This window comes from Nocardia sp. NRRL S-836, from assembly GCF_001279525.1.
Lineage (GTDB): Bacteria > Actinomycetota > Actinomycetes > Mycobacteriales > Pseudonocardiaceae > Lentzea.
This window is the reverse complement of record NZ_LGDY01000098.1, coordinates 1-101,940: the sequence shown is the minus strand read 5'-3', so window position 1 is coordinate 101,940 and position 101,940 is coordinate 1. Positions and strand designations below refer to the sequence as shown.

95 protein-coding genes are annotated in these 101,940 nt (G+C 72.7%); 41 read left to right on the top strand and 54 right to left on the bottom strand.

Features of this window, described 5'->3' with window-relative positions; translation table 11 throughout:
- The 8 genes from ADL03_RS49665 to ADL03_RS19380 form a co-directional block, all read right to left on the bottom strand.
- Positions 1–655: MerR family transcriptional regulator (locus tag ADL03_RS49665; RefSeq protein ID WP_082373278.1), on the bottom strand; the 655-nt coding region annotated here is incomplete at its 3' end.
- A 105-nt stretch (positions 656–760) separates the two neighbouring features.
- Positions 761–2,368: a cellulase family glycosylhydrolase gene (locus ADL03_RS19410; protein WP_053734899.1), complete on the bottom strand. Its 1,608-nt coding sequence runs from the start codon at positions 2,366–2,368 to the stop codon at positions 761–763.
- 194 nt (positions 2,369–2,562) lie between these two features.
- The gene (locus ADL03_RS19405; protein WP_053734898.1) at positions 2,563–3,414 is read right to left on the bottom strand and encodes a LacI family DNA-binding transcriptional regulator; all 852 of its coding nucleotides are present in this window, start codon (positions 3,412–3,414) and stop codon (positions 2,563–2,565) included.
- Positions 3,415–5,868 (bottom strand): glycoside hydrolase family 2 protein, encoded by a 2,454-nt coding sequence (locus tag ADL03_RS19400; RefSeq protein ID WP_197288463.1) that lies wholly within the window; start codon positions 5,866–5,868, stop codon positions 3,415–3,417.
- Positions 5,865–6,761 (bottom strand): ABC transporter ATP-binding protein, encoded by an 897-nt coding sequence (locus tag ADL03_RS19395; RefSeq protein ID WP_053734896.1) that lies wholly within the window; start codon positions 6,759–6,761, stop codon positions 5,865–5,867. The genes ADL03_RS19400 and ADL03_RS19395 overlap by 4 nt, the downstream gene beginning before the upstream one ends.
- On the bottom strand, positions 6,758–8,506 hold the full coding sequence (locus ADL03_RS19390; protein WP_197288462.1) for a dipeptide/oligopeptide/nickel ABC transporter permease/ATP-binding protein: 1,749 nt from the start codon (positions 8,504–8,506) through the stop codon (positions 6,758–6,760). Before ADL03_RS19390 ends, ADL03_RS19395 begins: the two co-directional genes overlap by 4 nt.
- Before the next feature lie 12 nt (positions 8,507–8,518).
- The gene (locus tag ADL03_RS19385; RefSeq protein WP_053734894.1) at positions 8,519–9,508 is read right to left on the bottom strand and encodes an ABC transporter permease; all 990 of its coding nucleotides are present in this window, start codon (positions 9,506–9,508) and stop codon (positions 8,519–8,521) included.
- Positions 9,508–11,175, bottom strand: a complete 1,668-nt coding sequence (locus tag ADL03_RS19380; protein WP_053734893.1) for an ABC transporter substrate-binding protein — start codon at positions 11,173–11,175, stop codon at positions 9,508–9,510. The genes ADL03_RS19385 and ADL03_RS19380 overlap by 1 nt, the downstream gene beginning before the upstream one ends.
- A 153-nt stretch (positions 11,176–11,328) precedes the next feature.
- Between ADL03_RS19380 and ADL03_RS19375 the strand changes: the two genes are divergently transcribed.
- On the top strand, positions 11,329–12,606 hold the full coding sequence (locus ADL03_RS19375; protein ID WP_053734892.1) for an ROK family transcriptional regulator: 1,278 nt from the start codon (positions 11,329–11,331) through the stop codon (positions 12,604–12,606).
- Positions 12,607–12,768: 162 nt separating this feature from the next.
- Here the strand turns inward: ADL03_RS19375 and ADL03_RS19370 are convergent, their stop codons facing one another.
- Both ADL03_RS19370 and ADL03_RS19365 read right to left on the bottom strand, forming a co-directional pair.
- Positions 12,769–13,287 (bottom strand): flavoprotein, encoded by a 519-nt coding sequence (locus ADL03_RS19370; protein WP_053734913.1) that lies wholly within the window; start codon positions 13,285–13,287, stop codon positions 12,769–12,771.
- 20 nt (positions 13,288–13,307) lie between these two features.
- Positions 13,308–14,522 (bottom strand): helix-turn-helix domain-containing protein, encoded by a 1,215-nt coding sequence (locus tag ADL03_RS19365; RefSeq protein WP_053734891.1) that lies wholly within the window; start codon positions 14,520–14,522, stop codon positions 13,308–13,310.
- 247 nt (positions 14,523–14,769) lie between these two features.
- Between ADL03_RS19365 and ADL03_RS19360 the strand changes: the two genes are divergently transcribed.
- Positions 14,770–15,399, top strand: coding sequence for a hypothetical protein (locus ADL03_RS19360; RefSeq protein WP_053734890.1), 630 nt, complete (start codon positions 14,770–14,772; stop codon positions 15,397–15,399).
- Between the two features lie 24 nt (positions 15,400–15,423).
- Here ADL03_RS19360 and ADL03_RS19355 read toward each other — a convergent pair whose 3' ends face one another.
- From ADL03_RS19355 to ADL03_RS19335, 5 genes are all read right to left on the bottom strand, one after another.
- Entirely contained in the window at positions 15,424–18,450 is a 3,027-nt protein-coding gene (locus ADL03_RS19355; RefSeq protein WP_053734889.1) for a discoidin domain-containing protein, read from the bottom strand.
- Positions 18,451–18,477: 27 nt separating this feature from the next.
- Positions 18,478–19,632, bottom strand: a complete 1,155-nt coding sequence (locus ADL03_RS19350) for a glycosyltransferase (RefSeq protein WP_053734888.1) — start codon at positions 19,630–19,632, stop codon at positions 18,478–18,480.
- Between the two features lie 29 nt (positions 19,633–19,661).
- Positions 19,662–20,306: a cation transporter gene (locus ADL03_RS19345; protein WP_053734887.1), complete on the bottom strand. Its 645-nt coding sequence runs from the start codon at positions 20,304–20,306 to the stop codon at positions 19,662–19,664.
- A complete protein-coding gene (locus tag ADL03_RS19340) occupies positions 20,299–20,616 on the bottom strand; it encodes a helix-turn-helix transcriptional regulator (RefSeq protein ID WP_053734886.1) in 318 nt (105 codons plus the stop codon). The genes ADL03_RS19345 and ADL03_RS19340 overlap by 8 nt, the downstream gene beginning before the upstream one ends.
- 84 nt (positions 20,617–20,700) lie before the next feature.
- A complete protein-coding gene (locus ADL03_RS19335; protein ID WP_197288460.1) occupies positions 20,701–21,489 on the bottom strand; it encodes a PaaX family transcriptional regulator C-terminal domain-containing protein in 789 nt (262 codons plus the stop codon).
- Positions 21,490–21,579: 90 nt separating this feature from the next.
- Here ADL03_RS19335 and ADL03_RS19330 point away from each other — a divergent pair, with 90 nt between their 5' ends.
- From ADL03_RS19330 to ADL03_RS19310, 5 genes are read left to right on the top strand one after another with little or no spacing between them, the layout of a single operon-like run.
- Complete coding sequence (locus ADL03_RS19330) at positions 21,580–22,458, top strand: SDR family NAD(P)-dependent oxidoreductase (protein WP_053734884.1); 879 nt, start codon at positions 21,580–21,582, stop codon at positions 22,456–22,458.
- Complete coding sequence (locus ADL03_RS19325; protein WP_304438803.1) at positions 22,455–23,360, top strand: amidohydrolase family protein; 906 nt, start codon at positions 22,455–22,457, stop codon at positions 23,358–23,360. Before ADL03_RS19330 ends, ADL03_RS19325 begins: the two co-directional genes overlap by 4 nt.
- The gene (locus tag ADL03_RS19320) at positions 23,357–23,815 is read left to right on the top strand and encodes a MaoC family dehydratase (protein ID WP_053734883.1); all 459 of its coding nucleotides are present in this window, start codon (positions 23,357–23,359) and stop codon (positions 23,813–23,815) included. Before ADL03_RS19325 ends, ADL03_RS19320 begins: the two co-directional genes overlap by 4 nt.
- 9 nt (positions 23,816–23,824) lie before the next feature.
- On the top strand, positions 23,825–25,141 hold the full coding sequence (locus ADL03_RS19315; RefSeq protein ID WP_053734882.1) for an MFS transporter: 1,317 nt from the start codon (positions 23,825–23,827) through the stop codon (positions 25,139–25,141).
- Positions 25,080–26,546, top strand: coding sequence for a long-chain fatty acid--CoA ligase (locus ADL03_RS19310; protein WP_053734881.1), 1,467 nt, complete (start codon positions 25,080–25,082; stop codon positions 26,544–26,546). Before ADL03_RS19315 ends, ADL03_RS19310 begins: the two co-directional genes overlap by 62 nt.
- On the opposite strand, the gene ADL03_RS48480 is transcribed toward ADL03_RS19310, so the two are convergent.
- Positions 26,518–29,805: a BTAD domain-containing putative transcriptional regulator gene (locus ADL03_RS48480; RefSeq protein ID WP_053734880.1), complete on the bottom strand. Its 3,288-nt coding sequence runs from the start codon at positions 29,803–29,805 to the stop codon at positions 26,518–26,520. The genes ADL03_RS19310 and ADL03_RS48480 overlap by 29 nt on opposite strands.
- 53 nt (positions 29,806–29,858) lie before the next feature.
- Between ADL03_RS48480 and ADL03_RS19300 the strand changes: the two genes are divergently transcribed.
- On the top strand, positions 29,859–30,722 hold the full coding sequence (locus tag ADL03_RS19300; protein ID WP_053734911.1) for an alpha/beta fold hydrolase: 864 nt from the start codon (positions 29,859–29,861) through the stop codon (positions 30,720–30,722).
- A gap of 76 nt (positions 30,723–30,798) precedes the next feature.
- Complete coding sequence (locus ADL03_RS19295; RefSeq protein ID WP_053734879.1) at positions 30,799–31,977, top strand: serine/threonine-protein kinase; 1,179 nt, start codon at positions 30,799–30,801, stop codon at positions 31,975–31,977.
- A 106-nt stretch (positions 31,978–32,083) separates the two neighbouring features.
- On the opposite strand, the gene ADL03_RS19290 is transcribed toward ADL03_RS19295, so the two are convergent.
- Positions 32,084–33,334 carry an FAD-dependent monooxygenase gene (locus ADL03_RS19290; RefSeq protein ID WP_053734878.1) on the bottom strand — a complete coding sequence of 417 codons (1,251 nt, stop codon included), beginning with the start codon at positions 33,332–33,334 and terminating at the stop codon, positions 32,084–32,086.
- A gap of 55 nt (positions 33,335–33,389) precedes the next feature.
- Here ADL03_RS19290 and ADL03_RS19285 point away from each other — a divergent pair, with 55 nt between their 5' ends.
- Together ADL03_RS19285 and ADL03_RS19280 are read left to right on the top strand one after the other, a co-directional pair.
- Positions 33,390–33,974: a TetR/AcrR family transcriptional regulator C-terminal domain-containing protein gene (locus tag ADL03_RS19285; RefSeq protein ID WP_053734877.1), complete on the top strand. Its 585-nt coding sequence runs from the start codon at positions 33,390–33,392 to the stop codon at positions 33,972–33,974.
- A gap of 53 nt (positions 33,975–34,027) precedes the next feature.
- Positions 34,028–34,423, top strand: coding sequence for a cupin domain-containing protein (locus ADL03_RS19280; protein ID WP_231642013.1), 396 nt, complete (start codon positions 34,028–34,030; stop codon positions 34,421–34,423).
- 50 nt (positions 34,424–34,473) lie between these two features.
- On the opposite strand, the gene ADL03_RS19275 is transcribed toward ADL03_RS19280, so the two are convergent.
- The 4 genes from ADL03_RS19275 to ADL03_RS19260 all read right to left on the bottom strand — a co-directional run bounded on the left by ADL03_RS19275 (position 34,474) and on the right by ADL03_RS19260 (position 39,688).
- Positions 34,474–35,601, bottom strand: a complete 1,128-nt coding sequence (locus ADL03_RS19275; RefSeq protein WP_197288459.1) for a S1 family peptidase — start codon at positions 35,599–35,601, stop codon at positions 34,474–34,476.
- A 157-nt stretch (positions 35,602–35,758) separates the two neighbouring features.
- Positions 35,759–36,859, bottom strand: coding sequence for a zinc-binding dehydrogenase (locus ADL03_RS19270; protein ID WP_053734874.1), 1,101 nt, complete (start codon positions 36,857–36,859; stop codon positions 35,759–35,761).
- The gene (locus ADL03_RS19265) at positions 36,856–37,269 is read right to left on the bottom strand and encodes a thioesterase family protein (protein WP_082373276.1); all 414 of its coding nucleotides are present in this window, start codon (positions 37,267–37,269) and stop codon (positions 36,856–36,858) included. The genes ADL03_RS19270 and ADL03_RS19265 overlap by 4 nt, the downstream gene beginning before the upstream one ends.
- Positions 37,270–37,297: 28 nt before the next feature.
- The gene (locus tag ADL03_RS19260; protein ID WP_053734872.1) at positions 37,298–39,688 is read right to left on the bottom strand and encodes a LuxR C-terminal-related transcriptional regulator; all 2,391 of its coding nucleotides are present in this window, start codon (positions 39,686–39,688) and stop codon (positions 37,298–37,300) included.
- Between the two features lie 185 nt (positions 39,689–39,873).
- On the opposite strand from ADL03_RS19260, the gene ADL03_RS19255 reads away from it, so the two are divergent.
- Together ADL03_RS19255 and ADL03_RS19250 are read left to right on the top strand one after the other, a co-directional pair.
- Complete coding sequence (locus tag ADL03_RS19255; RefSeq protein WP_197288458.1) at positions 39,874–40,725, top strand: dienelactone hydrolase family protein; 852 nt, start codon at positions 39,874–39,876, stop codon at positions 40,723–40,725.
- Between the two features lie 175 nt (positions 40,726–40,900).
- Positions 40,901–41,758 carry an NAD-dependent epimerase/dehydratase family protein gene (locus ADL03_RS19250; RefSeq protein WP_053734871.1) on the top strand — a complete coding sequence of 286 codons (858 nt, stop codon included), beginning with the start codon at positions 40,901–40,903 and terminating at the stop codon, positions 41,756–41,758.
- On the opposite strand, the gene ADL03_RS19245 is transcribed toward ADL03_RS19250, so the two are convergent.
- On the bottom strand, positions 41,755–42,612 hold the full coding sequence (locus ADL03_RS19245) for an SDR family NAD(P)-dependent oxidoreductase (protein WP_053734870.1): 858 nt from the start codon (positions 42,610–42,612) through the stop codon (positions 41,755–41,757). The two genes, ADL03_RS19250 and ADL03_RS19245, sit on opposite strands and share 4 nt — an antisense overlap.
- Positions 42,613–42,679: 67 nt before the next feature.
- Here ADL03_RS19245 and ADL03_RS19240 point away from each other — a divergent pair, with 67 nt between their 5' ends.
- A complete protein-coding gene (locus ADL03_RS19240) occupies positions 42,680–43,111 on the top strand; it encodes a MarR family winged helix-turn-helix transcriptional regulator (RefSeq protein ID WP_197288457.1) in 432 nt (143 codons plus the stop codon).
- A gap of 14 nt (positions 43,112–43,125) precedes the next feature.
- Here ADL03_RS19240 and ADL03_RS47175 read toward each other — a convergent pair whose 3' ends face one another.
- From ADL03_RS47175 to ADL03_RS19220, 4 genes are all read right to left on the bottom strand, one after another.
- Positions 43,126–43,755 carry a hypothetical protein gene (locus ADL03_RS47175; RefSeq protein WP_053734869.1) on the bottom strand — a complete coding sequence of 210 codons (630 nt, stop codon included), beginning with the start codon at positions 43,753–43,755 and terminating at the stop codon, positions 43,126–43,128.
- A gap of 91 nt (positions 43,756–43,846) precedes the next feature.
- The gene (locus ADL03_RS19230) at positions 43,847–44,491 is read right to left on the bottom strand and encodes a response regulator transcription factor (protein ID WP_053734868.1); all 645 of its coding nucleotides are present in this window, start codon (positions 44,489–44,491) and stop codon (positions 43,847–43,849) included.
- The gene (locus ADL03_RS19225; RefSeq protein WP_157528942.1) at positions 44,476–45,591 is read right to left on the bottom strand and encodes a hypothetical protein; all 1,116 of its coding nucleotides are present in this window, start codon (positions 45,589–45,591) and stop codon (positions 44,476–44,478) included. The genes ADL03_RS19230 and ADL03_RS19225 overlap by 16 nt, the downstream gene beginning before the upstream one ends.
- The gene (locus ADL03_RS19220; protein ID WP_197288456.1) at positions 45,584–47,050 is read right to left on the bottom strand and encodes an ATP-binding protein; all 1,467 of its coding nucleotides are present in this window, start codon (positions 47,048–47,050) and stop codon (positions 45,584–45,586) included. Before ADL03_RS19220 ends, ADL03_RS19225 begins: the two co-directional genes overlap by 8 nt.
- Before the next feature lie 144 nt (positions 47,051–47,194).
- Between ADL03_RS19220 and ADL03_RS19215 the strand changes: the two genes are divergently transcribed.
- The 3 genes from ADL03_RS19215 (at position 47,195) to ADL03_RS19205 (ending at position 50,999) form a co-directional block, all read left to right on the top strand.
- Positions 47,195–47,671, top strand: coding sequence for a hypothetical protein (locus ADL03_RS19215; RefSeq protein ID WP_053734866.1), 477 nt, complete (start codon positions 47,195–47,197; stop codon positions 47,669–47,671).
- A 351-nt stretch (positions 47,672–48,022) separates the two neighbouring features.
- Complete coding sequence (locus ADL03_RS19210) at positions 48,023–50,314, top strand: molybdopterin-dependent oxidoreductase (protein WP_053734865.1); 2,292 nt, start codon at positions 48,023–48,025, stop codon at positions 50,312–50,314.
- Between the two features lie 100 nt (positions 50,315–50,414).
- A complete protein-coding gene (locus tag ADL03_RS19205; protein ID WP_053734864.1) occupies positions 50,415–50,999 on the top strand; it encodes an EF-hand domain-containing protein in 585 nt (194 codons plus the stop codon).
- A gap of 54 nt (positions 51,000–51,053) precedes the next feature.
- Here the strand turns inward: ADL03_RS19205 and ADL03_RS19200 are convergent, their stop codons facing one another.
- Entirely contained in the window at positions 51,054–51,836 is a 783-nt protein-coding gene (locus ADL03_RS19200; protein ID WP_053734863.1) for an SDR family NAD(P)-dependent oxidoreductase, read from the bottom strand.
- A 107-nt stretch (positions 51,837–51,943) separates the two neighbouring features.
- On the opposite strand from ADL03_RS19200, the gene ADL03_RS19195 reads away from it, so the two are divergent.
- Positions 51,944–52,573: a TetR/AcrR family transcriptional regulator gene (locus tag ADL03_RS19195; RefSeq protein ID WP_053734862.1), complete on the top strand. Its 630-nt coding sequence runs from the start codon at positions 51,944–51,946 to the stop codon at positions 52,571–52,573.
- An 88-nt stretch (positions 52,574–52,661) separates the two neighbouring features.
- Here ADL03_RS19195 and ADL03_RS19190 read toward each other — a convergent pair whose 3' ends face one another.
- From ADL03_RS19190 to ADL03_RS19175, 4 genes are read right to left on the bottom strand one after another with little or no spacing between them, the layout of a single operon-like run.
- On the bottom strand, positions 52,662–53,186 hold the full coding sequence (locus ADL03_RS19190; protein WP_053734861.1) for a hypothetical protein: 525 nt from the start codon (positions 53,184–53,186) through the stop codon (positions 52,662–52,664).
- Entirely contained in the window at positions 53,179–54,282 is a 1,104-nt protein-coding gene (locus ADL03_RS19185) for a hypothetical protein (RefSeq protein ID WP_053734860.1), read from the bottom strand. The genes ADL03_RS19190 and ADL03_RS19185 overlap by 8 nt, the downstream gene beginning before the upstream one ends.
- A gap of 13 nt (positions 54,283–54,295) precedes the next feature.
- On the bottom strand, positions 54,296–54,694 hold the full coding sequence (locus tag ADL03_RS19180; RefSeq protein WP_053734859.1) for a FixH family protein: 399 nt from the start codon (positions 54,692–54,694) through the stop codon (positions 54,296–54,298).
- On the bottom strand, positions 54,691–56,043 hold the full coding sequence (locus ADL03_RS19175) for a hypothetical protein (RefSeq protein ID WP_197288455.1): 1,353 nt from the start codon (positions 56,041–56,043) through the stop codon (positions 54,691–54,693). The genes ADL03_RS19180 and ADL03_RS19175 overlap by 4 nt, the downstream gene beginning before the upstream one ends.
- Before the next feature lie 136 nt (positions 56,044–56,179).
- Between ADL03_RS19175 and ADL03_RS19170 the strand changes: the two genes are divergently transcribed.
- From ADL03_RS19170 to ADL03_RS19155, 4 genes are read left to right on the top strand one after another with little or no spacing between them, the layout of a single operon-like run.
- On the top strand, positions 56,180–57,316 hold the full coding sequence (locus ADL03_RS19170; RefSeq protein ID WP_053734858.1) for a sensor histidine kinase: 1,137 nt from the start codon (positions 56,180–56,182) through the stop codon (positions 57,314–57,316).
- Positions 57,313–57,969 (top strand): response regulator transcription factor, encoded by a 657-nt coding sequence (locus tag ADL03_RS19165; protein WP_053734857.1) that lies wholly within the window; start codon positions 57,313–57,315, stop codon positions 57,967–57,969. Before ADL03_RS19170 ends, ADL03_RS19165 begins: the two co-directional genes overlap by 4 nt.
- A gap of 43 nt (positions 57,970–58,012) precedes the next feature.
- Complete coding sequence (locus ADL03_RS19160) at positions 58,013–58,771, top strand: maleylpyruvate isomerase family mycothiol-dependent enzyme (RefSeq protein WP_053734856.1); 759 nt, start codon at positions 58,013–58,015, stop codon at positions 58,769–58,771.
- 34 nt (positions 58,772–58,805) lie between these two features.
- On the top strand, positions 58,806–60,023 hold the full coding sequence (locus tag ADL03_RS19155; RefSeq protein WP_053734855.1) for an MFS transporter: 1,218 nt from the start codon (positions 58,806–58,808) through the stop codon (positions 60,021–60,023).
- Here the strand turns inward: ADL03_RS19155 and crtI are convergent.
- Complete coding sequence (crtI, locus tag ADL03_RS19150) at positions 60,005–61,465, bottom strand: phytoene desaturase family protein (RefSeq protein ID WP_157528946.1); 1,461 nt, start codon at positions 61,463–61,465, stop codon at positions 60,005–60,007. The genes ADL03_RS19155 and crtI overlap by 19 nt on opposite strands.
- A 10-nt stretch (positions 61,466–61,475) precedes the next feature.
- Entirely contained in the window at positions 61,476–62,540 is a 1,065-nt protein-coding gene (locus ADL03_RS19145) for a polyprenyl synthetase family protein (protein ID WP_053734854.1), read from the bottom strand.
- A gap of 120 nt (positions 62,541–62,660) precedes the next feature.
- Between ADL03_RS19145 and ADL03_RS19140 the strand changes: the two genes are divergently transcribed.
- The 4 genes from ADL03_RS19140 to ADL03_RS19125 all read left to right on the top strand — a co-directional run bounded on the left by ADL03_RS19140 (position 62,661) and on the right by ADL03_RS19125 (position 65,790).
- Positions 62,661–63,587 carry a phytoene/squalene synthase family protein gene (locus ADL03_RS19140; protein ID WP_053734853.1) on the top strand — a complete coding sequence of 309 codons (927 nt, stop codon included), beginning with the start codon at positions 62,661–62,663 and terminating at the stop codon, positions 63,585–63,587.
- Between the two features lie 13 nt (positions 63,588–63,600).
- Positions 63,601–64,563: a DUF5914 domain-containing protein gene (locus ADL03_RS19135; RefSeq protein WP_053734852.1), complete on the top strand. Its 963-nt coding sequence runs from the start codon at positions 63,601–63,603 to the stop codon at positions 64,561–64,563.
- Between the two features lie 79 nt (positions 64,564–64,642).
- A complete protein-coding gene (locus tag ADL03_RS19130; protein WP_053734851.1) occupies positions 64,643–64,930 on the top strand; it encodes a WhiB family transcriptional regulator in 288 nt (95 codons plus the stop codon).
- Positions 64,927–65,790, top strand: a complete 864-nt coding sequence (locus ADL03_RS19125; protein WP_063798641.1) for a MerR family transcriptional regulator — start codon at positions 64,927–64,929, stop codon at positions 65,788–65,790. Before ADL03_RS19130 ends, ADL03_RS19125 begins: the two co-directional genes overlap by 4 nt.
- Positions 65,791–65,808: 18 nt before the next feature.
- Here ADL03_RS19125 and ADL03_RS19120 read toward each other — a convergent pair whose 3' ends face one another.
- From ADL03_RS19120 to ADL03_RS19090, 7 genes are all read right to left on the bottom strand, one after another.
- Positions 65,809–67,254 carry a cryptochrome/photolyase family protein gene (locus tag ADL03_RS19120; protein WP_053734850.1) on the bottom strand — a complete coding sequence of 482 codons (1,446 nt, stop codon included), beginning with the start codon at positions 67,252–67,254 and terminating at the stop codon, positions 65,809–65,811.
- Positions 67,251–68,462 (bottom strand): NAD(P)/FAD-dependent oxidoreductase, encoded by a 1,212-nt coding sequence (locus ADL03_RS49660; RefSeq protein WP_231642011.1) that lies wholly within the window; start codon positions 68,460–68,462, stop codon positions 67,251–67,253. Before ADL03_RS49660 ends, ADL03_RS19120 begins: the two co-directional genes overlap by 4 nt.
- 148 nt (positions 68,463–68,610) lie before the next feature.
- Positions 68,611–70,134 carry an FAD-dependent oxidoreductase gene (locus ADL03_RS19110; protein ID WP_197288454.1) on the bottom strand — a complete coding sequence of 508 codons (1,524 nt, stop codon included), beginning with the start codon at positions 70,132–70,134 and terminating at the stop codon, positions 68,611–68,613.
- Positions 70,131–70,823, bottom strand: a complete 693-nt coding sequence (locus ADL03_RS19105; RefSeq protein ID WP_053734848.1) for a class I SAM-dependent methyltransferase — start codon at positions 70,821–70,823, stop codon at positions 70,131–70,133. Before ADL03_RS19105 ends, ADL03_RS19110 begins: the two co-directional genes overlap by 4 nt.
- Positions 70,810–71,127 carry a lycopene cyclase domain-containing protein gene (locus ADL03_RS19100; protein WP_053734847.1) on the bottom strand — a complete coding sequence of 106 codons (318 nt, stop codon included), beginning with the start codon at positions 71,125–71,127 and terminating at the stop codon, positions 70,810–70,812. The genes ADL03_RS19105 and ADL03_RS19100 overlap by 14 nt, the downstream gene beginning before the upstream one ends.
- Entirely contained in the window at positions 71,120–71,446 is a 327-nt protein-coding gene (locus ADL03_RS19095) for a lycopene cyclase domain-containing protein (RefSeq protein WP_053734846.1), read from the bottom strand. Before ADL03_RS19095 ends, ADL03_RS19100 begins: the two co-directional genes overlap by 8 nt.
- A gap of 106 nt (positions 71,447–71,552) precedes the next feature.
- Positions 71,553–72,623 (bottom strand): glycosyltransferase, encoded by a 1,071-nt coding sequence (locus tag ADL03_RS19090; RefSeq protein WP_053734845.1) that lies wholly within the window; start codon positions 72,621–72,623, stop codon positions 71,553–71,555.
- A gap of 431 nt (positions 72,624–73,054) precedes the next feature.
- Between ADL03_RS19090 and ADL03_RS19085 the strand changes: the two genes are divergently transcribed.
- From ADL03_RS19085 to ADL03_RS19075, 3 genes are read left to right on the top strand one after another with little or no spacing between them, the layout of a single operon-like run.
- Positions 73,055–73,213, top strand: a complete 159-nt coding sequence (locus ADL03_RS19085; protein WP_053734844.1) for a CopG family transcriptional regulator — start codon at positions 73,055–73,057, stop codon at positions 73,211–73,213.
- Positions 73,210–73,557: a VOC family protein gene (locus ADL03_RS47170; protein WP_053734843.1), complete on the top strand. Its 348-nt coding sequence runs from the start codon at positions 73,210–73,212 to the stop codon at positions 73,555–73,557. The genes ADL03_RS19085 and ADL03_RS47170 overlap by 4 nt, the downstream gene beginning before the upstream one ends.
- Positions 73,554–74,810: an MFS transporter gene (locus ADL03_RS19075; protein WP_053734842.1), complete on the top strand. Its 1,257-nt coding sequence runs from the start codon at positions 73,554–73,556 to the stop codon at positions 74,808–74,810. Before ADL03_RS47170 ends, ADL03_RS19075 begins: the two co-directional genes overlap by 4 nt.
- Here the strand turns inward: ADL03_RS19075 and ADL03_RS19070 are convergent.
- From ADL03_RS19070 to ADL03_RS19060, 3 genes are read right to left on the bottom strand one after another with little or no spacing between them, the layout of a single operon-like run.
- On the bottom strand, positions 74,799–75,065 hold the full coding sequence (locus tag ADL03_RS19070; protein ID WP_053734841.1) for a DUF6510 family protein: 267 nt from the start codon (positions 75,063–75,065) through the stop codon (positions 74,799–74,801). The two genes, ADL03_RS19075 and ADL03_RS19070, sit on opposite strands and share 12 nt — an antisense overlap.
- Before the next feature lie 13 nt (positions 75,066–75,078).
- A complete protein-coding gene (locus ADL03_RS19065; protein ID WP_053734840.1) occupies positions 75,079–75,816 on the bottom strand; it encodes a ferredoxin reductase in 738 nt (245 codons plus the stop codon).
- Positions 75,786–76,385 (bottom strand): sulfite oxidase-like oxidoreductase, encoded by a 600-nt coding sequence (locus tag ADL03_RS19060; protein ID WP_053734839.1) that lies wholly within the window; start codon positions 76,383–76,385, stop codon positions 75,786–75,788. The genes ADL03_RS19065 and ADL03_RS19060 overlap by 31 nt, the downstream gene beginning before the upstream one ends.
- Before the next feature lie 102 nt (positions 76,386–76,487).
- Here ADL03_RS19060 and ADL03_RS19055 point away from each other — a divergent pair, with 102 nt between their 5' ends.
- Complete coding sequence (locus tag ADL03_RS19055) at positions 76,488–77,945, top strand: FAD-binding oxidoreductase (protein ID WP_231642008.1); 1,458 nt, start codon at positions 76,488–76,490, stop codon at positions 77,943–77,945.
- Positions 77,946–77,966: 21 nt separating this feature from the next.
- The gene (locus tag ADL03_RS19050) at positions 77,967–78,737 is read left to right on the top strand and encodes a crotonase/enoyl-CoA hydratase family protein (protein ID WP_053734837.1); all 771 of its coding nucleotides are present in this window, start codon (positions 77,967–77,969) and stop codon (positions 78,735–78,737) included.
- Here the strand turns inward: ADL03_RS19050 and ADL03_RS19045 are convergent.
- Together ADL03_RS19045 and ADL03_RS19040 are read right to left on the bottom strand one after the other, a co-directional pair.
- On the bottom strand, positions 78,734–79,849 hold the full coding sequence (locus ADL03_RS19045; RefSeq protein WP_053734836.1) for an acyl-CoA desaturase: 1,116 nt from the start codon (positions 79,847–79,849) through the stop codon (positions 78,734–78,736). The two genes, ADL03_RS19050 and ADL03_RS19045, sit on opposite strands and share 4 nt — an antisense overlap.
- Before the next feature lie 79 nt (positions 79,850–79,928).
- Complete coding sequence (locus ADL03_RS19040) at positions 79,929–80,984, bottom strand: ferredoxin reductase (RefSeq protein WP_053734835.1); 1,056 nt, start codon at positions 80,982–80,984, stop codon at positions 79,929–79,931.
- 86 nt (positions 80,985–81,070) lie between these two features.
- Here ADL03_RS19040 and ADL03_RS19035 point away from each other — a divergent pair, with 86 nt between their 5' ends.
- Positions 81,071–82,207 (top strand): CdaR family transcriptional regulator, encoded by a 1,137-nt coding sequence (locus tag ADL03_RS19035; RefSeq protein ID WP_053734834.1) that lies wholly within the window; start codon positions 81,071–81,073, stop codon positions 82,205–82,207.
- Here ADL03_RS19035 and ADL03_RS19030 read toward each other — a convergent pair.
- Entirely contained in the window at positions 82,204–85,422 is a 3,219-nt protein-coding gene (locus ADL03_RS19030) for a LuxR family transcriptional regulator (RefSeq protein WP_053734833.1), read from the bottom strand. The two genes, ADL03_RS19035 and ADL03_RS19030, sit on opposite strands and share 4 nt — an antisense overlap.
- Positions 85,423–85,540: 118 nt before the next feature.
- Between ADL03_RS19030 and ADL03_RS19025 the strand changes: the two genes are divergently transcribed.
- Positions 85,541–85,861 (top strand): hypothetical protein, encoded by a 321-nt coding sequence (locus ADL03_RS19025; RefSeq protein ID WP_053734832.1) that lies wholly within the window; start codon positions 85,541–85,543, stop codon positions 85,859–85,861.
- Complete coding sequence (locus tag ADL03_RS19020) at positions 85,858–86,358, top strand: YceI family protein (RefSeq protein ID WP_053734831.1); 501 nt, start codon at positions 85,858–85,860, stop codon at positions 86,356–86,358. Before ADL03_RS19025 ends, ADL03_RS19020 begins: the two co-directional genes overlap by 4 nt.
- A gap of 74 nt (positions 86,359–86,432) precedes the next feature.
- Here the strand turns inward: ADL03_RS19020 and ADL03_RS19015 are convergent, their stop codons facing one another.
- The gene (locus ADL03_RS19015; RefSeq protein WP_053734830.1) at positions 86,433–86,741 is read right to left on the bottom strand and encodes a DUF1540 domain-containing protein; all 309 of its coding nucleotides are present in this window, start codon (positions 86,739–86,741) and stop codon (positions 86,433–86,435) included.
- 368 nt (positions 86,742–87,109) lie between these two features.
- On the opposite strand from ADL03_RS19015, the gene ADL03_RS19010 reads away from it, so the two are divergent.
- Positions 87,110–87,685 carry an NADPH-dependent F420 reductase gene (locus ADL03_RS19010; RefSeq protein ID WP_053734829.1) on the top strand — a complete coding sequence of 192 codons (576 nt, stop codon included), beginning with the start codon at positions 87,110–87,112 and terminating at the stop codon, positions 87,683–87,685.
- Complete coding sequence (locus tag ADL03_RS19005; RefSeq protein WP_053734828.1) at positions 87,682–88,713, top strand: LLM class flavin-dependent oxidoreductase; 1,032 nt, start codon at positions 87,682–87,684, stop codon at positions 88,711–88,713. The genes ADL03_RS19010 and ADL03_RS19005 overlap by 4 nt, the downstream gene beginning before the upstream one ends.
- Before the next feature lie 51 nt (positions 88,714–88,764).
- Here ADL03_RS19005 and ADL03_RS19000 read toward each other — a convergent pair whose 3' ends face one another.
- Entirely contained in the window at positions 88,765–90,135 is a 1,371-nt protein-coding gene (locus ADL03_RS19000) for a hypothetical protein (protein ID WP_157528940.1), read from the bottom strand.
- A gap of 32 nt (positions 90,136–90,167) precedes the next feature.
- Positions 90,168–91,187, bottom strand: coding sequence for a TDT family transporter (locus ADL03_RS18995; RefSeq protein WP_053734826.1), 1,020 nt, complete (start codon positions 91,185–91,187; stop codon positions 90,168–90,170).
- 100 nt (positions 91,188–91,287) lie between these two features.
- On the opposite strand from ADL03_RS18995, the gene ADL03_RS18990 reads away from it, so the two are divergent.
- Positions 91,288–92,217: a LysR family transcriptional regulator gene (locus ADL03_RS18990; protein ID WP_053734825.1), complete on the top strand. Its 930-nt coding sequence runs from the start codon at positions 91,288–91,290 to the stop codon at positions 92,215–92,217.
- A 37-nt stretch (positions 92,218–92,254) separates the two neighbouring features.
- On the top strand, positions 92,255–92,620 hold the full coding sequence (locus ADL03_RS18985) for an HNH endonuclease (protein WP_053734903.1): 366 nt from the start codon (positions 92,255–92,257) through the stop codon (positions 92,618–92,620).
- 9 nt (positions 92,621–92,629) lie between these two features.
- Here ADL03_RS18985 and ADL03_RS18980 read toward each other — a convergent pair whose 3' ends face one another.
- Positions 92,630–93,079, bottom strand: coding sequence for a hypothetical protein (locus ADL03_RS18980; RefSeq protein WP_053734824.1), 450 nt, complete (start codon positions 93,077–93,079; stop codon positions 92,630–92,632).
- A 120-nt stretch (positions 93,080–93,199) separates the two neighbouring features.
- On the opposite strand from ADL03_RS18980, the gene ADL03_RS18975 reads away from it, so the two are divergent.
- Positions 93,200–95,983 (top strand): BTAD domain-containing putative transcriptional regulator, encoded by a 2,784-nt coding sequence (locus ADL03_RS18975; protein ID WP_197288453.1) that lies wholly within the window; start codon positions 93,200–93,202, stop codon positions 95,981–95,983.
- Here the strand turns inward: ADL03_RS18975 and ADL03_RS18970 are convergent.
- The 4 genes from ADL03_RS18970 to ADL03_RS18955 all read right to left on the bottom strand — a co-directional run bounded on the left by ADL03_RS18970 (position 95,950) and on the right by ADL03_RS18955 (position 98,969).
- Positions 95,950–96,468, bottom strand: coding sequence for a hypothetical protein (locus ADL03_RS18970; RefSeq protein WP_053734823.1), 519 nt, complete (start codon positions 96,466–96,468; stop codon positions 95,950–95,952). The two genes, ADL03_RS18975 and ADL03_RS18970, sit on opposite strands and share 34 nt — an antisense overlap.
- Positions 96,469–96,600: 132 nt before the next feature.
- On the bottom strand, positions 96,601–97,530 hold the full coding sequence (locus tag ADL03_RS18965) for a hypothetical protein (protein WP_053734822.1): 930 nt from the start codon (positions 97,528–97,530) through the stop codon (positions 96,601–96,603).
- A gap of 6 nt (positions 97,531–97,536) precedes the next feature.
- Positions 97,537–98,679 carry a YbfB/YjiJ family MFS transporter gene (locus ADL03_RS18960; RefSeq protein ID WP_063798639.1) on the bottom strand — a complete coding sequence of 381 codons (1,143 nt, stop codon included), beginning with the start codon at positions 98,677–98,679 and terminating at the stop codon, positions 97,537–97,539.
- Positions 98,676–98,969: a muconolactone Delta-isomerase family protein gene (locus ADL03_RS18955; protein ID WP_053734901.1), complete on the bottom strand. Its 294-nt coding sequence runs from the start codon at positions 98,967–98,969 to the stop codon at positions 98,676–98,678. Before ADL03_RS18955 ends, ADL03_RS18960 begins: the two co-directional genes overlap by 4 nt.
- 83 nt (positions 98,970–99,052) lie before the next feature.
- Between ADL03_RS18955 and ADL03_RS18950 the strand changes: the two genes are divergently transcribed.
- Both ADL03_RS18950 and ADL03_RS18945 read left to right on the top strand, forming a co-directional pair.
- The gene (locus ADL03_RS18950; protein ID WP_053734900.1) at positions 99,053–99,967 is read left to right on the top strand and encodes a LysR family transcriptional regulator; all 915 of its coding nucleotides are present in this window, start codon (positions 99,053–99,055) and stop codon (positions 99,965–99,967) included.
- Between the two features lie 50 nt (positions 99,968–100,017).
- Positions 100,018–101,802: a hypothetical protein gene (locus ADL03_RS18945; protein WP_053734821.1), complete on the top strand. Its 1,785-nt coding sequence runs from the start codon at positions 100,018–100,020 to the stop codon at positions 101,800–101,802.
- The last annotated feature ends 138 nt before the right edge of the window (positions 101,803–101,940 follow it).

Sequence of the window (101,940 nt, the reverse complement as noted above, 5' to 3'; positions counted from 1 at the left end):
GGGCAGGCACGGCGGGTGGCGCGGGCTGGGCGGCCACGCCGGGTTGCGCAGCCACGCCGGGCGGCGCGGCCACGGCAGGCGGGCTGGTCAGGTCAAGTGACGCGGGGACCGCGGGTCGCTCAGGCGCGGCAGGTCGCTCAGGCGCGGCAGGTCGCTCAGGCGCGGCAGGTCGCTCGGGGGCGGCAGGCTGCGGTGTGGCCGGTGCCGCGGCTGAGGCAGCGGGCGGCGCGGGCGCAGCCGGTGGTGCGGTCACAGGTGGCGGAGCCGGTGCGACGGGTGACGCGGGTTCGGCCCAGAAGCGGGGCCGGACGGCTTCTCGCGGCGGCGGGTCGCCTGCGTCGAGCAGCTCGTCAGGGACGCGGGCGATCGCCGCGAGGGCCTGGTCGGTCGCACCCGCCAGCTCTGCCTGGATGTCGGCCAGCGTCCTCCCCTGCGACTGCAGCCTCTTCACGGCCACGAGCTGGAGCAGGTGGCGCTGCTCGTACAACGCCGTGCGGCCGCGCATCGCCGAGGGCCGGTCGACCAGCCCCGTCGTCGCGTACCACCGGACCGCCCGCCGGTCAGGCACGTCGCGCACCCGGCCGTTGGGCGGCCCTGAGTACTCCGCCGCGAGGGCGGCGGAGACACGTTCCAGCAACTCGTCGAGCGTCCACACACCCCAGATACTGACACTGTCATGGTGACAGTGTCAACGTGAACGACGGTCCCATCAAAAAGCCCGTGCCGGGCCCCGCGAGGGCGCCCGGCACGAACCAAGGAATCACACCGCCGAACAGGCCGCTCCGTTCAGCGTGAACGCGCCGGGTACCGCGTTCGCACCCGTCCACGCCCCGGTGAACCCGAAGCTCACCGCCCCGCCCGCGGGGATCGCCGCGTTGTAGGCCGCGTTGGTCGCGGTCACGACGGCGCCGGACTGGGCGGCGGTGGCGTTCCACATCTGCGTCACGGTCTGGCCGTTGGCGAACGTCCAGCGCAGCGCCCAGCCGTTGACGGCGGCCGTGCCGGTGTTCTGCACCTTCACCTCGCCCTGGAAGCCACCGGACCACTGCCCGGTCACCCGGTACGCGACCGCGCAGGTACCGGCGGGCGCGGTGCCGGTGGTGAAGGTGGTGGACGGCGAACGGGTGGAGCGGTTGCCGGCCGCGTCGAGTGCGTAGACCGCGACCGTGTAGGCCGTGGCCGGGGTGAGGTTCGTCAGGGTCGCCGACGGGGTGGTCGTCGAGGTCAGCGGGGACTCGGTTCCGCCGTCCACGCGCACGATCTGGTAAGCCGTGACGCCGACGGTGTCGGTGGACGCGGCCCAGGTCAGGGACGCGCCGGTGCCGGTGACGTTCGAGACCGCGGGCGTGCCAGGGGTGGTGGGGGCCGTGGTGTCCTGGCCGCCGCCGAACACCGCCGCCTCGCGCGAGGTCGCCACGATTCCGTTGGGGCCGTTGAAGATGCGCTGGCCCCAGCTGGTGAGCCGGGTGGCGTCGAAGCCGGTGGCCATGTCGAGGTACTCGACGCCGCCGCCGTTGCCGCTCCACGACCAGCCGAGGTAACCCAGGCGCTGCGACTGGGTGTAGGAGAGGATGGTGTCCTCGTCCGGATCACCGTCGGAGTGGTTGTGGCCGAACTCCCCCACCACCACCGGCAGACCGGCCGCGACGAAGCGGCCCAGGTAGTCGGTGATCTCGGCCGCGGTGTCGAACACGCCGTACATGTGCACGGAGAACACGGTGTTGCGCTGGGGGTCGGCGGCGAAGACCGAGGCCGCGTTGTCGCGCATCGTGAACGACCAGTCCTGGCCCCAGTTCGGCGCGTCCACCATGATCGTGTGGGTGAAGCCGGCGGCACGCAGGCGGCTGATCGCGGACTTCGTGTCGGCGGTCCAGCCGGCGGCACCGGTGTTGCCCCACGGCTCGTTGCCGATGTTGAGGATGACGTAGGCCTCCTGGCCGGTCATCGCGCTCTGCACGCCGATCCAGTAGTCGACGGCCTTCGCGAGGCTCACCGCGCCGCTCTGCTCGCCGTAGCCGGTGGTGTCGTGCACCTCCAGCACGCAGATCAGCCGGTTGCGCTTGCACTGGGCGATGACGTTCGCGACGTCGGCCGCGTCGTTGCGGGTCCACCGGTCGCCGCTGGACAGCACGACGCGAACGGTGTTGGCGCGCAACGCCTTCACGTCAGCCAGCGCCTGGGTGGTGCGGGAGGTGTACCAGGTGTGCGCGTGGTTGACCCCGCGCATCACGAACTCCGCTCCCGTCGCGTCGTACAGGCGACCGGCGTTGACGTGGAAACCGGCCGCCGCCGGCTGCGCCGCGGAGGGAACGGTGAGGAGGGCCAGACCGACGAGCAACGTGCTCGCCAGGGCTAACAGTCGTTTCATGACGCGGTCCTCTCAGGAGCCAGGAACTCAGGTGGACAGACATCGGGGAGCGCTCCCAGGGCAGAGCGCGCAAGCAGAACTGCGACAGCACAGGCGAAGTCGGGGCGGCGGCGCGACGCGATGAAGGAGCTGAGGCGGGTGTGACGCGATCGGCGCAGCGGTGCGGCGCCGATCGCCGTGATGGGAGGACGCGGTCAGCGGACCGGTGCGGCCGCCGAGCTGTCCCGTGCCACCAGCGCGGCGGCCGGTGACCAGCGCTCGGCGACCGGCCCGCCGCCGATCAGCTCCAGCACCGACTCCGCGACCGCCACCCCGAACCGGTGGACGTCCACGCTCATCGTGGTGAGCGCGGGCGACGCGAGCCGGCACAGCGTCGAGTCGTCCCAGGCGATCAGGCTCAGCTCGCCGGGCACGGACACGCCCAGCTCCTTGGCCGTGTTCAGCCCGGCGACCGCCATCACGTCGTTGTCGTAGAGGATCGCGGTCGGCGGTTCGGCACGGTTCAGCAGCGCCGCGGTCAGCTTCGCCCCCGCCTCCTCGGAGTAGTCGCCCTCCACGATCGTCGGCGCCACCCCGGCCGCACGGCAGCCGCCGACCAGGGCCGTCGTCCTGGCCGCGGTGTGCAGCAGGCCGGCGGGCCCGGTGATGCGGGCGATGCGGGTGTGGCCGAGCGAGAGCAGGTGTTCGAGCGCCTGGGCGACCGGTCCGGCGTCGTCGGTGCGCACGGCGGGGGCGGTGAGGCCGGCCGCGGGTTCGCCGACGACCACGGCCGGGAGGCCGATCTCCCGCAGCACGGCGGGTCTGGGGTCGACGACGGTCCGGTTCACCAGCAGCACCGCGTCGACCAGGCCGCCGCTCGCCCAGCGGCGGTAGGCGGTGATCTCCGCGTCGTGCGCGGGCACGACGTGCAGCAGCAGCGACAGGTCGTGCGGCGTGAGGTGTTCCTCGATGCCCGCGATGAACTCCATGAAGAACGGCTCGGTGCCGAGCAACCGGGCCGGGCGGGCGAGGACCAGTCCGACCGCGCCCGAGGACGTGGCGGCCATTCAGTCCTCCACCCGGCCGAGGTCGTTGGCGCAGCGCAGCACCGCGGGGCCGGCCAGCACGGCCGGGTCGGGCAGCCGGGCCGCCGTCCGCACCACGAACGACCGGGACTCCCCCGCGAGCATCGGCACCAGCATCTCCTCCACCACGGCGTCCGGCGCGACCCGGTCGGCCAGCAGCACCACGTCACGGGCGAACGAGCGGGCGCGCACGTCCACACGGTATCCGTCCTCGACCGGTTCCACGTGCGCGGTGAGCGGTGCCGGGTCGAGATCGAGGCCGAGGTCCTCGCCGAAAGGGTGCACGACCCGTCCGCCGTCCGCGGTCGCGACGAGCAGTTCCCGCGCCGGATCTCCCGGCGTGGCAACGATCTCCGGCAGACCGACCAAGCCGGTGGAACGCGGCGCCGCGGCGAACGGGACGGAGACCTTCTCCAGCACCACTCCCCCGAACGTCTGCCGCTGCACCAGCACCTCACCGCTCCACTCGTCGTCGTGGTCGTTCACCACCACCAGCACCGGCCGCCCGTCCCTGGGCTGCACGGTGAGCAGGCGTGGCGCGAACGCGTGCCGCAGCGCGTACCAGAGCGGTTTGCGGCGTTCCCCGCTGTCCACCGCGGCCCACGACGTCGCGGGCCAGCAGTCGTTGAGCTGCCACACCAGCGCCCCGGCCGTGCGCGGCCACCACGACCGGAAGTGCTCGATCCCGAACGCCACCGCGCGGGCCTGGTTGAGCTGGGTCGCCCAGTGCCAGTCGGCGAAGTCGAGGGGCACCGGCAGGTGGGCGGCGAGACCCCGGTCGAGCTTGCCGTTGCCGTCCTCGGCCTTCTGGTGCGCCAGGAACCCCGGCGAGGACGGCGTCAGCGGGGCGTCGTGGACCCAGCGGGTGAGCGTCGTCCACGTGGGCGGCCCCTGGAAGCCGAACTCCGAGCAGAACCGCGGCACGTGGTCGCGGTAGTGCGCGTAGTCGACCCGGTTCCACACCTCCCACTCGTGGCGGGTGCCGTGGTCGGCGTCGTTGGGGTGCCGCTCACCGGGGCTGTGCGGGCTGCCGGGCGCGTAGTGCCGGGTCGGGTCCAGCTCGGCGACGACCGCGGGCAGCAGCTCGGTGTAGTAGCGCAGCCCCCACGTCCGCCCGTCGAGCTGCTCCTGCCAGCCCCAGTCGGCGAAACCCCACTGGTTCTCGTTGTTGCCGTTCCACAGCGCCAGCGACGGGTGCCCGGTCAGCCGCGCCACCTGTTCGCGCGCCTCGGCCTCGACCTCGCTCCACAGCGGCTCTTCCTCCGGGTACGCACCGCACGCGAACAGGAAGTCCTGCCACACCAGCACACCGCGCTCGTCGCACACGTCGTAGAAGTCGTCCGACTCGTAGATCCCGCCACCCCACACCCGCAGCATGTTGAGGTTCGCCGCCACGGCCTGGTCGACCCTGCGCGCGAGCTGCTCATGGGTGACGCGGGTGAGGAAGTGGTCGTCGGGGATCCAGTTGGCGCCCTTGGCGAACACCGGCCTGCCGTTGACCACGAACGTGAACGGCGTGCCGATCTCGTCCGGTTCCACGTCCACGGTGATGGTCCGGAACCCGACGCGGTGCCGGGAGACGTCGAGCAGCTCGTCCGACTCCAGCAACGACACGGTCACGTCGTAGCGCGGCTGCTCGCCGTAGCCGGCCGGCCACCACAGCCGCGCGTCCGGGACCAGGGCGGTGACCACGGCCCGGTCGCCGTCGCAGTCGGCCTCGACGCTGCGCCCGTCCACCTCGACCCGCACCCGTACCCGTTGCGGCCGCTGCGGGTCCGCGTGCTCGACGTCGGCGTGCACCTCGACCCGGCCGGTGCCGTCGGCGTCGACCGTCACAAGTGGACGGACGGACGCCAGCCGGGCGGTGTGCCAGCGTTCCAGCCGCACCGGCCGCCAGATCCCGGCGGTCTGCAGGTCGGGTCCCCAGTCCCAGCCGAACGAGCAGGCCATCTTGCGGATCGTGTTGAACGGGTGCGGGTAGGCGTGCTCACGGCGGCCCAGCCGTCCCTCCACCTCCTGCGCCCAGGTCAGTGCCGAGGCGAACGTGACGACCAGCTCGTTGGCGCCGTCACTCAGAAACGGTCGGACGTCGAACCGGTGCGTGCGGTGCATGTTCCGCGCGGTGCCGACGAGCACGCCGTTGAGCTGGACGGCGGCGATCGTGTCCAGGCCCTCGAACACCAGGTCCGCGCGTTCGCCAGGCACCGGCGACGCCTCGAACACGGTGTCGTAGCGCCATTCCGTGCGGTGCATCCACCGCAGCGACTCCTCCACGCGGTCGAGGAACGGGTCCTCGATCAGCCCGGCGGCGAGCAGGTCGAGGTGCGTGCTGCCGGGCACCACCGCGGGCACCCGCACCCCGCGCAACGAGTCGGGCGCGGGTCCCGCCACCACGCTCAGCTGCCACCCGTCGTGCACCGTCTGGCGCTCCATCATGTCGTCGTCTCCCCAGCTGTGGATGGTGCCGCGTCGGCCCATTGCCCGGTGTGGTGGTCATAAGCCGCGACCGCACCCGCCTGTGCCACGACGTCACGGCGCACGTCGAGCACGCGGCCGCGGGCGTCGGGGTTCGGCGAGGCTGCGGCGAGCAGCCTGGTGTAGGGGTGGTGGGCGTCGAGGATCACGGCGTCGGACGGGCCGCGCTCCACCACCCGGCCGCGGTGCAGCACGAGGATCTCGTCGGAGAAGTGCCGTGCCGTCGCGAGGTCGTGCGTGATGTAGAGGACGGCGAGCTCCTCCTCGCGTTGCAACCGGGCGAGCAGCTTGAGCACGCCGAGCCGGATGGACACGTCCAGCATGGACACCGGCTCATCGGCCACGACGACCTGCGCACCCGGCGCCAGCGCACGCGCGATCGCCACCCGCTGGCGCTGGCCGCCGGACAGCTCGTGCGGCCGCCGCCGGGCGAAGTCGCGCGGCAGGCTCACGCGTTCGAGCAGCTCACCGGCCAGCCGTGCCGCCTCGTCGCGGTCGCGGGCCCTGCCGTGCAGCAGCAACGGGCGGGTGAGGTGGTGCTCGACGGTGTGGAACGGGTTGAGCGAGGCGAACGGGTCCTGGAACACCATCTGCACCCGGCCCCGGTACTCGCGGTCCGGCACCCGCGGCCCGCCGGGGCCGGTGACCGTGACGGCACCACCGGTCGGCTTCTCCAGCCGCGCGATCATCCGCGCGATCGTCGACTTGCCCGAGCCCGACTCGCCGACCAGGGCGACGGTCCGGCCGGGTTCGAGGGTGAACGAGACCCGGTCGACCGCGCGGAACGCGGTGCGGCGCAAGCCGTTGCGCACGGGGAAGTCCTTGACGAGGTCGGCGGCCCGCAGCGTGGTCATCGCAGCGCCCCTTCCCGGCCGAACGCGCCGCGTTCGCCCTCCAGGCTCGGGAACGAGCCGAGCAGCTCGCGGGTGTAGGGGTGGACGGCCGCGCGGTGGACCTGTTCCGCGGTGCCGAGCTCCACGATCCGGCCCTCGCGCATGACGGCGACGTGGTCGCTGATCTCCAGCAGCAGCGGCAGGTCGTGGGTGATCAGCACGACCGCGAACCCCAGCTCGTCGCGGAACCGCAGGATCTCCTGGAGGATTCCACGCTGCACCACCACGTCCAGCGCCGTGGTGGGCTCGTCCATGATCATGACCTGCGGTTCGAGCAGCAACGCCATCGCGATCATCACGCGCTGCCGCATGCCGCCGGACAGCTCGTGCGCGAACGACCGCAGCCGGCGGGGGTCGACGCCGACCAGCTCCAGCACCTCCGCACACCGCCGCTGCCGGTCCTCCCGCCGCATGGCGGGCCGGTGCGTGGTGAGCACGTCGTCCAGCTGCGCGCCCACGGTGGTCACCGGGTTCAGCGCGTTCATCGCGCCCTGGAACACCATGGACAGCTTGGTCCAGCGGAACGCCCGCAGCTCCTCGGGTCCCAGCGCCAGCACGTCGACGTCGGCACCGCCGGAGTCGTGGAAGACGACCGAGCCGGACGTCACCTGCGCGGGCGGGCGGTGCAGCCGGTTCACCGCGTAGGCCAGGGTCGTCTTGCCGCACCCCGACTCCCCCGCCACGCCGAGCACCTCACCGCGCCGCAACGTGAACGACACGTCGTCCACCGCGAGCACCGGTGGTTCCGCCTGGTACACGACGGAAAGGTTCCTGACCGTGAGCACCGCGTCCTCGTCCGGCCGCTCGGCCGAAGCGGCCCGGGCCACCGCTGTGTCGCGCACCCGGCGTGGTTCGCCGCGCAGCTTCGGGTTGATGATCTCGTCGATGCTGAAGTTGACCAGCGCGAGCCCGCACCCGAACAACGCGATCACCAGTCCCGGCGGCACGAACCACCACCACGCGTCGAGCTGCAACGCGAACCCGTTCTGCGCGTAGAACAGCATCGTGCCCAGCGTCAACGAGTTCGACGCGCCCAGCCCCAGGAACGACAGCCCCGCCTCGCCGAGGATCGCCGCGATGACCGCGAACACGAACTGCGAGGCCACCAGTGGCAGCAGGTTCGGCAGGATCTCCACGGTGATCACCCGCCACGGCTTCTCCCCGGCGACGCGGGCCGCGGCCACGTAGTCGCGGTTGCGCACCGACAACGTCTGCGCGCGCAACACCCGTGCCGAGGCCGCCCAGCCGGTCAGCGCCAGCACCACCGCGATGGTCCACGCGCCGCGCTGGTCGGCGGGCACGAACCCGGCCACGACGATCACCAGCGGCAGGCCGGGGATCACCAGCACCACGTTGGAGAACAACGAGAACAGCTCGTCGGTGACGCCACCGGCGTAGGCGCCGATCACGCCGAAGAACGCGGACAGCGCGGTGGCGAGCACGCCCACGAGCAGCCCGATCCGCAACGACCCGCGGGTGGCGTGCGTGAGCTGGGCCAGCACGTCCTCACCGGTCTGCGTGGTGCCCAGCAGGTGCTCGCCGCCGGGCGGGGTCAGGCCGATGTCGCGCACGGCGTGGGGGTCGCCGGTCAGCAACGGGCCCACGAGCCCGAACAACGTGATGGCGGCGATCAGGCCGAGTCCGACGCCGAGCTTCGGCGACCAGCGCGGCAGCAGCGCGCCCCATGCCGTAGCGGAGTTGCTCACAGCCACGTCCTCTCAGCCGGTCGCTCGGGTGCGGGGGTCGATCAGGGCGTACAGCAGGTCGACCGCGAGGTTCGCGCCCAGCACCGCGACGGTGATCACGAGGAAGATCCCCTGCATGAGCGCGTAGTCGTTGTTCTGCACGGCCTGCAGCAACCGGCCGCCGATGCCGGGGTAGGAGAAGACCTGCTCGGTGACGATCGAGCCGGCCACCACGAACCCCAGCGAGATCGCGAACCCGGCCACGGACGGCAGCACGGCGTTGCGCGCGGCGTACCGGATCATGACCCGGCGGTCGCGCAGTCCCTTGGCCCGTGCGGTGAGCACGTAGTCCTCGGACATCGCCGACACCATCATGTTGCGCATGCCCAGCAGCCAGCCGCCGACCGAGGAGATCACGATCGTCAGCGCCGGCAACGTGCCGTGGTAGAGCGCGGAGCCGATGAACTCGGTGTTCCAGCCGGGTGAGAGCACCACGTCGTAGCCGCCGAGCAGCGGGAACCAGCCCAGCGCGGAGGACAGCAACGCCACGAGCAGCAGCGCCAGCCAGAAGTACGGCACGGCGGCGAGCACGGTCGTGGACGGCACCAGCGTGTCGAGCCAGGTACCGCGCCGCCAGCCGACCACCGCGCCGAGCGCGACCCCGAGCAGGAACGACACCAGCGTGGCGATGCCGACCAGCACGACGGTCCACCACAGCGACGCCGCGATCACCTCCGACACCGGCGCCGGGAACGCGCTGACCGAGATGCCGAGGTCGCCGCGCGCGAGGTTGCCGAGGTAGGCGAGGTACTCGCTGACTACCGACCGGTCGCCGCCGGTGCCGAGCAGCAGCTCGTAGGACCGGCGCACGGACGGGTCGACCGAGCCGCCGCGTTGCTGCAGCCGGGCCACCAGCACGTCGACCGGGTTGCCGGGCATGAGCCGCGGGATGACGAAGTTCAGCGTCACCGCGGCCCACAGCGCGACCAGGTAGAAGCCGATCTTGCGGGCGTAGTGGCGCATCAGTTGCCCGCGGGCTTGAGCTTCATGAGGATCTCGGAGCTCTCCGGCCGTGACCAGACGGCGGGGAACGCGTAGAGGTCGTCGGTGGTGGGCCAGCCGGTGAACTTCTTCGCGTTGTACTCGCTCGTCGTGCCGCCGGTGAGCACCGGGATGTACGGCATGACCTCCTCGACGCGCTGCTGGATCACGTCGAGGTGCGGCTGGCGGGCCGCGGTGTCCTCGGGGTCGATCCGCTTGAGCGCGGCGAGTGCCGAGTCGACCTGTGGGTCCTTCATGCGGCCGAAGTTCGGGTTCGCCGCCTGGCCGACGGGTGCGGTGGTGTAGCCGGCGAAGAAGTAGCTGAAGGCGTAGTACGGGTCGGCCGCGGGGCCCTGCGTCACCGAGTCGATCAGCAGCTCGTAGCCGCCCTGGCTGCGGGCGTCGGACCACTCGTTCCACGACAGCTGCTGCGGGGTCAGCTTGATCCCGGCCTGCTGGAGCTGCTGCGCCATGGTGTTCACGGCGGTGATGTAGTCGGTCCAGCCGGTCACCACCTTGACGGTCAGCGACAACGGTTTGCCGTCCTTGGCGTAGATCCCGTCACCGCCCTTGGCGTAGCCCGCGCCTTCGAGCAGCTGGGTCGCCTTCGCGGTGTCCGGGCTCATCGGCGCCGACTTCTCGCGCAGCTTGCCCGACAGGTACGGCCCGTCCCGCTCGACCAGCGCGAACCCCGGCGAGATCGGGCTCGCGGTGTCCTGGAACGCGAGCGCGTTGAGCTGGGAGCGGTTCATGGCGTGGTAGATCGCCTTGCGCACGGCCGGATCGGTCTGCGGGCCGGTGCAGCCGAGCTCGGCGCTGGAGCAGGTGAACAGCGCGATTTGGTTCTGTGGCACGGTGATCGCGCGGTAGCCGGGGTAGATCTTCTCGACGTTCCTGATGTCGGGCACCGGGCCGGTCTGCCAGTCGATCCGGCCGGCCTTGAGCGCGTCGGCACCGGCCTGGTTGCCCGACAGCGCCAGGTAGCGGACCTTCTTCAAGGCGGGCTCGCCGCCGTGGTAGCCGGGGTTGGCCTTGAGCGTGATGGCCTGCGGCTTGAACTCCTCCAGCACGAACGGGCCGGTGCCGACCGGGTTCTTCACCGGGTCGGTCGCGGGTGACGCGATGTTCTTCCAGAGGTGTTCCGGCACGATCCACAGCCGCCCGAGCACCTGCGGGCCCTCCATGAAGGACGGCTCGTCGAACTTCACCACGACGTGGGTGTCGTCCACCGCCGTCGCGGTGCCCTTGAAGCCGGTGGAGTTCATGGTGCTGTTGTTGCGGACCATGTCGAGCGTGAAGACCACGTCGCGGGCGGTGAACTTCTGGCCGTCGGACCACTTCACGTCGTCGCGCAGCACGACCGACAGCTCGGTGCCGCCGGCGTTCCAGGAGAACTCCGTGCCGAGCCGGGGCTTCGGCTTGGCGCCGCGCTGCATGGCGTTGAAGAAGAACAGCGGCTCGAAGATGCTGCCGATGCCCTCGTTCACCGTCGGTGAGTACGGGTTGAAGTTGCCCTGGTAGTCACCGTTCTGGCCGGTGAAGGCCACCAGCGTGGCGGCGTCGGCCGAACCTCCGCCGGACGGGCCGCAGCCCGTCAGGCCTAACGCCACTACGACGGCGACGGCGACGCGCAGGGACTTCGGGTTCATCGTGGATCCTCTCGCAGGCCTTCAGTGGGCTGGATCACACCAACTGAGGACATTCTTAAGTAACTTAAGAAAGTAAGTCAACGTCTGGATGCAGCAGTGCCGTTGCTCCGGGGACTTCGGTTGCTAGCCTTCGACGAGCGAGAGGAGGCCCTCGTGAACGGCCCGGTCCGGGGCACCCCCCACGCGAGCAGCAAGGCCGCCGTGCTCGACGTCATCCGCGCGGCGGGCACGATCAGCCGGGTCGGCCTGGTCAACGCCACCGGCCTGACCGGCGCGACGATCTCCACCGCGGTGCGCAAGCTCTTGGACGAGGGCCTGGTCGCGGAGACCGGCCACGCCGAGTCGACCGGTGGCAAGCGCCGGGTCCTGCTCCAGCTCAACGCCACGTCCCGCTTCGCGCTGGGCGTCCACCTCGACCACAGCGGCATCACCTACGTGCTCACCGACCTGGCCGGCGGTGTCGTCGCGCGCATCATCAAGCCCGGCGCGGGCACCCGCGAGCCGGCCGAGGTCGTCGCACGGATGGCCGCCGACACGGCGACGCTGATCGCGAGCGTCGGCGTCGAGCACGACCGCGTGCTGGGCATCGGGCTCGTCTCCCCCGGCCCGCTGGGCGCGAGCACGGCCACCGCGCTCGCCCCGCCCGCGATGCGCCGGTGGGCGGGCTACCCGGTGGACCGCGAACTGGCCGCCGCGGCGGGACTGCCGGTGGTGGTCGACAACGACGCCACCGCCGCCGCACTGGGCGAGCACTGGTCGCGCGGCATGGGCAGCGCGTCCACGTCGGCCGCGCTCTACATGGGCACCGGCATCGGCGCGGGCCTGGTGATCGGTGGCATCACCTACCGCGGCACCAGCGGCAACGCCGGCGAGATCGGCCACGTGTGCCTGGACGTCGACGGCCCACCGTGCTGGTGCGGCGCGCGCGGCTGCGTGGAGGTGCTCGCCGGTCCGGAGGCCGTCGTCACCGCCGCCCAGGCCGACCGGGCGCTCGCGGAACGGATCGGGCTGACCGGCGACCGCTCCCGGTCGTCACCGGCGGCGGACTTCGCCGCCGTGAGCAGGGCTGCCCGGCGCGGCGACCCCGAGGCGACGGCGCTGCTCGAACGCTCCGCCCGCTACATCGCCGTGGCCGCACGCACGCTGGCCAACGTGATGGACGTCGAGTTCGTCGTGCTCACCGGCCCGAGCTTCGCGATCGCGGGGTCGGTGTACCTGCCGGTGGTGCGCGAGGAGCTGGGCCGCAGCTTCTTCGCCCGCGGCGTGCACCCGGTCGACGTGCGGCTCTCGCACACCGCGGCCACCGCACCCGCGATCGGCGCGGCGGCCATGGTGCTGCAGTCCGAGCTCGTGCCGTTGCACGCGCCCCAGCGACTGCCGGAGAACCTGGCCGCCGCCGAACCCGAGCTCACCGTCGTGCCCGGCCCCTGACCGGGACTCGGACCACCGATCCGACCGCGCCGGCGATCTGCGCGGGGTGGCCGGCCTGCCGCCGTTCGCGCTGGACCACGTGACGGCCTACTCCCTCTCCCTGCCCCCTCGTACCGCCGCTGGTCAAGACGTTGGACCAACTCCGCACATGCCGCAGGACGTCTACGGACTCCTCACCGCGTTCACTGCGGCCAGTGCCGCACCCCACGGGTACGTGTCCACAACCTGTCCGCCTGTGCGTGGCGGATGCGGCACGAACCCGCCCTCGCCGAACAGGACGGTCACTCCCGCCTCGCGCAGCTCCTCGACGCTGCGCCCGAACGGGCGGTTGTTCGCAAGCGCTGTGTTCACGAACGGCAGGACTGCGATCGGTGTGCCCAGCCCGGTCAGCTCGGCGAGTTGGACGAGTACGTACGTATCAGCGATACCAGCCGCCCACTTGTTGATCGTGTTGTACGTGGCTGGAGCCACGATGACAGCCGCGGCTTCCGGGAGCGCGGGTTGCCCCGCTCGCTGGTGACCGGTGCGCACCGGATGGCCGCTCACCGCTTCGAGTGCCTCAAGGTCGAGGAAGTGCTCTACAGCGGCCGGCGTGGCCACACACCAGACATCCCACCCGTCCGCCCGCGCGAGGTTCACCATGCGGTCGATGTGACTGGCAGGGCCGGCACCACAGATCATCAAGTACAGGACAGGTGGGCTCACACCTCGACTCCCGCTCGCTCGGCTATCCGACGCGCAAGCTTTCCAGGCTCGCCCGTGGTGTTGTTCAGCAGCGATCGCAGCAAGCCATGAGCCAACGGCCGACAACGAACCTCCTCAGGTGCGACCTGCTCTGCGCGGCCCAGCATCCGTGCCGCCTGGCGGTAGTCGCCGACGCCGGCATGTGCCTTGGTGAGATCGAGCAGGTAGCCGGCCTGCCGTTCGGCGGACAGCGCAGCGACAGCGCGAGGGCTGATCATTGCCGCGAACGCCAAGGCCTGCGGGCACTCGTGCAGTCGCACCAAGGCCGAGACACGGTGGATCTGCGTGTTGGTGACACCGAAGAAGGTGTGATGATCGTTGTAGTGGGGCTGGTAGATCAGCGCAGATGCGAGAGCCGCCTCGTGCATCTCCCGAGCAAGGCCGGCGTCTTCCTGCCCGGCCGCCGTGATCGACGCCGCCAGGTACAACATCCCGTGCAGAGGCAACAACTCGGCAGCGTTGCCGGTCACTTCTGCTCGCATCCGGTCAGCCATTGCCAGCAACGTGGCGATGGCTTGCTCCTGCTCGTGGATGCTCGTCATGGCGCGGGCAACACTGCGGGTGGCGCGGGCCAGTGACCAAGTGTCGTCGATCTGCATCGCCGCGTGCACAGCGCGATCGGCAGCGAGCCAAGCAACGTCATTCGTCTCGAATTTCAGCAGCATGGACGACGCCAGGCGGTACACCGTGACCAGGATGCGGTGGGCCGCAACGCGGTCCGCCTCCGGCACGGTCTGCACCACGGTTTGAGCCTCGGCCATGAGTTCCGGCAGATGCCGCGCGACGACCGCGAAACGGGACATGTTCCAGGCGTGGTCGAGGTGAGAAGCCTGGCGTGCGACAGCTTCGAGGTCTGTCGCTCCCGCGGTCGACGTCCGGAGCCCGGAGTACACCGCGAGCGCCCGACGGATGGCCTGAACTTCACAGACATCAACGCATCGACGGGCTCGCTGGTCCCGGTTGTTGTCGGTGAGCACGGCCGGGTCAACACCCAGCGCCTCCGCTACGCGCTCGATCACGGGCACACGGCTCAGGTCTCGTTCACCAGATTCGATCTTGTCCAGCCACGACGTCGATCGCCCGACCATGTCGGCGAACGGCTTGCGCTTGAGGTTGCGCCGCTCACGCCAGTAACGGACACGGGCGCCGATGCGCTCCTCGGGCTGCTCCACGTTCCACCTCTGCAGACCTCCACGGACAGCCGCCACAGTACCCAGTCAGAAGTCACACATTTTGTACAAGCCATTACCCACAGTTGCCTTAGCGTCCTCAGCGGCACCGGATCGTCTCCCAGCATCCCTACCAGCAAGGCGTGCCGCCTGGGCGTCTGGTGCGACCCGTGACAGCGACCTATGGGAGCACTCCGTGACGCCCGCACCCACCGCAGCGAACGAGCCGGCACCTGGCCCGGCACGAACGGTGAACCAGATCATCGCGCCGTACATCACCAGTTGGACCGCGGAGCAGGAGGTTCCCTCCCGTGTCGTGGAGCGCCCCGGCATTGGCGTCGGCTACGCGAATGAGGTTCTGGGCGACCGGGATGCGCGTGGCGTGCTCTGGCTGCGGCCCGGCGTGCGCCGAGGTGTCGGCAAACCGGAGTTCGGCAAGGTGCATCCGCTCAGGCAGCGGCGGGCCATGCGGAACCTGCTGTGTCAGGTGTGCGCCGGACCCGCTGACCAGAACGACGACGGCGTGCTGTGGTTGCTTCGCGACTACCGGAACGACTGGCCCGGCTGGCCTGACGGCATGGGCTGCACCGAGCCGCCCGTGTGCGTGCCGTGCGTCGCTGTATCGCTGCGGTTGTGTCCGGCGCTCAAGCGAGGTGCCGCAGCCATCCGTGCCGGTCGGTTCGAGGTTGCCGGCGTCCGCGGAGCGTTGTACCGGAGAGGCACGTTCGGCCCTGTTGCGGTCGGTGACGTGAACGTGGCCTACGACGATCCGGACATCCGTTGGATGGTCGCGTCTGCCCTTGTCCGCGAGCTTCGGGGCTGCACGCTGGTGTCGCTGGCGGAACTCGCTGCACAGCACGACGCAGTACCAGGGCGGTGACGGTCGCGATGGACCGCCACCACGTCACCCCGCGGCAGCTGTCCGAGGTGCTGCCGCCCTGACCGTGAACCGGTCGACCACCAGCGCCCCGGCGTCCAGCCGCAGCCCCAGCGCCGGTGCCCACCCGGCCACCACCGCCGGGTCCGCGGCGGCACCGATCGGCGCGCTGCGCAACAGGGTCCAGCGCTTCTCGTGCTCGTGCCAGCTGGTCAGCCGCCCGTCCCGCACCACGGCGGCGAGCCGGTCGCCCGGTGTCCAGGCCAGGCCCGCGCAGCAGCCGCCGGTGGCCTCGTCGCCGCGGCGCACGCCGCCCACGGTCACGTCCACACCGGACGCCTTGCCCGCGTTGTTGAACCACGCCAGGGCGAAGTCGCGGTTCCCCGCGGCCTGGCCGAGGAACAGGCTGTCCTCGGGTGCCGAGCCCGCGAACGACCGCGGTTCGACCACGATCGCCGTGCCGCGCGCGTCACCGGTCACCGGCGCGGCGAGCACCGCACCGCCGCGGCCGGTGGCACTGGCGGTGAGCATCCCGTCGGCAACCCGCGTTGTCGGCGGCGTCTCGCCGAACGGGCTGTCCACGCGGTAGGAGGCGAGGCGGTCGGTGTCGAACGTGTCATCCCAGAGCACAGCGGCGTAGTCGGCGGGGTCGAAGACGGCCTGGGCCGAGGCGAGCGCGGAGGTCACGCCGGGAGCACCGGACGCCGTGGCGAGCAACCGGATCGGCGACCGCTCCCCGAGCACCAGCCCGACGGGAGGGGTGATCCGCCACCGGGTGACCAGGCTGCGACCGGGAGCGAGCCGCGCGGCGGTGGCGGAGGAGAGCGGGACGGCGTGCCAGCCGGCGGGCACCGCGAGCGCCGCCCGGACACCGCGCATCGGCTGTTGGGCCGTCACGGTCGTGGTGGTCTCCACGGCGCCGCGAACAGCCAGCTCGGCCGGCAACGACGCGGTCATCCCACGGACCACCTGGCGCACCGAGGAGAAGGCCGTGATGCCGACCGCCCCGCCGTCGGCGCGGCGCGGCAGGATCCGCACCCGGTCGGTGGTGAGCGCCGGTTGCATCAGGACGCGGTTCACCTGACGTGCCACCGGTTGCGCGGGCGTCCGCCGCTGGCCGGGTACGGCACGCCAGGCGCCGTCCGGTGCCCGGTACTCCAGGTCGAACGTGGAAGGCACGCGCACTCCGCCCCCGTCGTCGTAGAACGTCACGCGCAGGTCGGAGATCGGGGCCGGCCCGCCGAGGTCGACCTCCAGCCAGTCGGCCGCGTTCGGGCTGCCGTACGACGTCCAGCGGGTGCCGGGCACGTCGAGGTGGAAGTCCTGGCCGTCGATGGCCTTCGCGGGCGGGTCGGCGCTGTAGCTGTAGGAGGCGCGGGCCGCGGGGAAGCCGGTGCGGCTGACGTTCGCGAAGTCGTCGACCAGCTCGGGCAGCTCCGCCGGAGCCCGCGGCGGGATCGTCAGCCGTGCGGGCACGAGGGTCGGCTGGGTGTGGGTGAGCTTGCCGTCGAGCCACACGCGCAGGCCGGTGCCCTTGCCGTACCGCGTCCCGTCGCGGTCCCAGACCACGGTGAGGTTGTGGCCGTGGTACGGCAGGTTCTCGACGGCGAAGTGGCTCCAGCCGTCCGGGACCAGCGGGGCGATCGACACCGCGTCACCGAGCTGCGGGCGGATACCGAGCAGGCCGGAGAGCACGTTGTCGTTGAAGGTCGAGTGGTTGTAGTCCTCGCTGTGGCCCTTGCCGTCGTACAGCCAGCGGTCCTCGTCGGGGTGGTGGGCCTCGGCGACGTACGGCTGCCCGTTCTTGCGCTGCGTCAAGGCATAGCCGCGCAGCACGGCGAGGTAGTCGTCGCGGTCGACGTACGGCTGGTCCGGGTAGTCGATCAGCAGGTTCGCGAGCGCGGTCAGGGTCTGGCTGGTGGCGTACGGCCAGCTCGGGCCGTTCCAGCGGCAGCAGCCGGCAAGCGCGTCGCGCAGGAACCACGGGCTGCGGCGCTCGGCGGTGGTCGGGCCGTAGGAGGCCGCGAAGCCCTGCGGGTCGGTCAGCTGTGCCCACGCGGCGCTGTTGGCGGCCGGTGCCATGTGGAAGTACCAGGGCACGAACCCGATCGACTCGCGGTCGGCGAGCTGGGTGCGGCCGGGGTTGTCGTCGCGCATCACGTGCTTGTAGAACTTGCCCGCGTCGTCCCAGAGCCAACGCTCCTGGTTGCGCTGCAACGCATCGGCGGCCTGGTCGAACCGGCGTGCGGCGGTGGTGTCGCCGCGGGCCCTGAACAGCTGCGCGATGGCCCGCGCGTCGCCGTACTGGTAGGCGTTGAGCGTCGGGCGGAAGCCGTCGCCGCCGTGGTAGGGGTCGGGGCTCTGGTAGGAGCTCGCGGTGTACTCCATGGCGTCCCAGACCGGCGTCTGCCAGTAGAGGCCGAGGTCCGCGTCGAACTGCGGTGACCAGCGCTGCCACTGCCGGACCAGCTCGGGCAGCCGGTCGGTGGCGAACCCCCGCCTGCCGTCGACCGCGGCACGGGCGGCGACGGCGTCCGCCGCCCAGAACGAGTACTGGTGCGCCCAGTCGGTCGTGTTCTCGTTGAGGAAGTCCGTGGCGGGCTTGGGCCCGGAGCCGGACCCGCGCAGCCAGTAGTCCACGTAGTCGTCGAGGTAGCGGTGGTCGCGCAGCCAGCGGCCCTCGTAGACGTGGTGGCCGGCCGCGGCGACGATGCCGCCGTTCGGTGCCGAGTAGCCGACCGGGCCGAGGAACTCCGAGACGATCCAGCCGTCCTCCGGGCCCGTGTACTTGAGCGCCTCGCGGTAGGTGCGCCACCGGTAGTAGTAGGTGTCGCGGATCTCCCGGTCCGGCAGGTCGACGAACGGGATGTTCGCCTCGTACCAGGCCGGCTCTTGGACGTCGCCCAGCAGCGCGGCGTGGTCCAGGACGTCCGTCCCCGCACCGACCACCGGGTAGAGGTCAGGTACTGCGGCGCGGTCGTGCCGCGCCACCGCCGGCGAGGCGGTCGAGACCACCAGCGCCGCCACCACGAGCATCGTCATCGACCCGCGCATGCACCCATTGAAGTGGGAGCGCTCTCATCACGCAAGACTCAACGCACTGCGACAGACCTCAACAGGATCACGGACCTCAGCCGCACTCGCAGCCGCCCTGGCCGCCGCTTGCGAGAACGCCGGATCACCCAGCACTCGCGTCACGGCCGCCCGCAGACCCTCCACAGTGGACGGCCGGACGACCACCCCGCTACCCTGCCGCGCAACCCGGTTCGCCATCTCCCACTGGTCACCGCCGCCGGGCACCACGACCACGGGCACCGCGGCCCGCAACGCCTTGACCAGCATCCCGTGCCCACCACCGCAGACCAGCACCGCCGCGGCGCTCAGCAGCTCGTCCTGCCGCCCCGGCCCCGACCGCGCCCACTCCGGCAGCGCCCCCGGTGCCGGCGTGAAGGTCGACACCACCGCCCGCACCCCCAGCCCGGTCAACGCCTCCAGCGTCATCTCGGCCATCCCGGCCGCCCCGGTCCACGCCGTCGACGGCGCGACCACCACCAGCGGCGCGGTGCCCGGCGGCGGGCTCATGCTCTCTCGGCTCGCCTCCCACATCAGCGGTCCGACGACGTGCGCGTTGGCCGGCCAGTCCGGGCGTGGCACCTCCAGCGCGGGCAGCGTCGCGATCAACCGCACCACGGGTCCCGGTCCCCTGGCGCTCAACCCGACCCGCTGCCGGACCACGGCCCGTTGCCGCTCGCCCTGGCGGATGGACCTGGCGGTCATCGCCCGCAGCACCGCGTCCCGCAGCCGCCCGCGCACCCCGGTCCCGGCGGCCAGTCCGCTGCCGATCGGCGGCAGGCCCTTTGACGGTTCGTAGAGCGGGTGGGGCGAGAGCTGCGCCCACGGCACGCCGAGCAGTTCCGCGGCCATGCTCGCCCCCAGCGCGAGCACGTCGCACACCACCAGATCCGGCTTGAGCCCGGCCAGCTGCGGAACGAGCGCACGGGCGAGCACCGCGGCCTGGTCGTGCAACGCGCCACCGAGATCGGCCGCGTCACGCAGGTCGGCCAGGGCCAGTCCGGTGACCGTCGCGGCCCTGATGCCCTCGCGACCGGCGGCGTCGACCCAGCGGTCGCCGGTGAGCAGCACCGGGGTGTCACCGGCGGCGGCGAACCGCAGGCACAGGGCGATCGCGGGCACGACATGCCCCGGATCGCCGCCGGAGACGACGACTACGCGCATGCGCCCCAGTTGACCACGAAGCGGTCCCGTCAGCAGCAGTGGTGCCCGCGCCAGGCCTCGCGGCCCTCCTTCACCGCCACCACGGCGATCACCAGCGCCGCCAGGGAGTCCGCCCACCACCAGCCGAACAGGCCGTTGACCACGAGCCCCACCAGCAGGACCGCGGACAGGTACGTGCACAGCAGCGTCTGCTTCGAGTCGGCCACCGCGCTCGCCGACCCCAGTTCCCGTCCCGCCCGCCGTTGCGCGTGCGACAGCCCCGGCATGACCAGCAGCGAGACCGCGGCGAGCACGATGCCGACGGTCGAGTGCCCGGCACGGTCGCCGTGCAGCAACGACAACCCGGACTCGACGGTGACGTACCCGGCGAGCGCGAAGAACGACACCGCGATCACCTTCAACGCTACCCGCTCGCGCTTTCCGGGATCACCGCCGGAGAACTGCCACGCCACCGCGGCCGCCGACGCCACCTCGATCACCGAGTCCAGTCCGAACCCGACCAACGCCGTGGAGGACGCCACCGTGCCCGCTGCCAGCGCGATGACCGCCTCGACCACGTTGTAGGTGATGGTCGCCGCGACGAGCAGCCGCACCCGGCGGGTGAGCACCGCCCTGCGGCCGTCCTCCGCGGCGCCGCACCCGTCCGCGCAGCCCGTGGCGACCGGCTCACTCATCGACGCACCCCTGCCCCGGGTCGACGGCGAGCACGACGTCGAGGAGCTGACCGAGCGCTTTCCCGAGGTGGGCGTCCGCCAGCTCGTAGCGCACCTGCCGGCCCTGGTAGGTCGCCACGACCAGACCGCAGCCGCGCAGGCAGGACAGGTGGTTGGAGACGTTGGAGCGGGTCAGCTCCAGCCGTTCGGCCAGCTGAGCCGGGTAACCGGGCCCCTCCAGCAGGGCCACCAGGATCCGGCAGCGCGTCGGGTCGGCCAGCGCACGGCCCAGCCGGGCGAGCGCGGTCTCACGGGTCTCACAGGTCAGCACAGGCGAAACTGTACAGCCCTCGCTGAATCATCGACTCCTCACCGCAGTGAGAAGCGCCGCGCGCAGGTGTCCGGACAGCACGTGCTAGACGGGGATCGACTCGATCGCCGCGGCCGCCAGCGGGGCCGCCGTCCGCAGGTACCGCGTCGCCAACGTCTGGAACAGCTGCTCCGCCTCGATCGCGGGCCAGTCGGGGGCCAGCAGCTCGGCCGGCAGGTGCGGGTCCTGGCGCACGAGGTCGAGCCAGTCGCCGTGCAGCACCAGCTGGCGGGCCAGGTCGTCGGGCAGCGCGTCGTCGGGTTCGCGCCAGCGGGTGAGGAAGTCCTGGTAGCGGGCGGCGATCGCGGTGGTGTCGAACGCGCGCGCGGCCAGGTCGGCCGCCTCGGTCGGCTTGGCGTGCTGGGCGGTGAAGACGGTGACGTGCTCGGTGAGGCCCAGGCCGGCGACCACCTCGGTCACGTCGTGGGTGCCGGGCGCTATCCACAGGCCGTTCTGCACCGGGCCGAAGCCCGCCCACTGCAGCTGGGTCCGCAGGTCGTGACGTTCGCCGCGGCGACCCTCGGGCAGTGAGAAGCCGACCAGCGTCCAGGTGCCGTCCCAGTCCCTGTTCACGGCGCCGCGCTGCCAGATGCGGCGCTCGCCGTCGTGCAGGACGTCCTTGGCGCGCGGGGTCAGTCCGAAGTAGACCTTCCGGCCGTTGCGGTGCTTGGCGAGCAGGCCGCGGGAGGTCATCCGGGTCAGCGTCGAGCGCACGGCGTCCTCGGAGACGTCCACGCGTCCGAAGACGTCGATGACGCTGCCCGAGTAGACCGCGATGTCACGGCCCAGCACGTACAGGCCGAGGAAGTTCAGCAACAGGGACTGCGGTGTCACGCCGCCCACAATACATGTTGGGCAACATCTAGACGAGCGTCACGAATATGCCTTACTTTTGGTCGCGACCCAACGGAGAGGACTCGTCGGATGGAGCTGTCTGGCAAGGTCGCGATCGTCACCGGCGCCGGGCGCGGGCTGGGGCGGGCCTACGCGGAAGCCTTGGCGCGCAACGGGGCCGAGGTCGTGGTCAACGACGTGGACGAGAGCGCGCAGGAGGTCGCGGAGCTCGTCGGCGGCAGGGCGGTGGTCGCGCCGGTCGGCTCGGCCGAGACCGCGCAACGGCTCGTCGACACCGCCGTCGAGGAGTTCGGCCGGCTCGACGTGCTGGTCACCAACGCGGGCATTCTCCGCGACCGGGTGCTGTGGAAGATGACCGACGACGAGTTCGATGCCGTCGTCAACGTGCACCTGCGCGGCACGTTCACCTGTGCCCGCGCGGCTGCGGTGCGGATGCGCGAGCAGGGCACCGGCGGCCGGCTGGTGCTCGTCTCGTCGCCCGCCGGGCAGCGCGGCAACTTCGGGCAGACGAACTACGCCGCCGCCAAGGCCGGGATCGCCGCCATGGCGCGGACCTGGGCGATGGAGCTCGCCAAGGCCGGCATCGCGGTGAACGCGGTCGTGCCGGTGGCGGCGACCGAGATGACGAAGACGATCCCGGTGTTCGCGCCGCTGATCGAGGAGTCGGAACGCACCGGTGCGCCCTTGCCGGACTGGGTGCGGCGCGACGAGGGGCTCGGCACGGTCGAGGACGTCGCCGAGCTGATCGTCTACCTCGCCTCGGACGCGGCGAAGGGCGTGACCGGGCAGGCGATCGGCATCGGTGGCGACCGGCTCGCGCTGTGGGCGCACCCCGCGGAGAAGCAGGTGCTGTTCGCCGGCGGCGGCTGGACCGCGGCCGCGATCGCCGAGCGGTTCGGCGAGTTCGCACCCGAGACCTACGGCATCCCGGCACCGGTGGCACCATGACCGCGCCGAAGACCGACGTGGCGGCGATGAACGTGGACGAGCTCGTCGCCATCGACGTGCACACGCACGCGGAGATCTCCGCGGACGGCCACAGCTCGCTCAGCCCCGCGCTGCTCGAAGCGTCCGCCAAGTACTTCAAGGCGGAGCACCGCCAGCCCACGATCGCCGAGACCGCGCAGCTCTACCGCGAGCGCAAGATGGCCGCGGTGATCTTCACCGTGGACGCCGAGCACGCCACCGGCCACCCGCGCATCGCCAACGAGGAGGTGGCGGCCTCCTGCGCCGAGCACGCCGACGTGCTGATCCCGTTCGCGAGCGTCGACCCGTGGAAGGGCAGGGCCGCCGTGCGGGAGGCGCGCAGGCTTGTGGAGGACCACGGCGTGCGCGGGTTCAAGTTCCACCCCAGCCTGCAGGGCTTCTCCCCCGACGACCGGATGGCGTACCCGCTCTACGAGGCGATCGAGGAGCTCGGCGTCCCCGCGCTGTTCCACAGCGGACAGACCGGGATCGGCGCCGGGGTGCCCGGTGGCGGCGGGATCCGGCTCAGGCACTCCAACCCGATGCTGGTGGACGATGTCGCCGTCGACTTCCCCCACCTGCGGATCGTGCTCGCGCATCCGTCGTTCCCGTGGCAGGACGAGGCGCTCGCGGTCGCCACGCACAAGCCGTTCGTGTACATCGACCTCTCCGGCTGGTCGCCGAAGTACTTCCCGCCTCAGCTCGTCCGCTACGCCAACACCCTGCTGCAGGACAAGGTCCTCTTCGGCTCGGACCACCCGGTGATCACCCCGGACCGCTGGCTCGCCGACTTCGCCGCGCTGGAGATCAGGGACGAGGTGCGCCCCAAGATCCTCAAGCACAACGCCGCACGCCTGCTCGGACTCGTCAAGGAGGACGCATGACCACCGTCGTCAACGGAACCGAGGAGCTCAAGGCGCTGGCGGGGACGGACCTCGGCCACACCGACTGGCTGCAGGTCACCCAGGAGCGCGTCGACACCTTCGCCGACGCCACCGACGACCACCAGTGGATCCACGTCGACCCGGAACGCGCCGCCACCGGCCCGTTCGGCACCACGATCGCGCACGGCTACCTGACGCTGGCGTTGCTCATCCCGCTCATGGGCGAGCTGCTGGACGTCTCCGGCGTGCGGATGAGCCTCAACTACGGGCTGGAGAAGGTCCGCTTCCCCGCTCCCGTCCCGGTCGGCGCCAAGATCCGGCTGGCCGGCCGGGTCGCCTCCGTCGAGGACGTCGCGGGCAACGGCGTGCAGCTGACCGTCGACTTCACCGTCGAGATCGAGGGCTCCGAAAAGCCCGCGTGCGTCGCACGCGCCGTCTACCGCCACTACGCGTGAGGTGAGGTCATGGCGACAACAACGCAGTTACGCCGTGCGGTCTCGTCCAGCTTCCTCGGCAGTGTGATCGAGTACTACGACTTCCTGCTCTACGCCACCGCTTCCGCGGTCGTGTTCAACAAGGTCTTCTTCTCCTCGCTGGACCCGCTGGTCGGCACGATCGCGAGCTTCGGCACGTTCGCCACCGGCTACCTGGCCCGCCCGCTTGGCGGTGTCCTCTTCGGACACTACGGTGACCTGCTGGGGCGCAAGAAGATGCTCGTGCTCACCATGAGCCTGATGGGTGTGGCGAGCTTCCTGATCGGCGTGCTGCCCACCTACGGCCAGGTCGGCTGGCTGGCACCGGCCGGACTGGTGCTGCTGCGGGTCCTGCAGGGCGTCTCGGTCGGCGGCGAGTGGGGTGGCGCGGTCCTGATGTCGGCCGAGCACGCCACCTCGCGGCGCGGGCTGTGGGCGAGCTTCACCAACGCCGGCGCGCCGTGCGGCATGGTGCTGTCGACCGCCGCACTCACCGGCACCGCCGCCCTGGTGGGCGAGCAGGCGTTCCTGTCCTGGGGCTGGCGGGTGCCGTTCCTGCTCAGCCTGGTGCTGCTGGCGGTCGGCCTGTTCGTGCGGCTGAAGGTCGAGGAGACGCCGGTGTTCCGGGCCGGGCGCGTGCGGACCTCCGCGCCGCTGGTCGACGTGCTGCGCAACCACCCGCGCACGTTGCTGCTGGGCGTCGGGGTCGGCCTGTCGGCGTTCGTCGCGCAGTCCACGCTGACGACGTTCATCCTCGCCTACGGGGTGCAGGCCGGGAACAGCAGGCAGACGATCCTCAACGCGCTCACGCTGTCGTCGGCGCTGGCGGTGGTCGGCATCCTGGGCTGGTCGGCGGCGTCGGACCGGTTCGGGCGCAGGCCGGTGGTGCTCGGCGGGGCGGTGCTGATGGCCGTGTTCGGGTTCGCGCTGTTCCCGTTGGTGGACAACGGGTACGTCGTGATCGCGCTGGTGCTGGGCCAGGCCGTGGTCCACCCGATGATGTACGGCCCGCTGGCGGCGCTCTACAGCGAGCTGTTCGCCACCGGCAGCCGCTACACCGGCGCGTCGCTGGGCTACCAGCTCGCCGGTCTGGGCGCGGGCCTCGCCCCGCTGCTGTTCGCGCAGGTCCAGAGCACCGCGGGAACCGGGGCCATCCCGTTCATCCTCGCGGCCTTCTGCCTGCTGACCGTGGTCTGCACGGTCGTGCTGAGGGAGACCAGCCACACCAGCCTGACGGGAGACGGGGATGCGGAACGCGGGTCTGGGCAGCTGGCCACACCGCCGCGCGCGCATGGCGCCGAAGCGTGAAGCACTGACCTACAACGGGATCTCCACGACGTACGGGGAACTGGCCGACCGCACGACCCGCCTGGCGCGGGCGCTGGCGGAGCTGGGCGTGCACCGCGGTGACCGGGTCGCCTACCTGGGACCCAACCACCCGTCGTTCGCCGAGACGATGTTCGCCGCGCACCTGCTCGGGGCGATCTTCGTGCCGCTGAACTTCCGGCTCACCCCTGCCGAGGTCGACTACCAGCTCGCCGACAGCGGCGCACGCGTCCTGATCCACGCGCCGTCGCACCGCACCACCCACGAACACGCGATCTCGCTGGACTCGTTCGAGGAGCTGGTCGGTCGCGGTTCGGCGGAGCCGCTGGACGTGCCGGTCGGCATCGACGACCCGGCGTTGATCCTCTACACCTCCGGCACGACCGGGCGGCCCAAGGGTGCCGTGCTGACCCACGCCAACCTGTTGTGGAACACCTTCAACCTGATGGTCGGCGTCGACATCGCCGCGGACGAGGTGGCGCTGGTCGCCGCGCCGCTGTTCCACGTCGCCGCGCTGACGCAGACGCTGCTGCCCACGTTCGTCAAGGGCGGGCACAGCGTGCTGACCCCGCGCTGGGACGTCGACGAGTGCGTCTCGCTGATCGAGCGGCACGGCGTGACGTGGCTGTTCGGCGTGTCCACGATGTACGCCGACCTGGCCGCCTCACCCCGCTGGCCCGGCGCGGACCTGTCGTCGCTGCGGGTGCTGCTGTGCGGCGGGGCGGCGATACCGGACGCGGTGATCCACACCTACCAGGACCGCGGCCTGGTGTTCTGCCAGGGCTACGGGCTCACCGAGACGGCACCCGGTGCGTCGTTCCTGGAGGCCGCGGACAGCGTGCGCAAGGCGGGAACGGCGGGGCCGCCGGTGTTCCTCGGCGACCTGCGGCTGGCCGAGACCGGGGAGATCGAGGTGCAGGGCCCGAACGTCACCCCCGGCTACTGGAACGACCCGGTCGCCACGGCGGCCGCGTTCACCCCGGACGGCTGGTTCCGCACCGGCGACATCGGCCGGCTCGACGACGACGGCTTCCTGCACGTCGTGGATCGGTTGAAGGACATGTACATCTCCGGCGGGGAGAACGTGTACCCGGCGGAGGTGGAGAACGCGATCGCCGACCACCCGGACGTGGCCGAGGTAGCGGTCGTCGGCGTGCCGGACGACCGCTGGGGCGAGGTCGGGCGCGCGTTCGTCCGTCCCCGTGACGGCGCGGCGGTGGACCCGGCGGGGCTGCGGGAGTTCCTGTTGCCGCGGCTGGCGAAGTACAAGATCCCGGTGCACGTCGAGGTGGTGGCCGAGCTGCCGCGCACGGGTTCCGGGAAGGTGCTCAAGTCGGCGTTGCGCCGGTTGCCGGTGGTCAGCTCAGGGCGGCCAGACACCGGCTGACCGGCCCGAAGGTGAACAGGCCGGTGCCCGCACCGGCGAGTTCGTCCTTCGCCGGCAACAGCACCGCGCGAGCCCGGTCACGCAGTCCCTGGTCCCGCAGGCGGATCGCCGCCATCGCCAGCAGGTACGCCCTCGTCTCGCCGAGCAGGTCGGCGGGCCCGGCCGGAAGCGCTCGTGCGGCCACGAGCGCTTCCTCCGGCGGCAGGACGAGCGGCCGCACCCAGTCCAGGTGCGGCCCCCAGTCGTCGTTCAGGTCCACTGTGGACGGACCGTGCAGGCTCAGCAGGGCCAGCGGCAGCAACCCGCGTTCCATGCCCCACATGCCGGTCCCCTCCACGCGGGTCGCCGCGGCCCGGTAAGCCCGGTCCGCCGCGGCCACCTGCCCGTTCGCGGCGAGCTTGAGCGCCGCGTACCAGTCGGTGAACACGCCGACCAGCGGCAGGTCGTGACGGCGGGCGAGCTCGTCGGCGGCAGCGGCGTGCCGGTCGGCGACGTCGAACCCGGCCAGCGCGGCGTGCGCCTGCACCAGGATCAGGTGCCCAAGCACCTCGTGGGTGACCAGGCGGTGCGCGGCGGCGTGGGCGACCAGCTCCCGCCCGATCGCGGCCCGTTCCGGCGCCAGGCCGGTGCGGTGGAAGGTGTGCATGAAGCGGGCGTTGAGCGCGAACGCGAGCAACGCGGGATCGCCGAGCCCGCGGGCGATGGCCTCCGCTTCGACCGCCTCCGCCAGGCGCGCGCCGGTACCGCGCTCCTCCATGGCGATCGTGGCGAGCAGCCGGGCGCGGGTGGCCGTGGGGGCGGGGAACTCGGGGAGGACGCGTTCGGCTGCCGCGACCAGTTCGGCGGAGTGGGCCGGGTCGTCGTTGGTGGTCCAGATGCCGGGGACGTCGAAGGAGCCGATGACGTCGGCGACGACCTGCGGGTCGGGGGCTGGCTGTGGGTGAACGGGTGTGCGCGGGTGGAGGGGTGCCCGCGGGTGGGCGGCGGCGCGCGGGTCGGCGGCGAGATTCGGCACCGCCTGCCGGTCCGCGGTGAGATCCGCGGCCGCCTGCGAGTGGGTGGCGAGCGGCGCGGCGTCCGCGCCGCGATCCGGCGCCGCTTGCCGGTTCGCAGCGAGGCCTGAGGCCGCCTGCGAATCGGCGCCCGGATCCGGCGACTGCCGGTCCGCGGCCAGATCCGCAGCTGTCTGCGGGTGGGCGGCTGCCTGCGGGTGCGCGGCTGGCTGCGGGTGGGCGGCAAGGTCGGCTTGCGGTCTACGAAGCCCCTCCAAGCCGCCCGCCGCGAGCCCCGCAGCGCCCGACGGCCACACACCCGTCACAACCGCACGACCCTCACCGCCCCCACCCTCCACAGCGCCGAGCGCGGTGCGGAGCGCCACCGACCGCTGCACCCGAGCCTCCTCCAGGTCCCCGCTGACCGCGAGCGCCCGGGCCAGCCCCGTCAGCAGCTCGACCCGCACCCCGTCGGCCGCCGCGATCGCGGCACGCCACAACCGCACGGCCTCGCGTGGTGACCGGCTCACCGCGGCCGCCCCGGCCAGCGCCCGCACCGCCGAAGCGCCACGGGCCCCGGCCGCCAGGTAGTGGTGCGCCAGCAGCTCCACGTCGCCGGGTCGCGTCGACTCCAGGGCCGCCGCCACGGCCGCGTGCCAGCGGGCGCGGCGGGTCAGCGACACCTCCTCGTACAGCGTGTCCCGCACCAGGACGTGCGTGAAACGGGCCCGGCCCGGCGCCACCTCCGCCACGAAACCGGCCGCCAGCGCCAGGTCGAGTGCGTCGAGCACGTCGTCTCCCGCCAGTGCGGCGAGCAGGTCCACCTCCACGTCACGGCCCAGCACCGACGCCTGGTGCAGCACCGTCCGCGCGGGGGCGGGCAGTGCGGACAGGCGGTGGCGCAGCACGTCCCGCACGCCCGCGGGCACCGATCCGACGTCACCGCCCGCGGCGCTCAACCGGGCCAGTTCCTTGACGTAGAACGGGTTCCCGCCGCTGCGCCGGTAGATCACCCGCACGTCGGCGCCGTCCGCGATGGACCGCACGAGCGTGCCGACCGCCTCCTCGCCCAGGCCGCCGAGGTCCACGCGCACCGGCTCGGCGCGGGCCAGGGCCTCGGACGTCACCGGGACGCGGGTGGTCGCGACGATCAGCACGCGGCCGGACAGCGGGGCCGCGGTGAACGCGGCCAGCACCGCCAGCGTCTCCTCGTCGGCCTGGTGCAGGTCGTCCAGCACGACCAGCACCGGTGCCGCCGACTCCACGGTGGACACCACGGCCCGGCGCAGTGCGAAGCGGTCGGTGCCGGTCAGCTCCTCTCCCAGCGCCTCGACGACCTGCTGCCACGGCCACGCCACCGGCGCGTCCTCCGGGCAGCGCGCCCACACCGTCCGCCAGCCGCGCGCGGCGAGCGCCCCGCTGAACGTCTCGGCCAGCGCGGTCTTGCCCACCCCGGCCTCCCCGGTGACCAGCGCGATCCGCAGGCCCGCGGCGGGCACGGCGGTCTCCAGCGCGGCCAGTTCGGCGGATCGTCCGACCAGGCCCACGGCCGGTGCCGGCGTCAGCCGGGGCGCCTGGGCGAGGATGTCCGACTCCAGCGCGCGCAGCTCGGCGCCCGGATCGACGCCGAGGTGCTCCACCAGGGCCTGCCGGGCAGCGCGCACCGCCGCCAGCGCGTCGCCCTGGCGTCCCTCCCGGTACAGCGCCAGCGCGAGCAGGCGCCACGCCTTCTCCCGCCACGGGTGGTCGGCCAGGTGAGCGCGCAGGTCCGCCACCACACCGGCCGCGCGGCCCGCTGCCAGTGCCGCCTCCGCCCGGCGTTCGACGGCCACCAGCCGCAGTTCTTCCAGCCGGTCGATCTCGGCGCGTGCCCAGTGCTCGTCGGCGAACTCCGCGTAGGCCGGGCCGCGCCACAACGCCAGCGCCCGGTCCAGCACGGACAGGTCGCCGCCCAGCATCTCCTCGAACCGCCACGCGTCCACGTCCTGTGCCCGCAGCGCGTACCCGGCGCCCTCGGTGACCAGCAGCGTCGACGGTGTGCGCGGCGGGCGGCCGGGTTCGAGGGCCTTGCGCAGCGCTCCCACGAACGTCTGCACGGCGCCGACCGCCCCGTCCGGCGGGTCCTCCCACAGGTCGGCGACGAGGGTGCGCACCGGGACGACCCGGCGCCGGGCCACCAGCAGCCTGGCCAGCACCGCGCGCTGCTTGGGGCCGCCGAGGCGGGCGGTTCCGGCGGTCAGCGGGCCGAGCACCCCGAACGTCACCACGTGCTGATCCCGGTGCTGATCGGTTGCTGATCGGGCGCGCGCAGGGTGGGGGCGTGAACCACACCGACTTCGACCACCAGCGCGTTCAGGTCTCCGACGGCGTCGAGCTCGCCGTCGCCACCACCGGCTCCGGGCGCCCGGTCGTGCTGCTGCACGGCTTCCCGCAGACCCGTCTGATGTGGCGGCACGTCGCCGCCGACCTGGCCGCCGACCACACCGTGATCATGCCCGACCTGCGCGGGTACGGCGACAGCGACAAGCCCGCCGACACCGGCCTGACCTACTCGAAGCGCACCATGGCCGCCGACGTCGTGGCGGTCGCGCGGGCGCTGGGCCACGACCGGTTCGCCCTGGCCGGCCACGACCGGGGCGCGCACGTGGCGTTCCGCGCCGGGCTCGACCACCCCGACCACATCACGCACCTGGCGGCGCTCGACGTCCTGCCCACGCTCGACATGTGGGACGTGATGCGCGGCACGTCCGGTGTCGTCGGCTTCCACCTGTTCCTGATGGCGCAGCCGCCCGGTCTGGCCGAGGAACTGATCGGGGCCCGTCCTGACGCGTTCTTCGGCCACTTCCTCGACGCCTGGGGCGGCTCGTCGTTCCCCGCCGACATCCGTGCCGAGTACCTGCGCGCCTCGCGCGAGGCGGTCACGTCGATCGTCGCCGACTACCGGGCGATGGCGACCGTGGACGTCGAGCACGACACCGCCGACCGCGTGGCGGGCAACCGGCTGACGATGCCGGTGACGGTGTTGCAACAGGACTGGGGCGCGGCGCTCGGGTTCGACGCGGCGGCGCTGTGGCGGGCGTGGGCTCCCGACCTCGACCACCGCACCGTCTCCTGTGGACACTTCATGGCCGAGGAGGCACCGGGGGTCGTCGCGGGCGCGCTGCGCGACCTGCTGGCCCGCTGAGTCGCCGGCGCGGAGGGTTGGTGATCGGCGCCCAGGGGAATACGGGTGGTAGCTGATCGCCGAGGGGAAGGCCGCCATGTCCGTGTCCGCGCACGAGCGGCTGCTCGACGAACGCTACGAGCTCGACGACCTGCTGGGCGCCGGTGGCATGGCCGAGGTGCGGCGCGCCTGGGACACCCGGCTGCACCGCCACGTCGCCGTGAAGCTCTTCCGCGCCGGCTCCGACGTCGCTGACGCGGCCCGGTTCGAGAACGAGATCAAGACCCTGGCCGCGTTGTCGCATCCGGGCCTCGTGCAGGTGCACGACGCCGGAACCACCGCGGGCACGCCGTTCGTGGTGTTGCAAATGGTCGACGGGCAGACGCTGTTCGAGCGGATCGCGAACGGTCCCCTCGAGGTGGACGAGGTGCGGCGGCTGGGCGCGGAGCTGGCCGACGCGCTCGCCTACGTGCACGCGAAGGGCGTGATGCACCGCGACATCAAGCCCTCGAACATCCTGCTCGACCGCGACGGCAACGCCCACCTCGCCGACTTCGGCCTGGCCACGCTGGTCGACGCGACCCGGCTCACCCGCCCCGACCAGCTGGTCGGCACCGCCGCCTACCTCTCACCGGAGCAGGTGCGCGGCGAGAAGCTGACCTGTGCGGTGGACGTGTACGCGCTCGGCCTGGTGCTGCTGGAGTGCCTCACCGGCCGCCGCGAGTACCAGGGCAGCGAGGTGGAGGCAGCGGTCGCCCGCCTGCACCGCCGGCCGGACATCCCCCGCGGCCTGCCCGCGGACCTCAAGCGCCTGCTGACGCTCATGACCTCGCTCTCCCCCCGCCGCCGCCCGGACGCGGCGGAGTGCGCGCGGCTGCTGAGGGAGGTCGCACCCACCAGGGTCGCCCTCCCGCAACCATCCCGCAGCCAGCCATCCCGCAGCCCGGTCCGCATGCTCGTGGCGGCGGGGGCGTTCGCGCTGGTCGCCACCACGACCGGTGTCATGATGACGTTGAACTCCGCGTCGGCACCGGCCGAGTCCGCGCCGCCGACGACGACCACGGCACCCGAGACACCGGTGACGCCCGTGGTGGCGTCCGTCCCGCCGACGACCAGCGCGGCCGCGGTCGTGCCGGTCCAGGCCAACCAGAAGGTCGAGCACAACCGGCCCGCACCCGCGAAGCCCGAGGTCAAGGCACCGCAGAACCACAAGCCCAAGAGCAAGGCGGAGCCCGGCCACGGCAGCAAGGCAGGTCCCGGTTCCGGCAAGGGCTGAGACCGGACACGAACGGGGCCCCGGTGCGGGCCAACTGCGGACGACCCGCCGAAGGCCGACGCCGCGACCAGCACGCGGTCGCCCCGCCGAGCCGCGAGCGCGCGGCTCAGGCCAGGTGACCGTCCGGCCGCACGAGCCCGGCCGGGGTCTGCACGTGCCCACCGCCCCGCAGCCGCGTGAAGAGCGTCTCCCCGTCCGGTAGCCGCTGGTCGGGCACACGCCGCCCGGTCGCGTAGGCCACGTCGAGGCCGGAGAGGCGTTCGGCGAGCTCGCGGGACATGTCCGGCGCGGACGCGATCAGGCCGCTCAGCAACGCCCGCAACGCCTGCCCCTCCGGCGTGAAGGCGGTCATCAACGCCGTCTGCGCCCTGGTGTGCGCGAGCAGCGCGGCTCCCACGGGGTGGCGTTCGGTGTGGTAGCTGTCGAGCAACGCCTCGTCCGCGCTCCCGGTGGCGACGGCGGCGAGCTTCCAGCCGAGGTTGTGCGCGTCCTGGATGCCGACGTTCATGCCGACCCCGCCGGTCGGGAAGTGCATGTGGGCGGCGTCGCCGGCCAGGAGGACGTGGCCGGCCCGGTACGTGGTGGCCTGGCGGGTGGCATTGCCGAAGCGGGACAGCCACCGCGGGTCGCGCATGCCGAAGTCCGTGCCCGCGATGGCCTTCACCGTGGCGCGCAGCTCGTCGAGGGTGAGCTCGCCCGGCCACTCGGGCCGGTTCGTGGCCGGGTCGCCGCCCACGATCCGGTGCACGCCACCGGGCAGCGGCACGACCATCAGCCCGCCGTCGATCCCGGTGGCGCTCGTGAAGCCGCGGGCCGGCGGGTCGTCGAGCACCACGTCGCCCAGCCAGCCCCAGGTCGTGGCGTCGGTGCCGGGGAAGTCGATGCCCGCGGCCGTGCGGACCGTGCTGCGCGTCCCGTCGCACCCGACCACGTACCGCGCGGCGACGACCTCGCCACCGGCCAGCTCGACGCCGCGCTCGACCAGGCCCGTCACCGGGCGGCCGCGCCGGATGGTCGCGCCCAGCTCGGCCGCGCGCTGTTCGAGCAGCTCCTCGGTGCGGACCTGCGGCAACGCCAGCGTGAACGGGTGGGGCGTGTCGAGCACGGCGAAGTCCAGCCGGTCCGGCAGGCCGCCGAAGTGGCCGTTCGGGATGCGGATCCCCTCGGCGAGGAACGGTTCCACGACCCCGCGGCAGTCGAACAGCTCGATCGTGCGCGGGTGGATCGTGAGGGCCTTGGAGTTCACGTCCCGCTCCTGCCGTGCCTCCAGGACCGTGACGGTGGCCCCGCCGAGCCGCAGCTCCCCTGCGAGCCACAACCCGGTCGGTCCCGCGCCCACGATGACGACGTCCAGCATCAACCCACTCCTCTTGGTCACTGACCAACAACTGTGCCGTGAGTAGACTAGGTCAGTGACCAAGAGTCAAGCGGACGTGGTGCGGGCCGCCCTGGAGATCCTCGACGAGCGCGGGGCCGACGCCGTCTCGATGCGCGCGATCGCGCAGCGGCTCGACGTCCGGATGAACACCGTCCTGTGGCACGTCAAGACCAAGGCCCGGCTGGAGGAGCTGATGGCCGACGCGATCGTGGCCGGCGTGTCGCTCGACGACCTGCCGCGCGACTGGCGGGAACGGGCCGCGGAGATCGCCCGCCGGTACCGGCGGGCGCTGCTGGCCCACCGCGACGGCGCCGTGGTCGTGGCGGGCACCTATGCCGCCGAACCGGCCACATTGGACGTCGCGGAGGCGCTTGTCGCGGCCCTGCTGGAGGGCGGACTGTCCGAACGGGACGCGGCGTGGACGAACTGGGACGTCGTCTACTTCGTCCTCGGGCTCACCCAGGAAGAACAGGCGCGGCCCGGCTCCGGAGAAGGGTTCTCGGTCGGCGAACGGCCCGCGCTGCGCCGCGTGCTCCCGTTCCTCACCGAGGCGTCGTTCGACGAGCGGTTCGAGTTCGGGCTCGCGAAGCTGCTGCCGGATGCCGCCCTTCGGCCCTAGCGAACAGGTCCTGTGCCACGTGTGCGCGGGGCCGTTCGCGTGCTGTTCTCGACGTGCGCAAGACAGTCCACAAGGAGGTGGCCATGTCCGGTCTGCTCGTCAAGAGCTTCGACTCGCCTGAGGAGACCCGTCCCTTCGAACAGGGCATGGGTCGGCTGGACCTGCTCAACAGCGAAGGCGGCCCGGTCGGCCGTGCCGTCTTCCAGCCGGGCTGGCGCTGGTCGGAGCACGTCAAGCCGCTCGCGGGAACCGACACCTGCCAGGTGGCCCACCGGGGTTACTGCGTGTCGGGCCGCATGATGATCGTCATGGACGACGGCCAGGAGGAGGAGATCAAGCCCGGTGACTTCATGATGGCCGCGCCGGGCCACGACGCCTGGGTCGTCGGCGCCGAACCGTGCGTGCTCGTCGACTGGCAGGGCATGGACGACTACGCCAGGAAGCACTGAGCCACCCGGCTGTCCACCGCGCGGTCCGCAGTGGACAGCCGGGACCGGGGTCAGGCCGTGTGCAGGCGCAGCCCGTAGACGCTCAGGATCTCGTTGATCGGCTGGAACCAGGTGCGGCCGCCGCTGGAGCAGTTGCCGTAGCCGCCGGACGTCACGCCCTGGGCCTGGTCACCGGTGATGAACGAGCCACCGGAGTCGCCGCCCTCGGCGCACACGCTCGTGCCCGCCATCTGGTGCACGTCACCCTGCGCGTACCGGATGGTCTCGTTGCGGCTCTGGATCACGCCGCAGTGCCACTTCGTCGTCGAGCCGGAGCGGCACACCGAGGTGCCGATCGGCGCCTCCCACGAGCCGCGCACCAGCACGTCGCTCACCTTGCCCCAGCCGAGCACGACCGGCACGGTCCACCAGCCGCCGCCGGTGCGCACCCACGCGTAGTCGTTGCCGGGGAACGACGAGCCCGCGAAGTTGCCCTGGAAGGAGCGGTCCCAGCCGTACACCGCCGCGCCGTTGCCGCCGCAGTGCCCGGCGGTGACGTAGCCGCCGTGCACCGAGAAGCCGATGGAGCAGCGGACGTTGCCGGTGTAGTACGGGTCGCCGCCGACCGTGCCCGCCGCGAACGGCCGCGGCTGCCGCACGCCCTCGGTGTTGACGCTGATGGCACCGAACTGCCGGGCCCGGTCGAGGAACGCGGCGACCTCGGCGGTCTGCTTGCCGGCCTCGACGTTCACGACGACCGTGCCGGACCTCGGGTCCGGGTGCCAGCTCGCGACCGCGGCGGGCACGGCACCGGTGGCGGACAGGGCGTCGAGGCGGTTCTTGTGGGCGGCCATGGACCCGGCCGAGCGGCCGACGACCCGTGCCACGGCGCCGGTGGCCTCGACCCGGCGCGCGGCCGCCCGGTCGGTGACGGCGACGACCAGGCGGTTCTCCTCGAACCAGCTGCCGGCGTAGGCGGTGCCGGCCTCGGTCTCGACGCGCGGTGCGAGCTCCGACGCGCGCTGTTCGGACGCCAGGCGCACCCGCGCCTGCTGTTCGGTGAGCCCGAACGCCGAGCTCATCGCGGACAGCAGGCCGGGTGACAGCTCCTGCGCAGCGGCCTGGGCGGGAGCGGTGAAGGTGGACCCGACGAGCACGATGGCCAGCGCGGGCACGATTCTGGACATGGTGAGACGCACGCTCTTCTCCTTGTCCGTGCAGGGGTCGCCGCCCGCCCCGTTGCGGGTGGCGCGAACATGAGAGCGCTCTCACCGTGCAACAGGCCGCCGTGTCAGGTCAACCTCTGACACAGCACCTGTCCTGCCCGATTCGTGCCCGTGTGGGCTGAATCGGGCATCACGTCATGACGACGACCTGCCGCACCGCCTCACCGGACGCGAGCCGGGCGAACCCGTCGTTGATCTCCGGCAGGGTCAGCCGCCCGGACAGCAGGCCGTCGACCGGCAGCCGGCCCGCGCGGTAGAGGTCCACGAACCGCGGCACGTCCCGGCGCGGCACGCACGACCCGAGGTAGCTGCCCTTGAGCGTGCGTTCCTCGGCGACCAGGTTCAGCGCGGGCAGGGTGACGGTCCGGTCGGGGTGCGGCAGGCCGACGGTGACCGTGGTGCCGCCGATCGCCGTTGCGGCGTAAGCCTGTTCGAGCACGGCAGCGACGCCGGTGGTGTCGATGACCTTGTCCGCGCCACCGCCGGTGAGGTCGCGGACGTGGCTGACGACGTCCGGTCCGCCGGGCACCTCGTGCGTCGCGCCGAGCGTGAGGGCCAGCTGCCGCTTGTGGTCGACGACGTCCACCGCGACGACCTGGGTCGCGCCCGCCGTCACCGCGGCGAGCACGGCCGCGAGGCCGACGCCGCCGAGGCCGAACACCGCGACCCGGTCCCCCGGCGTGACCTCCGCGCTGTAGAACGCCGCGCCCGCACCGGTCAGCACGGCGCACCCGAACAGCGCCGCGACGTCGAGCGGCAGGTCCCGCGGCACGAGCGTGGCCGAGCGGTCGGAGACCACGGTGTACTCGGCGAACCCGGACACGCCGAGGTGGTGGTGCGGCCGGGTGCCGTCGGGCAGGGTCCACCGGCGCTGCCCGCTCAGCAGCGTGCCCTCGCGGTTGGCGGCGGCGCCCGGTTCGCACAGCGCCTGGCGGCCGGACGCGCAGCGGCGGCAGGCACCGCACGCGGGCACGAACGACAGCACGACGTGGTCGCCCGGCACGAACTCGGAGTTCGGGCCCGCCTCCACGACCTCGCCCGCCGCCTCGTGGCCGAGGACCATCGGCAACGGGCGGATGCGGGAACCGTCGACCACGGACAGGTCGGAGTGGCACAGGCCGGTGGCGTGCACGCGCACCAGCAGCTCGCCGGGACCGGGCGGGTCCAGTTCGAGGTCCACGACCTCCAGCGGGCCGCCGACGTTCGTGAGCACCGCGCCGCGGGTCTTCACGCGACCACCAGCCCTTCCATCCGAGCGCGCAGACCCGCGGGGACCTCCACGGGCTTGCGGGTCGCGCGGTCCACGAACACGTGCACGAAGTGGCCTTCCGCCACCACGTCCGCGCTGTCGGCGAGGAAGAACCCGACCTCGTAGCGCACGCTCGACCGGCCGAGGTGGCCGATCCGCAGGCCCGCGTCCAGCGCGTCCGGGAACGACACCGGGGCCCGGTAGTTGCAGTGGGACTCCACGCACAGGCCGATCTCGCCGCCCTCGTGGATGTCGAGCCCGGACGCGATCAGCCACGTGTTGATCACGGTGTCCATGAACGCGTAGTGGACGACGTTGTTCACGTGCCCGTAGACGTCGTTGTCCGCCCAGCGGGTCGGAATCCGCTGCCAGTGCCGGTACTGCTCGCGCACGCAACCACCCTCGTGTTGATCGGACACGTCAGTCGAGCCTCCTGGTCAGCTCGACCCTCGACCGCACGCCGAGCCGCGCGAAGATGTTGCGCAGGTGGTGCTCGACGGTGCGGTGGCTCAGGAACAACCGCGCGGCGATCTCGCGGTTCGTGGCGCCCTCCGCGACCAGCCGCGCGATCTGCGCCTGCTGCGGCGTCAGCTCGGGCCGGTCGTTCGGCTCGCCGGTGGTGTCACCGGCCGCGCGCAGCTCGGCGGTGGCCCGCGCGACCCAGTGATCTGCCTGGTAGGACTGGAAGATCCGCACGGCGTCGCGCAGGTGTTCGCGCGCCACCTTGGGTTTGCGCCCGCGCCGCAGCCGGTTGCCGTACAGCAGCTCCGTCTTCGCGAGCTCCATGGCGGTGCCGCTGGCGCGGTGCAGCCGGATCGCCTCCTCGAAGTGCTCGTCGGCGGTCCCGGTCTCCAGCAGGCCGTGGCAGCGGTGCGAGAGCGCGCGCCGGGCGAGGCTGCCGGTGGCCTCCGCCCACCGCTCGAACCGCTGCAGCGCCCGGTCCGCCGTCGACGGTTGACCGCACGCGACGGCCGCCTCCACCACGTGCGGCGCGGCCATGACCTTGATGCCCGCGTGGCCGGGGTGCAGCCGCAGCCGGTCCAGCGCGTCGGCGGGCCGGTCGCGCGCGAGGTCGACGCACGCGAACGCCCACGCGCCGAACGTGCCGGGCCGGGTGAGCCCGCGCTGGGTGATGTGCTCGGTGGCGGCGTCGATGCGGTGCAGCGCCGTCTCCGCGTCGCCGCGCAACGCCGCCAGCAGCGCGAGGATCGTCAGGTGGTCGACCACGGCGTTGTGCTGCCCGATCGCGGTCGCCGCGTGCACGCCCTCGGTGGCCGCGGTGAGGGCGGCGGCGTGCTGGTCCAGCAGGAGTGCCGACAGCGCCCGGTAGACCAGCGCCCACGGCACGAGCGCGGTCAACCCGCTCTCCCGCGCCGCCGTGACCGCGCCGGTGGCCATCTCGTGCGACCCGGCGGCGTCGCCCAGCACGTAGGCCGCCTGGCTCGCCCAGATCCGCGCCTGCGGTCCCGGCACCTGGTGCGCCAGCTCGATGACCTGGCGCAACGCCGGCAGCGCCACGTCGTGCCGCCCGTCGAACGTCGCCGCCATCCCGGCCAGGTGCTCCAGGGTGAGCCGGGTGGCGGGCGGTTCGTCGGCGAGGCGGATCCGGGCGGCGAACTCCGCGATGGCGCTGTACCTGCGGTGGTCACCGGCGATGCTCGCCGCCTCACCGGCGAACCCGAGCGCGGCCACGGCGAGCCCGCGCCGGGTGCCGAGGAGGCTCCGCGCGGCCCTGACCAGCCGATCCGCGGCCACGTCCGGGAGGCTTTCGCCCAGGTCGATGCCGCCGACGACCAGGTCCACCAGCGCCTTGAGCTCCGTCGTGTCGGTCAGCCGCGACGCCGTGCGCAGGACGGCCCGTGCCCGGTGCGGCGCGCCGTGGGCCCAGTGGTCGGCGGCGGCGTTGAGCAGGCGGCGGGCCTTCTGCTCGGGGTCGCTGGTGAGCCGGGCCGCGCGGTCGTGATCGCGGGCGGCGGTGGCGAAGTCGCCGCAGCGGCGGGCGCGTTCGGCACTGGTGGTGAGCTGATCCGCGGGCTCGTCGCCGGCCTGGCCGGTGCAGGCGGCGTGCCAGGCACGGCGTGGTCCCGGCGGCAGCAGCTCGGCCAGCCGCGCGTGCGCCTGGAACCGCACCGCCGGCGACAGGCCCGCGTACAGCGTCGAGCGGATCAACCGGCGCGGGTCGAGCAACGCGCCCGCCTCCGTCACCGCGTCCAGGTCGCCGGTGAGCCGCGCCAGCTCGTCGGCCGTCAGCTCCTCGTCCACGGCGGCCAGTGCCACGACGTCACGCGCCCGCTGCGGCAACGCGGCGAACCGGGCCAGCAGCCGGCCGCGCAGCGAGCTGTCCCGCGGCAACCCGTCCGGCGGCGGTGCGATGCCACCGAGCTGGTCGGACGTGAGCGAGCGGGCCAGCTCCACCAGCGCGAGCGGGTTGCCGCACGCGAGGTCCGCGAGGTCGACCGCGAGCGCGCCCGGCAGGCCGGGCACCAGGTCGTGCAGCACGAGCAGGCTCTCCGCGCGGTCCAGCGGGTCGAGCACCACGGCGGGCAGCCCGAACGTCTCCCCGTCGGTGGCGATGAGCAGCGCGGCCTGCGTGTCGGTGACGTCCGCGGCGAGCCGGCGCAGGTCGTCGTCGAGCACCCGCACGTCGTCCACGCACAGCACCGCCTCGGAGGAGCGCCGGGCGTGGTCGAGCAGAGCGGTCCTGCCGCTGCCGGGCTCGCCGCACACCACGAGCACCCCTCCGCGTCCAACGCGCGCACGCCTGAGCAACGCGTCGACGGCGACGCGCTGCCGGTCTCGGCCACGCAGCATCGGGCCAGTTTCGCGTCGTGGGAGGCCCAGCGGAAGGGGTGTGGGACAAATTCAACTACCAGCGTTAGTTTTACCACTGAAGTTTTTACCGGGACCGGTGGTTGCACCGATGCGGACCCGTGCGCGGTGGTTGCAGGGTCGAGGTGTTCCCCGCAGTTCCCCTGCCGAATGAGGTGTACAGCGCCGTGCAACTTCGCACCCTGATCCCACTAGCGCTCACGCTGGTGCTCGTCACCGGCACCGCCGCGCAGGCGGCCGACAACCCCTACGAGCGCGGCCCCGCGCCGACCGTCTCCAGCATCGAGGCACTCCGCGGGCCGTTCGCCGTGTCGGAGACCTCGGTCTCCTCCCTGGTCGGCGGCTTCGGTGGCGGCACGATCTACTACCCGACCAGCACCACCTCCGGGACCTTCGGCGCCGTGGCCGTCTCCCCCGGCTACACCGGCACGCAGTCCAGCATCTCGTGGCTGGGCCCGCGCCTGGCGTCGCAGGGCTTCGTGGTGTTCACGATCGACACGAACACGATCTACGACCAGCCCGACAGCCGCGCGTCGCAGCTGCTCGCCGCACTGGACTACCTGACCCAGCAGAGCAGCGTCCGGTCCCGCATCGACGCCACCCGGCTCGGCGTCATGGGTCACTCGATGGGCGGCGGTGGCACCCTGCGCGCCGCGAGCCAGCGCCCGACGCTGCAGGCGGCGATCCCCCTGACGGCGTGGCACACCACCAAGAACTGGTCGTCGGTCCGCGTGCCGACGCTCGTGGTCGGCGCGGAGGACGACTCCATCGCACCGGTCGCGACGCACTCGGAGCCGTTCTACACGACGCTGCCGTCCACGCTGGACAAGGCGTACCTGGAGCTGAACAACGCCACGCACTTCGCGCCGAACTCGAACAACACGACGATCGCGAAGTACAGCATCTCGTGGCTCAAGCGGTTCATCGACAACGACACCCGCTACGAGCAGTTCCTCTGCCCGGCACCGGGCCGCAGCACCCTGATCGAGGAGTACCGGGACACCTGCCCGCACTCCTGACCGGGACTCGGGTCGCGACGCCGGACGACCCCGGCTCCAGGCGCCGCGACCCGCTCCACCCTCCGGCCCCGGCGATGCCCAACGGGTATCGCCGGGGCCGGAACAGGTCTTGGACGTGACCGAGCGCGACGAACAGGCTGGAGGTGCAGTCGAGGAACGAGAGGACAGGCTCGCCATGAGGGTTTTCATCACCGGGGCTTCCGGCTACATCGGCAAGGCGGTGGTGGCCGCGTTGCTCCGCCACGGGCACGAGGTCGAGGCACTCGCCCGCACCGACGGCTCGGCGGCGGTCGTGCGTGCGCTGGGCGCGGTCCCCGTCCACGGCGGACTGTCCGCACTGGACGTCCTCACCGCCGCGGCCGGTCGCGCCGACGCCGTCATCCACCTCGCGCAGGCCGACGGCGCCGAGGCCGACCTCGCCGCCGCGACCGCCATGCAGGACGGCGTCGGCACCGGCACCTACGTCCACACCGGCGGCACCTGGGTCCACGGCTCCACCGACGGCGTCGCCGACGAGGACGCCCCGTGGAACCCGCCCGCCGTCGTCGCCTGGCGTCAGGCGGTCGAGGAGGCCGTGCTCGCCCGCGCGTCGACCGGCCGCCCGGTCGTGCTCAGGCCGGGCCTGCTGTACGGCGGGGAGAACCGCCTGATCGACGCGTTCTTCACCGCGCCGGGGGTGGAGGCGGGCGCGATCCCGCACATCGGCGACGGCGCCAACCACTGGTCGCTCGTGCACGTCGACGACCTCGCGGAGCTGTACGTCGCCGCGCTCGGCGCACGGGCCGGGTCGGTGTACCTCGGTGTCGGCGGGGTGGACCCGACCGCGCACGAGGTGGCCACCGCGATCAGCAGGGGCGCCGGCCTGGAGGGCAAGACGGTGTCGCTGTCGCTGGACGAGGCACGCCGGCGGATGGGGCCGATCGCGGACGCGTTCGCGCTGGACCAGCGGTTCACACCCGCCCGCGCACGGGCCGAGCTGGGCTGGGTGCCCCGGCACACCGACCCGCTGGCGGTCTTCGCGCGAGGCGACTAGTCCGGCTGCGGCCCGGTGGCCAGCAGGGTCTCGGTCGCCTCCCACAGCGCGCGTTGCACGGCCGCGCTCCGGCCGGGTTCGGGGCAGTCCAGCGGTGCGGCGTCCTTGACCGAGAAGTAGCCGCCCGTGCGACTCGCGAACTCCGGATCGGCGGCCAGCCGGGTGATGATCGCGGCACCCCGGCCGGGGTCGCCGACCCGCAGCCCCCGCAGCACCCGTTCCAGGAACCCGGCGAACGGCAGCTCGCGGCCGAGGCCGGTGACGTTGAAGCCGGGGTCGCAGCAGTTCGCCGTGACACCGGTACCGGCCAGCCGCCGGGCCAGCTCCTGGCTGAACATGATGTCCATCAGCTTGGTCCGGCCGTACCGCACCGCCGACTCGCGGCGGGTGTAGGCGCCGGTGTCCGCGAGGTCACGCGCCGGGTCGAGGTCACCGGCGTGCCGCGCCGCCTCGGACGCGACCGTGACGACACGGGCCGGTGCCGAGGCGATCAGCTTGGCGCGCAAGGCGTTCGTCAGCACCCACGGCGCGAGGTAGTTGACGGCGGTCATCTCGCCGAACCCGTCCGGGGTGACGCGTTGGCTGAACGCGTGCACACCGGCGTTGTCGACCAGCACGTCGATGCGGTCGTAGCGGGCGTCGACGGCCTCGGCGACGCGCCGGACGTCGGACAGCGAGGACAGGTCGGCCGCGAAGGCGTCGACCGCGACCCCGGAGGTGATCTCGGCGCGCAGGGCGTCGACCTTGGCGGGGTCGCGGGCGATGACGCCCAGCGAGAAGCCGCGGCGGGCCAGCTCCAGCGCGACGAGGCGGCCCAGGCCGTGGGTCGCGCCGGTGATGACGGCGGTGGTCATGGCGCTCCTATATCGTGAGGTACCTCAATACTGCCAGATGCTGAGGTACCTCACGAAAGGAGCCGGTGTGAGCACGAGCGGGAGGGCCGAGCAGATCGGTCTCCGTTATCTGACCACGTCCGCGCAGCTGCGCCGGGCCGTGGACGAGCACATGGCCGGCAGCGGGGTGTCACTGGCCAGGACGAAGGTGCTCCAGGTGCTGACCAGGCTCGGGCCGGTGAAGCAGACCCGGCTGGCCGCGGAGCTGGGCATGGCCGCGCGGTCGATCACCCAGGCCGTCGAGGCGATGGAGCGCGACGGGCTGGTGCGGCGCTCGTCCGACGCCGGCGACAAGCGGGCCAAGGTCGTCGCCGTGACCGAGGAGGGCGCCCGTGCGCTCGTCGCCGGCGAGGCCGCGGGCAACGAGGTGCTGCGCGCGGCCTTCCAGCGGCTCAGCGCGGAGCAGCTGCGGACGTTGGACGAGGTGCTCGCCGTCGTCGAGGCAGCGACCCGGCGCTAGGTCAGCCGGTGCGCTCAGCTCTCCCAGACGATCGGGGACTTCACGTAGTCGTCGCCGCGGTTGTACTCGGCGGCCACGACCTTCAACCCGTCCGGTGCCGCGGTCAGCACGCAGGTCTCGTAGGTCTCGCCCGCAGCCGAGAACGTCCTCGGGGCGCTGGTGGACTCGCACTTCGGCGTCTCGCCGCTGATGATCACGCCGGTGCCCTTGCCGTCCGCGCCGAGGCCGCGCAGGGACACCGAGGTGTAGCGCAGGTCGGTGCCGCTGAGGTTCTCGACCTTCACCCGCAGGTAGAACGGCGTGATGCCCTTGGCCTTGTCGCCGAACTTCGCGAGGTCCTCCTTCGCGCCCGGCTCGATGGCGGACAGCGTGACGGCCATGGTGCCGTTCTTGTCGTTCGAGGCGTACGGGATCACCGCGCGGGCGCCGACCTTGAGCTTCGAGCCGGGAGCGGTGACCTCGCCACCGGCGGCGACCGGAGTCTTCGCGGTGGTGCTCGCCTTCGAGCTGGTGGTGGTGGTGGTCGTCGTCGTCTCCGTCGTGGTCTCGACGGGCGCGGGCGAGCCGTTCGTCTGGCTGCCGCACGCCGACAGGAGCAAGCCCGCCGCCGCGACGAGGACAAGGGAACGTCGGGCGTGCGTCACTGCGGAACTCCTCGCTGCGGAACCTGGGGTTGCCAGCAGGCTAGGTCGCACGTGGACGGTCCGGTATCGGTCGTTCACACCACACGGCGGCTCAGAGGTCGTCGAGGCCGATCAGCCCGTCCTGGATGGCCCGCGCCACGAGCGCCGCCTTCGTGGGCGCCTGCCGTCCGATCGCCGCGTACTTCACCCTGATCCGCTCCAGGTGCGAGTTCACCGTGCTGAGCGTGATGTTGAGCCGCTGCGCCACGAACTCCTTCGACTCGGACTGGAACCACTCGACCAGCACCTCGGTCTCCCGCGGCGACAGGGCGGGCCGGGTCTCGGACCGGTCGCCCGCCAGCGCGCCCGCGAGCGCGGGCGGGGTGTAGGACTGGCCGTCCGCCGCCGCCCGCACCGCCTGCACCAGGTGGTCGGCGCCCTCCGCCTTGGTCAGGTAGCTCAGCGCCCCGAGCTCCAGGCACTGCAACGCGATCTCGTCGTCGGCGCGCATCGAGTACACGACGACCCTGCGCCCCTCCTCCACGAGCCTGCGCAACGCCGCGATCGCCGGTGTGCCGCCGGCCAGGTGCAGGTCGAGGACGACCACGGCATCGGCGGGACCGCCGAACGCCACCTCGGGGTCCTCGCCGCCGGCCACGACCGTGATCGGCGGGTCCGCCGTGGACAGCCAGTGCGCGACCCCCGCGCGCACCACGGGGTGGTCGTCCACCACGACCGCCGTCACGTCGTCCGCCATCGCGCCTCGCTCCTCACCAGTCCGCTGTGGACGCTCGTCTCGACCGTGACCGCCTCCGGCACGCCGTCCGACCACGGCAGCTCACCGGGCGCGTCCGCCACCACGGCCACCCGCACCTCCGTGGCCGTGCGCAGCAGACTCACCTTCGCACGCCCGCCCGCCACCGCGAGCGCCCGGGCCATCGGCGTGACGAGCTCCCGGCGCACCTCGGCCGGCACCGGCGTGGCCGTGCCGCTGACCGCGAGCGACACGACGACTCCCCGCCGTTCCGCCACGTCCACGCACGCGGTCAGCTCGTGCAGCAACGGGTCCGGCACGTCGTCGTTCTCCGCGAACAACCTGCGCAGCTGCACCGCCGCGACCGAGCACCGCAACCGGGTCTGCTCGTCGGCCGCGCTCACCACCCCGTCGGCGAGGTCCGCGAGCAACGGCAGCACCGCACCCAGCTGTCCCTCGAACCCGGCGCGGAGGTCCTGTTCACGTTGCCGCGCCAGCTCTTCACGGGTCCGGGCGGCGTCGTGCTCGGCGGCGGCCACCGCGGCGAGCCGCGCGTCGCGCAGCAGCACGCGCGTGATCACCAGGACACCGACCTGGAAACTCGTGCCGCTGAGGACGACCACCCCGGCGGTGCCGCCGTCACCGTTGCCCGCGTGCAGGAACCACGCGACGGCCAGGCACAGGTGCACGGCGAGCGCGGCGACCACCGCCCCGGGCCGCTCGACGAGCACCAGCAGCAGGTACCAGCCGACGAGACCGAACGCCCAGTCAGCGGGCCCGAACGACGCACCCGCCGGCAGCGCGGTCGTCGCGAGAACGGAGGAGGCCAGGACGATGACGGCGAGAACCGTCGCGACGGGGGCGGAGAGCCGGGCGTGACCGGCGGCGACGTGGCCCGCGACGACCCCGAGCACGCCGGTGAGGAGGGCGTAGGCGGCCCACTCCGCCGGGCCCTGGTCGTGGCCGACGAGCGACGGCAGGGTGAGGCCGAGCTGGATCGCCGCGACGACGACCAGGAACACCTGCCGGGTGGTGGCGACCACCGCGTGGTCAGTCATCGGCGACCCGGACCAGCCGGTGGCGACCACCGGCTGGTCAGACATCGGCGACCCGGACCAGCCGGTGGCGACCACCGAGTGGTCGGACATCGGCGGGCCACACGAGCCGCGCGGTCGTCCCCCGCGTGGGCGCCGAGTCGATCTCCACGGCCCCACCGGCCGCCCGCACCCGTTCCACCACGGACGCCCGCAGCCCACGGCGGTGCTCCGGCACCTCGTCCACCGAGAACCCCGGCCCGTCGTCCCGCACCACGACCACCACACCCCGACCGGTCCGTGACACCACCAGCTCCGCGCCCGCTCCGCCCGCGTGCCGTGCGACATTCGTCAGCAACTCCCGCACCGCCCGCACGAACGCCAGCGCCACCGCCGCGGGGACCGGCACGACCTCCACCGATACCCGCACGGCCACCGCCCCGTCGGATGCCACGGCACTGCCTCGCGCTACCGGCCCGTCCGACGCCACGGGCCCGCCTCGCACTGCCACCCCGTCGGATGGCACCGCCTCGCCCGGCATCGCTGCCCTGTCCGACGCCACCGCCCAAGCCGACGCCACCGCCTCGTTGGATGCCACTGCCCCGCCCGGCGTCACGGCCCCGCCTCGCGCTACTGCCCCGTCGGATGCCACCGCCTCGCCCTGCGTGGCTGCCCGGCCCCGCCCCAACGCCCCGTCCAGCACCACCGCACCGTCCCGCGCCAGCACGCCATCCACGTTCGTCACCTCGACCGGCACCGCCGCACCATCCGGCGCCACCGAACCACCTGACGCCACCACCCGGTCCCGCGCCGCCCCGTCCCGCGCCACCGTCCAATCCCGCGCCACCGCCGCCAGCGCGGCGCCGAGATCGACCGTCCCCTGCGCGTCGTCCCGCTCGGCCAGCACCACCAGGTCACGCCGGGCCTGCGCGGCCACGGACGACGGCTCACCCCCGTGGGCGGCCATCAGGAACGTCGCTGCCGCCGTGTCGTGCAACAACGCGAGGTACTCGCGTTCCCTGCGGCCGCGGTCCAGGGCGACCGCCGCGGCCCGGTTCTGCGCGGCGGCCAGCTCGCGCAACCGGTCGACCCGCCGGCTCGAGCGCCGCAGCAGCTCGTAGGCCAGCCGCGCGAGCACCGACTCCAGCACCGCCCGCACCAGCACGCCCGGTCCCGCCATCACCACCTGCACGGCGAGCAGCGCGGCCGTCGCGGGCACGGTGACCCGTGGCGGCCACTGCCACTGCCAGGTGATCAGGGTGGTGGTCAGCACGGTCAGCGCCCACTGCCCCGCGGCGCCGTCCAGCCCGACCGACAGCACCACCACCCGGACGAACGCCACCGGCAGCGCCACGCGGGGCAGCCGGAAGTCGGCGACGGCGGTCAGCACGACGAAGGCGAACAACGACCAGCCCAGCGCGGTGCCCACCGACCACGCGCCGAAGAGGCTGATCAGGACGACGCCCGCGCCGCGGACCGGACCCGCGAGGCCCGACACCGTCGCGAGGAGCCTCGCCTCCAGCAGCACGCCGGGCATTGTGCCAGGTCAGACCGATCCGGCGAGCGTCACGTGCCGAGCACCCGGCAACGCGGAGACGTCTAGGGAGAGCGCGGTGACGGACGAGTCCGGGCTGATCCCGGTCGGGAACGGCCGGGCTGCTTGACTCGCGCCGTGCACTACAACGACGTGGAGAAGGCCGTCCGCGAGCTGGTCACCGCCGCCGACGACGGGCAGCGGCACCGGTTCGGCGCGGAGACCGTGGTCCGGCTGACCACCGGCGACGACCTCGCGGACGCGGCGGCGGCCGAGTTCGACGACGACGCCCGGCAGGCGTTCGGGCAGGCGTGCGCGGACCCGGCCGGCAGCACGCCGGACCGGCTGCGCGCGTGGCTGGACACCATCGACGAGGGCACGCTGTCCGACGGCGACATGGAGCCGCAGGTGCTGCGGGCGCTGGAGGCACTGGAGCACTGGGCCGGCTTCCTGGGCGACCGCGACCCCGAGTTCGTCGTGCAGCTGGCGATCCGGTCGCTGGAGGCGGTGGACCACGAGGTCTCGGCGCGCCTGGACGACTTCCTCGCGTCCCCGGAGATGGCGGCCGAGTTCGACCGGATCGGCGGACGACTGCGCCAGACGGGCGATTCCTGAGTCCGTACGACGGACGGCCGACGGCGGCGGACGGCGGGTACGCAGACCCGCTGTGCGCGTTCGGCCGACGGCCCTCGTCCTGCCGGGGGACCTGTCCGGCATCGTCTTCAGCCACGCCCCGGCCGGGGCTACGGTGAGCACGGGCCACCGGCCGGGAGCCGCACCGCGCGGCACGCCGGAGGGCGGAACGGAGACTCCGCTGATGCGCGACTCCACCGCGAGGGCCTCCCCCGGTTCGCACGGCCGGGCACCGACTCCGGTCGGACGGCGTGCTCCCGTTGCGGCACATCACCCCGGCGTCGCTGTCCGAGGTCCCTTCTGAGGTGGAGTTGAGGCGTGGTGGAACGACGCATGCCGGTTGCGACGCACTGGGGCAGTTACGTCGCCGTGGTCGACTCCGGCCGGTTGGTGCGGATCGAGCCCACGCACGACGACCCCGCGCCTTCGCCCATCGGCCCCGGGATGGTGACGGCGGCCGAGGACAGCGCTCGGGTGCTGCGGCCCGCGGTGCGCAAGGGCTGGCTGAACGGCGAGCCCTCGGCCAGGGGCAGCGACACCTTCGTGGAGGTGAGCTGGGACCAGGCCCTCACGCTGGTGAGCGATGAGCTCCGCCGGGTGCGGTCGCGGCACGGGGACAGCGCGGTGTTCGGCGGGTCCTACGGCTGGGCCAGCGCGGGCAGGTTCCACCACGCGCAGGGACAGCTCCACCGGTTCCTGGCGCTGGGAGGCGGGTACACCGACTCCCGCAACACCTACAGCACCGCGGCGTTGGAGGTCATCCTCCCCCACGTCATCGGCGGTCATCCGTGGAGCTACCAGAGCCGGATGCCGATGTGGGGCGAGATCGCCGAGAACTGCGAGCTCGTGGTGGCGTTCGGCGGGCTGGCGCTCAAGAACAGCCAGATCAACCCCGGTGGGCTGGCCCGGCACCAGACGCGGGACCTGCAACGCCGGTGCCGTGAGGCCGGGGTGCGGTTCGTGAGCGTCAGTCCCATCCGCAGCGACGCCGCCGGCTTCCTGGACGCCGAGTGGCTGCCCGTCGTGCCCAACACCGACACCGCCGCGATGCTCGGCATCGCGCACACGATGCTGGTCAACGGGTGGCACGACGAGGACTTCCTGCGCCGGTGCTGCGTCGGGTTCGACCGCTTCGCCGCCTACCTGCTCGGCGAGCTCGACGGCGTCGTGAAGGACGCCGCCTGGGCGGCGGAGATCACGGGCATCGGCCGCGAGGTGCTCACCGACCTCGCTCGCCGCCTCACCAGCCGGCGTTCCCTCATCATGGTCAACTACGCGGTGCAGCGGGCGGACCACGGCGAACAACCCATCTGGATGTCCGTCGTGCTCGCCGCCATGGCGGGGTCGATGGGGCGGCCGGGATGCGGCTGGGGCGCGGGGTACGCGACGATGGACGCGACGGGCGTCGCCCCGGACCGCGCCTTCGTGGCGACGATCCCGGAGGTGCCCAACCCGGTTCCGGACTTCATCCCCGTCGCGCGGATCGCCGATGCCCTGCTGCGTCCGGGCGAGGTCATCGACTACGACGGCAGCCGTCTCACCCTGCCCGAGCTCCGGCTGGTCTACTGGTGCGGCGGGAACCCGTTCCACCACCACCAGGACCTCCACCGGCTGACCCGCGCCTGGCAGACGCCGGACACGGTCGTCGTGCACGAGGCCTGGTGGAACACGACGGCCAAGTTCGCGGACATCGTCCTGCCCGTCGCCACCAGCCTGGAGCGCGACGACTTCGCCGCCGGGTTCTCGGACCCGCACATCGTCGCCATGCCGAAGGTCCGCGAGCCCGCGGGTGAGTCGCGGACCGACCACCGGATCTTCGCCGACCTTGCCGCCCGGCTCGGGTTCGAGCAGGAGTTCACGGAGGGGCGCTCCGAGATCGAGTGGGTCCGGCACCTGTACGAGCAGACGCGGGCCAAGCTCGCCGGCGATGCCGCGTTGCCGGGCTTCGACGACTTCTGGCGGATCTCCACCGCCGAGCTGCCGGCGTCGACCGGACCGTTCCCCGGCGATTTCGCAGCCCTCCGCTCGGATCCGGAGCGCTTCCCCCTCACGACGCCGTCGGGCCGGATCGAGATCTTCTCCGAGGAGATCGACTCGTTCGGCTACGACGACTGCGCCGGGCATCCGAAGTGGTTCGAACCGGCGGAGTGGCTCCGCGCTGGCCTGTCGGACCGGTTCCCGCTGCACCTGATCTCGAACCAGCCCGCCTCCCGCCTGCACAGCCAGTACGACAACGGTGGCCACAGCCTCGGTTCGAAGATCCGCGGCCGCGAGCCGGTGACGATCAACCCCTCGGACGCCGCGGCGCGCGGCATCGAGAGCGGCATGGTCGTGCGCGTCCACAACGACCGGGGCGGCTGTCTCGCGGGCGCGGTCCTGTCGGAGGACGTGATGCCGGGCGTCGTGCAGCTGTCCACGGGAGCGTGGTGGGATCCGGTGCAGCCGGGTGAGAGCGGAACGCTGGACCGCCACGGCAACCCGAACGTCCTCACGGCGGACCGGCCGTGCTCGCGGCTGTCCCAGGGACCGAGTGCCCACAGCGTGCTGGTCGACGTCGAGCGCTACGACGGTCCCCTTCCCGACGTGCTCGCCTTCGCGCCACCGGACATCGCCCCGCCCGGCTGACGTCCACCACGGCCGACACACCACCCGAAGGAATGATCCGGCTTCCCGCACGGGTCACGCTGCTGGACACCGGTTTGCGGCGTGCATACGTTGCGTGGCCATGACTGAAGTCCAGGATCTCAAGTACCGCCAGTGGTTCAGGGGCGCCGACGTCGACGGCGACGGCGTGATCACCCGCGAGGACGTCCGGTTGATGGGCGAGCGCTTCATCGCCGCCCGCGGTGCCGCGCCGGGCTCCGCGGTCGCCAGCCGGCTGACCGACGGGCTGAACGCGTTCTGGGCCAACGTGATCGCGCCGATGGACGAGGACGGGGACGGGCAGGTCGACCTGCGCGAGATGACCGAGGGCTTCCGGCGGGCGCTGGCCGATCCCGCCCTGTACCCGCAGCAGGTCGGGCCGGTGGCCGACTGCTACTTCGACCTGATCGACCTCGACGGCGACGACCGGCTCGACCAGGCGGAGTTCGCTGAGATCTTCCGCATGGCGGGCAACGTGTCCGATGAGGACTGTGCCGCCGTCTTCCACGCCCTGGACTCGGACGGCTCCGGTGGGCTGGACCGCACCGAGTTCCACCAGGCGCTCGCGGAGTTCTTCTACGGCGACGACCCGGACGCCCCCGCCACGCACCTGTTCGGCCGGATCGCCGGGCTGAGCAGCCGCCCGACGTCGGACCTGCACGTGTGACGAAGGGCAGCACCGCCCCTTCCCGCACCTCCCACCGTGGCGACGGCGGCGCGGTCAGGCTGCCGTCGTGCCGGGCTTCAGGGCGGGGCCGAGCAGGAGCCCGCCGTCCGCGACGAACTCCGAGCCCGTGACGAACGAGGCCTCGGCCGACGTGAGGTGGAGCAGGAGTGCGGTGATGTCGGCCGGGGTGCCCATTCGCGGGATGGCGTAGGGCTCGGGCGAGTAGAAGTCGGCGATGGGCGGCTGGCCGTCGACCGAGTCGGTGATGAACGGGGTGGAGATGACGCCGGGGTGCAGGGAGTTGACCCGGATGCCGTCCCGGCCCAGCTCCAGCGCGGCGGTCCTGGTGAGCCCGCGCAACGCCCACTTGCCGGCGACGTACGGCGCGTAGAACGGGCTGCCGACGTGGGCCATCGTGGACGCGATGTTCACGATCACCCCGCCGCCGTTGCGGCGCAGCGACGGCGTCACGGTCTTGATGCCGAGGAACGCGCCCGTGAGGTTGACGGCGAGGACGCGGTCCCAGACGTGGCGTTCGACGGCCTCGATCGGCACCGCGGGGTTCTGCACGCCGGCGTTGTTGACCAGGACCGCGATCGGGCCGAACCGGCGTTCGGTCTCGGCGACCGCCGCCACCCAGGCGTCCTCGTCGGTGACGTCCAGGCGGACGAACAGCGCCCGCTCGCCGAGCTCGGCGGCGAGCGCCTCGCCACGTTCCGCGGAGAGCGCGGCGATGACGACGTTCGCGCCCTCCTCGTGGTAGGCGCGGACGTGGCTGGCGCCCTGACCGCCGGTGCCGCCGGTGACGAGAACGGTCTGCTTGTCGAAGCGTCCCATGACGCGGTCCTCCCTGCGAAAGGATGGTGAGTCGAGTGACTCGCCTCGCCAAGCTACGCACCGGGCGAGTGGTGAGTCAAGTGACTCGCCTCGCGTAGGGTGTGCGCATGACGACGGAGCCCTCGCCCTACCACCGGCGCGTCGCCGAGCAGAAGCGGGCGGCCATCGTCGAGGCCGCCACCCGGCTGTTCCTCGACGCCGGGTACGCCGGCACCTCACTGGCCAAGGTCGCCGAGGCGGCCGGGGTGTCGAAGGCGACCCTGTTCAAGCAGTTCCCGACCAAGGCGGCGCTGTTCGACGCGATCGTGACGGCGTCCTGGACGGTCGAGGACGACGGCGACCCGCTTCCCCCGGCGGGCGACCTGCGGGCGGGCCTGACGGCGATCGGCCGCCGGTACGTCACCCTGCTCACCCGGCCGGGCATGGCGGCCCTGTTCCGCATCGTCATCGCCGAGCTGCCGCGCTTCCCCGAGCTGGGCGAGACCCACTTCGAGCGCGGCAAGATGCCCTACTTCGACTCGGTGCGCCGTTATCTCGACGCCGAGAAAGCCCTGGGCACGGCGGAGTTGGCCGACACGGAACTGGCAGCGACCCAGTTCCTCGGGATGATCTCCAACTACGTCTTCTGGCCCCGGATGCTGCTCGTCGGCTGGTCCCCTGACGACGCCTCGACGGCGCACGTCGTGGACGAGGCCGTGCTGATGATGGAGGCCAGGTACGGCACGCGTGAAGGGTGATCAGCGGGGCGGCGACGACGGTGGGGCACCTCGTGCGCGTCCCCGTTGGGGAATGTGCACGAGGTGCCCCACCGGGTGCGGCTGACTCCTATGTGGAGCGAGCGGGTTCACGCGTGCGCCGCCACGCGATCACGATGAGCGCGATCAGGCCGAACAGCGGGATGGTGCTGATCGCCCACGACAGGCCCATCGGCGGGCCGGGCTGCTCCATCACCTGGAGGTTCTTCAGCTCGCCGGTGCCGGTGCCTGCCGGACCGTCGACGTCGAACCGCATGGTCCACGTGCCGGGTTCCGGCAGCGCCCGGACGTCCAGGCCCCACACCTCGCGCTTGCGGGGGTGGCGGGCCAGCGGTTCGTCGTCGGCGACCTCGTTGCCGTAGAGCAGGGTCAGCGTGCCCTTCTTGGCCGTGATGCCATCCTCGGGCGCGAACGTGAAGTCCAGCGACTGCATGGCCTTGAGCGGCCACGTGCTGAAGCCGACGGTCAGGTCGTAGGGCCCGGCCTTGACCTTCTCGGTGTGCACGACGTTCACCGGCTCGAAGGCCAGTGCGGGCGCGGCGAGGCCGAACAGGAGCGCGGCGGCGCCCAGCAGGGCCGGCAACGTTCTACGCATGGCGGTTCTCCCTGGCCGGTGCGAGGTGGCGCAGCGTCAGGCCGAACCGGCGGCCGAGCAGCCCGGCGAGGGCGCCGAACGCCGCGCCGGCCGCGATGGTGGCGAGGTAGCGGTCCGTGCTCGGGAAGTAGCCGCCGCCGTGGACGAGCATGCGCTGCAGCGGTGCGCAGGCGGTGATGATCACGCCGCCGAGCGCGCCGGGGACCCAGGCCGGCACCCGGTGCAGCAGCTCCACGGCGACCGCGACGAGCACCAGGCACATCGGGATCATGTTGGGCAGACCGGGAACGCCGTCGGTGTAGTCGCGCAGCGGCAGGCCGGTGGCGTCGGCGTAGACCTCGGTCGCCCACGGCGAGAACCACCAGAACACCGCCTGCAGCGCCGCGACCACGACCGCGACGGCCAGTGCGCCGCCACGCCGGTTCAGCGCGTGCCCGGCCATGAAGAGGATCATCACCGAGAAGAACGCGGCACCCACGTTGATCGAGTTGACCAGGCCGTTGGGCAGCGCCTGCAGACCGATGACGGTCACCATGCTGAACGCGAGCAGCACGGCCGAGGAGCCGACCACGCCGTAGGTGCCCCACGGCTCGTCACGGGCGACCGCGAACACCATGACCGCGCCGACCATCGTGATCGAGATCGACAGCAGCAGCCCGATGTGCGGCGGCGAGGCGATCACCGCGTCGAACCCGTACAGGCCGTGCCACCACTGGTCCCACAGGCCGTAGACCAGGAACAGCGCGGCACCGACGCCGGAGACGAGGTAGCCGACGGGTGCGGCGAACGTGCGTCCGAAGACACCGACCGCGCGGCCGCCGACGATCGGGTCGACACCGCGCTCGCGCTTGGTGGCCGCCGTCGTCATCAGCACGACGACCAGGCTCGCCAGCCCCGAGATCGCACTGCCCGCGTACAGGAACAGGTGCGGCATCGTGAAGAACGTGTCGGGGCCGACGTCGGTGTGCCACTGGATGTCCCACGTCAGGCCGATCAGTGAGATCAGGGTGCCGCCGACGACGAGACTGGCGGGCACCACCCCCTTCGGGACGGTCCTGGCTGACGGTGTGGCCACCGTCGAGGCAGTGATGTCCATCGATCCTCCCCCTTCAGGTGAGCAGCAGCGGGATGACGACCCGCTCCGCGTTGAGTGACACGGTGATCTCCCATTGGCCGGCCATGAACAGCTCGACGCCGCCGACCCGGTAGTGGCCGGGTTCCTGCGGTGCCGCGGTGATCGGCGCGACCGCGTGGCCCATCTGCGGCATCGCCGGCTCGACGGTCACCTCGCCCTGGGCGGGGCCGCCGGACCGGTCGGTGACGCGCAGGTCGAACGAGTTGGTGCCGGTCCTGGTGCTCTCCGGCGTGAGGACGAACCGCAGCCGCTCCGTCTCGGCGAGGTGCGGCTGCGCCTCCACACTGCGCGGCCACAGCACGACCAGCACCCCCACCAACGCGACGACACCGGCCAGGACGGCCACCACGACCGTGGACCTGGTTCGCTTCACTTCGCTGGAACCCCCTTCGCCGCGGGCACGTCGACGACCTTCGGCACGGTGACGACCGCGTAGTCCCGTTCGACCTGGATCCACACGAGGTAGCGGCCGGGCAACGGGAACGAGTAGGTGAACGGCACGTCCGGCCCGTAGGCGGCGACGCTCTCGTCGGGTTTGTCGGGCATGCCCGGCACCGGCGGGATCATCGAGTGCACGTGCGCCCAGATCGGTGCCGTGGCCGGGCTGTCGGTGACCGGGCCGACGACGATCATGTGGCCGAGCATGCCCAGCCACGGTTGCAGGTCGCGGTCGCCGAAGTGCGCGGTGAGCGTGCTCGGCCGGCCCGCCTCCCGGATCTCCGTCGTCACGTCGGCTCTTCCATCATTCGACGGCGCACCGGGTGCACCGGCGACGTCGACGCTGGAGCGCAGCAGCTGCACTCCCCCGCCGCGGCGCGCGATCTCCGCGGCGATCGCGTGCGTGCCCTGTTCCGCGTCGCGCAGGCGGGCGCGGTACTCGCCCGGTGCCGCGCGGACCGGGTGCAGGTGGCGGAGGTTCCCGGCCGGTGACACCACGACGAGGTGGATGAACGCGCTGTCGTGCACCAGCAGGTCGTCGACCGGCCGGCCGGAGGACCCGTCGGTCAGGCCGAGCACGAGGTCAGTGCCGTCCACGCGCGGCACCAGGTTCACCGGCGGCCGCGAGAAGTCCGTTGTGGACGTTCGCCGGTACGGGTCCAGGACGTTGTCGTAGGTCGGGTCGAGCTGCGTGCCGGGAGCCGGGACCGGCGGGATGCCGGGCGCCAGCAACGCCGCCGTCACCGCGACCGCGACGCCGGCGACCACGCCCCCGGCCGGCACGAGTGCCAGACCGGGCAGTCCGAGCACGGCCAGCAGCAGCGCGGCAAACAGGCACACGCCGGCCGCGATGAACCCGCCGTACGTCGCGTTCTCCCACGGCGACGGCACGTTCGCCGGGACGACGAACGGAATGGTCGCCTCGTCGACCGCCGGCTCCCCCACGGCCAGCTCCCACGGACCGGGCCGGTCCACGTCCACGACACCCGAGTAGAAGCCCGGTGTGGCACCGAGGACCACCTTCGTCGTGCTCGTCCGCGCCCCTGCGGCCCGTGCGGTCAGCACGAGCTCGCCCGGTGGGGTGCCGGCGTGCGTGACCACGTCGACGTGCACCGGGCCGGGCACCTCCGCGACCCGCCGGATGATCACCGTCAGCTCGCGGTCGCCCAGGCTCTGCGCGACGTGCAGGTCGCTGCCGAGCTGAGCGCCGTCGGCCAGTGCGGGGGCCGCGATCCCGAGGACCGCCCCCAGCACGAGCACCAAGATCGCACCACTTCGCTTCATCGTGGCCGAAGGTAGCGATCATCGCGGGTCCGCCGCGTCACTGCCCGGTCGGAAACCGGGTCCCCCGCACGGGGGATTTCCGACCCCTGCGCAGCGGGAGGACCTCAGGGCCGTGATGCGGCAAGATCCCACGGCGATGGACGCGATCAAACTGCCCCTGAAGCACCAGTCACGGCTGGTCGCCGTCGTCTGCATGGTCGTCGACGCCGGGTTCGTGGTGTACGACGCCCGCACCACGGGGCAGATGGCCGTCGTGCTCGCGATGACCCTGGCGGTGGACGCCATGCTGGCCGGTCCCGCCCGGCTGTCCGGCTGGGTGGCGGCGGCCCAGGCCGCGGTACCGGTGATCATCCTGCTCACGCTGGGCAAGGGCATCGACCACAACGACGCCGGCATGCTGATCGCCGGGTACCGCGCGGGGGCGTGGCTGCGCGGCGCACCGGCGTGGGCGGCGCTCGGCGTGCTGTCGGTCAGCCTCGCTGGCTGTTCGCTGTTCGTGGGCCACGGCCCGGTGATCGCCGCGCTGGTGGCATCCAAGGCGGCGGTGCTGCCGTGGCTCGTCGGCCGCTACACCACGGCGCGGCGCGCGTACCTCGCCGAACTGGAGAAGCAGCGCGAGGTGGACAAGCTCGACGCGCAGGCGGCGGTGACGAAGGCGATCACCGAGGAACGCAGCGCGATCGCCCGCGACCTGCACGACGTGATCGTGCACCACGTGAGCGCGATCGGGATGCACGCGGGCGCGGCGCGGCTGGGCAACCCCGGCAGCAACCCGAAACTGGCGACCTCGCTGCTGTCGGTCGAGACGGCCAGCCGCGCGGCCATGGTGGACCTGCGGCACCTGCTCGACCTCCTGCACGGCGACCGGTCCGAGGGCGCCCGGCAACCGGGCCTCGACAACCTCGACGAGCTGCTCGACGGCGTGCGCGCGGCCGGGACACCGGCCCGGCTGCTGGTGTGCGGGCCGCGGCGGGACATCCCGGAGTCGTTGGACGTCACCGTCTACCGGATCATCCAGGAGATGCTGACCAACGCGCTGCGGCACGGTGACGCGTCCGGCGTGACGGTCACCCTGGAGTACGCGCCGGCCGCCCTCACGATCACGGCGGAGAACACCGCGGGCTCGGGCACCGGCCACTCCGGTTCGGTGCGCCGCGGCCTGGTCGGGATCCGCAACCGCGCGGGCATGTTCGCCGGCACCACCCGGTCCGGGCTGGAGCCGGACGGGCGGACCTGGCGCACCGTCGTCACGTTCCCACTGGAGGCGTCATGACCCTGTCGGTGCTGCTCGCCGACGACCACGCGATGCTGCGCTCGGGCATGCGCGCGATCTTCGAGACGCAGGCCGACCTGCTGTGCGTCGCGGAGGTGGCGGACGGCAGGGCCGCGGTGGCCGAGGTGGCGCGGTTGCGGCCGGACGTGGCCGTGCTCGACATCCGGATGCCCAAGCTCGACGGTCTCGGCGCGACCGAGCAGATCCTGTCCGACCCCGCGAACCGCACGAAGGTCCTGCTGCTCACGACCTACGACTCCGACGAGTACGTCTACCGCGCGCTCAACGCCGGTGCCAGCGGGTTCCTGCTGAAGTCGTTGCCGCCGGAGGAGCTGATCTCGGCGGTGCGGGTGGCGGCACGCGGTGACGCGCTGATCGACCCGTCGGTCACGCAACGGCTGATCGCGCGGTTCGCCGTGAGCCTCGCCCCTCCCCCGACGCCACCGGAGCTGGCCCTGCTGACCGCGCGGGAACGCGAGGTGCTGCAACTGGTCGCGGCGGCGCACAGCAACGCGGAGATCGCGGCCCGGCTGCACGTCGGGGACGAGACCGTGAAGACGCACGTGTCTCGGGTGCTGGCCAAGCTGGGCCTGCGGGACCGGGTGCACGCGGTGGCGTACGCGCACATCAACGGCCTGGTGCAGCGCCGGTGATATTCGCTGTCGGGCACCGGGTGCCCGGTGGTAGACAGCCGCGGTGCAGAACCTCCTGGCGTTCCCCGACCTGCTGCGGCTGATCGACGAACGCTCCACCGCCTTCCGCTCCGTGATTGCCGACGCGCCGAGCCTCGACGTGCGGGTGCCCAGCTGTCCCGAGTGGACGTTGCGGGACCTGGCGCACCACATCGGCGAGGGCCGCCGTTCCTGGGCGGCCACCGTCGCCGCCGGGCCGGGTGCCACCGCGAAGTCACCGGCGGACGGCGCCGCGCCGCAGGACCGCGCGGAGCTCGTCGGCTGGCTGGCCGGGTCGACCGCGGTGCTGCTGGACGCGCTGCGGGAGGCCGGGCCGGAGCGCGGGTGCTGGACGTGGTGGGGCGGCTCGCAGTCGCCGTCGAACTGCGGAGCCGTTGCGCGCCACCAGCTCCAGCAGCTCGCGGTGCACACCTACGACGCCCAGCTCGCCGTCGGCGAGCCGCTGCCGTTGCCGGGGGACGTGGCGCTCGACGGCGTCGAGGACTTCCAGTTCACCTGCTGCGCGACGACGAGCGCCTGGCCGCACGAGCCGGCCGTGGTCGACTACCACGCCACCGAGGGCCGGTCGTGGCGGCTGCGGCTCTCCGCCGCGGGTGCGCGGGTCAGCCGCGGCTGCGATGACGACGGCCCGGCCGACGTCTCCGCCACGGGAACGGCGAGTGACCTCGTGCTGATGTTCTACGGCCGCGTTCCGCTCGACGCGCTGGAGGTCGAGGGCGACCCGCGGATCATCGACCGGCTCGCGGCGTGGGAACCGGCCTGAACCACGGCCACACGCGAGAACGAGGACCGGGTCCGTGAGCGGAAAAACCGATCGTGACTGGTGGCTGCTGCTCGTCGCGCAGGCGATCAGCACCACCGGCACCCAGGTCACCGTCGTGCTCGTCCCGGCGGTCGCGATCCTGGCGTTCGGCTCCGGCATCGGCTCGGCGACGCTGCTGCTGGTCGCCGAGTTCCTCCCGGCGGCACTGCTCGGCCCGTTCGCCGGTGTGCTGATCGACCGACTCAAGCCGCGCTCCGTGCTCGTCGCGATGGACCTCGTCCGCGCCGTCGCGCCCGCCGCGGTCGCGCTGGTGATCACGTCCGGGGTGCGGGAGATCTGGGTGCTGTACCTGCTCGCCGCCACCCTCGGTGTCGCGGGCGCGGTGTTCGACACCGCCGCGGAGGCCGCGATCCCCGGGCTGGTCGCGGCCGATCGGCTCGACCGCGCGAACGCCACCCGGTCGGGGCTGCTGAACCTGGTGCGCGTCGCCGGGCCGGGGCTGGGCGGGCTCGTCATCGCGGTGGCCTCCGCCGAGGCCGCCCTGCTGACCACGGCGGCCACGTTCCTCGTCTCCGCCGCCGTCATCGCCGCGGCCACCTCAACTGCGCTGCGCACCCGGCGCGCGCACGGCGACCAGCCGTCCAGGGCCGGGCAGCTGCGGGACGGGGTGCGGTACCTGCGCGCCGACCTGGTGCTGCGCCGGGCGCTGCTGGGCACCGCGACCATGAACCTCGCCGGCAGCGGCATCGGCGCGTTGTTCTTCGTGTACTCCTACCAGGAGCTGCGGCTCGGGCCGGACGAGGTGGGGTTCACTATGTCCGCGTTCAGCCTCGGCGCCGTGCTGGGCGCGGCCGGGTCGGCGTGGGTGACGCGCAGGCTGACGGCGGGTCTGGCGTGTGCGCTGTGCGCGACCACGGCGGCGGCCGCGCTGTTCCTGATCCCGGCCGCGTCGCTCGGCCACGCGTTCGCGGTGCTGACCGGCTACCAGGTCGTCTTCGGCGCGGCCGCGACGGCGTGGGCGGTCATCCTGCTGTCCCTGCGGCAACGCCGGACCGCGCCGGAGCTGCTCGGGCGGGTCGGCTCGCTGGTGAACGCCGTCACCGTCGCGACGGTGCCGCTGGGCGCGGTGCTCGCCACCGCGCTCGCCGGGGTGGCCGGGCTCGTCCCGGCGCTGCTCGTGCTCGCCGTCCTCGCCGCGACCACCCCGGCGTTCTACTGGAGCCGGGGCTTCCGCTACGCCGACAGCCGCTGAGCCGCGAGCCGCCCGGAGATCAGCACCGGCGGGATGCCGACGCCGGGCGTGGTGCCGCTGCCCGCCAGCACCACGTTGCCGTCGCGGAACGGCAGGTTGCCCGGCCGGAACGGACCGGTCTGGGCGAACGTGTGGGCGGCGGAGAACGGCGTGCCCGCCGCCTGACCGGCACGGGCCCAGTCGTCCGGGGTCACCACGGCGAGCGGCTCCGCGTCCACGACGAGCTTGCGCGCGGTCATCTCGTCGACGAGCTGCTCGGCGTACCGCTGCGCCATCACGTCCCAGCGGAGCGGGGCGGCGTCGAGGTTCGGGCACGGCGCCAGCAGGTACTGCAGGTGCCTGCCCTCCGGCGCGAGGGCCGGGTCGGTGAGCGTCGGGGTCGTCAGCAGCAACGACGGGTCGCTCATCAGCTCACCCCGCCGGATGATCTGGTCGAACGTGTCGTCCCACCGGTCGCCGAACGAGATCGTGTGGTGTGCGAGGTCGTCGGCCACGCGCCGGGCGCTCAGGTGCACGACGACGGCTGAGGGCGACCAGCGCAGCGGCAGGAGCCGGCGTGGCTCGCCGCGCAGCAGCCGCGTGCTCTGGGCCGGGCCGGTCGCGAGCACCACGGCGTCGCAGGGGAACCGCGCGTCGGCCGTGCGCACCGCCGTGACGCGGTGTCCGGTGCGGTCGAGCTGGTCGACCTCGACGCCGTAGTGGAACTGCACACCGGCGCGTGCCGCCGCGTCGGCCAGTGACTGCGGCACCGCGCGCATGCCGCCGCGTGGGAACCACACCCCGGCAATGGTGTCCATGTAGGCGATGACGGCGTACGCGGCCAGGGCGTCCTTCGGCGCGACACCGGCGTAGAGCGCCTGGAACGTGAACACCCGGCGCAGCCGTTCGTCGTGCAGGAACCTCCCCACGGCCCGGTCCAGCGAACCGAAGCCACCCAGCCGGGTGAGCCGCACCAGGTCCGGTCCCACCAGGTCGAGCGGCGAGTCGAAGCTCGCGCCGATGAACCGGTCGCGCTCGACCTCGTACAGCTTCGTCAGCCACGCCCGCAGGTCGCGGTACCCCCGCGCCTCCCGATCGCCCGCGAAGTCGCGGACCGCCTGCTCCATCCGCTCGCCGTCGGTGTGCACGTCGAGCGCGGAACCGTCGGCGAACGTCGCTCGGTAGGCCGGGTGCAACGGCAGCAGTTCGAGGTGGTCGGCGCGCCGCTGGCCCACGGCGGCGAACGCGTCGTCGAGCAGCTCCGGCATGGTCAGCACGGTCGGCCCGGTGTCGATCCGGTGCCCGTCCACGTCGAGCCGGCCGGCGAGCCCGCCGGGGTGCGGCTCGCGTTCGAGCACCGTCACCTCGTGCCCCGCACCGCGCAGGTGCAGCGCTGCCGACAGCCCGGAGAGCCCCGCGCCGACCACGACCACCCGGTCGGTGCGGCCCTTCACCACGTTCACCACTACCCGGTCACGCCTTCCGCACGGTGGCCTGGCCGGCCAGCCTGATCAACTCGTGTGTCGCCGCCGGCTCGAGCGCGGCGCGCTCCAGCGCCTGCAGCGCGTTCGCCACCAGTATGTCGATGTGCTCCTCGACCGCGGCGACCGCGCCCAGCTCCACCAGCAGGTCGCACACCTGCTCCACGAGCCGGTCGGTCACCGGGCCGGTGAGGCTGCGCCGCAGCACGGCCGCCGACCCGTTGGTGGCGCGAGTGAGCGCGATCGCCATCAACGCCGTCCGCTTGCCCTCCCGCAGGTCCTCGCCGACCGGCTTGCCGGTCACGGAGGGGTCGCCGAACACGCCGATCAGGTCGTCGCGCAGCTGGAACGCCACCCCGACGTCGCGGCCGAACTCCCGCAGGCACGCCACCACGTCCTGGTCGGCACCCGTGATGGCCGCGCCGAGGTGCAACGGACGTTCCACGGTGTAGGCGGCGGTCTTGAGCGCCGCCACACGCAGCGCCTGCTCCAGCGACTCCTCCCGGCGCGCGACGCCCAGCAGGTCGAGGTGCTGACCGGCCATCATCTCGGTGCGCATCGCCTGCCACGGCACCCAGGCGCGTTGCAGGGCCGCCGGGGACAGCCCCGCGGTGACCATGGCGTCGTCCGCCCAGGCCAGCGCGAGGTCACCGACGAGCACCGCGGCCGAGTCGCCGTACTGGCGCGCGCTGCCCGCCCACCGCTCCCGGCGGTGGCGCAGGGCGAACAGCTCGTGCACCGACGGCCGGCCGCGCCGCATCGCGGACCGGTCCATCACGTCGTCGTGCACGAGCGCGCAGCACTGCAGCAGTTCCAGTGCGACCAGGGCGCGCAGCACGCCGTCCTGCTCACCGCCCCCGGCGGCACGCCAGCCCTCCCACGCGAACCTCGGGCGGATCCGCTTGCCCCCGGCCGACAGCAGCTCGCGCAGCTCGGCGGCGAGCTCCGGAACGACGTCGGGGCGGTCCGCGAGGAACTCCCGCAGCGCCACGTCGAACCGGGCGGCGAAGTCGTCCACCCTGGACACACGGGTGGCCACGCTGGTCAGCAGCGACATCGTCGCCCCTCTCGGCGGTCGTCCTGGTCAGGTGGGACCGAGCTAAACAGCGCTCGGGCCGGTTCGCATGATGAGTGCCGTCGTTGTGCACGGCGACACAGCCGGTCTTAGCGTGAGCGCATGTCCGCAGACCGGGAGCTCGACGCCGCCGGCATCACCGCACCAGCCCTGCGTGAGGCGTACCGGCGGTGCCGTGCGCTCAACGCCGAACACGGCCGCACCTACTACCTCGCAACCCGGTTGCTCAGTCCGGAGCAACGCCCCGCCGTCCACGCGCTGTACGGGTTCGCGCGCTGGGTCGACGACATCGTCGACGACCTCCACAGTGGACTCGACCAGAAGCGGGCCGCGCTCGCCGAGGCCGAGCGGAACCTCGCCGCCGCGTTGCACGACAACAGCTCCGCCGACCCGGTGATGTCGGCCCTGCTCGACACCGCACACCGCTACGAGATCCCGCACGTCCACTTCCGCGACTTCATGACGTCCATGCGCATGGACCTGACCACCACCGACTACCCGACGTTCGCCGATCTGAAGGTGTACGTGCACGGTTCCGCCGCCGTGATCGGGTTGCAGGTGCTGCCCGTGCTGGGCACCAGCGTGCCGCGCGAGGAGGCCGAGCCCGCCGCCGCCGCGCTCGGCATCGCGTTCCAGCTCACCAACTTCATCCGCGACGTCGGCGAGGACCTCGACCGCGGCCGCGTCTACCTGCCCGCGGACGAGCTCGCGGCGTTCGGCGTCGACCGCGAACGGCTGCTGCACGCGCGGAAGGTGGGCTGTGCCGACGAGCACGTGCGGGCCGCGCTGCGCGACCAGGTGCAGCGCGCGAAGAAGGTGTACACCGAGGCGTGGCCGGGTATCGCGATGCTCGCGCCGCGTTCACGACCGTGCGTCCTGACGGCGTACCGGCTCTACGGCCGCATCCTCGACCTCGTGGAGGAGGCCGGCTACGACGTGCTGTCACGCCGCGTCGCCGTGTCCAACGGCCGCCGGCTCGCCGTCGCCCTCCCGGCTCTGGCGAGGGCGGTGTTCGCCCGTGCGGCCTGACGAAGGGAAGTCCATGCGCGACCGCATTCCGCTGCGGATCTACTCCAGCCCGCCGTGGCGCGAGCAACGCCCCACGTGGCAGGACGCCAAACCGGCGTTGATCGAGGCGGCGCTCAAGCGCGCGACCGCCCGGCCGTCGGGCAACTGGTTCGTCGCGGGGGCGAGCCGGGACGTCGCGCGCGGGAAGGTGTGCGGGCGCACGATCGCCGGGCGGGAGGTCGTGCTGTGGCGCGGGCCGCACGACGTGCTGATGGCCGGTTCCGGGTCGTGCCCGCACCTGGGCGCGCCACTGTGCGACGGCGCCGTGGCCGAGGGCAGGCTGATCTGCCGCTGGCACGGGCTCGCGCTCGACGGCAAGCGGTTCGGCGCGTGGACGCCGTATCCCGCTCACGACGACGGCGTGCTGGTGTGGGTGCGGCTCGACGACGTCGGCGGTGAGGAACCGCTGCCCGCGCCGGTGCTGCCGCAGCGCCCGCCGGCCGGGGCGATCGACGCGGTGGCCACGCTGATCGGCCGGTGCGACCCGGAGGACGTGGTCGCGAACCGGCTCGACCCGTGGCACGGCGCGTGGTTCCACCCGTACTCGTTCGCGAACCTGCGGGTGCTGGAGACGCCGACCGAGGAGGACGACAGGTTCCTGGTCGAGGTCACCTTCCGGCTCGCGGGCCGGGTCGGCGTGCCGGTGGTGGCGGCGTTCACCTGCCCCGAACCGCGCACGGTCGTGATGCACATCGTCGAGGGTGAGGGCGAGGGCAGCGTGGTCGAGACGCACGCGACCCCGATCGGTGAGGGCCGCACCGCGGTCGTGGAGGCGACCATCGCGCACTCGGACCGCCGCGGGTTCGCGCTGGCCAAACCAGCCGCAGGAGCGTTGCGCCCGGTCATGCGCTGGGCGGCGGCCCGCTTGTGGCGCGACGACCTCGCCTACGCCGAGCGCCGGTACGCCCTGCGCCGCAGCGGCAGGTTCCCCGACTGAGCGACTCAAGTTGCACCGATTTTGAATCGATTTTAAGGTAGGTGGAGTCAGCACCCGTTCGAGCCCGCAGAGGTGCGCTATGCCTGAATTGTCGCGTTTGCCCAGGCCTGTCGCCGAATCCTGGGACTGGCAGCTGTCCGGCCTGTGCCGGGGCATGGACAGCGCGTACTTCTTCCACACCCCCAACGAACGCGGCGCCGCGCGTGACCAGCGCGAAGCCGCGGCGAAGGCGATCTGCCAGCGCTGCCCGGTGATGGAGAAGTGCCGTTCGCACGCGCTGGAGGTGCACGAGACGTTCGGCGTCTGGGGCGGGCTCGGGGAGAGCGAACTGAGGGCGATCCTCTCCGAGCGCGCGCGCCGTCGGTGACCTACGCACCGCGCGCTGTCGCCGCGATGCTCGGCGTCTCCCCTGTCACGTTGAGGACGTGGGACCAGCGCTACGGCCTGGGACCGTCGGGGCGCACCCAGGGCGGCCACCGCCGTTACGAGGACGCCGACGTCGAGGTGCTGCGCCGGATGGTCGCGCTGACCGGTCAGGGCGTCGCGCCCGCCGCCGCGGCCGAGCTGGCACAGCGCTCGGCGGCACCGCTGCTGCCCAGGCCGCACGCGGTTCTCGGCGACGACGTGGCAGAGGCGGCCCGGCGCGGGTTCATCACCGCCGCCAAACGCCTCGACCTGCCGCTGATGCTCGACGTCGCGGCCAAGCTGCTCACCGACCACGGCGTGGTGGCCGCGTGGGACCAGGTGTTCGCGCCGTGCCTGGTGGAGCTCGGGCACCTGGTGGCCCAGCGCGGCCGTGGCGTGGAGGTCGAGCACCTCGCGACCTCCAGCCTGCTGCACACCCTGCGCGGCGTGCCGCTGTCGCACAGCCCCGGCGTGCTCGCGGCGCTGCTCTCGTGCGCCCCCGAGGAGCAGCACGGCCTGGCGTTGGAGGCGCTCGGCGCCGCGCTGTCCGAGCAGGACGTGCTGTGGCGCAACCTCGGCCCGCGGGTGCCGGCCCGGGCGTTGTGCGACGCCGTGGCGCGGCTGCGTCCCGCCGTCGCGCTGGTGTGGGCGCACCGGGCCGACCTCGCCCTGCAGGTGCCGCTGGCGGAGCTCGCCGCGCAGTCGGGGGCGGTGATCGCGGTCGCCGGTCCCGGCTGGTCAGGGCTCTCGCTGCCGCCGTCCGTGCGGACTCCGCGCTCGCTCACCGAGGCCGTCCACCTCGTGCTGTCCCAGGTCCGCTGACCCCGCGACCGCCCGCGATCAGAACAGGTCGCGGGTGCGTTCCTGGGCACGCACCTCGTCCAGGTCCGCCAGCCGCCGCAGGCCCTGGACGGCCCGCAGCATGCGGTGGTTGCCGCGCACCCGCTGCTCGTGCCGGGCGAGCCACGCCCAGTAGCCCGCGGTGAACGGGCACGCCCGCGGTCCCGTGCGCCGCTTCGGGTCGAACCAGCAGCCGCGGCAGTGATCGGTCATCCGGTTGATGTACGCGCCACCGCTGAGGTACGGCTTGGTCGCGATGCCACCGCCGTCCGCGTGCTGGCTCATGCCGATGACGTTGACCGGCATCACCCACGGGAAGCCGTCGACGAACGACGTGACGAACCAGTCGTTGAGCGCTGCCGGGTCATAGCCCCGTTGCAGCGCATGGTTGCCCAGCACCATCAACCGCTGGATGTGGTGCACCCAGCCGTGGTCGCGCACGCCCTCCAACGCGGTGCGCAGGCACGCCGCGCGCACCTCGGCCGGTCGCAGCTCGGCCCACCACCGCGGCAGCGGTTCGGTGGCGTGGAACTCGTTGTTGCGGCGGTAGTCCGGGCCCAGGTGCCAGTACAGGTGCCACACGTACTCGCGCCAGCCGAGCACCTGGCGGATGAAGCCCTCGGCGCTGGCCAGCGGCACGTCACCGGAGCGGTGGGCGTCCTCGACGGCGTGGACGACCTCCAGCGGGTGCAGCAGCCCGTGGTTGAGCGGCACGGACAGCAACGAGTGCGCCATCGTCCAGTCGTGGGTCAGCACCGCGTCCTCGTGCGGGCCGAAGTGCGGCAGCCGGTCGCGCACGAACACCTCCAGCGCCACGACCGCTTCGGCCCGCGTGATGGCGAACCGGCGCGGGCCGTCCCCGCCGACGGTGGGCAGGTCCATCGCGTCGAGGTCGGCACGCACCCGTGCGTCGATGTCGTCCTCTTCCGGCCACCACGGTTCCGGCACGCCCAGCCGGGCGCGTTTCGGTGGCGGCTCGCGGTTCTCCGCGTCGAGGTTCCACCTCCCGCCGGCCGGCTCGGCGCCGTCCATCAGCACGTCGAACCGCACGCGCTGGTGGCGGTAGAAGTCCTCCATCAGAAACCGCTCGCGATCGCCCGCCCACGCGGTGAACTCCTCGCGGCCCAATGCGAACGCGGGCGTCGGCCGCACCTCCACACCCAGCTCGCGCAGCATGCGCTCCGCGGCGGTGGAGCCCGGCCGGTAGGCGACGAGCGGGCGGCCGAGGTCGCGGATCGCCTCGCCGTAGGTGTTCGCGCGCACGAGCGTGACCCGGCCGGGCAGCTCGGCGGCGAGGTGCCGCAGGCCGGACAGCACCAGGTGCAGCTTCTGCCGGTGGTAGGGCCTGCGCCGCAACGCCGCCGCCGACTCGACGAGCACGATCTCGTCGTGGCCCGCGTGGAAGTGCGGGCCGAGCTGGTCGCCGAACAGCAGCAGTGCGGTCACCCGGCACCGCGCAGGTCGGTGAGCACGGCGTGGGCGGCCCTGCGTCCCGAGTGCAGCGCGCCCTGGATCGAGCTGGTGTCGCGGTGATCACCGCACACGTACCTGCGTTCACCCGCGCGCACAGGCTGCCGCAGGCGGTGCGGTGAGTTCATCGCCGGTAGCGCCTGCGGGATCTCGTAGCGCCGCAGCACCTCCCAGCGGCTGGTGTCCGTGCCGTACAAACGGTTCAGGTGTGCGCGTACGTCCTGTTCGGACGCTTCGCCCAGCACGGTGGCCTGCACCAGCGGCGCACGTGGCGAGTACGGCCGGGACACCTCCGACATCACCGCGGTGTTCACGACCGGCCCGCCGTTCGCGTCGACGACCAGGCAGCCGTCGCGCAACGGTGACCGCGGCGGGCCGAAGTACCAGGTGGTCACGCCGTTCCAGCGCGGCTCGGCCAGCCCCGGCAGCAACCGGGCCGCCGTCGTGCCGTCCGTCGCCACCACGACCGCGTCCGCGGCGACCCGGCCGCCTTCTTCGAGGTCGACCCCGTCGTGGTGCACGGCCCGCACCGCGGTCTCCAGCTGCACGGTCCCCGCAGGCAACCGCTCCGCCAGCGCCCTGGGCAGCTCGCCCATGCCGAGTGCGGGCACCGCCGCTCCCCCACGCGCGAAACTGCGCCACACCAGGTGGAAGAACCGCGACGACGTCCGCAGCTCGCGTTCCAGGAACACCCCGGACAGGAACGGCCGGAACACCGCCTCCACCGCGCGGTCGGTGACCCCGAGGGCACGCAGCTCGTCGCGGGTCGTGCGGTCCTGGGCGGTGAGCAACGGCCGCACCGGCCCGAAGGCGTCCTGCGCCGAGAACCGGGCCAGCGCCGCGAGGTCGCGGGCGCCCAGCACGTGCTGGCGCAGCGCCCCGTCCCACGCCGAGGGCCCGCTGCGCGGGTCGGCGAGCAGGTCGTGCCGCCCGTCGTCGTGCACGAACACGCCGGGCCGCAGGTGGCGCAGGGGGAACGGGCCGAGGTCGAGCCGTTCCAGCTCGGGGTAGGCGGGCAGCATGATCTGGAAGCCCCGGTCGAACCGGACGCCGTCCACGACGTCCGTGCGCACCCGGCCGCCGACCTCGTCGCCCGCCTCCAGCACGCTGACCTCGTGGCCGGCGGCGGTGAGCTCCAGCGCCGCGCTCAGCCCGGCGAGACCCGCTCCGACCACGACGATCACGACGACCTCCAGCGGGAATCCCGGGCCGGCGCCGTCACGACGGCCCCCGAGGCGAAGCGTCGGCCGACGCGATCACGACGACCTCCGGCGGAGAACTCGGGTCGGCGCCGTCACGACGACCACCCGGGGGAAGCGGCGGCCGACGCGGTCACAACGTCCTCCAGCGCCGTGCCGCACCGCGCAACAGCGGCACCCGGCCCTCCCGCGGCACGGTCCACAGCTCCGTCCCCGCGATCCCCCACCGGCTCAGCAGCCGGTTGGCCGCGGCGAACCCCGTCGTGGCCGCGCGTTCCATCAGCGCCACCGGCAGGTCGATGCGCACCAGGTCACCCGCGACGACCAGGAAGTCGTCCGGCGTCCGCACACCCGGCCTGCGCGCGTACCCGCCCGCGGGGAACAACGGGCAGTCCTCGCGCAGCTCGTGCCGTTCGTCGACCACCCCGGCCCGCTTGGTCTCCGGGTAGACCTCGGTGAGCTGCTGCCACAGCCGCGCCCGCGCGTCCGCCTCGTCCACGTCGGAGGGCAGCGCGTAGCCGTGCAGCTCGACCACGGACCCGCCGGTGCGTGCCGCCCACGCCCGCGCCTCGTGCTCGTAGTGGTCGAGCACGCTGATGTTGTCGAGCAGGTCGTGCCCGCCGGTGCCCAGGAAACCCGGCCGGTCGGCGTCGACCGGCCGGTCCAGCCAGTAGCGCGACACCAGGAACCGCGGCGCCGTCCGCAGCTCGCCGACCCGCTGCCGCCAGCCGGCGTCGCCGAGGGTGGGCGAGGCGCCGACGACCGCGCGCAGGCCGGGCACGTCCGCGGCGAGCACCACGGCGTCCGCCTCGATCGCGCCGTCGCCGATCATGACCGAGAACCGTCGGTGCTCGCCGGGCCGCACGGCGCGGACCTCGACGCCGGTGCACAGCGTCGCCCCCAGCGAGGCGAGGTGGCGGCCGAGCGGTTCCCACAGGCCGTGCGGGAACGGGTCGGCGGCCACGTCGAACAGCAGGCCCTCGCTGGAACCCAGGAAGTAGATGTGGAACATCACCGCGAGCTCCGCGGCCGACATCTGACCGGGATGCGCGAAGAAGCTGCGGGAGAACACCTCGAACGCCAGCGCGTGCGCGGCCTTCGGGAAGCGGATGCGCTCCAGGTAGGTCGCGGCGTCGATGCCGTCGAGCTCCTCGTACACCCGCGGCACCGACACGTCGAGCAGCGACAACGCCGCCCGCGCGTTGACGTCCGGCAGGTCGCGCCACCGGAACGTGGGGCTGCTGCGCAGGAACGACAGCGCGTTCCACGGCACGGCCGTGGGCAGCCCGGCGAAGGAGTCGCGGTGGCCGGAGGCGTGCTGCAGCGGGTAGTCCGGCAACGGCGTGAGCGCGCGACCTGCCGGGTCGGCCCGCTTGAGCAACGCGCGCAGGTTGTAGTACTGCCGGAAGAACGCGTGGAAGCCGCGGGTCATGGTGGCCTCGCTGCCGTCGGCGAGGCGGGTGCTCCAGCCTCCGACGCGGCCACCGAGGTACTTCTCCCGTTCGCACACCACGACCCGTGCGCCGCGTTCGGCGAGCAGCGTCGCCGCCGCCAGGCCCGCGATGCCACCGCCGACCACCGCCACCACCGGCGCGTCGCCGTCGAACTGCGCGCGCCCGGCCGGTGCCGGGATGCGCACCGCCCTGCGATCCCTCACCGCTGCTCCCCTTCCGGCGCGCAGGCGAGGAAGGTGTGCACGACACCGAGCTGCAGGCCCGGTAGCGGCGCACTGCGCACGCCGACGAAACCGTTGCGCCGCAACCGGTCCCGCAACGCGGACGCGCCGTCGAAGTCGACCACGCTGCGCCACAGGTAGGTGTAGAGCGACCGGTCGCCGGTGGACAGCCAGCCCGCCGGGACGATCACGCCGCACAGCGCCGTCCACACCGCGCGGCTCACCGGCGAGTCGCGCACCGAGTACTCGTGCAGCACCAGCCGTCCGCCGGGCTTGACGAGCTTCCTGATGTGCCGCAACGAGGTGTCCGGGTCGGGCAGGTTGCGCAGCAGGTAGGCCGCGAACACCGCGTCGAACGGGCCCTCGTCGACGTCCTCCGCGCGGCTGTGCACGAACCGCACGCCGCTGGGCCAGCGCTTCTCCCGTGCCCGCGCGAGCATGCCCGCCGACGCGTCCACGGCGACGACCTCGATGCCCGGTGCGGCCGCGAGCAGTGCCGCGGTGGACGCGCCCGTGCCGCAGCCCAGGTCGAGCACGCGCATGCCCGGCCGCAGCCGCAGCGCGCGGGCGGACCGGCGCAGCGCCTGGTGATAGCCGGGGTTCAGCCCGACCAGCAGGTCGTACCCGCGGGCCGCCCGGTCGAACTGTCCCGGCACCTCAAGCTTGTTCACGTGCCTGCCTCCCCCGTTCCCACATCATCAGCACCGCGGTCACCATCGCGAAGCCGTACAGGAAGTCCTCCACCGGGATGTCCCACGGCACCCGCACCCCGCTGATCGCCCAGTCCGCGTACAGCACCACCGGGGCGTCCAGCTTGGTCAGCCACCCGTCCACCGGGATCTGGAACGCGAGCACGATCACCATCGTCACCCAGTACGCGGGCCGGGTGAACAGCCCCGTCCGCAGCACGCACAGCTCCAGCAGGACCACGAACACCGCCGCCGCGACGGCGGCGAGCAGGTACTCCTCAACCATCGGGCAACCACCGGCCCGCCCGTCCCCGCACCGCCTCGTAGGTCAGCACCGCGCAGATCGGGATGACCACGAAGAAGAGCACCTCCTCGATCGGCAGCACACCGCCGAGCTCCACCCCGGTGGTCGACTCGGGGTGGAAGGTCCAGTGCCCGCGCAGGATCGCGACGACATCCCAGGCCGCGAGCACGAGCAGCACCGGCGCGACCGCACGCGCCAACTGCGGCCAGCGCCGGTACACACCGCGTCCCATCCACTCCAGCGGCAGGGTGATGAGCAGGCACACACCCAGCACCGCGAGGTACTCGTACTGGCTTCGCATTCCTCCGCCTCCCTGGTCCGAACCGTATGGGCCGGATGCCAGGTCTGCACGACGGGCGGCACAACCGGCGGCCCGGGGTGTCAGCACTCCCGGGCCGCGCTGCCGATCAGCTCATGGCGCTGTCGCGGGTGGTCAGCGGTCGCGGTGCGCGGATCTTCCTGGTCGGGGTCGCGGGCTCCAGGACGTGCCGGTAGAGCCGCTCGACGCTCCGGCCGACGTCCGGCCACGTGTGCCGGGCCTGGACGCGGTCGACACCGGCGATCTCGCAGGTGTTGCGGAACGTCTCGTCGTCCAGCACCGCGCGGAGCCGCCTGACCAGCTGCTTGAGGTCACGCGGCGGCACCAGCACGCCGGTCACCCCGTCGATGACGGCGTCGGTGAGGCCGCCGACAGCGGTGGCCACCACGGGCACGCCGCAGGCCATCGCCTCCAACGCCAGCGCGTCCCAGGTCGCCTGCGGTGGCACGCACGCCACCACGTCCGCCGAACGCAACAACGCCGGCAGTTCCGCGCGGGGGACCACGCCCAGCAGGCGCACCCGCTCGTCCACGCCGAACCTGCGCGCGCACCGGGTGATCCGGTCCGCCTCTCCCGAGCCCGGCGTGCCGGCGATCACCAGCTCGACCTCGCCCAGTCGTGGCAGCGCCGCCACGAGGTCGACCAACCCGTTGTCCACCATGGGATCGGCCACGGTGACGATCCGCCGCAGCCCGGTCCGCTGCGCGGTGTCGCCGCGCGGCTGGAACAGCTCGACGTCGACACCGCGGGCCGCGAGCGCGATCCGCGACCGCGGCACCCCGGCGGCCGCCAGCTCCAGCAGCTCGTGCTCGCAGGTGGCGACCACCAGTGCGGCCTGCTTGCCCACCAGCCGTTCGACGCCGGTCCGCTGCCCCGCTCCGGTGCCGAGGCCGTGGAACGACTGGATCACCGGCACGCCCGAGGGCTGGGCCGCCAGCACGGCCGCCAGTCCCGGCCGCCAGGAGTGCCCGTGCACCAAGTCGGGCCGCGCGCGAGCCCACTCGGTGCGCAGGGAGTCGACGAACTGCCCCAGCTGCTGCCCCGGGAGGTCGGCCGGTGGGTGGTGCACCGCCACCTCGTGTCCCAGCGCCGACAGCGCCGCGGACAGACCTTCGACGTGCGCGGCACGCCAGCCGGGAGCATCCTGGGCAGCCAACATCGCAATCCTCATGACTCGCTGTCATCCCCTTCAACGGAATTCGACCGCGCGTGAAGGGCTGCTGCTGAACCCGAATCGAACGTAGCTCACTCCCGGGATAGCCGCACAACGAGAGAAATAGTCCTTTCGAGCGCTCCGAATCGGTTCTGGATCGACACGGCCGATCGTCCCGAAGCCGTGGATCGAACAACGATGCTGGTCACAGCGTTGCGGTTGAAGAAGGCGCTGGTCGCGGCACACAGCTCCCTTGCGCATGCCGCCGAACTGCCGCGATGAGCACTTCCACTCTGCGGAAATCGGGTTTTCCGGCCACCCGCGTGTGTGTCAGCACGCCGAGAGCCGATGAGACCTGGAATTCACCCGGCCGGGCGGGAAGACCTCACCGAATCACGCTCTGGTTCCATCAGGGCTAGATTGCTAGCATAGTAGCCATGGCCGGAGAGAAGCAGCAGTTCAACGTCTACCTCCCCGCCGCGCTGGTCAGACGGGTCAAGCACGCCTCGGTGGACGCCGAGGTGTCGCTGTCGGCGTTCGTGGAGCAGGCGCTGGAGAGCTACCTGCGGGAGCTGGACGGGGGAGAACGGCGATGAGGGTCGTGCCGATCCGCTACACCGCGGACGTCGCCGCGGCGAGGCGGTTCTACCTGGCACTGGGGCTGGCGGACGGCCCGCGGTCGCGGCCGGGTGCGTGGGCCGAGCTGCCGGCCGAGTCCGGGATGGTCGCGCTGCACACCGCCACCGACCGGGCGGCCGGCACGTGCGAGCTCGCGTTCGAGACCGGCGAGCCGCTGGAGGAGGTGGCGCGGCGGCTGCGGGACGCGGGGTTCGCGCCGGGTCCGGTGCTGGACGAGAACCACGGGCGGTCGCTGCGGGTGCGGGACCCGGACGGCGTGTGGGTGCAGGTCAACGAGCTGGATCGAGAGCTGTACACGTGACGCGGCAACGGACTTCCGCGCTGACGCTGGCCATCGGCATCGTCGCGCTGGAGTTCGCGGCCGCGGTGGCCACGTTCGTCTCCTCCACGCTGCTGCCGGCGATCGTGCGCGACCTCGACGCGCGGACCTCGGTCGAGCTGCTGGTGTCGGGGGCGACGCTGGGGCTGTTCGTGGCGCTTCCGCTGGCCACGCGCGTCCTGGCCGCCGCCGGTGCGCGTGGCACCCTCGCCATCGGCATGGCCGCCTACCTCGCGGGCACGGTCACGGCCGCGGTGGCGCCCACGGCGTGGGTGTTCGCGGCCGGGCAGCTGACGGCCGGCTGCGCGAGCGGGTTGCTGGCGGTGTTCGGCATCAGCGCGGCGATCCGGCACCTCGACGACCAGTGGCGGGTGCGGGTGATCGCGGCCTCGTCGGCGATGTGGATCCTGCCCGCGCTCGTCGGGCCGGCGGCGACGCTGGCGCTGGAACACCTGGTCGGGTGGCGGTGGACGCTGCTGGTGCCGGTGCCCGTGGTGTTCGCGGGACGGGTGCTGGTCCTGCGGGCGGCGAGCGGGCCGGTCGAACCCGGCGCGGAACGGCCGTTGTGGCGCACGTTGCTCGTGCCGCTGGGCGTGAGCGGTGTGGTGCTGGGCGGTTGGTGGCCCATCAGGGTGTTGGGTGTTGTGGTCGCGTGCGTCGGGGTCGCGTCGATCATGCCCGCGGGCACGTTGCGCGCACGCCGGGGCGCACCGGCGGCGTTGGCGGCGATGACGTTGTTCGCGGCCGGCTACTTCGGCGCGGACAGCCTGGTCACGGTGCTGCTGACCGACGGCTACGGCGCCAGCATGGCGCAGGCCGCGGTCGTGCTGAGCGCGGCACCGCTGGCGTGGGCGGTGACGAGCCTGGCGGTGCCCCGGCTGCGGCGCATGGGGAAGGAGCCGCCGCCCGCGGCCGGCCTGGTGCTGACGGCGGGCGGTGTGGCCGTGCTCGCGCTGGGTGCGACCGGCTTCCCCGCCGCGCTGGTGGCGTGGACGCTCGGCGGCATCGGGGTCGGCCTGGCCTACCCGAGCCTGTACCTGCGGTGCACGACCGGTGCCGCGTCCGGCGCGACCGAGCTCGCCGCGGCGGTCATCACGGCCGAGGCGTTCGGCGGGCTGCTCGGGCGCGCCGTCGGTGGCGCGATCGTGTCGGCGGGCCAGCTGGGGCTCGCCTACGGGGTGTTCGCGGTGTTCCTGGGGCTCGCGACCGCCGTCGCGCACCGGTCACGGGGCTAGCGGGATCTCCAGGCTCACCGTGCCGCGCAGGTCGAGCCACGCGCGGTCCGGTCCGCGCACCAGCCGCAGCACGACCTCCTCGCAGTGCGGGCAGCGCGCCACGATGCCCGGCGCGTTCCGGTAGACCCGCAAGGTCGCCACGGAACCCCGGTACCCGCAGCCGGCGCACCGGCCGGTCGCCGTGGTCAGGTCCACGGCGAAGATCTCCCGCAGGCCGCCCGCGAGCGCGTTGCCGTCGACGTGGTCGTCGCTCATCGGTGGTCTCCTGTCAGCCGAAGCGTTCGGTGCGCACACGTCGAGGGTCGTGGCCCAGCGCCACCAGGATGTCGGCCACCGTCTCGACGAAACCGGTGGGGCCGCACACGAAGCAGTTCGGCGTGAAGTCCGGTGGCCAGCCGTGCGTGTTCACCGTGGCCACGCCGAGCCGGCCGGGTGCGGGCGCGCCCTCAGGCGCTTGCCGCGTGTACACCAGGTGCACGTCGAGGCCGGCGTCCTCACGGGCGCGTCGCCGCAGCTCGTCCGCGAAGTACACGTCCTCGGGCGTGCGCACCGAGTACACCAGCCGGAACGGCACGCGGCTGCCCTGCTCGGCACGCGTGCGGACCATGGCCATCAACGGCGCGATGCCCGACCCGCCCGCCACCAGCAACACCGGTGCCGGATCCGCCGCACGCCAGACGAACCAGCCGCCCACCGGGCCGCGCAGCTCGACCCGGTCGCCGGGGCTGAGCACGTCGCACAGGTACGGCGAGACCTCGCCGCCGTCCACCCGTTGCACGGCCAGCTCCACCCGGTCGCCGTCGGGTGCGGAGGCGATGGAGTAGCTGCGCTGCACCGAGTACCCGTCCTCGGCGGTCAGCCGCACGTCGACGTGCTGGCCGGGCAGGTGGCCGGGCCAGCCGGGCACGTCGAACACCAGGCTGCGCGCGCTTGCGGTGAGCCGGCGGTTCTCGGCCAGCTCGGCCACCCGCCAGGTCAGTCGCCCTGATACCGCTGCTCGCGCCATGGATCTCCGTAGTCGTGGTACCCGGCGGTTTCCCAGAAGCCGGGTTCGTCCTCGATCAGCAGCTGGATGCCGCGCACCCACTTCGCCGATTTCCAGAAGTACAGGTGAGGCACCAGCAGCCGCGCCGGACCGCCGTGCTCGGGCGTGATCTCGTCGTCGTCATAGCGGTAGGCGATCCACGCCTGCCCGTCGAGCAGGTCCTCCAGCGGCAGGTTCGTCGTGTAGCCGCCGTAGGACCGCACCAGCGCGTAGTCCGCCGCCGTCTCCACGTCCTCCAGCAGCACGTCGAGGGAGACGCCCTTCCACCGCGTGCCCAGCTTGGACCACTTGGTGACGCAGTGGATGTCGGTGGTGATCTTCTCCGCCGGCAGCTCGATCAGCTGCTGCCACGACCAGACGTGCTTGTGCCCGACCTCGGTGCTGATCGTGAGCTCCCACCGGTCGGTCGGCACCCGCGGGGTGGGACCCGCCGTGAGGACCGGGAAGTCCTCCGTCAGGTACTGCCCTGGCGGGAGCTGCACGTCGGAGGACCGGCGCCGCCCGGAGAAGCCAGGAGAGACGATTGCCATGCGGTAAGTAGACGACACCCGCGCCCCCGACGCCACGGGTGATCACGAGATGCCGCCATGATCACGTCGTGCCAGGATGATCGGGCTGGAAGGACGGTGACCGTGGACCGACGCAGGTTTCTCCAAGTCGCTGGGCTCGCGGGTGCGGGGGCCGTGCTCTCCGCCTGCACCGGATCGGCGCCCCCCGGCCCGGTCCCCTCCGCCTCGGCTCCCCCGTCGGCCCCTCCGTCCAGTTCGTCCGTTCCGAGTGGACCGCCGGACTGGGCCGCGCTGCGGTCGCGGCTGTCGGGGCAGCTGCTGCTCCCCGACCAGGACGGCTTCGCCTACCAGGGTTTCAACCCGGTGTGGAACCAACGCACCCCGGCCGCCGTGGCCCGGTGCGCCTCGGTCGACGACGTGCGGGTGTGCGTGGAGGCGGCCCGGCTGCGGGTGCCGATCGCGGCGCGCGGCGGTGGCCACAGCTACGCCGGCTACTCCACGCCGGAGAACGGCCTGCAGGTCGACCTGCGTGAGCTGGCCGCCGTCGAGGTGCTGCCGGGCGACCAGGTCCGCGTCGGCGCCGGGGCCCAGCTCGGCGAGGTGGCACGCGTGCTCGCCGGGTCCGGCCGCTGCCTGCCCACCGGGACGTGCCCGACCGTGGGCGTCGCGGGGCTCACGCTCGGCGGCGGCATCGGCGTGCTGGCCCGCAAGTACGGCCTGACCTGCGACCACCTGGTCTCGGCGACCGCGGTCACGGCGGACGGCCGGGTGGTCACCGCCTCCGCCGAGCGGGAACCCGACCTGTTCTGGGCGCTGCGCGGTGGTGGCGGCGGGAACTTCGCGATCGTGACGGAGTTCGTGTTCGCCACGGTGCCCGCGCCCCAGGTGACCGTGTTCTCGTTGCAGTACGGCGCCGGTGCCACGGCCGACGTGCTCGGCGAGTGGCAGCGCTGGATCGCTCAGGCGCCCAAGGAGCTGTGGGCCAACGTCGTCGTGCGCGGCGGCCCGCAGCCGACCTGCCGGGTCGGCGGCTGCTTCGTCGGGTCCACCGGTGGGCTGACGTCACTGCTGGCCGCGCTGCCCGCCCCCGCCTCGCGGTTCGTCCAGGCGCAGAGCTACACCGAGGCCACCCGGTACTTCGCGGGCAACGGCATCCAGCACGAGTCGTTCGTCGCGTCGTCGCGGATCGTGCGCGAGCCGATCGGCGACCCGGCGCGGGCGGTCGAGCTGATGAACGGCCAGTCCGACGAGTCGTACCTGATCTTCGACGGGCTCGGCGGCGCGGTGGCCGACGTGGCGCCGTCGGCCACCGCGTTCCCCCACCGCACGGCACTGGCCTGCGCCCAGATCTACTTCAAGACGCCACCGGAGGCCGCCACCGAGGCCGGCCAGGCGATGGGACGGGTGCGCGACGGGATCGGCGCGTTGGTCGGGGACACCGGGTACGTGAACTACATCGACCCGCAGCTGCCACGATGGGCGGAGGCGTACTACGGCGGCAACCTGGGGCGGTTGCGGGAGGTCGCCGGGAAGTACGACCCGGACCGGGTGTTCGCGTTCGCCCAGTCGATCCCGCGCTGAGGGCTGTGCCGAGGAGGACCGGTGGACGACGTTCGGGTCGAGCGCTCCGGCACCACGACGATCATCTGGCTGAACCGCCCCGACCGGCGCAACGCCGTCGACGGCCCGATGGCCGCCCGGCTGCGCGAGGCGTTCCTGGCGTTCGAGGCGGACCCCGCACAACGGGTGGCGGTGCTGGCCGGTGCGGGAGGGACGTTCTGCGCGGGCGCGGACCTGACGTCCGTGGGCGACCCGGTCCGCCGCAACGAGCTCGACCCCGAGGGCGGCGGTGGCGGCCCGATGGGACCGACCCGGTTGCAGCTGGGCAAGCCGTTGATCGCCGCCGTCAGCGGGCACGCGGTCGCGGGCGGGCTGGAGCTGGCGTTGCTCGCCGACCTGCGGGTGGTGGAGAGCGACGCGGTGTTCGGGGTGTTCTGCCGGCGGTGGGGCGTGCCGCTGATCGACGGCGGCACGGTCCGGCTGCCCAGGGTCGTGGGGCTGGGCAGGGCACTGGACCTGATCCTCACCGGACGGCCGGTCGCCGCCGACGAGGCGCTCGCGATCGGGCTGGCCAACCGGGTCGTCGCGCCGGGCCAGGCGGTCACCGCGGCCGTGGAGCTGGCGGAGCAGATCGCCGGGTTCCCGTTCGAGTGCGTGCTCGCGGACCGGGCGGCCACCTACGCGGGGCTGGACCTGCCGCTGGCGGACGCGCTGCGCGCCGAGGGTGCGGCCGGTGTGCCGGTCGTGGCGGCCGAAGGCGCGTCCGGCGCCGCTCGGTTCGCGAGCGGCGCCGGACGGCACGGGGAGTTCTAGGCGGCGACCAGTTCCTTCTCGCGCTGCGGGGCCTGCTTGACCTTCTTGTTCGGCAGCGAGAGCCGGAAGACCTTGTGCCACGCGGAGAAGACCTGCTTGGGCAGCGGTCCGGAGACGTAGTCCAGGCCGTACTTCTCGAACAGCGCGCGCACCTTGACCGCGACCTCGGCGTACCGGTTGCTCGGCAGGTCGGGGAACAGGTGGTGCTCGATCTGGTGCGACAGGTTGCCGGTCATGATGTGCATGGCCTTGCTGCCGCTGATGTTCGCCGAGCCCATCATCTGGCGCAGGTACCACTGGCCGCGCGTCTCGCCCCTGATCGAGCGGCGCTCGAAGACCTGCACGCCCTCGGGGAAGTGACCGCACATGATCACCGAGTGCGACCACAGGTTGCGGACCAGGTTCGCGGTGAACGTCGCGGCCAGCGTCGTGAGGAACGACGGGCCCGACAGCAGCGGGTGGATCACGTAGTCCTTGAGCACCTGCTTGCGGATCTTGCGGCCGACCGCCTTGGCGCGGGCGCGGAACTCGGGGTTCTTGCGGCGGCGCTTGTGCAGGTTCTTGCCCAGTTCGAGGTCGTAGGCGGCGATGCCGTATTCGAAGAAGCAGGCGTTGATGAAGTTCCACAGCGGCTGGCCCAGGTGCATCGGGTGCCACTTCTGGTCCTCGTCCACGCGCATGATGCCGTAGCCGAGGTCGTTGTCCTTGCCGATGACGTTCGTGTACGTGTGGTGCAGCTCGTTGTGCGAGTGCTTCCACTGCTCGGCCGGCGAGACGTGGTCCCACTCCCAGGTCGTGGAGTGGATCTTCGGGTCGCGCATCCAGTCCCACTGCCCGTGCAGGACGTTGTGACCGATCTCCATGTTCTCCAGGATCTTGGCCACGGACAGACCGGCGGTGCCGATGAGCCACGCGGGCGGGAAGATCGAGAACAGCAGGATGCCGCGGCTGGTCAGCTCCAGCCTGCGCTGCACCGAGATGACCTTGCGGATGTACGCCGCGTCCTTCTCACCTCGGCTCGCGATCACCTCGTCGCGGATGGCGTCGAGCTCGCGGCCGAGCTCCTCGATCTGCTCGTCGGTCAGGTGGGCGGTGGGGTCGATGGCGGTCATGGAGCTCGCTTTCCGGGGGGTTCAGCGGCTGGGGGGAGGAGCCGCTTCGCGGGTGGTGAAGGTCTGGTGGTGGTGCGGATCAGCGTTCGACGTCACAGGGACCCGCGGCAGCGGACACGCAGGTCTGGATGAGGACACCCGGCTCGGCCTCGGTGATCTCGCCGGTGCGCAGGTCGCGGACCGCGCCCGCCTTGAGCGGCGTGACGCAGCCGAAGCAGATGCCCATGCGGCAGCCCGACGGCATCAGCACGCCGGCGCTCTCGCCGACGTCCAGCAGCGGCGTGGCACCGTCGGCCTCGACGGTCTTGCCGGTGGTGCTGAACGTGACCTCGCCGCCGTCGCCGGCCACGACCACGCTCGGGCGGAAGCGTTCGGTGTGCAGGCGCTCGGCGATGCCGTGGCTGCTCCAGTGCTCCTCGGCGGCGTCGAGCAGGCCGGCCGGGCCGCAGGCCCAGGTCTCGCGCTCGGCCCAGTCGGGAACGAGGTCCTCGATCCGGGAGATGTCCAGCATGCCGTCGGTGTCGGTGTGCAGTTCGAGCAGCCGCAGCGCCTTGTCGGCGACGAGGTCGTGCAGGTCGTTGCGGAAGATCACGTCCTGCTCGCGCGGTGCCGAGTGGATCATGACCACGTCGTCGAACCGGGTGTCGCGCAGCATGCCCATGGCGGGGGTGATGCCGCTGCCGGCGGTGAGGTAGAGGACCTTGGCCGGCTTGGTCTGCGGCAGCACGAAGTCGCCGGTGGCCTGGTCGAGGTGGATCACGGTGCCCGGCCGCACCCTGCGGACCAGGTGGTTGCTCACCTTGCCGCCGGGGATGGCCTTCACGGTGATCGTGATGCGGCCGTCGGCCCGGTTCGTCGGCGAGGTGACCGAGTAGGCGCGCCAGAGGCGCACGCCGTCGACGTCGACGCCGACGCGGATGTACTGGCCGGCCACGTGGCCGCGCCAGCCCCTTCCCGGCCTGATGACGATGGTGGCGGCGTCGTCGGTCTCGCGGTGGACCGCCTCGATGCGGCCCCGCAGGTCGGCGCCCGCGCGCAGCGGGCTCACCAGGTCGAGGTAGTCGGACGGCAGCAGCGGCGTCGTGACCAGCTCAAGCAGTTTCCACGCCCTGCTGCGTAGGGCGGTACTCGTCATGACTCCAGCTTGATGCGCCACAGGGCGTAAAGTCCTGTCCTCAGGACGTGAATTTGTCGGCCCAGATTGTTCGCAGGGAACAAAACGTGACTCAGGCAATGCGGCGGGCCACCGAACTGGCCCTGGATGAGACCACTGTCACCGCACTGCGCAAGGCACTGAAGACGACCGCCGACGAGGTCGTGCAGGCCATCATCGACGAGGTGCCGAGCTACGCCAACGCGCTGACCGGACGAATGGGTGGGACCATACGCCGCGCCGTGCGGACGGCACTGGGCCACTACCTCGACCTAGCAGGCGGCGTGGCGACCGGCGGTGACGCGAGCGACGCGGCCTACGAGCTGGGCCGCGGTGAGGTCCGTGACGGCCGTTCGATGGACGCCCTGCTCAGCGCCTACCGCGTCGGCGCCCGCGTGGCCTGGCGCGGTCTGGCCGAGGGCGCGGTGTCGGCCGGTCTGCCCGCGGAGGAGGTCGCGAAGTTCGCGGAGCTGACCTTCGCCTACATCGACGAGCTGTCCGCCGCGTCGGCCGCCGGGCACGCCGACGAGCTGGCCGCACGCGGCATGGCCCACGAGCGGCACCTGGAGCAGCTCGCCCGTGACCTGCTGGCCGGCGCCCGGACCGAGGTGCTGCTGGCGTCCGCGAACCGGGCCGGGTGGCCGCCGCCCACGACGGTGACCGTGGTGCTGCTGCCCGCCGCGCAGGCCCGTCCGGCGTTCCGGTCGCTCGACCCAGGGACGCTCGTGCTGGACGACCTGCCGGACGCGACCGGTGTGCTGCTGGTGCCCGACACCGACCGTGCGCACCTCTTGCGCCAGCTGACCGACCGCAGTGCCGTTGTGGGTCCCGCGCGGCCTTGGATGCGCGCGTCGGCTTCGTACGCACGAGCCGTGCGCGCGCGTCTGGTCTCCCCCGACATCCGGGACACCGAGCAGCACCTGGTCGAGCTGGTGCTCACCGCTGATCCCGACGCTTACGCCGACCTGCAGGCACGGGCGTTGGCGCCCTTGCGCGCGTTGCCGGAGAGTTCGGGACGCCGGCTGGAGGAGACGTTGCGCGCGTGGCTGCTGCACCACGGGCGGCGCGACGAGGTGGCGACGGCGTTGTTCGTGCACCCGCAGACGGTCCGGTACCGGATGCAGCAGCTGCGGGACCTGTTCCCGGACCTCGACAAGCCGCACCGGGTGCTGGAGCTGACGCTGGCGCTCGGACTCGGCCGCTAACGCTGCGTGCGCAGCGACCACGCGGCGATCTCGGTCCTGCTGCGCAGTCCGAGCTTGGCCAGCACGCTGCGGACGTGGGTCTCGACGGTGCGTTCGGACAGCACGAGACGGCTCGCGATCTGCCGGTTGGTCAGCGCCTGCGCGATGAGCTCGACGACCTCGGCCTCGCGCGGGGACAACGGGTCCGCGGTCCGCTCCTCGACGTCGACGCGCCGGAGCAGCCGGTCGGCCTGGCCGAGCCGGACCGGCAGGCCGAGCGCGCGGAACTCGGCCGCGGCCAGGGTGGCGGACGTCCTGGCTGCGGCGCGGTCACCGTCGGCGAGCAGGGCCTCGGCGAGGCCGAGGCGGCTGAGCGCGGCGAACGGCCGTGCGCCGATGCGGGCGTTCATGTCGACGGCGGTGCGGTAGTGGCCGATGGCGGTGGTGGTGTGGCCGGAGGTCATCGCGAGGTCACCGAGCAGGTGCGGTGAGGCGGCGTAGCAGAACACCGCGCCGGACCCGTCCGCGGAGTAGTCCGGTTCGAGCGGGGACAGCGTGCGGTAGACGAGGTCCGCGGTCTCGGTGTCGCCCAGCAGACAGGCGACCCCGCCGATCTTGCTCACCAGCGGCGCCCACGTGGGGCCGATCTCAAGGGTGGCGGGCAGCGTGCGGAAGCCCTCGAACGTGGCACGCGCCCGGTCGAGGTCGCCGAGCAGGGCGTGCAGGAACGGCACGTAGACCTGCGCGAGCGGCACGTCCTGGACCTTCTCCAGCACGGCGAACGACTCCCGCGCCACCTCGGCGTCGATGGTGCCGGCCAGGTACGCCATGCCGTGCAGGAACGCGTAGTACATGCCCCTGGCCGCCTCGGCCCCGATCCGCCCGGCCAGCGCGCGGGCGGCCTCGTTGTGCTCCAGCGCGGCGTCCAGCCTGCCGGTCAACGCCGCCTTGGTCGCACGCAGCCGGTGCAGGTGCCACCACGCGACGGCGTGCTGCCGCGCGGCTGCGAACTGCTCGATCAGCGCCAGCTCCCGTTCGACCGCGGCCAGGTCCCCCGCCTGGAACGCCGCGTCGACCAGCCAGACGTGCCCCCACAGCTCCGCGTGCGGCTGCCGTGCCGTGGCGGCCAGCTCGACGGCCCGGTTGGCGAGCCGGACCCGTTCGGCGCGGAACTGCGGCGCGCACAACGTGAGGTGCCGCGCGTGGATGCCGTCGAGCTCGGCGTCCGCGTCACCGCTGCGGGTGGCAAGGCCAAGCGCGGTGGCGGACAGCTCGCGGGCCTTCTCGCAGGCCCCGGTGGCGGTGGCCGCCATCGCCCGGCGGGACAGCAGCCGGGCGCGCAGCGCGGTCGCCTCCTCCGGCAGCAACCGCAACGCCGTCGTGCACAGCTGGTCGACGGCGGAGTGCAACACCGGATCGCCCAGCCCGGTGACCACCAACGCCGCGTGCGCGACCAGCTCCGGCGCGCCCGCTTCCCCGGCCAGCCGCGCCGCCGCACGGCAGTGACCGAGGCTCGCACCGACGTCACCGGCGAGGAACTCGGCCCTCGCCAGGTCGAGACTGAGCACCGCCCGCTCGCGAACCGGCGCCTGCGCCGCGGAGCCGAGTGCCAGCGCGGCGAACCGCACGGCGTCGTCGTAGGCGAGGTCCGCGGTGGCGGCACGGGCGGCGGCCGTGGCCCAGCGGGTGCACTCTGCCGCGGCGTCGGGGCCGGTCGCGCGGTGCCAGTGGGTGGCGATGCGGCCGGGGGCGTCGTGACCGAGGGCGGGATGGGCGGACGCACGGCCGTCGCCGAATGCGCTGGCCGACGCGCGGTCGTTGCCGGATGCGCTGACCGACGCGCGGTCGTTGCCGGATGCGCTGGCCGACGCGCGGTCGTCGACGGCGGGATCGGGCTCGCGATCGTCGGAGGCAGCGCGACCGCGCGGGCCCCTGCCGCCAACAACGCGACCCGGTGTGCTGGCGGTGGTAGCGCGGTCGGGCGAGCGTTCGGCAGCACGGCCGGGCTCACCACCGTCTGTCGCGAGGCGGCCGGGTGCAGCCGCATCACCGCCGGCCGCCGTCCCCGCGCCCCCGCCCGCCTCCGCACCCGCGCCCGCTCTCGAAGTCACTCCCGCACCCGCGCCCGCCCCCGAAGTCACTCCCGCACCCGCGCCCACTCCCAGGCCCGCACCCGAACCCGAACCCGCGTCCACCCCGGCACCCGCGGCCGCACCCCCGCCCGCCGCCAGCACCAGCGCGCACCGGCGGTGCAGCTCGGCCCGCACCGAGGGCGGCAGGTCCTCGTACACCGCGTCCCGGACCAGCGCGTGCGTGAACGCGAGCGTCCCCTCCCCCACCTGCAGCACCCGTGCGGCGACGGCCTCGTCCAGCGGTGCGGCCGGTTCCTCGCCGGTGACGGCCGCGAGCAGTGCCGGTTCGATGCGTTCGCCGAGCACGCTGGCGGCGGCGAGCACGGTGCGGGCGCGGGGGCTGAGGCCGTCGAGCCGGGAGAGCACGAGGCGGTGCAGTTCGGGGTGGGTGCCGGTCTCGCCGCTGTCGGTGATGCGGTCCAGCAGCATGCGGACGTAGAGCGGGTTGCCACCGGTGTCGGCCGTGATACGGGTGGCCACGGCGTCAGGGTCGGCGACGGTGGTCGAGTGGCGGACCCAGCCCGCGACGTGGTCGCGGCTCAGGCCGGTGAGGTGCAGGGTGCGGGTGGCGGCGCCGCGCAGCAGGTCGGGCAGGGCTTCGGCGAACGGGCCGGGGGTGTCGCGGTAGGTGGCCACGACGAGGAGCCGGGCGGCGGCGAGCTCGCCGGCCACGTGGGTGAGCAGGCGGAGGGAGGTGTGGTCGGCCCAGTGGAGGTCTTCGAGCACCACCAGCAGGCCGGTCGGGGCGGCCGCGGCGAGCAGGGCGTCGGTCGCGTCGGCGACCATCGCGAACCGGGCGGCGGCTGAGCCGTCCCGGTCGGAGGCGTACGGGTCGGTCAGCACCCGGTGCAATTCCGGGAGGTCGCGGGCGAGGCGGCGCCACGGCCACAGCGGCGGCATGCCGGGGTCGTCGACGGCCTGGCCGCGGGCCACGGGGATGGCGTACTCGCCGGCCATCGCCACCGCGGCGGCGGCCAGACGGGTCTTGCCGATGCCCGCGTCGCCGCCGACGAGCAGCAACCGGCCCGTTCCGCCGGCTGCCGCCACGAGGCCCGCGCGCACCGCCGCGAGCTCGCGGTCCCGTCCCAGGATCGGCACCTCCACCTCCGGAGTATCGCCGACCGGTGCCGGTTCAGTACCGCACTGCGTACTGGCACTGATCCGCGTGCCACGCGTCCGGCCGAGACTCGGCAGCACCACAGCGAGCCGAAGGAGAACCGCCATGTACGCGCAGCTCGTCTACTTCGACCGGCCCCGCTCCCCGCAGCAGCTGGCCGCCGCCGACTTCGCCGCCAGGGAACGGATCGTGCCCGCCGCCGAGTCCGTGCCCGGCAACATCAGGACCTACGTCCTGCGCCGCGCAGACGGCTCCGAGGTCGTGGTGTCGTTCGCCGAGACCGAACAGGCCCTCATCGACACCCAGAAAGCGATCATGAGCACGTCGCTGCTGCCCGGCGAGGACCCGGCGCTGCTGTCGAGCGCCGACCGCGTCGAGATCTGCCGCGTCCACGAGGTCCACGAGCACACCGGATCCCGGTCATGACCGCCGCGACGACCCTGGCCGCCGGTGCCTGGCGGGCCACGCGCTGCTCGGCGACGTTCCAGGTCGGCAACCTCGGCCGTGTCGTCACGGGAACCGTGCCCGTCACGAGCGGCACCGTCGAGATCGGCGAGCACGGCGAGCTGCTGTCCGTCCACGGCACCCTCGACCTGGGCGCCATCGACACCGGCAACGCCAAACGCGACCTGGACCTGCGCAAACCACGCCTGCTCGACCTCGACCGGCACCCGGTCATGACGTTCACAGCCACCTCGGCCGCCCCCACCGACCGCGGCTGGCTGGTCACCGGCACCCTCGCCGCGAGGGGCACCACCACCGAGCTCAGCGGCGCCGCGGAGCTGTCCGAGGTGGACGCCGGCAGCGCGGTGCTGACCGCGACCGCACGGCTGGACCGCAGGACGCTGGGCATCCGCGCGCCGGGGTTCCTGATCAGCCGGTACGTCGACATCACGGTGACCGCGACGATCCGTCCCGCGTGACCGGCCCCGGCCGCAACGACGTCGCCGGACCTCGGGGTGCCCGAGGTCCGGCGACGTCGTTGCGGCGTGACCCGCTAACGCGGCTGGTAGGTGAGGCAGTTGGCCATGTGGTCGCCGTCGCCCTGCCCGATGCGCACGCTCTGCGCTGTGCACTCCAACGACGAGTTGTGCACGCAGTCGGTGCGCGAACAGGCGCCCACCTGGGCCATCACCTTGTCCAGGCCGCCCTTGGTGCTCAGCGGGATGAAGGTGCCGCAGTCGGCAGCGCCGTTGTCACCGCGCACGGTGATGGCGAACGCGTGGCAGCCGTCGTGGTTGTAGGAGCAGCCGCTCACGGTGCACTCGTGGACGGCGGGCATCGCCGGGTTCTCGAGGGTGGTCATGTCCGCTCCCGTGTTCCGTGGTGGGAAGTGGTTCGGTGTTCCGGACGATGCCACCGGTCCCGGGGGCCCGCAATTCGAACAGGAATTAGGCTAGCCTTCCCTTTCGCTATTCAACAATGACCGGCACCAGGCTGTTGACCAGCGAAAACACGCCGTTGGCGCGATTACCGCGACCTTTCTTGACGCGAGCCGAACACCCGTCCGTGCGACTATCCCGCGCTCGGCGACGACGACCACACATCCTTCACGGCACGAGGAACGACTCCGAACGAACCGTCACCACCGCGACTGTGCGTCCCCCTCGGAATAACCGGGCCGGAGTTCTGTTTAGGCTGGATGACACGTCAACCAATCAGGTCAGGTGGGACATGAAGGTCGCCGTCCTCGGTGCCGGCCACGTCGGCCCGGTCATCGCCCGGCTCGCGCTCGCCGCGGGCCACGAGGTCGCCATCGCGGCCTCGGGCGATCCGGCGCGCATCGAGATGATCATCGAGTTCCTCGCACCGGGAGCCCGGCCGCGCTCAACGACCGACGCGGTCGCGGACGCGGACCTCGTGGTCCTCGCGATCCCGTGGCACCGGTTCGCCACGCTCGACCCGGCGTTGTTCGCGGGCAAGGTCGTCGTGGACGCGATGAACCACTGGCCACCCGCTGAGGCCCCGCTGGGCACCAGCGAACAGGTGGCAGCGCGCCTGCGCGGAGCGCGTGTCGTCAAAACCCTCAACCACGTCGCCTACCAGGACATGGAACCGCCCGGCGGCCGCGCACTCGGCGTCGCCGGAGACGACCGGGCCGCCGTCGAGGTGGTGGCGGCCTTCCTGGCCGGCATCGGCTTCGACCCGGTGCCGGTGGGCGGTCTCGTGGCGGGACGACTGCTCGAACCCGGCAGCCCGGTGTTCGGCGTCGCGGTCAGCAGGTCAGAGCTGGAAGGGGAAGTCCAATGATCACGTTCGGGCTCGACACGTTCGGCGACGTCACCAACGACGCCGACGGCAGGCCGCTGACGCACGCCGAGACCATCCGCAACCTCGTCGAGCAGGGTGTGCTCGCGGACCAGGTGGGCCTCGACTTCTTCGGCATCGGTGAGCACCACACCCCCGACATGCCGTTGTCGGCGGCCGACGTCGTGCTGGGCGCGATCGCCGCGCGCACGTTCACCATCCACCTGGGCTCCGCGGTGACGGTGCTCAGCTCCGACGACCCGGTGCGGGTGTTCCAGCGCTTCTCGACGCTGAACGCCGTCTCCGGCGGCCGTGCCGAGGTCATCCTGGGCCGCGGGTCCAGTGTGGACTCGTTCCCGCTCTTCGGCTACGACCTCGCGGACTACGAGGACCTGTTCGAGGAGAAGACGCACCTGTTCGCCGAGCTGCTCAAGGGCGGACCGGTGACGTGGCAGGGCAAGACCCGCGCCGCCCTGCACGAACAGGACGTCGTCCCGCACACCGAACCGTTCCCCACCTGGATCGGCGTCGGCGGCAGCCCGCAGTCGGTCGTGCGCGCGGCCTCCCACGGCTTCTCGCTGATGCTCGCCATCATCGGCGGCCACCCACGCCGCTTCGCCCCGTTCTCCGAGCTCTACCTGCACGCACTGGAGAAGTTCGGCCGCGCCCCGCTGCCGATCGGCATCCACTCCCCCGGCCACGTCGCACCGACCGACGAGCAGGCACGCGAGGAGTTCTGGCCGCACTACCTCGACGTGATCGGACGCCTCGGCAAGACCCGCGGCTTCGCGACGCCGACACCGGAGTCCTACGCACACGAGGTGGGCCCGCACGGCGCGTTGTTCGTCGGCTCGCCGGACACGGTCGCGGAGAAGGTGGCGCGGACGATGAAGACGCTGCGGGCGTCGCGGTTCGACCTGAAGTACGGGATCGGCGGGCTGTCGCACGGGTCGCTGATGCGGACGATCGAGCTGTACGGGACCGAGGTGGTGCCGAAGGTGCGTGAGCTGCTCGACCAGCCCGGTGCCTAAGCAGAAGCTCGCACCACGGAAGGTGTGCCGTCCTGCGGGACGGCACACCTGCTACCGCTCCACTGGCCACCCCGGCTCGGTGATCGTCCACGTCGGCTCGTCCCTCCACCGCCCGATCAGGTAGCACGGCTGCCACGGCCCGTCCGGGCCTTCCCGCGTCTCCTCCGACGCGGGCGTCCAGCGGACGATCCGCAGGAACCCCGGCTCGCCGTTGACGATCTGCAGGTGGCGGGTCCGGCCGGCCAGCGCCGCCGTGATCCGCTCCACCTGCTCCGCACCGATCGGCAACGTCACCAGCGTCAGCGGGCTCGACGTGGGCAGCCACTCTCCGGGGCGCAGGAACAGTTCCCACCGCGGTGCCGCGTCGGCCGGGCAGCGGATCAGGGAGAACGCCCTGTCCGGTTCGGCCGCGTCGCGCAACGAGGCGAGGACGGCGAAGTAGTAGTGGCCGTCGACCGGCCGGGCGGCGCGGCGGGCGGCGCGCATGGTCAGGCGCAGGTGCAGGTGGTGGGCCTCGGCGTGGCTCAGCGGCAGGACGTACCTGTGGTGCGGCTCCGGGGTTTGCACGAGTGCGTACGCCGAGTCGAGGTCGAGGCGGTCCTGGTGGTGGGCGAACACGGCGTGACCGCCGGTCAGTTCGGCGCGGCTCCGGTGGCGCTGGAACTCCACGAGCGCGCTCATCACGCTGACCGCGTGATCGAGCGGCACCTCCTCGACGGAGCACCGCGGCGCGTCCGCCACCTGGCTGAGCAGGTCGCCGCGGACGAACCCGCCCTCGCCGTTGAACATGACCGGCCCGACCGCCGAGTGCGGGTTGCGCGGCACACCGGCCACGGCGAACGGCGTCCCGCCGATCCGCACCACGTGGTAGCGCAGGACCTCGTTCTCCCACCTGGTGTCGATGCGCTGCTTGAGCGCCGCGGCCTCGTCGGCGCTGATCGCGACGTACTCCCGGCGCATGTCCTCGCCGCGGTCGATGTCGTGCAGCGCGTCGGTGTCCTCCCACATGTGGTGGCCGGCGTACTCCTGGTCGCCGTGGAACTCCGGGCGGCGCACCAGCATGTGGGCCAGGCCGAGGTCGAGGACGTCCACGGCCGTGCGGAAGACCGCGAAGTACTTGAAGTCGGCGAACTCCGACAGGTGCTGTCGTGCGCGGACCTCGCGGACGAGCTCCACGAGGAAACCGTTGGCGTACCCGGCTTCCGCCGGCCGGGCGGTCCACGTCGGCTCGGCCGGCACGCGGCTCAGCAGGTCGGACGGCTCCCAGCGCAGGGTGTGCGTGAAGGCTTCCTCCCGCCGGCCGGTCCGGCGGACCACGGCGAGCGGGAGTTGTTCACCCTCGACGAGGATGACGGTGTAGCTGACGTCCGGATCGTCCACGCCCGCGTAGAAGTCGCGTAAACCCCAGTCCGCACTTGTCATGCGATCGCCCCCCAGCGGATCTTTCCGGCAGTCTAGGGCACGCGGGCGCTCACCAGCGCGGTGATGGTGCGCACGGCCACGACCGCCCAGGCGAGCACCAGCGCCACGTAGAGCACGACGGACACGGCGGTGAACATCGGCGAGTGGACCTTCGCGGCCAGCGCGCTCGTGCCGGTGACGAGGGTGCCGAGCGGGAAGACGAAGCTCCACCACGTCAACGCGAACGGCAGCCCGCGTCGCATCGCGCGCACGGTCGCCGCGGCCGCGATGGCCACCCACAGCAGGGCGAAGCCCCACGTGGCCGTGCCGTACAGCACGCCGAACGCGACCTGGCCGGGCAGCACGGCCACACCGGCGAGCAGGTTCGCGGCGGTGATCGACTGGCCGAGCGGGCCGAGCACGATCCACAGCGTCGGCACCGCGTTGCCGGGGCCGTGCTGCACGAGCCGCTGCCAGATCTGCGGCACCAGGCACACCGTCGCGAAGAGGCTCACGCCGAACAACGCGTAGCACGCCAGCACCATCGCCTGCTGGAACTGGCCGGGCGGCAGGTGCGCGGCGAGCAGCGCGCCGGACGCGGCGGACACCATCGGCGGCACGACCGGCATCAGCCAGCCGGCGAACGCGGCCTCGCCGCTGCCGAACGTCCGCAGCGGCACCACGACCGACGTCACCAGCCCGAGCGCGGTGCCCAGTGTCCACAGTGTCCAGTCGATGGCGAGCGCGGCGGTCAGGCCGAGCACGTCGGCGCCCAGCAGCAGCGTGCCGGTGCCGACGGTCATCAGCGCCATCGCCGGCGCACCCCAGAACTGCGCCATCACCGGGTCGCGCAGCTGACCGCGCACGGTCGCCCAGGTCCAGCCGCGCAACGCCGCGGCCGTCAGCAGCACCAGCAGCGCCGCGTCCAGCACCCACACGAACGTCGCCGCGGTGCGCAGACCGGGCACGTGCAGGGGCAGCGAGGCGGCGGCCGTGGCCACGATGCCGGTGCCCATGACCGAGGCGAACAGGTTCGGCCCGAAAGGCGCCGCTCGTCGCACCTCGAGGGGCACGGCGTGGGGGTGAGGTGCGAGAGCGGTCACCACCTCAAGATGCCCGCCGGCGGCGCACCTCGGTAGGCACCAATCTCCGATGAGGACATAGGCTGCCCCTATGCCTCTGCCGGGAAGGGTCACCGACCTCGCCAGCTACGAGCTGCTGCTGAGCGTCGCCGAGCTCGGCAGCATCGGCCGTGCCGCGAAGGCCCACGGCATGTCCCAGCCCTCGGCCAGCGAACGCCTCCGCGTGCTCGAAGCACGGGTCGGGGTGGCGTTGCTGGAACGCACCCCGCGCGGCGCCACGCTCACCACCGCGGGTCAGCTCGTCGCCGGGTGGGCCGCGCCGGTGCTCGCGAAGGCGGCCGACCTCGACGCCGGTCTCACGAGCCTGCGCGCCGACCGGCAGAGCCACCTCAAGGTCGCCGCGAGCCTGACCGTGGCCGAGTACCTGCTGCCGGCGTGGCTGATCGCGTTGCGCGCGGTGAGCCCGGACACCGCGACCGTGCTGACCGCGGGCAACTCCGTGCACGTCGCCGAGCAGGTGCTCGCGGACCGGGCCGACCTCGGTTTCATCGAGAGCACCGACGTCCCCGCCGGTCTCGACAGCCGGGTCGTCGGCCGTGACGAGCTGGTGCTGGTCGTCGCGCCCGGCCACCCGTGGGCGCGCCGCCGCAGGATCACCGCCGCGAAGCTGGCCGCCACGCCGCTGGTGTCCCGCGAACAGGGTTCCGGCACCCGGCAGGCGCTGCGGTCGGCGTTGCGCGGGGTGGACCTGGAGATCACCGCGGAGCCGTTGCTGGAGATGTCCTCGACCACCGCGATCAAGGCGGCGGCGATCGGCGGCATCGGTCCCGCGGTGCTCAGCGCCCACGCCGTGGCCGCCGACCTCGCCACCCGCACGCTGGTGCGCGTCGAGGTCACCGACCTGAACCTGGCCCGCGCGCTGCGCGCGGTGTGGACCAAGGGCAGGACCCCCAGGGGACCCGCCTCCGACCTGTTGACCATCGCGATGCGTACGCTTCCCGGTCGTGGCGACCGGCGGTAGCAAACAGGTGCGCGCGGCACGCAAGCGCCGCAAGCGGATGGCGCGCGTCGCCCACGACCTCTCCGACGCGCAGTGGGACGCGTTGAAGACCTCGTGGGGCGGCTGCTGCGCCTACTGCGGTGCCGCCGCGGCGTCGTTGCAGAAGGACTGCGTGCAGGCGTTGTCGCGGGGTGGCCGGTACACGCTGGGCAACATCGTGCCCGCGTGCGGGTCGTGCAACGCGAGCAAGTGCAACGCCGAGGTCACCGGCTGGCTGCGGCGCAAGAAGCTCGACGAGAAGGCGTTCCTGCTGCGGCACCACGAGATCTCGTCCGCGCTCACCCTGCGGTTCGCCGCCGAGGAGCCGGACCCGCCGGAAGGCGCGTGCCCCGTGGAGGACGACGAGCAGGTCGGCTCCGGCTGACGCCGGCGGCTAAGCGGTGTTGCGCACGGCGGAGTAGCTCTTGTAGAGCGCTCTCCACGCATCACCGCACTGCTGGTTCAACCGGGCGTCGGCGCTCTGCCCGCCCGCGGCGAACCACGGCTCGCACGGCGCGATCTCACCGAGCTGTCTGCGCACCTCGGTCACGGCGCTGCGGGTCGACGGCGGCAGCCGGTCGGCCTTCTTCTCGGCCTCCCCGATCACCTCGGCCACGTCGGGCATGACCTTCGCGCAGTTGTCGGCCGGGTCGACGGGCTCACCGCGCAGGCGGGCCGCGCACGCGGTGAGGAGGGTGCCGATGGCGTCGAGGCGCTCGTGCTGATCGGCCAGGGGCGACGCGGACGGCGCGAGCGCGGAGATCGGCGCGATCGTGGGAACGGACGTCTCGGAGCCGCACGCGCTCAGCAGCAGCGCGAGCGCGGCGAGGTGACGCTTGTTCATATTTTACGAACTACCACATCTTCTGGCGAATTGGTGACGGCGGCGGACCACCGCGGCTATCCTGCCGCGTGCGCGGGCTCCTGTCAGCGCGAACACGCCAGAGGAGGGGCCATCACCAGGGTGAACGTGCTCGGTCCGCTGGAGGTCTGGCGGGACGGCGACAGGATGGGTCTGGGCGGGGTGAAGCAGCGGGCGTTGCTCGCGCACCTCGCGTTGAACGCGAACGCCGCCGTGTCCCTCGACCAGCTCGTCGAGGTCCTCTGGCCGACGACCAAGCCACGCTCCGTGGTGGCGAACGTGCGCACGTACGTGTGGCAGGTGCGGCAACTCCTCGGCGAACGGCTGCGCACGAACGGCACGGGCTACGTGCTGGCGTTGACGTCCGCCGAGCTCGACGCGCTGCGGTTCGAGGAGCTCGTCACCGCGGCCCGCACCAGCCCGCAGGCGCTTGAGCTGCTGCAGAGCGCGGAAGCCCTGTGGCGTGGCCGGCCGGTCGAGGACCTGCCGGACACCGACGCGTGGCAGCCCGTGATCACCCGGCTGGAGGAGGCGCGGCTGGCGGCGACCGAGCAGCGGCTGGCGTTGCAGGTCGCACGAGGGCACGGTGACGAGGTCATCGCGGAGATGCGCGCGCTCCTCGAAGTACACCCCTATCGCGAGGGCATCGGCCGGCAGCTGATGGTCGCGTTGCACCGCACGAACCGGCGCGTCGAGGCGTTGCAGGTCTACGCGACCCTGCGCCGCCGGCTCGCCGACGAGCTGGGCCTCGAACCCGGACCGGCGCTGAAGGAGGCACACCTCGCCGTGCTGCGCGGCGAGGAGGAGAACGCCGCACCGGTCCGGCAGCCGGCCACGGCGGACGTCACGCCGATGCGGGAGTCGCCCCCGGCGCCGATCCGGCAGCTACCGCCGGCGGTCGCCGACTTCTGCGGCCGCGCCGACGAGATCGCCGGCCTCACCGCGGCTCTGCGCCGCACCGGGGAGGTCGTGGTCGCGGGCGTGACCGGGGCGCCGGGGGTCGGCAAGTCGACGCTCGCGGTCCGGGTGGCGCACGAGGTCGGTGACCACTTCCCCGACGGGCAGCTCTACGTCGACCTCGGCGGCACGGCCGAGCACCCGCGGGACCCGGCCGAGGTGCTCACCGAGCTGCTGCACGCGCTGGGCGTGACCGGTGCCGGGCTGCCGTCGGGCCTGGCGAGCCGGGCGGCGCTGTTCCGGTCGCGGCTGGCCGGGCGGCGGGTGCTGGTGGTGCTCGACGACGCGGCCTCGGTGCGCCAAGTGCTGCCGCTACTACCCGGCGAGGCCGGTTGCGCGGTGCTGTTCACGAGCCGGCGGCGACTGTCGGAGTTGCCGGGCGCGCGACAGGTGGAGCTGCCGCCGTTCGCACCCGGCGAGGCCGCGGAGCTGCTGGCCGGGATCGCGGGCCGCGACCGGGTGGAGGCCGAACCGGACGAGGCGGCGGCGATCGCGGCGGCCTGCGGGCACCTGCCGCTCGCCATCAGGGTCGCGGGCGCGCGGCTGGCCGGTCGGGGCGGGTGGCCGTTGCGGGTGCTGCGGGCGCGGCTGGTGGACGAGTCGACGCGGCTGCGCGAGCTGTCCTCCGGTGAGCTGGCGGTGCGGGCGAGCTTCGACCTGAGCGTCCGGCAGCTGCCCGCGCCCGAGGCGGCCGCGTTCGTGCGGCTGGCCCTGCTCGGGCCGCACGACCTGCCCGGCTGGGTGGTGGAGGCGCTGCTGGACCGGCCGGGCAGCGAGCACCTGGTCGACGGGCTGGTCGACGCGAACCTGCTCGAAGCCTGCGGCACCGACAGCACCGGCCAGCCCCGGTACCGGCTGCACGACCTGCTGCGCTGCCACGCGCTGGAACAGGCCGAGGCGCTCCCCGACCGCGCGCCGACGCTGGAACGCGCGCTGCGGACGTGGTTGTGGCTCGCGGTGACGGCGGCGCGCAGGCTGCCGGTCACGTTCGGCACGACGATCGCCCCGGTTTCGCCGATGCGGGCGCCGGAGCACCTGCTGGCCGAACCGGTCGCGTGGTTCGAGGCGGAACGGCGCACGTTGTGCGGCGCGGTCGACCTGGCAGCGGCGGCGGGGCTGGACGACGTGGCCTGGCAGCTCGCGGCGGCCTGCGTGCCGTTCTTCGACCTGCACAGCCACTACGAGGACTGGGCCCGCACCCACCACAGGGCGCTGGCGTGTGTGCGCACGACCGGCAACACGGCGGGTGAGGCGGCGTTGCTGCGCGGCATCGCGCAGGTGCACATCTACCGCGACGAGTTCGACGACGCCGAACGCGGCATGCGCGCGGCGCGGGAGCTGTACCGGGAGGTCGGCGACCCGCGCGGCGAGGGCATCGCGGTCGCGGGCGTGGGCACGATCTGCCGGCTGCGCGCCGAGTACGACCGTGCGATGGCGTGCTACCTGGAAGCGCTGGACCTGCTGGAAACGGCCGGTGACCTGCACTCCGTGGCACATCTGCGGGCGTCGATCGGCGGGGTGCACGGCTCGCTCGGCGACCAGGAGTCGGCCAGGGTGTGGCTGACGAGCGGCCGGAGGCTCGCGGCCGACCTCGGTGACGCGCACCGCGAAGCACTCGTGCTGGTCCGGCTCTCGGCCCTGCACCGCACGCTCGGCGAGCACGACGCCGAGCTCGTCTCCGCGCGCCGGGCCGTGGCGATCCTGCAGGACCTCACCGATGAGCGCTGCACGGCGTTCGCACAGGTGGAGCTGGCCGAGGCGTTGATCTCGAACGGCTGCCCGGAGGCCGCGCACGACCTCGTGCTGCAGGCGCTGGAGACCTACCGCCGCACCGGCAACCGGGAGGGCGAACCCGCCGCGCTGCGCACGCTGGCGCGCGCGGCGGGTGCACTGGATCAGTTGCTGTTGCCGTACTTCCAGCCGAGGTAGTTGCGGAAGTAGCCGACCGAGCTGCCGTGGCCGATCTTGCCGCCGACGCTGGTCGACCAGAAGCCGCCGTTGCCGTCCGCGATGCCGACGTGGCCGTAGGTGCTGGTGTTCCAGAACACGAACGCGCCCTTGGGCGGCGTGCCGGTGGTGTGGCGGGCGCCGTCGGAGGACCGCCAGTGGTCGATCGCCGAGGCGTGGTGGGTGGCGCGGTCCCACGCCAGGCGCACGGCCCGCTCGCAGTAGCCCTCGTAGGCGGTGCTGCCACGGCGGTCGGACATCCAGCCGATGGCGCCGGCCGCCGTCTGCTGGATCGTGATGCCGCCCTCGACCGCCTGCACGGAGGCGGTGTCCTCCAGCCACGGTGCCGCGACCTGGACCGCGCTGTCGCCGGTGTAGGCCTCGGCAGCACCGGCGGGAGCGGCGGTGCTGATCAGTGCCGCACCCAGCACGCCGACGACCGCAGCCGTCACTTTGGTGAACCGCATCGGAGCATCCCCTCTTCGCATGACCTGCTTGTCTCGCGGTTCGGAGCCTGTCCGGCACGCATCCACGCCCGATACAACGCCGATACAAAACGCCTTGCAGGTGCAACAGCAGACCCCGTGCGAGGTCCCGGGTCAGGCGCGGACGTAGGACTTCACGCCGGCCGGGAAGCCGAGCTCGGCGGTGTCGCGGACGTCGTCAGCCACCACGGCGGACCTGCCCTTGCAGCCGGGTTCCGACCAGATCTTCACGGCGCCGTCGGTGGTGAGCGACCGGAAACCGCCTTGCAGGTCGGCGCACGTGGCCTCGACGCGGACGCCGGTGGCGAAGTTGTCACCGCTGAAGTCGTCGAAGTTCTTGCCGGTGAAGAAGGTGACGGAGCCGGCGGGCCCGGCACCGGCGGGCGGCGCGGGCTGGGTGGTCGTCGGCGGGGCTGGCGCGGTGGCGCGCTTGCCCTCGGGGTTGGTCACGAACCACCTGTTGCCGACGTTCTGGCCCAAGATGTCACCGGGCTTCTGGTCCTTGGCGAACAGGTAGACCGGGCGGCCGCCGAGCGCGACCTGGACGCGGCCGTCCGCGCGCTTGACGAAGCCGATGTCCTCCCGCTTGATGCCGGGGAAGAACAGCTTGGTGCCCTTGGTGACGGTGATCGGCGGCCACTGCTTCTCGCAGTCGCCGTTGCAGGTCGACACGCCGCCGTTCACCGGGTCGTCGCTGAACCAGTAAACGGTCCTGCCGTTGCCGTTCACGACAGCGGGTTCGAGTCCGCCCGCATTCGCGACGCGCAGCTCCACCCATTTCGCCTTGACTTCCGGTGCGGCGTTGTCCGGGGCCCGGTCACCGGCCGACCGGTCGGCCCTGTTCGAGTTCGCCGAGCCGCGCAGGAAGTCCACTCCGGACTTGTCTCGATCTGGATCCTGTTGCTGCGCGCCGGTTTGCGTCTGCGTCTGCTCCTGTACGGGCGCGGCGGTGCCGGACTGCGCGGCACCCGATCCGCACGCGGTCAATGTGACGGCACCAGCCGTGATGAGGGCAGCAACGATCCCAACCTGCTTGCGACGCATGGTTTCTCACTCCTGAGTTGAACTTTCCCGCCTGTTGTCAGCAATCACGGACGGGCGTGCGGATCGGTTCAACCGGGTCGATGGTGAGAGCGCGATCACAACGGCGGCGGCGAGCACGGTCGCGGCGCCGAGCAGCATCGCGGCACGGTAGCCGTGGCCGAGCAGCGGCGTTGCCAGGAGTGGGCCGGCCACCTGTCCGGCGGAGTAGCCGGCGGTCAGCAGGGCGGCGGCGTTCGGGTGCAGGCCGGCACCGAGGTTCAGCGCGGTGGTGGCGATGCCGAGGAACGTGGCGCCGAACAGGACGAAAGCAGCGATCGTGGCGGCGGGACCGGTCGTCAGCGCGGGCAATGCGATGCCCACGGCCTGGACGACGAGCGCGCCGACCAGCGCGCGTCGTTGGTTCAGACGGTTCAGCAGGAACGGTGACGCGGCGGCGGCCAGGCCGGTCAGGACCCACGCGCCGCTGCCCAGTGATCCGGCCGCAGCGACCAGGAACGTCCCGGCGATGATGTAGCCGACGCCTTCGAGGGTGTAGCCGGCGAACAGCGCGGCGAACGGGCCCCTGCCCGCACCGCCCACCCGTGGGCGCGCCACCGGTCGCAACGGCCAGGCCAGCGCCGTGAACAGGGCGGACACCAGAGCCGCGAGCCACCACGACAACTGCCAGCGCGCGTCGACCAGCACGACCACCCCGGACAGCGCGATGCCCGCGCCGACACCGCTCATCCCCCAGCCCGGCCGCGTGCTGACGGCGAGCACGAAGATCAGCGCGCTGGCCGCGCCCGCCACGAACCGCAGGACGAACCACGCCACGAGGACGTGGGACGGCGGCGAACCGGAGGCCGCCAGCGACGCGGCGAGCGGCATGCCGCCGGCGGCGTTCGTGCCCAGCGCCGCGGCGAGTGGCATCCCGGCCAGCGACGCCGCGAGCAGCACCAACGCCACGCGGTGCACCGTCCGCGAGTGCACCCGCACGACGGTCGTGGCGAGGGCGCCCGCGAAGTAGCCGAGGTAGTTGACCGTCGCCAGGCCCGCGCCCGCCGACGCGGTGAGACCGGCCTGCGCGGTCATCAGCGGCAGGATCGGCGTGTAGGCGAACCGGCCGACGCCCATGCCCGCCGCGAGTGCCGCGGCGGCGCGTGCGCTCATCGTTCGCCGGGGTCGTTCGGGTGCGGCTCGACGGCGGTGACGGCGAACTCCATCCACGGGCTCAGCGGCAAGGTGCCGAGGACGTTCGCACGCAGGTCGTCCTCGTCCTCGGCCCGCCAGAGCCCGGTGCTGCGCAGCTCGCCGACCGGCCGCCACAGCCGCACGAGGTGGCCGCTCGCGGCGAGCTCTCTGGCGCGCACCGCTTCCGCGGCACGGCGTTCGTCCACTTCGGACTGCGGGGTGCCGTCGGGAACCGTGGTGACGATCTCGACGATGAACTCTCCGGTCATGCTCCCATCGTGCGTCCGGCCGCCCGCGATCTCCACGACCTGTTCGCTCCTTCGTGGAAGGCCCAGCCTCCTACGATGTGGGCGTGGAGCTGCGTCAACTGAGGTATTTCGTGACGGTCGCCGAGGAACTGCACTTCGGCCGGGCGGCGGCGCGCCTGCTGATCGCGGGACCGTCGTTGTCGCAGCAGATCAAGGCGCTCGAACGCTCGCTCGCAGTGCCGCTGTTCGACCGCGACCGGCGCACGGTGGCGTTGACCGCGGCGGGTGCGGCGTTGCTGCCGGAGGTCCGCGCGCTCCTCGACCGCGCCGACGAGCTGCGCAAGCAGGCGCAGCAGCTGTCCGGGTCGTCGCCGGTGCGGATCGGGTACGTGAACTGGCTGCCGCCGGACCTCTCGCTGCGCACGGCCGGGGTCGCGCCGCTCTACGTCGACGCGTGGGTGGTGCCCTCGCACGCCCAGGCGGCGCGGGTCGCCGACGGCAGCCTCGACCTGGCGGTGTGCTGGGTGCGGTCGGCGGACCTCGCCCGGCTCGGGCTCGCCGCCGACCTGCTCGGGGCCGACCGGCTCTACGCGGTGTCGGTCGGCACGGACACCAGCCCGGTCCGTGCGCGGGACACGGCGGTGCTGGTCGACGACGACGTGACCTCGTGGCGGTCGTGGAACGAGTACGCCGAGGAGTTCGCCGGGTTCTCCGGCGCGCGGGTGGTGCGGATCGACAACGGCGCGATCACCGGCCCCGCGTTCTTCGACCACGTGCGGCGGTGCGTGACGCCGGTGCTCAACTCGCCGAAGGGGCAGACCACGCCGCTGCCGCCCGACCTGGTCGCCCGTCCGGTGGTCGAGCCGGAGGTGCTGTGGACGTGGTCGCTGGTGCGGCGGGCCGACGAGGTGCGGCCGAGCGTGCTGGCGGCGGCCGAGGCCATCGTGCGCGAGGTGGGCGACCTGGGGCTGCACCGGCCGGGCGTGTGGCTGCCGGCCGACGACCCGTGGCGGGCGTAACGGTTTCACCCGGCGGGCGAGTTCCTCGGTAACCGCCGAGGAGGCCCACCATGATCCTGATCATCCCGGTGCGGTACGCCCAGGACGACGCCGTGTGGTCGCGCGAGCTCTTCGTCAACTGGATGCAGCCGCTGCGCCCGTTCAGCCTGGGCAACTACTGGGCGCTGTCGTCGCACGGCTTCCTCGACGTGACCAGCGACGTCCTCGACCCGGTCGACATCCCCAACCCGGTGCCGGTGTCGAACGAGGCGCGCGACGGTCTGCACAGGACGGTCGTCAAGGCGGCCACCGACCAGCGCAAACCCGACTGGGCCAACGTCGACACCATCATCATCTGGTTCGCGCGGCCGACCGGCTGGTGGGGCGGCGGCCAGGTCGCCGTGCCCGTCGGCGACGGCGCCAGGGACGTCAACGTGACCGTCGTCGACTCGGTCACGCCGTTCGACGCCGCGTGCCAGGAGCTCGGCCACAGCTTCGGCTTCGACCACGAGTGGGCCGCCGACGGCACCACCGACTACGGCTCGCCCTACTCGACGATGAGCGCGCAGCGGTACGGCGTCACGACCTGGCAGGATCCCGCGTGGGTGCGCGACCCGATCTCCGGCCTGCCCGACGGCGAGAAGACCGGCCGGATCATCGGCCCGTTGCTGCCGGCCGCCCAGATGTGCGCGATACAGGGGTTTCACGACAGCCAGTACGTCGTGCACCAGCGTGCTTTCCCGCTGTCGCAACGCCTCTACGCGCTCGACTACCGGCTGCGCGAGCCGAAGGGGCCGTTGCCGGTGGTGGTCGCCGTGCCGTCCAACCGGCGCGACGGCCGGACGTTCTTCCTCGAACTGCGGCGCCGCAACAGGACCGGCTACGACAACGGCATCGGCGAGTGGAAGGACGTCATCGGCGCCAAGCACACCGGACCGGACGAGGCCGTGGTCGTGCACTCGCGCAACCCGGACGGCCGCATCCGCTACGAGGGCACCGCACCACTGCGCCTCGCGCGCAAGCAGCCCGACTGGCCGTTCCCGGTGGGTGACTTCACCGTGCGGATCAACCACGTCGACGCCGACCACGAGTTCGTGGACGTCGAGGTGCGGGCCGGGTCGGCCAGGTCGTTCCCGATCCGCGGCGTGCTGCTGGCCGGCCGGTTCCGCACGCAGGAGCAGCTCAACGCGATGTCGCTCGACGACATGCGCAACACGTTGATCGTCGTCATGACGTCGCTGAGCAACCAGAACGACTACCAGCGCTACGACAACGACACGCTCGCCGGCATGGGCGCGGTGATGGTCTTCCTGCGCCGCACCGGAATCCGCGACGACGCCGCGCTCGGGCAGATGAGCGCCGACGACCAGCGCAACACCACGATCGTGGAACTGGACGCCCAGACCGGCGTCGGCCGGGAGCTGCAGGGCCACACCGACCTGGAGCTCGCCCAGATCGCACTCGGCCGGCTCGCCTCGCCCGGCCGCGTGCCGGGAGCGGCCGACCACTACGTGCGCGGGGTGCTGCTGCTCGGCGGCTTCCGCACCCAGCACGAGCTCAACACGATGTCCGACGAGGACATGCGCAACAGGCTGATCGTCGTCATGACGTCACTGAGCAACCAGAACGACTACCAGGGCTACAACAACTCGGATCTCGCCGGGGTGGGCGCGGTGATGGTGTTCCTGCGGGAGACCGGGATCCGCGACGACGCCGCGCTCAGGCAGATGAGCGCCGACGACCAGCGCAACACCGCGATCGTGGCGCTCGACGCGCAGACCCGGCGCGGACGGCAGCTGCAGGGGCTGAGCAACCTCGACCTGGCGAAGGTGGCGTTGGGGGTGGAGCGGGTGTAGGCGGGCGTGGGTGGGGGGTCTGCGCGGGCTACGGGGTGCGGGTGGGCGCGGGACGTGGCGCGGGCACGCTGGCCGTGGCGGTGGGGCAGGGCAGCTACGGCAGAGCACGGCGGTGCGGCAGGGCGGTGCGGCCAGGCG

Bases quoted from the DNA above. Each gene is read 5' to 3' on its own strand.
- ADL03_RS19410 (WP_053734899.1), bottom strand. From the start codon at position 2,368: ATGAAACGACTGTTAGCCCTGGCGAGCACGTTGCTCGTCGGTCTGGCC.
- ADL03_RS19405 (WP_053734898.1), bottom strand. From the start codon at position 3,414: ATGGCCGCCACGTCCTCGGGCGCGGTCGGACTGGTCCTCGCCCGCCCG.
- ADL03_RS19400 (WP_197288463.1), bottom strand. From the start codon at position 5,868: ATGATGGAGCGCCAGACGGTGCACGACGGGTGGCAGCTGAGCGTGGTG.
- ADL03_RS19395 (WP_053734896.1), bottom strand. From the start codon at position 6,761: ATGACCACGCTGCGGGCCGCCGACCTCGTCAAGGACTTCCCCGTGCGC.
- ADL03_RS19385 (WP_053734894.1), bottom strand. From the start codon at position 9,508: ATGCGCCACTACGCCCGCAAGATCGGCTTCTACCTGGTCGCGCTGTGG.
- ADL03_RS19380 (WP_053734893.1), bottom strand. From the start codon at position 11,175: ATGAACCCGAAGTCCCTGCGCGTCGCCGTCGCCGTCGTAGTGGCGTTA.
- ADL03_RS19370 (WP_053734913.1), bottom strand. From the start codon at position 13,287: ATGATCTGTGGTGCCGGCCCTGCCAGTCACATCGACCGCATGGTGAAC.
- ADL03_RS19355 (WP_053734889.1), bottom strand. From the start codon at position 18,450: ATGCGCGGGTCGATGACGATGCTCGTGGTGGCGGCGCTGGTGGTCTCG.
- ADL03_RS19350 (WP_053734888.1), bottom strand. From the start codon at position 19,632: ATGCGCGTAGTCGTCGTCTCCGGCGGCGATCCGGGGCATGTCGTGCCC.
- ADL03_RS19345 (WP_053734887.1), bottom strand. From the start codon at position 20,306: ATGAGTGAGCCGGTCGCCACGGGCTGCGCGGACGGGTGCGGCGCCGCG.
- ADL03_RS19330 (WP_053734884.1), top strand. From the start codon at position 21,580: ATGGAGCTGTCTGGCAAGGTCGCGATCGTCACCGGCGCCGGGCGCGGG.
- ADL03_RS19325 (WP_304438803.1), top strand. From the start codon at position 22,455: ATGACCGCGCCGAAGACCGACGTGGCGGCGATGAACGTGGACGAGCTC.
- ADL03_RS19320 (WP_053734883.1), top strand. From the start codon at position 23,357: ATGACCACCGTCGTCAACGGAACCGAGGAGCTCAAGGCGCTGGCGGGG.
- ADL03_RS19315 (WP_053734882.1), top strand. From the start codon at position 23,825: ATGGCGACAACAACGCAGTTACGCCGTGCGGTCTCGTCCAGCTTCCTC.
- ADL03_RS19310 (WP_053734881.1), top strand. From the start codon at position 25,080: ATGCGGAACGCGGGTCTGGGCAGCTGGCCACACCGCCGCGCGCGCATG.
- ADL03_RS19295 (WP_053734879.1), top strand. From the start codon at position 30,799: ATGTCCGTGTCCGCGCACGAGCGGCTGCTCGACGAACGCTACGAGCTC.
- ADL03_RS19290 (WP_053734878.1), bottom strand. From the start codon at position 33,334: ATGCTGGACGTCGTCATCGTGGGCGCGGGACCGACCGGGTTGTGGCTC.
- ADL03_RS19260 (WP_053734872.1), bottom strand. From the start codon at position 39,688: ATGCTGCGTGGCCGAGACCGGCAGCGCGTCGCCGTCGACGCGTTGCTC.
- ADL03_RS19250 (WP_053734871.1), top strand. From the start codon at position 40,901: ATGAGGGTTTTCATCACCGGGGCTTCCGGCTACATCGGCAAGGCGGTG.
- ADL03_RS19245 (WP_053734870.1), bottom strand. From the start codon at position 42,612: ATGACCACCGCCGTCATCACCGGCGCGACCCACGGCCTGGGCCGCCTC.
- ADL03_RS19230 (WP_053734868.1), bottom strand. From the start codon at position 44,491: ATGGCGGACGACGTGACGGCGGTCGTGGTGGACGACCACCCCGTGGTG.
- ADL03_RS19225 (WP_157528942.1), bottom strand. From the start codon at position 45,591: ATGTCTGACCAGCCGGTGGTCGCCACCGGCTGGTCCGGGTCGCCGATG.
- ADL03_RS19210 (WP_053734865.1), top strand. From the start codon at position 48,023: ATGCCGGTTGCGACGCACTGGGGCAGTTACGTCGCCGTGGTCGACTCC.
- ADL03_RS19205 (WP_053734864.1), top strand. From the start codon at position 50,415: ATGACTGAAGTCCAGGATCTCAAGTACCGCCAGTGGTTCAGGGGCGCC.
- ADL03_RS19200 (WP_053734863.1), bottom strand. From the start codon at position 51,836: ATGGGACGCTTCGACAAGCAGACCGTTCTCGTCACCGGCGGCACCGGC.
- ADL03_RS19195 (WP_053734862.1), top strand. From the start codon at position 51,944: ATGACGACGGAGCCCTCGCCCTACCACCGGCGCGTCGCCGAGCAGAAG.
- ADL03_RS19190 (WP_053734861.1), bottom strand. From the start codon at position 53,186: ATGCGTAGAACGTTGCCGGCCCTGCTGGGCGCCGCCGCGCTCCTGTTC.
- ADL03_RS19185 (WP_053734860.1), bottom strand. From the start codon at position 54,282: ATGGACATCACTGCCTCGACGGTGGCCACACCGTCAGCCAGGACCGTC.
- ADL03_RS19175 (WP_197288455.1), bottom strand. From the start codon at position 56,043: ATGAAGCGAAGTGGTGCGATCTTGGTGCTCGTGCTGGGGGCGGTCCTC.
- ADL03_RS19170 (WP_053734858.1), top strand. From the start codon at position 56,180: ATGGACGCGATCAAACTGCCCCTGAAGCACCAGTCACGGCTGGTCGCC.
- ADL03_RS19165 (WP_053734857.1), top strand. From the start codon at position 57,313: ATGACCCTGTCGGTGCTGCTCGCCGACGACCACGCGATGCTGCGCTCG.
- ADL03_RS19145 (WP_053734854.1), bottom strand. From the start codon at position 62,540: ATGTCGCTGCTGACCAGCGTGGCCACCCGTGTGTCCAGGGTGGACGAC.
- ADL03_RS19140 (WP_053734853.1), top strand. From the start codon at position 62,661: ATGTCCGCAGACCGGGAGCTCGACGCCGCCGGCATCACCGCACCAGCC.
- ADL03_RS19135 (WP_053734852.1), top strand. From the start codon at position 63,601: ATGCGCGACCGCATTCCGCTGCGGATCTACTCCAGCCCGCCGTGGCGC.
- ADL03_RS19130 (WP_053734851.1), top strand. From the start codon at position 64,643: ATGCCTGAATTGTCGCGTTTGCCCAGGCCTGTCGCCGAATCCTGGGAC.
- ADL03_RS19100 (WP_053734847.1), bottom strand. From the start codon at position 71,127: ATGGTTGAGGAGTACCTGCTCGCCGCCGTCGCGGCGGCGGTGTTCGTG.
- ADL03_RS19095 (WP_053734846.1), bottom strand. From the start codon at position 71,446: ATGCGAAGCCAGTACGAGTACCTCGCGGTGCTGGGTGTGTGCCTGCTC.
- ADL03_RS19090 (WP_053734845.1), bottom strand. From the start codon at position 72,623: ATGTTGGCTGCCCAGGATGCTCCCGGCTGGCGTGCCGCGCACGTCGAA.
- ADL03_RS19085 (WP_053734844.1), top strand. From the start codon at position 73,055: ATGGCCGGAGAGAAGCAGCAGTTCAACGTCTACCTCCCCGCCGCGCTG.
- ADL03_RS47170 (WP_053734843.1), top strand. From the start codon at position 73,210: ATGAGGGTCGTGCCGATCCGCTACACCGCGGACGTCGCCGCGGCGAGG.
- ADL03_RS19070 (WP_053734841.1), bottom strand. From the start codon at position 75,065: ATGAGCGACGACCACGTCGACGGCAACGCGCTCGCGGGCGGCCTGCGG.
- ADL03_RS19065 (WP_053734840.1), bottom strand. From the start codon at position 75,816: ATGGCGCGAGCAGCGGTATCAGGGCGACTGACCTGGCGGGTGGCCGAG.
- ADL03_RS19060 (WP_053734839.1), bottom strand. From the start codon at position 76,385: ATGGCAATCGTCTCTCCTGGCTTCTCCGGGCGGCGCCGGTCCTCCGAC.
- ADL03_RS19045 (WP_053734836.1), bottom strand. From the start codon at position 79,849: ATGACCGCCATCGACCCCACCGCCCACCTGACCGACGAGCAGATCGAG.
- ADL03_RS19040 (WP_053734835.1), bottom strand. From the start codon at position 80,984: ATGACGAGTACCGCCCTACGCAGCAGGGCGTGGAAACTGCTTGAGCTG.
- ADL03_RS19025 (WP_053734832.1), top strand. From the start codon at position 85,541: ATGTACGCGCAGCTCGTCTACTTCGACCGGCCCCGCTCCCCGCAGCAG.
- ADL03_RS19020 (WP_053734831.1), top strand. From the start codon at position 85,858: ATGACCGCCGCGACGACCCTGGCCGCCGGTGCCTGGCGGGCCACGCGC.
- ADL03_RS19015 (WP_053734830.1), bottom strand. From the start codon at position 86,741: ATGACCACCCTCGAGAACCCGGCGATGCCCGCCGTCCACGAGTGCACC.
- ADL03_RS19010 (WP_053734829.1), top strand. From the start codon at position 87,110: ATGAAGGTCGCCGTCCTCGGTGCCGGCCACGTCGGCCCGGTCATCGCC.
- ADL03_RS19005 (WP_053734828.1), top strand. From the start codon at position 87,682: ATGATCACGTTCGGGCTCGACACGTTCGGCGACGTCACCAACGACGCC.
- ADL03_RS19000 (WP_157528940.1), bottom strand. From the start codon at position 90,135: ATGACAAGTGCGGACTGGGGTTTACGCGACTTCTACGCGGGCGTGGAC.
- ADL03_RS18990 (WP_053734825.1), top strand. From the start codon at position 91,288: ATGCCTCTGCCGGGAAGGGTCACCGACCTCGCCAGCTACGAGCTGCTG.
- ADL03_RS18985 (WP_053734903.1), top strand. From the start codon at position 92,255: ATGGCGCGCGTCGCCCACGACCTCTCCGACGCGCAGTGGGACGCGTTG.
- ADL03_RS18980 (WP_053734824.1), bottom strand. From the start codon at position 93,079: ATGAACAAGCGTCACCTCGCCGCGCTCGCGCTGCTGCTGAGCGCGTGC.
- ADL03_RS18970 (WP_053734823.1), bottom strand. From the start codon at position 96,468: ATGCGGTTCACCAAAGTGACGGCTGCGGTCGTCGGCGTGCTGGGTGCG.
- ADL03_RS18965 (WP_053734822.1), bottom strand. From the start codon at position 97,530: ATGCGTCGCAAGCAGGTTGGGATCGTTGCTGCCCTCATCACGGCTGGT.
- ADL03_RS18960 (WP_063798639.1), bottom strand. From the start codon at position 98,679: ATGAGCGCACGCGCCGCCGCGGCACTCGCGGCGGGCATGGGCGTCGGC.
- ADL03_RS18955 (WP_053734901.1), bottom strand. From the start codon at position 98,969: ATGACCGGAGAGTTCATCGTCGAGATCGTCACCACGGTTCCCGACGGC.
- ADL03_RS18945 (WP_053734821.1), top strand. From the start codon at position 100,018: ATGATCCTGATCATCCCGGTGCGGTACGCCCAGGACGACGCCGTGTGG.